General features: G+C 44.5%; 101 protein-coding genes, 1 riboswitch and 1 other annotated feature (1 of these 103 only partly in view). Of the genes, 71 read left to right on the top strand and 30 right to left on the bottom strand.

The genetic code is table 11. The annotated features are described in order from the left end of the window. Together AC6I7V_RS08755 and rne are read right to left on the bottom strand one after the other, a co-directional pair. Nucleotides 1-356: the 5' end (the start) of a SulP family inorganic anion transporter gene (locus AC6I7V_RS08755; RefSeq protein WP_255230363.1), read on the bottom strand. It extends 1192 nt beyond the left edge of the window; the window shows 356 of its 1548 coding nt (coding positions 1-356); it begins with the start codon at nucleotides 354-356; its stop codon lies off the left edge, out of view. A gap of 261 nt (nucleotides 357-617) precedes the next feature. After that, entirely contained in the window at nucleotides 618-3722 is a 3105-nt protein-coding gene (gene rne / locus AC6I7V_RS08750) for a ribonuclease E (protein ID WP_498010698.1), read from the bottom strand. A 594-nt stretch (nucleotides 3723-4316) separates the two neighbouring features. Here rne and rluC point away from each other — a divergent pair. After that, the gene (gene rluC / locus AC6I7V_RS08745) at nucleotides 4317-5261 is read left to right on the top strand and encodes a 23S rRNA pseudouridine(955/2504/2580) synthase RluC (protein WP_261881821.1); all 945 of its coding nucleotides are present in this window, start codon (nucleotides 4317-4319) and stop codon (nucleotides 5259-5261) included. Nucleotides 5262-5525: 264 nt separating this feature from the next. On the opposite strand, the gene AC6I7V_RS08740 is transcribed toward rluC, so the two are convergent. Further along, a complete protein-coding gene (locus AC6I7V_RS08740) occupies nucleotides 5526-6107 on the bottom strand; it encodes a Maf family protein (RefSeq protein WP_498010697.1) in 582 nt (193 codons plus the stop codon). 149 nt (nucleotides 6108-6256) lie between these two features. Between AC6I7V_RS08740 and yceD the strand changes: the two genes are divergently transcribed. The 15 genes from yceD to AC6I7V_RS08665 all read left to right on the top strand — a co-directional run bounded on the left by yceD (nucleotide 6257) and on the right by AC6I7V_RS08665 (nucleotide 19231). Further along, on the top strand, nucleotides 6257-6784 hold the full coding sequence (gene yceD / locus AC6I7V_RS08735) for a 23S rRNA accumulation protein YceD (RefSeq protein ID WP_239841480.1): 528 nt from the start codon (nucleotides 6257-6259) through the stop codon (nucleotides 6782-6784). Nucleotides 6785-6819: 35 nt separating this feature from the next. Then, nucleotides 6820-6990: a 50S ribosomal protein L32 gene (rpmF, locus tag AC6I7V_RS08730; protein WP_004414666.1), complete on the top strand. Its 171-nt coding sequence runs from the start codon at nucleotides 6820-6822 to the stop codon at nucleotides 6988-6990. A gap of 10 nt (nucleotides 6991-7000) precedes the next feature. Next, nucleotides 7001-8026 (top strand): phosphate acyltransferase PlsX, encoded by a 1026-nt coding sequence (plsX, locus tag AC6I7V_RS08725; protein ID WP_255230367.1) that lies wholly within the window; start codon nucleotides 7001-7003, stop codon nucleotides 8024-8026. Nucleotides 8027-8031: 5 nt separating this feature from the next. Further along, nucleotides 8032-8982, top strand: a complete 951-nt coding sequence (locus AC6I7V_RS08720) for a beta-ketoacyl-ACP synthase III (protein WP_498010696.1) — start codon at nucleotides 8032-8034, stop codon at nucleotides 8980-8982. 78 nt (nucleotides 8983-9060) lie between these two features. After that, nucleotides 9061-9984 (top strand): ACP S-malonyltransferase, encoded by a 924-nt coding sequence (gene fabD / locus AC6I7V_RS08715; protein ID WP_255230368.1) that lies wholly within the window; start codon nucleotides 9061-9063, stop codon nucleotides 9982-9984. A 20-nt stretch (nucleotides 9985-10004) separates the two neighbouring features. After that, nucleotides 10005-10739 carry a 3-oxoacyl-ACP reductase FabG gene (gene fabG, locus AC6I7V_RS08710; protein ID WP_172974268.1) on the top strand — a complete coding sequence of 245 codons (735 nt, stop codon included), beginning with the start codon at nucleotides 10005-10007 and terminating at the stop codon, nucleotides 10737-10739. Between the two features lie 166 nt (nucleotides 10740-10905). Beyond that, nucleotides 10906-11139 (top strand): acyl carrier protein, encoded by a 234-nt coding sequence (gene acpP, locus AC6I7V_RS08705; protein WP_004737381.1) that lies wholly within the window; start codon nucleotides 10906-10908, stop codon nucleotides 11137-11139. Between the two features lie 93 nt (nucleotides 11140-11232). Beyond that, on the top strand, nucleotides 11233-12477 hold the full coding sequence (gene fabF, locus AC6I7V_RS08700; protein WP_032552037.1) for a beta-ketoacyl-ACP synthase II: 1245 nt from the start codon (nucleotides 11233-11235) through the stop codon (nucleotides 12475-12477). A gap of 102 nt (nucleotides 12478-12579) precedes the next feature. Further along, nucleotides 12580-13389 carry an aminodeoxychorismate lyase gene (gene pabC, locus AC6I7V_RS08695; protein WP_498010695.1) on the top strand — a complete coding sequence of 270 codons (810 nt, stop codon included), beginning with the start codon at nucleotides 12580-12582 and terminating at the stop codon, nucleotides 13387-13389. Then, entirely contained in the window at nucleotides 13386-14402 is a 1017-nt protein-coding gene (gene mltG / locus AC6I7V_RS08690) for an endolytic transglycosylase MltG (protein WP_255230372.1), read from the top strand. The genes pabC and mltG overlap by 4 nt, the downstream gene beginning before the upstream one ends. Before the next feature lie 11 nt (nucleotides 14403-14413). Continuing rightward, nucleotides 14414-15046 (top strand): dTMP kinase, encoded by a 633-nt coding sequence (gene tmk / locus AC6I7V_RS08685; protein WP_255230373.1) that lies wholly within the window; start codon nucleotides 14414-14416, stop codon nucleotides 15044-15046. 7 nt (nucleotides 15047-15053) lie between these two features. Next, a complete protein-coding gene (locus AC6I7V_RS08680) occupies nucleotides 15054-16019 on the top strand; it encodes a DNA polymerase III subunit delta' (RefSeq protein ID WP_498010694.1) in 966 nt (321 codons plus the stop codon). Beyond that, complete coding sequence (locus AC6I7V_RS08675) at nucleotides 16010-16777, top strand: TatD family hydrolase (RefSeq protein WP_255230375.1); 768 nt, start codon at nucleotides 16010-16012, stop codon at nucleotides 16775-16777. The genes AC6I7V_RS08680 and AC6I7V_RS08675 overlap by 10 nt, the downstream gene beginning before the upstream one ends. Before the next feature lie 446 nt (nucleotides 16778-17223). Then, entirely contained in the window at nucleotides 17224-18654 is a 1431-nt protein-coding gene (ptsG, locus tag AC6I7V_RS08670; RefSeq protein WP_255230376.1) for a PTS glucose transporter subunit IIBC, read from the top strand. 172 nt (nucleotides 18655-18826) lie between these two features. Continuing rightward, complete coding sequence (locus tag AC6I7V_RS08665) at nucleotides 18827-19231, top strand: hypothetical protein (protein WP_255230377.1); 405 nt, start codon at nucleotides 18827-18829, stop codon at nucleotides 19229-19231. 92 nt (nucleotides 19232-19323) lie between these two features. Here the strand turns inward: AC6I7V_RS08665 and AC6I7V_RS08660 are convergent, their stop codons facing one another. Continuing rightward, on the bottom strand, nucleotides 19324-19917 hold the full coding sequence (locus AC6I7V_RS08660; RefSeq protein WP_498010693.1) for an outer membrane protein: 594 nt from the start codon (nucleotides 19915-19917) through the stop codon (nucleotides 19324-19326). Nucleotides 19918-20060: 143 nt separating this feature from the next. Between AC6I7V_RS08660 and cydH the strand changes: the two genes are divergently transcribed. Further along, nucleotides 20061-20150 carry a cytochrome bd-I oxidase subunit CydH gene (gene cydH, locus AC6I7V_RS08655; RefSeq protein WP_150868968.1) on the top strand — a complete coding sequence of 30 codons (90 nt, stop codon included), beginning with the start codon at nucleotides 20061-20063 and terminating at the stop codon, nucleotides 20148-20150. A 43-nt stretch (nucleotides 20151-20193) separates the two neighbouring features. Beyond that, complete coding sequence (locus tag AC6I7V_RS08650; protein WP_498010692.1) at nucleotides 20194-21375, top strand: patatin-like phospholipase family protein; 1182 nt, start codon at nucleotides 20194-20196, stop codon at nucleotides 21373-21375. Nucleotides 21376-21463: 88 nt separating this feature from the next. Here the strand turns inward: AC6I7V_RS08650 and pyk are convergent, their stop codons facing one another. Then, nucleotides 21464-22909 (bottom strand): pyruvate kinase, encoded by a 1446-nt coding sequence (pyk, locus tag AC6I7V_RS08645; RefSeq protein WP_498010691.1) that lies wholly within the window; start codon nucleotides 22907-22909, stop codon nucleotides 21464-21466. Nucleotides 22910-23242: 333 nt separating this feature from the next. On the opposite strand from pyk, the gene mlc reads away from it, so the two are divergent. Further along, entirely contained in the window at nucleotides 23243-24460 is a 1218-nt protein-coding gene (mlc, locus tag AC6I7V_RS08640; RefSeq protein ID WP_261881806.1) for a sugar metabolism global transcriptional regulator Mlc, read from the top strand. A 168-nt stretch (nucleotides 24461-24628) separates the two neighbouring features. Further along, a complete protein-coding gene (locus tag AC6I7V_RS08635) occupies nucleotides 24629-25570 on the top strand; it encodes a chemotaxis protein CheV (RefSeq protein ID WP_498010690.1) in 942 nt (313 codons plus the stop codon). A gap of 146 nt (nucleotides 25571-25716) precedes the next feature. Here the strand turns inward: AC6I7V_RS08635 and AC6I7V_RS08630 are convergent, their stop codons facing one another. The 7 genes from AC6I7V_RS08630 to AC6I7V_RS08600 all read right to left on the bottom strand — a co-directional run bounded on the left by AC6I7V_RS08630 (nucleotide 25717) and on the right by AC6I7V_RS08600 (nucleotide 36680). Next, a complete protein-coding gene (locus AC6I7V_RS08630; protein WP_498010689.1) occupies nucleotides 25717-28791 on the bottom strand; it encodes an error-prone DNA polymerase in 3075 nt (1024 codons plus the stop codon). A 99-nt stretch (nucleotides 28792-28890) separates the two neighbouring features. Beyond that, a complete protein-coding gene (locus AC6I7V_RS08625; RefSeq protein WP_498010688.1) occupies nucleotides 28891-30330 on the bottom strand; it encodes a Y-family DNA polymerase in 1440 nt (479 codons plus the stop codon). A 3-nt stretch (nucleotides 30331-30333) separates the two neighbouring features. Next, nucleotides 30334-31026, bottom strand: a complete 693-nt coding sequence (gene imuA, locus AC6I7V_RS08620) for a translesion DNA synthesis-associated protein ImuA (protein WP_255230385.1) — start codon at nucleotides 31024-31026, stop codon at nucleotides 30334-30336. A gap of 157 nt (nucleotides 31027-31183) precedes the next feature. After that, nucleotides 31184-31729, bottom strand: coding sequence for a GNAT family N-acetyltransferase (locus tag AC6I7V_RS08615; protein WP_498010687.1), 546 nt, complete (start codon nucleotides 31727-31729; stop codon nucleotides 31184-31186). A gap of 80 nt (nucleotides 31730-31809) precedes the next feature. Beyond that, the gene (locus tag AC6I7V_RS08610) at nucleotides 31810-32577 is read right to left on the bottom strand and encodes a peptidoglycan binding protein CsiV (protein ID WP_498010686.1); all 768 of its coding nucleotides are present in this window, start codon (nucleotides 32575-32577) and stop codon (nucleotides 31810-31812) included. Nucleotides 32578-32643: 66 nt separating this feature from the next. Next, nucleotides 32644-36105 (bottom strand): transcription-repair coupling factor, encoded by a 3462-nt coding sequence (mfd, locus tag AC6I7V_RS08605; protein ID WP_255230388.1) that lies wholly within the window; start codon nucleotides 36103-36105, stop codon nucleotides 32644-32646. A 5-nt stretch (nucleotides 36106-36110) separates the two neighbouring features. After that, nucleotides 36111-36680: a PilZ domain-containing protein gene (locus AC6I7V_RS08600; protein ID WP_255230389.1), complete on the bottom strand. Its 570-nt coding sequence runs from the start codon at nucleotides 36678-36680 to the stop codon at nucleotides 36111-36113. A 226-nt stretch (nucleotides 36681-36906) separates the two neighbouring features. On the opposite strand from AC6I7V_RS08600, the gene lolC reads away from it, so the two are divergent. The 3 genes from lolC to lolE are packed head-to-tail and all read left to right on the top strand — an operon-like array spanning nucleotide 36907 to nucleotide 40044. Then, nucleotides 36907-38115, top strand: a complete 1209-nt coding sequence (gene lolC, locus AC6I7V_RS08595; RefSeq protein ID WP_255230390.1) for a lipoprotein-releasing ABC transporter permease subunit LolC — start codon at nucleotides 36907-36909, stop codon at nucleotides 38113-38115. Next, entirely contained in the window at nucleotides 38108-38800 is a 693-nt protein-coding gene (lolD, locus tag AC6I7V_RS08590) for a lipoprotein-releasing ABC transporter ATP-binding protein LolD (protein ID WP_372063961.1), read from the top strand. Before lolC ends, lolD begins: the two co-directional genes overlap by 8 nt. After that, nucleotides 38800-40044, top strand: a complete 1245-nt coding sequence (gene lolE / locus AC6I7V_RS08585; RefSeq protein WP_255230392.1) for a lipoprotein-releasing ABC transporter permease subunit LolE — start codon at nucleotides 38800-38802, stop codon at nucleotides 40042-40044. The genes lolD and lolE overlap by 1 nt, the downstream gene beginning before the upstream one ends. A 179-nt stretch (nucleotides 40045-40223) precedes the next feature. Here lolE and AC6I7V_RS08580 read toward each other — a convergent pair whose 3' ends face one another. After that, complete coding sequence (locus AC6I7V_RS08580) at nucleotides 40224-40733, bottom strand: DUF2062 domain-containing protein (protein WP_255230393.1); 510 nt, start codon at nucleotides 40731-40733, stop codon at nucleotides 40224-40226. A 16-nt stretch (nucleotides 40734-40749) separates the two neighbouring features. Between AC6I7V_RS08580 and AC6I7V_RS08575 the strand changes: the two genes are divergently transcribed. The 18 genes from AC6I7V_RS08575 to AC6I7V_RS08490 all read left to right on the top strand — a co-directional run bounded on the left by AC6I7V_RS08575 (nucleotide 40750) and on the right by AC6I7V_RS08490 (nucleotide 63564). Beyond that, the gene (locus tag AC6I7V_RS08575) at nucleotides 40750-43029 is read left to right on the top strand and encodes a DNA internalization-related competence protein ComEC/Rec2 (RefSeq protein WP_498010685.1); all 2280 of its coding nucleotides are present in this window, start codon (nucleotides 40750-40752) and stop codon (nucleotides 43027-43029) included. A 32-nt stretch (nucleotides 43030-43061) separates the two neighbouring features. Continuing rightward, entirely contained in the window at nucleotides 43062-44810 is a 1749-nt protein-coding gene (msbA, locus tag AC6I7V_RS08570) for a lipid A ABC transporter ATP-binding protein/permease MsbA (RefSeq protein WP_498010684.1), read from the top strand. A 14-nt stretch (nucleotides 44811-44824) separates the two neighbouring features. After that, nucleotides 44825-45832: a tetraacyldisaccharide 4'-kinase gene (gene lpxK / locus AC6I7V_RS08565; RefSeq protein ID WP_498010683.1), complete on the top strand. Its 1008-nt coding sequence runs from the start codon at nucleotides 44825-44827 to the stop codon at nucleotides 45830-45832. After that, nucleotides 45813-45992, top strand: a complete 180-nt coding sequence (locus tag AC6I7V_RS08560) for a Trm112 family protein (RefSeq protein ID WP_032552063.1) — start codon at nucleotides 45813-45815, stop codon at nucleotides 45990-45992. Before lpxK ends, AC6I7V_RS08560 begins: the two co-directional genes overlap by 20 nt. Next, the gene (gene kdsB / locus AC6I7V_RS08555; RefSeq protein WP_498010682.1) at nucleotides 45992-46738 is read left to right on the top strand and encodes a 3-deoxy-manno-octulosonate cytidylyltransferase; all 747 of its coding nucleotides are present in this window, start codon (nucleotides 45992-45994) and stop codon (nucleotides 46736-46738) included. The genes AC6I7V_RS08560 and kdsB overlap by 1 nt, the downstream gene beginning before the upstream one ends. Before the next feature lie 253 nt (nucleotides 46739-46991). Next, nucleotides 46992-47672: a (d)CMP kinase gene (cmk, locus tag AC6I7V_RS08550; RefSeq protein ID WP_255230399.1), complete on the top strand. Its 681-nt coding sequence runs from the start codon at nucleotides 46992-46994 to the stop codon at nucleotides 47670-47672. Nucleotides 47673-47779: 107 nt separating this feature from the next. Further along, nucleotides 47780-49450: a 30S ribosomal protein S1 gene (gene rpsA, locus AC6I7V_RS08545; protein ID WP_032552066.1), complete on the top strand. Its 1671-nt coding sequence runs from the start codon at nucleotides 47780-47782 to the stop codon at nucleotides 49448-49450. A gap of 100 nt (nucleotides 49451-49550) precedes the next feature. Next, on the top strand, nucleotides 49551-49835 hold the full coding sequence (gene ihfB, locus AC6I7V_RS08540) for an integration host factor subunit beta (protein ID WP_032552067.1): 285 nt from the start codon (nucleotides 49551-49553) through the stop codon (nucleotides 49833-49835). A gap of 128 nt (nucleotides 49836-49963) precedes the next feature. Beyond that, nucleotides 49964-50236 carry a LapA family protein gene (locus AC6I7V_RS08535; protein WP_498010681.1) on the top strand — a complete coding sequence of 91 codons (273 nt, stop codon included), beginning with the start codon at nucleotides 49964-49966 and terminating at the stop codon, nucleotides 50234-50236. 23 nt (nucleotides 50237-50259) lie between these two features. After that, nucleotides 50260-51435, top strand: coding sequence for a lipopolysaccharide assembly protein LapB (gene lapB, locus AC6I7V_RS08530; protein WP_498010680.1), 1176 nt, complete (start codon nucleotides 50260-50262; stop codon nucleotides 51433-51435). A 96-nt stretch (nucleotides 51436-51531) separates the two neighbouring features. Next, nucleotides 51532-52242 (top strand): orotidine-5'-phosphate decarboxylase, encoded by a 711-nt coding sequence (pyrF, locus tag AC6I7V_RS08525; RefSeq protein WP_255230403.1) that lies wholly within the window; start codon nucleotides 51532-51534, stop codon nucleotides 52240-52242. A 396-nt stretch (nucleotides 52243-52638) separates the two neighbouring features. Beyond that, on the top strand, nucleotides 52639-53661 hold the full coding sequence (locus tag AC6I7V_RS08520; protein ID WP_261881790.1) for an ABC transporter permease subunit: 1023 nt from the start codon (nucleotides 52639-52641) through the stop codon (nucleotides 53659-53661). Next, complete coding sequence (locus AC6I7V_RS08515) at nucleotides 53658-54701, top strand: ABC transporter permease (RefSeq protein WP_498010679.1); 1044 nt, start codon at nucleotides 53658-53660, stop codon at nucleotides 54699-54701. The genes AC6I7V_RS08520 and AC6I7V_RS08515 overlap by 4 nt, the downstream gene beginning before the upstream one ends. 84 nt (nucleotides 54702-54785) lie before the next feature. Further along, complete coding sequence (locus AC6I7V_RS08510; protein WP_498011672.1) at nucleotides 54786-56594, top strand: extracellular solute-binding protein; 1809 nt, start codon at nucleotides 54786-54788, stop codon at nucleotides 56592-56594. 11 nt (nucleotides 56595-56605) lie between these two features. Then, nucleotides 56606-57496: an ABC transporter ATP-binding protein gene (locus AC6I7V_RS08505; RefSeq protein ID WP_498010678.1), complete on the top strand. Its 891-nt coding sequence runs from the start codon at nucleotides 56606-56608 to the stop codon at nucleotides 57494-57496. Between the two features lie 4 nt (nucleotides 57497-57500). Then, nucleotides 57501-58316, top strand: a complete 816-nt coding sequence (locus AC6I7V_RS08500; RefSeq protein ID WP_261881787.1) for an ABC transporter ATP-binding protein — start codon at nucleotides 57501-57503, stop codon at nucleotides 58314-58316. A gap of 198 nt (nucleotides 58317-58514) precedes the next feature. Continuing rightward, entirely contained in the window at nucleotides 58515-59387 is an 873-nt protein-coding gene (locus AC6I7V_RS08495) for a hypothetical protein (RefSeq protein WP_255230408.1), read from the top strand. Between the two features lie 28 nt (nucleotides 59388-59415). After that, nucleotides 59416-63564: a M66 family metalloprotease gene (locus AC6I7V_RS08490; protein ID WP_498010677.1), complete on the top strand. Its 4149-nt coding sequence runs from the start codon at nucleotides 59416-59418 to the stop codon at nucleotides 63562-63564. Nucleotides 63565-63624: 60 nt separating this feature from the next. Here AC6I7V_RS08490 and miaE read toward each other — a convergent pair whose 3' ends face one another. Continuing rightward, nucleotides 63625-64389 (bottom strand): tRNA isopentenyl-2-thiomethyl-A-37 hydroxylase MiaE, encoded by a 765-nt coding sequence (miaE, locus tag AC6I7V_RS08485; RefSeq protein ID WP_498010676.1) that lies wholly within the window; start codon nucleotides 64387-64389, stop codon nucleotides 63625-63627. Nucleotides 64390-64518: 129 nt separating this feature from the next. Next, on the bottom strand, nucleotides 64519-65283 hold the full coding sequence (locus tag AC6I7V_RS08480; protein ID WP_285403331.1) for a DNA repair protein: 765 nt from the start codon (nucleotides 65281-65283) through the stop codon (nucleotides 64519-64521). Between the two features lie 342 nt (nucleotides 65284-65625). Here AC6I7V_RS08480 and cysB point away from each other — a divergent pair, with 342 nt between their 5' ends. Together cysB and AC6I7V_RS08470 are read left to right on the top strand one after the other, a co-directional pair. Further along, a complete protein-coding gene (gene cysB, locus AC6I7V_RS08475; RefSeq protein ID WP_255230412.1) occupies nucleotides 65626-66600 on the top strand; it encodes an HTH-type transcriptional regulator CysB in 975 nt (324 codons plus the stop codon). A gap of 112 nt (nucleotides 66601-66712) precedes the next feature. Beyond that, a complete protein-coding gene (locus AC6I7V_RS08470; protein ID WP_498010674.1) occupies nucleotides 66713-67915 on the top strand; it encodes a methyltransferase in 1203 nt (400 codons plus the stop codon). Between the two features lie 108 nt (nucleotides 67916-68023). Here AC6I7V_RS08470 and ald read toward each other — a convergent pair whose 3' ends face one another. Next, nucleotides 68024-69148, bottom strand: a complete 1125-nt coding sequence (gene ald, locus AC6I7V_RS08465) for an alanine dehydrogenase (RefSeq protein ID WP_255230414.1) — start codon at nucleotides 69146-69148, stop codon at nucleotides 68024-68026. A 174-nt stretch (nucleotides 69149-69322) separates the two neighbouring features. Between ald and lrp the strand changes: the two genes are divergently transcribed. The 5 genes from lrp to serS all read left to right on the top strand — a co-directional run bounded on the left by lrp (nucleotide 69323) and on the right by serS (nucleotide 76495). Continuing rightward, nucleotides 69323-69817 carry a leucine-responsive transcriptional regulator Lrp gene (gene lrp, locus AC6I7V_RS08460; RefSeq protein WP_004734558.1) on the top strand — a complete coding sequence of 165 codons (495 nt, stop codon included), beginning with the start codon at nucleotides 69323-69325 and terminating at the stop codon, nucleotides 69815-69817. A gap of 129 nt (nucleotides 69818-69946) precedes the next feature. Then, on the top strand, nucleotides 69947-72970 hold the full coding sequence (locus tag AC6I7V_RS08455) for a DNA translocase FtsK (protein WP_498010673.1): 3024 nt from the start codon (nucleotides 69947-69949) through the stop codon (nucleotides 72968-72970). Nucleotides 72971-73053: 83 nt separating this feature from the next. Beyond that, nucleotides 73054-73650 (top strand): outer membrane lipoprotein periplasmic chaperone LolA, encoded by a 597-nt coding sequence (gene lolA / locus AC6I7V_RS08450; RefSeq protein WP_150894081.1) that lies wholly within the window; start codon nucleotides 73054-73056, stop codon nucleotides 73648-73650. 44 nt (nucleotides 73651-73694) lie between these two features. Further along, nucleotides 73695-75044, top strand: coding sequence for a replication-associated recombination protein A (locus tag AC6I7V_RS08445; protein WP_255230432.1), 1350 nt, complete (start codon nucleotides 73695-73697; stop codon nucleotides 75042-75044). 143 nt (nucleotides 75045-75187) lie between these two features. Beyond that, nucleotides 75188-76495, top strand: coding sequence for a serine--tRNA ligase (serS, locus tag AC6I7V_RS08440; protein WP_255230433.1), 1308 nt, complete (start codon nucleotides 75188-75190; stop codon nucleotides 76493-76495). A gap of 82 nt (nucleotides 76496-76577) precedes the next feature. Here serS and bioA read toward each other — a convergent pair whose 3' ends face one another. After that, entirely contained in the window at nucleotides 76578-77855 is a 1278-nt protein-coding gene (bioA, locus tag AC6I7V_RS08435) for an adenosylmethionine--8-amino-7-oxononanoate transaminase (protein ID WP_498010672.1), read from the bottom strand. Between the two features lie 162 nt (nucleotides 77856-78017). Here bioA and bioB point away from each other — a divergent pair, with 162 nt between their 5' ends. Genes bioB through bioD form a run of 4 tightly spaced genes read left to right on the top strand, consistent with a single transcriptional unit; the run spans nucleotide 78018 to nucleotide 81704 of the window. Continuing rightward, on the top strand, nucleotides 78018-79070 hold the full coding sequence (gene bioB, locus AC6I7V_RS08430) for a biotin synthase BioB (protein ID WP_498010671.1): 1053 nt from the start codon (nucleotides 78018-78020) through the stop codon (nucleotides 79068-79070). Continuing rightward, nucleotides 79057-80220, top strand: coding sequence for an 8-amino-7-oxononanoate synthase (gene bioF, locus AC6I7V_RS08425; protein WP_498011671.1), 1164 nt, complete (start codon nucleotides 79057-79059; stop codon nucleotides 80218-80220). Before bioB ends, bioF begins: the two co-directional genes overlap by 14 nt. Continuing rightward, nucleotides 80221-81024, top strand: coding sequence for a malonyl-ACP O-methyltransferase BioC (bioC, locus tag AC6I7V_RS08420; protein WP_498010670.1), 804 nt, complete (start codon nucleotides 80221-80223; stop codon nucleotides 81022-81024). After that, entirely contained in the window at nucleotides 81021-81704 is a 684-nt protein-coding gene (bioD, locus tag AC6I7V_RS08415; RefSeq protein ID WP_498010669.1) for a dethiobiotin synthase, read from the top strand. The genes bioC and bioD overlap by 4 nt, the downstream gene beginning before the upstream one ends. A gap of 99 nt (nucleotides 81705-81803) precedes the next feature. Here the strand turns inward: bioD and AC6I7V_RS08410 are convergent, their stop codons facing one another. Then, a complete protein-coding gene (locus tag AC6I7V_RS08410; RefSeq protein ID WP_167332347.1) occupies nucleotides 81804-81971 on the bottom strand; it encodes a hypothetical protein in 168 nt (55 codons plus the stop codon). A 276-nt stretch (nucleotides 81972-82247) separates the two neighbouring features. Between AC6I7V_RS08410 and htpX the strand changes: the two genes are divergently transcribed. Then, entirely contained in the window at nucleotides 82248-83111 is an 864-nt protein-coding gene (gene htpX, locus AC6I7V_RS08405) for a protease HtpX (RefSeq protein WP_032552091.1), read from the top strand. Nucleotides 83112-83349: 238 nt separating this feature from the next. On the opposite strand, the gene purB is transcribed toward htpX, so the two are convergent. The 3 genes from purB to mnmA all read right to left on the bottom strand — a co-directional run bounded on the left by purB (nucleotide 83350) and on the right by mnmA (nucleotide 86660). After that, nucleotides 83350-84720, bottom strand: a complete 1371-nt coding sequence (gene purB / locus AC6I7V_RS08400; RefSeq protein ID WP_150894097.1) for an adenylosuccinate lyase — start codon at nucleotides 84718-84720, stop codon at nucleotides 83350-83352. Between the two features lie 142 nt (nucleotides 84721-84862). Continuing rightward, complete coding sequence (gene hflD / locus AC6I7V_RS08395) at nucleotides 84863-85480, bottom strand: high frequency lysogenization protein HflD (protein WP_498010668.1); 618 nt, start codon at nucleotides 85478-85480, stop codon at nucleotides 84863-84865. 43 nt (nucleotides 85481-85523) lie between these two features. Further along, the gene (mnmA, locus tag AC6I7V_RS08390; protein WP_261881775.1) at nucleotides 85524-86660 is read right to left on the bottom strand and encodes a tRNA 2-thiouridine(34) synthase MnmA; all 1137 of its coding nucleotides are present in this window, start codon (nucleotides 86658-86660) and stop codon (nucleotides 85524-85526) included. A 205-nt stretch (nucleotides 86661-86865) separates the two neighbouring features. On the opposite strand from mnmA, the gene AC6I7V_RS08385 reads away from it, so the two are divergent. Beyond that, nucleotides 86866-87135 (top strand): hypothetical protein, encoded by a 270-nt coding sequence (locus tag AC6I7V_RS08385; RefSeq protein WP_032552095.1) that lies wholly within the window; start codon nucleotides 86866-86868, stop codon nucleotides 87133-87135. 102 nt (nucleotides 87136-87237) lie between these two features. After that, a complete protein-coding gene (locus AC6I7V_RS08380; RefSeq protein WP_255230440.1) occupies nucleotides 87238-88542 on the top strand; it encodes an inosine/guanosine kinase in 1305 nt (434 codons plus the stop codon). A gap of 538 nt (nucleotides 88543-89080) precedes the next feature. On the opposite strand, the gene AC6I7V_RS08375 is transcribed toward AC6I7V_RS08380, so the two are convergent. Beyond that, nucleotides 89081-89491 (bottom strand): H-NS family histone-like protein, encoded by a 411-nt coding sequence (locus tag AC6I7V_RS08375; RefSeq protein WP_255230441.1) that lies wholly within the window; start codon nucleotides 89489-89491, stop codon nucleotides 89081-89083. A gap of 364 nt (nucleotides 89492-89855) precedes the next feature. Next, nucleotides 89856-90033, top strand: a riboswitch (Lysine riboswitch). Nucleotides 90034-90148: 115 nt separating this feature from the next. Between AC6I7V_RS08375 and AC6I7V_RS08370 the strand changes: the two genes are divergently transcribed. The 9 genes from AC6I7V_RS08370 (at nucleotide 90149) to hisIE (ending at nucleotide 99355) form a co-directional block, all read left to right on the top strand. Further along, nucleotides 90149-91741: a Na+/H+ antiporter NhaC family protein gene (locus AC6I7V_RS08370; RefSeq protein ID WP_498010667.1), complete on the top strand. Its 1593-nt coding sequence runs from the start codon at nucleotides 90149-90151 to the stop codon at nucleotides 91739-91741. 187 nt (nucleotides 91742-91928) lie between these two features. Further along, nucleotides 91929-92065, top strand: a sequence feature (His leader region). Between the two features lie 53 nt (nucleotides 92066-92118). Further along, complete coding sequence (hisG, locus tag AC6I7V_RS08365) at nucleotides 92119-93015, top strand: ATP phosphoribosyltransferase (protein WP_255230443.1); 897 nt, start codon at nucleotides 92119-92121, stop codon at nucleotides 93013-93015. Then, the gene (gene hisD / locus AC6I7V_RS08360) at nucleotides 93015-94319 is read left to right on the top strand and encodes a histidinol dehydrogenase (protein ID WP_498011670.1); all 1305 of its coding nucleotides are present in this window, start codon (nucleotides 93015-93017) and stop codon (nucleotides 94317-94319) included. The genes hisG and hisD overlap by 1 nt, the downstream gene beginning before the upstream one ends. A gap of 22 nt (nucleotides 94320-94341) precedes the next feature. Then, entirely contained in the window at nucleotides 94342-95382 is a 1041-nt protein-coding gene (gene hisC, locus AC6I7V_RS08355) for a histidinol-phosphate transaminase (RefSeq protein ID WP_255230445.1), read from the top strand. Between the two features lie 91 nt (nucleotides 95383-95473). Next, nucleotides 95474-96562, top strand: coding sequence for a bifunctional histidinol-phosphatase/imidazoleglycerol-phosphate dehydratase HisB (gene hisB / locus AC6I7V_RS08350; RefSeq protein WP_498010666.1), 1089 nt, complete (start codon nucleotides 95474-95476; stop codon nucleotides 96560-96562). A gap of 9 nt (nucleotides 96563-96571) precedes the next feature. Beyond that, nucleotides 96572-97186, top strand: coding sequence for an imidazole glycerol phosphate synthase subunit HisH (gene hisH, locus AC6I7V_RS08345; protein ID WP_255230446.1), 615 nt, complete (start codon nucleotides 96572-96574; stop codon nucleotides 97184-97186). Nucleotides 97187-97230: 44 nt separating this feature from the next. After that, nucleotides 97231-97968, top strand: coding sequence for a 1-(5-phosphoribosyl)-5-[(5-phosphoribosylamino)methylideneamino]imidazole-4-carboxamide isomerase (gene hisA / locus AC6I7V_RS08340; protein WP_032552104.1), 738 nt, complete (start codon nucleotides 97231-97233; stop codon nucleotides 97966-97968). After that, nucleotides 97950-98723 (top strand): imidazole glycerol phosphate synthase subunit HisF, encoded by a 774-nt coding sequence (hisF, locus tag AC6I7V_RS08335; protein ID WP_032552105.1) that lies wholly within the window; start codon nucleotides 97950-97952, stop codon nucleotides 98721-98723. The genes hisA and hisF overlap by 19 nt, the downstream gene beginning before the upstream one ends. Further along, nucleotides 98720-99355, top strand: coding sequence for a bifunctional phosphoribosyl-AMP cyclohydrolase/phosphoribosyl-ATP diphosphatase HisIE (gene hisIE / locus AC6I7V_RS08330; RefSeq protein ID WP_255230447.1), 636 nt, complete (start codon nucleotides 98720-98722; stop codon nucleotides 99353-99355). The genes hisF and hisIE overlap by 4 nt, the downstream gene beginning before the upstream one ends. A gap of 171 nt (nucleotides 99356-99526) precedes the next feature. Here hisIE and AC6I7V_RS08325 read toward each other — a convergent pair whose 3' ends face one another. From AC6I7V_RS08325 to AC6I7V_RS08310, 4 genes are all read right to left on the bottom strand, one after another. Then, complete coding sequence (locus AC6I7V_RS08325; RefSeq protein WP_498010665.1) at nucleotides 99527-100036, bottom strand: YchJ family protein; 510 nt, start codon at nucleotides 100034-100036, stop codon at nucleotides 99527-99529. A 100-nt stretch (nucleotides 100037-100136) separates the two neighbouring features. Further along, entirely contained in the window at nucleotides 100137-101354 is a 1218-nt protein-coding gene (locus AC6I7V_RS08320) for an EAL and HDOD domain-containing protein (RefSeq protein WP_255230449.1), read from the bottom strand. Nucleotides 101355-101470: 116 nt separating this feature from the next. Continuing rightward, on the bottom strand, nucleotides 101471-102214 hold the full coding sequence (lpxH, locus tag AC6I7V_RS08315) for a UDP-2,3-diacylglucosamine diphosphatase (RefSeq protein ID WP_498010664.1): 744 nt from the start codon (nucleotides 102212-102214) through the stop codon (nucleotides 101471-101473). 80 nt (nucleotides 102215-102294) lie between these two features. Further along, the gene (locus tag AC6I7V_RS08310; RefSeq protein ID WP_032552110.1) at nucleotides 102295-102789 is read right to left on the bottom strand and encodes a peptidylprolyl isomerase; all 495 of its coding nucleotides are present in this window, start codon (nucleotides 102787-102789) and stop codon (nucleotides 102295-102297) included. Between the two features lie 191 nt (nucleotides 102790-102980). Here AC6I7V_RS08310 and cysS point away from each other — a divergent pair, with 191 nt between their 5' ends. Both cysS and AC6I7V_RS08300 read left to right on the top strand, forming a co-directional pair. After that, a complete protein-coding gene (cysS, locus tag AC6I7V_RS08305) occupies nucleotides 102981-104363 on the top strand; it encodes a cysteine--tRNA ligase (RefSeq protein WP_498010663.1) in 1383 nt (460 codons plus the stop codon). 96 nt (nucleotides 104364-104459) lie between these two features. Beyond that, the gene (locus AC6I7V_RS08300) at nucleotides 104460-105038 is read left to right on the top strand and encodes a thymidine kinase (RefSeq protein WP_255230452.1); all 579 of its coding nucleotides are present in this window, start codon (nucleotides 104460-104462) and stop codon (nucleotides 105036-105038) included. A 90-nt stretch (nucleotides 105039-105128) separates the two neighbouring features. Here the strand turns inward: AC6I7V_RS08300 and AC6I7V_RS08295 are convergent, their stop codons facing one another. From AC6I7V_RS08295 to AC6I7V_RS08285, 3 genes are all read right to left on the bottom strand, one after another. Further along, complete coding sequence (locus tag AC6I7V_RS08295) at nucleotides 105129-105773, bottom strand: YdcF family protein (RefSeq protein WP_498010662.1); 645 nt, start codon at nucleotides 105771-105773, stop codon at nucleotides 105129-105131. Next, nucleotides 105757-106599, bottom strand: coding sequence for an NAD-dependent epimerase/dehydratase family protein (locus AC6I7V_RS08290; RefSeq protein WP_498010661.1), 843 nt, complete (start codon nucleotides 106597-106599; stop codon nucleotides 105757-105759). The genes AC6I7V_RS08295 and AC6I7V_RS08290 overlap by 17 nt, the downstream gene beginning before the upstream one ends. Nucleotides 106600-106758: 159 nt before the next feature. Further along, nucleotides 106759-106989 (bottom strand): TIGR02647 family protein, encoded by a 231-nt coding sequence (locus tag AC6I7V_RS08285; RefSeq protein ID WP_255230454.1) that lies wholly within the window; start codon nucleotides 106987-106989, stop codon nucleotides 106759-106761. Between the two features lie 262 nt (nucleotides 106990-107251). Here AC6I7V_RS08285 and AC6I7V_RS08280 point away from each other — a divergent pair, with 262 nt between their 5' ends. After that, nucleotides 107252-108559, top strand: a complete 1308-nt coding sequence (locus AC6I7V_RS08280) for an ATPase (RefSeq protein WP_498010660.1) — start codon at nucleotides 107252-107254, stop codon at nucleotides 108557-108559. Between the two features lie 363 nt (nucleotides 108560-108922). Continuing rightward, a complete protein-coding gene (gene focA / locus AC6I7V_RS08275; protein WP_498010659.1) occupies nucleotides 108923-109765 on the top strand; it encodes a formate transporter FocA in 843 nt (280 codons plus the stop codon). 283 nt (nucleotides 109766-110048) lie between these two features. Here focA and AC6I7V_RS08270 read toward each other — a convergent pair whose 3' ends face one another. Continuing rightward, nucleotides 110049-110843 carry an ABC transporter permease gene (locus tag AC6I7V_RS08270; protein WP_498010658.1) on the bottom strand — a complete coding sequence of 265 codons (795 nt, stop codon included), beginning with the start codon at nucleotides 110841-110843 and terminating at the stop codon, nucleotides 110049-110051. A 437-nt stretch (nucleotides 110844-111280) separates the two neighbouring features. Here AC6I7V_RS08270 and torE point away from each other — a divergent pair, with 437 nt between their 5' ends. Genes torE through torA form a run of 3 tightly spaced genes read left to right on the top strand, consistent with a single transcriptional unit; the run spans nucleotide 111281 to nucleotide 115182 of the window. Beyond that, complete coding sequence (gene torE / locus AC6I7V_RS08265) at nucleotides 111281-111463, top strand: trimethylamine N-oxide reductase system protein TorE (protein ID WP_255230458.1); 183 nt, start codon at nucleotides 111281-111283, stop codon at nucleotides 111461-111463. Between the two features lie 50 nt (nucleotides 111464-111513). Beyond that, nucleotides 111514-112695 (top strand): pentaheme c-type cytochrome TorC, encoded by a 1182-nt coding sequence (torC, locus tag AC6I7V_RS08260; RefSeq protein WP_032552120.1) that lies wholly within the window; start codon nucleotides 111514-111516, stop codon nucleotides 112693-112695. Nucleotides 112696-112719: 24 nt separating this feature from the next. Then, nucleotides 112720-115182, top strand: coding sequence for a trimethylamine-N-oxide reductase TorA (torA, locus tag AC6I7V_RS08255; RefSeq protein ID WP_498010657.1), 2463 nt, complete (start codon nucleotides 112720-112722; stop codon nucleotides 115180-115182). Nucleotides 115183-115343: the final 161 nt, after the last annotated feature.

Here is a 115343-nt window from a genome sequence, read left to right as displayed (position 1 = left end):
ATTACTGGATGTGGAACGATTCGAATAAATTTACCAAGCTTAAAGATGCCTGCTGCGATCTGCAGAAGGCCTGCTAGCATGATAGCGGCAAACAGGTATTGAACGCCGTGAGTCGCAACAAGACTAACCATTACAACGGCCATTGCGCCCGTTGCACCAGAGATCATACCTGGGCGACCGCCGAAGATTGATGTGATAAGGCCGACGATGAATGCTGCATATAGGCCGACCATTGGGTCAACACCAGCAACAAAGGCGAATGCAACGGCTTCAGGTACTAGAGCAAGTGCTACAGTAAGACCTGAAAGAACGTCATTCTTTACAGAGTGCTTTGAAAATTGTGGAAATTCGAACATGTGTGCTCAGCTATGCTTTAAATGGATTTACCGACACGAACATATTGCGGAGCTAAACAGGTGTAAGAAAGAGCGGCAATAGCTAAGTGTCGAAAAAGATAAGTGCGCGAATCCTACCCAAAAATGTGATTAAGTTCAAGGTTGAAGCTAACTTTGAGTAATATATCTGTTAATCGTTATTCCGTTGACGCATGTAAAAAAGGCTGCTTATGATAAGCAGCCTTTGAGTCTATTTACTCGAGAATTTACAACAGTAAATGCTTAGTAGTTTGGTTTCGTCATACCAGAACCTGCTTGGTTCGAAGCAACTTGACTGCCTGCACCTTTCGATACGTAACGTTCGCTACGGAATGGTGCTGCCACAACTTCAATCTCTTTGATCTCTTGAGGACCTGGAGCTTTCGTCATTGGCGAGCTAGCTTGTTTCTTCGCTTCTACTGAAGGTTTCTCTTCAGTCACAGGTGCAGCTTCAACTGGCTTAGCCGCAGCAATTGGAGCTTCAACAATTGGAGCTTCAGTGACAGTCTCTTCAGTTTTTGCTTCAACCGTTTCTTCAACTTCAACTGATTCCTCAATTGCAGGCGTGTCTGCGACTGGTGCTTCTTCAGCAACGGGTGCTGCTACAGGCGCCTCAGTTACAGCTTTCTCAACAACAGGAGCTTCAACTGCAGGCTGTGCTACCACTTCTTCAGCTTTCGCTTCTACAACAGCTTCAATCAAAGGCTCTTCACGGCGGATAATCACTTTACCCATTGCCATTTCAGGGCATGCAAAACCACCAGCAATCACAACATTGTTTTGAACAGCTTTTAGTTCAGTTGATTGTTGTACTTGCGCTTCAGCTTTCGCAGCTTCAGGCTTAGCTTGTTTGTGGTGCGGCTTAGGCACGAAACGAGGCATCACTTTACCCATCGCCATCTCTGGAGAGGCTACACCACCTTTACGTAGACGGAATGGGTTAGGGCGACGATCACGACCGCGACGACGACGTTGACCACTTGCACGTAGGTGACGTGGAGAACGACGGTTACGACGTTGCTTCGGCTCTTCCTGTTCTGTTTGTTCAGCATTCGCTTGGTTAGCTTCTACTTGTTCCGCTACCTTTTGCTCTTGAGCAACAGACTTATCTTTAGCCGCAACTTGCTCTTTCGCAGAGTTGTTTTCTGCTTGAGCTTGCTGGTCTTTAACGCGGATCTGCTTGTTCAGTTTACGACGTTGACGACGCTCTTTAACTTTCGCAGCTTTCGCTTCAGACTTCGGCTTTTGACCTTCTGGTTTAGAAGCTTGAGCGTCAGCTGCTAGCTGTTGACCTTGTTCTGCAACCTTAGATGGTACTTGCTCTTCGCGTTGTTGCTTCTGCTCGTCACGCTGCTTATTACGGCGATCTTGCTTCGGCTTACGGTTTTGACGAGGCTGCTGAGTGGCATTTTCTTTTTGCTCTTCAGGCTTCTCATCACGAGCTGGCTTACGACGGCGCTTGTTGTCGCGGTTTTCGTTACGGTCACCACGCTGGTTGCGACGACGATTGTCATTGCGATCGCGACGTTGACGGTTGCCATTGTTGCGATTGTTCTTAGGTTTCTCTTCTTGCTTCTCTTCCTGTTTCTCTTCTTGAGATGAAGATCCACCGAATAGGAAGCTGCCAATAGCTTTGAAGAAGCGGCTGATTAGGCCTGATTCTTGTGCTTTAGGCTCTTCTTTCTTCTCTTCTACTTTTGCAGCTGCCGCTTTTGGCGCTGGAGCTGGTGCAGATTGAGCTGGAGCAGCAAAACCTTTCAGTGCAGGCTCTTCAATCTTCTTAGGACGAATCGTCTGTTCTGCTGGTTCTTTGCTTTCTGCTTCTTTCAGAGCGTCTAGCTTCTTAGGAAGTAGGTAAGAAAGTAGATCGAACTCTTCACCTTCACGAACACGGATAACTTCGAAGTGCGGAGTTTCCATGTCAGAGTTAGGAACAACAGTGATCTTAACTTCTTGAGTACGCTCAATGTGGTTGACAGAGCGACGCTTCTCGTTCAGTAGGTAAGAAGCGATTGGCACTGGTACAACGGCAAGCACTTGTGCTGTGTTGTCTTTTAGCGCTTCCTCTTCGATTAGACGAAGAACTGAAAGTGCTAGAGATTCATTGTCACGTACAACACCAGTACCTGTACAGCGAGGACAGATGTGGTGGCTTGCTTCTGCTAGAGAAGGGCTTAGACGCTGACGAGACATCTCAAGAAGACCGAATCGAGAAATACGACCGATTTGAACACGTGCACGGTCTAGACGAACCGCATCACGTAGACGGCTCTCTACTTCGCGTTGGTGGCGAACAGGCGTCATATCGATGAAGTCGATAACGACTAGACCACCTAGGTCACGTAGACGAAGTTGACGAGCAATTTCATCTGCAGCTTCTAGGTTGGTGTTCAGAGCTGTCTCTTCAATATCACCGCCTTTCGTTGCACGAGCAGAGTTGATATCGATAGAAGTTAGCGCTTCTGTTGGGTCGATAACGATTGAACCACCCGACGGAAGACGAACTTCACGTTGGAAAGCAGATTCAATTTGGCTCTCGATCTGGTAGTGGCTAAATAGAGGAACTTCACCGTCGTACTTCTTAACGCGACTGATAAAATCTGGACGCACTAGTTGAATGTGCGCTTGTGCACGCTCAAAAATAGTGTTGCTGTCGATAAGAATTTCACCAATATCACGACGCAAGTAGTCGCGAATTGCACGAACAATTACGTTACTTTCTTGGTGGATAAGGAAAGGTGCTGCGTTTGAATCCGAAGCCTGCTTGATAGCAGCCCAGTGATTAAGTAGTACGTTTAAGTCCCACTCAAGCTCTTCTGCGCTTTTGCCAACGCCAGCAGTACGAACGATTAAACCCATGCCTTGAGGAAGCTCAAGCGTGCTTAAAGCGGCTTTTAGTTGAGTACGCTCGTCACCTTCGATACGGCGAGAGATACCGCCTGCACGAGGGTTATTTGGCATAAGAACTAAGTAGCTACCCGCCAAAGAGATGAAAGTAGTCAGTGCAGCACCTTTGCTACCACGTTCTTCTTTCTCAACTTGTACGATAACTTCCTGGCCTTCCTTTAGCACTTCTTTGATGCTTGGACGACCTTGGTATGTGTAACCTTCAGGGAAGTATTCGCGGGCAATTTCTTTAAGAGGGAGGAAACCGTGACGTTCTGCGCCGTAGTCAACAAATGCCGCTTCTAGGCTTGGTTCAATACGAGTGATACGTCCTTTGTAGATATTCGCTTTTTTTGATTCGTGACCTGGACTTTCGATATCAAGATCGAAAAGTCGCTGGCCATCAACCAAAGCGACACGCAACTCTTCTTTTTGAGTTGCGTTAATTAACATTCTTTTCATTTAGAAATACTCATTGTCTTTTCTTATTTTCATCATTGTTCTTGTCGCTTGATTTCGTTTCTCATGGTGCCTGATCCCATGGCTTTATCGGTGCAGCCTCCCGGCTGGAAGGGATGCTCTTGGGGCACGTCAGTCATCATAGATAGTGAACTATGATCCGCGATGTGGCGGTGAATACTCAACATGAGCGTACGTGAGTAGAGCGACAAGGAACTCAGCTAACGGTGTCTTACGCCAATGCAGCACGGTTTTGACTGAGTCATCTACTCATTTACTTGCTGGTGAATGGTTGGTTGTTTAAATAGTAACCAAACCATAGATAGCAGCTGTGAACTATAGCAGTGGTCGCTAATCACAGCAATCTGCTTTATCAGAATGCGCGAAAAAAAACGGTTTTTGTTTGGGTTTTGATAGCTCTAACTCACTGTCTATCAATAATTTATCAAATGATATTTAATTTTGCGGCAATCTTGGTCGTTTTTTGTTCGAAGAATCAAACAAATATAGAAGTTTCGCTCCTCCTTTTAGGTATAATCGCGCCGAAAAATGCAATTAACTCTCAATTATCAAATTTGACAGTGATACACTAACCGCATGAGCGAAATTAGAACCAAAGTCCAATTTATCGACATCGATGAAGATATGGCTGGTCAACGTATTGATAACTTCTTACGTAACCAATTAAAAAACATCCCGAAAAGTATGATTTATCGAATCGTACGTAAGGGCGAAGTGCGTGTGAACAAAAAGCGCATCAAAGCCGAATACAAGTTGAAAGCCGGTGACCTCGTGCGTATTCCACCTGTGACCGTGGAAGAGAAAGTTGAAGAGAACGTACCAAGCACTAAGTTGAATAAGGTGTCTGAGCTAGAGCATTGCATCATTTATGAAGATGATCACATGCTTATCTTGAATAAGCCTTCAGGTACAGCCGTGCACGGTGGTAGTGGACTTAAGTTCGGCGCGATTGAAGCTCTACGCGCATTGCGACCAGAAGCGCGCTTCTTGGAGTTAGTGCACCGAATTGATAGAGATACTTCCGGCATCCTTTTGGTCGCAAAAAAGCGTTCGGCGCTGCGCCACTTGCAAGCTCAGTTCCGAGAAAAGACAGTCCAGAAGTATTATTTCGCTCTTGTTATGGGTGAATGGAAAAACAGCTGCAAAGTGGTGAATGCACCGCTGCTTAAAAATGAAGTCAACAGTATTGTTCGAGTCAACCCAAACGGTAAGGCTTCTGAAACCCGCTTTAAGGTACTCGAGAAGTTCAAAGATGCGACCTTGATTCAAGCAAGCCCGATTACAGGCCGTACTCACCAAATCCGCGTGCACACACAGTACACAGGTCACCCGATTGCATGGGATGATCGCTATGGCGATCGCCGCTTTGATGCTTACACCAGTAAAGTTGGTTTAGATCGTCTGTTCCTACATGCCGCGAACATTAAGTTCACCCATCCAGGCAGTGAAGAGAAGATGGATATCTCGGCTCCTATGGAAGCTAAGCTGGAAAAGGCAATCGCAGGTCTGCGTAAGCTTTAATTCTTTAAGATACGAGATACGAGATACGAGATACGAGATACGAAGGGATAGAGTGTTCTCCCAATTTGTTCTTCAGTATCCTAAACGAGAAAGGTTGACGAATTTCGTCAACCTTTTTTGTTTGTGCTCGTTATCAGAACTCCCCAACTCGCTCGTCCCTCACTTTTGGGGATGACGAACTTTGGTTTTTAGTGATAGACCTAGCCATTCCCTAGACTGACGAAGGAAGGAGTAGGGAATCTCTATGAGGTGCTCGAGACAAACCTAAAGCACATCCAAACCTTGCGCTTCCAACATATCAATCAGGTCGATAAGCGGCAGTCCAATCAGTGTATTCGGGTCTTTACCTTCAAGGCGTTCAAAGAGAGCAATGCCCAGTCCTTCACTCTTAAAACTGCCTGCACAATAGAGAGGCTGCTCTTTGTCGACATAGCTTTCGATTTGTGTCCTGGTTAAGTCGCGAAAATGAACCACGAAGGTGTCGAGACGTGTGTCAGCTTTTTGAGTAACAGAGTTCCAAACGGACAGGCCGGTATAAAAGGTAATGCTTTTGCCGCTTTGACGTGATAACTGTTCAATGGCTTTTTCGCGGGTGTGTGGTTTACCGATGATTTCCCCATCAATCACACACACTTGGTCTGAACCTATGATTAAGCTTGGTGAGGTTACCTGACAAGACTTGGCTTTCTCTTCTGCTAAACGCATGACCAGTTGCTGCGGCGACTCTCCGGTAAGTGGTGTTTCGTCGCAGTCAGGCTTAGCAGTCACAAAGTCTAAATGCAGTTTTTTAAGGATCTCTTGTCTAAATGGTGAAGTAGAGGCCAAAACTAGTTGGTAATTTTTCATTTTAATTTACAATTCATAGAAGCATTTAATGCAGGATATAGTAACTTATCTTGATATTCATAATGCTCTGTATGGGAAAGGGAAAAAAGTGTACTTTTTTTGCCATTTCCTTTGACTAAACTCGATTTGGAAGATAATATTCGCGCCCTATGCAAAAGGTAAAAATACCGCGTACAGTTGATCCGGCTAGAACCGCTCAAAAACGACTTGATTTAGATGGCATCATCCAAACTAGTCTTTTCAAGCGCTTAAGCGAAGCAACTGAAGGCGTAAAACGTGACGCGCAAGTCTCATTGTCATTTGGGCTTGATGAACAACGATTAGTCGTTATCTCTGGTAAAGCTAACGTCGAAGTCGATTTAGAGTGTCAACGTTGTAATGAGGTTTTCGCACATGAGTGCGATGTCGAATTCACTTATACTCCTTACTACAATGAGAAAAGTGAAGAAGAAGCACCGGAAGAGTACGATTTGGTAGATCTGAACGAGTACGGTGAATTAGACCTGATTCAACTAGTTGAAGACGAGTTCATCCTTGGATTGCCTCAAGTAGCAATGCACGACGAAGCGGACTGTAGCGTTAACTCAAATAACTTGGTGTTTGGTGAACTTCCTGAAGAAATTGAGGAAGACAAGAAGCCGAATCCATTTGATGTTTTAAAAAGCTTAAAGAAGTAACTGCTTCTTTAAGAATTTACATAGGAGTAGGGTCAATGGCCGTACAAAAGAGCAAGAAATCACGTTCAATGCGTGGCATGCGTCGTTCACACGATGCGCTAACTACAGCTGCACTTTCTGTAGACGCAACTTCAGGTGAAACTCACCTACGTCACAACGTGACTGCGGAAGGTTACTACCGCGGCAAAAAGGTTATCAACAAGTAAGGTTGACCTTTTGCAAAATATAACCGTTGCGCTTGATGCAATGGGCGGGGATTTCGGTCCTCGTGTAACAGTGCCTGCCGCCGTGCAGGCACTGTCGTATTTCCCAGAGCTAAAAGTCATTCTCATAGGTGATCGAAATGCGATCACATCTCAACTATCCTCATTAGGTCGACAGCCTGATTCTCGTTTGAGTATTCAGCACTGTGACCGAGTTATTTCAAACTCAGAAAAGCCTTCTCTTGCCTTACGAAACAGTCAGGGCAGCTCTATGCGTGAAGCAATCGATCTGGTTGCGGAATCTCAAGCAGACGCATGTGTCAGCGGTGGAAATACCGGTGCATTAATGGCTTTGTCTCGTTTTCGTTTGAAACTTCTTCCCGGCATTGATAGACCAGCTCTCGTCTCAGCGTTGCCAACAGCATCCGGTGGTCGAACGTGGATGCTGGACCTAGGTGCCAATGTATCCAGTGATGCAGACTCTCTTTTTCAATTTGCTGTTATGGGAAGCGCACTTGCAGAACAACATTTAAACCGCCCACCACGTGTCGCGATTTTGAATATCGGCGCAGAAGAAATAAAAGGCAATGACCTTGTAAAACGATGCGCGGAAATGTTGTCCAACACCCAGTCTGTGAACTTCATCGGCTATATTGAAGGAAATCAATTGCTGCAAGATGCAGCAGATGTGGTTGTTTGTGATGGTTTTGTAGGCAATGTGTGCCTAAAAACGTGCGAAGGCACTGCACAACTCTTTATTGATAAGCTAAAAACGCGCATCATGGCGTCAACAATAAAGGGTTGGATCGCCAGAATATTGTTTTCTGAGCTATTTACTGAATTAAAAACCTTGAACCCCGACCAGTATAACGGCGCAAGTTTGTTAGGATTGCGCGGCATTGTCATTAAAAGTCATGGAAGTGCTGATGTAACTGCGGTTGTCAACGCGATTGGCGAGGCAGTACACGAGGTCAAACGACAAGTCCCTAGCCGCATTAGCGATCGTTTGGAAGCGGTTTTACTCGAGAGGCATTATTAGTCTTCATGTATAGCAAAATATTAGGTACTGGCAGCTACTTGCCATCTCAGGTGCGTACTAACGCAGATCTAGAGAAAATGGTAGAGACTAGCGATGAGTGGATTGTTGCTAGAACAGGAATTAAAGAGCGTCGTATTGCTGCAGAAAATGAAACTGTAGCGGATATGGCGTTTTACGCTGCTAAAAACGCAATTGATATGGCGGGTATCGATAAGCATGATATCGACTTGATCATTGTTGCAACGACGAGCAGTAGCCATACGTTCCCTTCTTCTGCATGTCAGGTACAAGGTAAGCTCGGTATTAAAGGTTGCCCAGCGTTTGACTTAGCGGCGGCATGCTCTGGTTTTGTCTACGCATTATCAGTGGCTGATCAACACATCAAATCAGGCATGTGTAAGAACGTTTTGGTTATCGGTGCTGATGCTCTGTCTAAAACTTGTGACCCAACTGATCGTTCTACTATCATCCTATTTGGTGATGGTGCAGGTGCAGTTGTTGTAGGCGCAAGTGAAGAGCCAGGTATTTTGTCTACTCATATTTACTCTGACGGCAAATACGGTGAGCTCCTTAGCCTTGAAGTTCCTGAGCGCGGCGGTGACGCTGACAAATGGCTTCACATGGCTGGTAACGAAGTGTTCAAGGTGGCAGTAACTCAGCTTTCTAAGCTAGTAAAAGACACACTGGCCGCTAACAACATGGATAAGTCGGAACTTGATTGGCTGGTACCACACCAAGCTAACTACCGCATTATCTCTGCAACGGCTAAAAAGCTAACCATGTCACTTGATCAGGTGGTGATTACACTTGATAAGCACGGCAATACGTCGGCAGCAACGGTTCCGACTGCGTTAGATGAAGCAGTTCGCGATGGACGAATTAAGCGCGGTCAAACTCTTCTTCTTGAAGCGTTTGGTGGCGGTTTCACTTGGGGCTCAGCACTGGTCAAGTTCTAACCCTAAGTCGATAGAACAATCAAGGCACATAATTATGTGCCTTATTCAATTTTTTGCATTGCTTAAAGGATAATCACAATGAGCAAGTTTGCTATCGTATTCCCAGGCCAAGGCTCTCAAGCTGTTGGTATGCTTGCTGAACTAGGCGAGCAGTATGATGTTGTAAAACAAACATTCGCTGAAGCTTCTGAAGCGCTTGGTTACGACCTATGGGCCCTAGTTCAAGACGGTCCAGTAGAAAACTTAAACGAAACTTTCCGTACTCAACCAGCTCTACTTGCAGCATCTGTTGCTATCTGGCGTGTATGGCAAGAGCTTGGTCTAGAGCAGCCTGCAAACCTAGCAGGCCACAGCCTAGGAGAGTACTCGGCATTAGTATGTGCAGGTGTTATCGACTTCAAAGAGGCGATCAAACTGGTTGAGCTTCGTGGTCAATTGATGCAAGAAGCGGTTCCTGCCGGCGTTGGTGCAATGTACGCAATCATTGGTCTAGATGACGAATCAATCGCTAAAGCGTGTGAAGAAGCGGCGCAAGATGAAGTGGTTTCTCCAGTGAACTTCAACTCTCCAGGCCAAGTTGTTATCGCTGGTAACAAAGCGGCGGTAGAGCGTGCTGGTGCACTATGTAAAGAAGCGGGTGCTAAGCGTGCACTTCCTCTACCAGTATCTGTACCGTCTCACTGTGCACTAATGAAGCCAGCTGCTGAGAAGCTAGCAGTTGCTCTGGAAGCACTAGAGTTCAACGCGCCAGCACTGCCTGTAATCAACAACGTTGATGTGGCTGCTGAAACAGACCCTGCGAAGATTAAAGATGCACTTGTTCGTCAACTTTACAGCCCAGTACGTTGGACTGAGGGCGTTCAGGCTATGAATGAGCAAGGCGTAGAAAAACTACTAGAATTAGGCCCAGGTAAAGTACTAACAGGTCTAACTAAGCGTATTGTTAAAACAATGACAGCTGCTGCAGTAAACGATGCTGCATCACTAGAAGCTGCTAAATAACGACATAAAGAGAAGTTATGATGAATTTAGAAGGCAAAGTTGCACTAGTTACAGGTGCAAGCCGTGGTATCGGTCGTGCTATCGCTGAACTTTTAGTTGAGCGCGGTGCTAAAGTTATCGGTACTGCAACGTCAGAAAACGGTGCTGCTGCGATCAGCGAGTATCTTGGTGAGAACGGTAAAGGTCTTGCTCTGAACGTAACAGATGTTGATTCTATTGCTGCAACACTAAAAACGATCAACGATGAGTTTGGTGCGATTGATATCCTAGTGAACAATGCTGGTATCACGCGCGATAACCTACTTATGCGTATGAAAGATGACGAGTGGAACGATATCATCGATACTAACCTAACACCTATCTACCGTATGTCTAAAGCTGTACTGCGTGGCATGATGAAGAAGCGTGAAGGCCGTATCATCAACGTAGGTTCTGTTGTGGGTACTATGGGTAACGCTGGCCAAGCAAACTACGCTGCAGCTAAAGCTGGTGTTATCGGTTTCACTAAGTCTATGGCACGTGAAGTAGCTTCTCGTGGTGTGACAGTGAACACAGTTGCACCTGGTTTTATTGAAACAGACATGACAAAAGCGCTAAATGATGACCAACGTGCAGCAACTTTGGCGAATGTACCAGCAGGTCGTCTAGGTGACCCTCGCGAAATCGCTGAAGCTGTGGTATTTTTGGCGTCACCTGCGGCAGCTTATATCACAGGTGAAACACTTCACGTCAATGGCGGTATGTACATGGTGTAAATTGTGTGCAACATTTGTGCATGATTTAAGTCAAAATCATACGTAATTTCGGTTAAAATCGCTAAAATTGTGGTTTGACCAGAAAAGTTGGCCTTGCAACTTTTAATAGATTGAATAAACTACGGAAAACATCGCATAAAGCGAACTCTGTAAAGGAAAAGAAAAAATGAGCAACCTCGAAGAACGCGTAAAGAAAATCATTGTTGAACAACTAGGTGTAGACGAAGCAGAAGTTAAAAACGAAGCTTCTTTCGTTGATGACCTAGGTGCTGATTCTCTGGACACAGTTGAGCTAGTAATGGCTCTAGAAGAAGAATTCGACACTGAAATCCCAGATGAAGAAGCTGAGAAAATTACTACTGTTCAAGCTGCTATCGATTACGTAACTAGCGCTCAGTAATAATCTCTCCCAGGCGGTCACCTCGACCGCCTGTGTTTTATCTAACTCATCTATCCTCATCCTAAATCATTTCAATCCCCGGAGTGTAAAATCGTGTCCAAGCGTCGTGTAGTTGTCACTGGCATGGGTATGTTGTCACCGGTAGGCAACACTGTAGAATCTTCTTGGAAAGCCCTGCTAGCTGGTCAAAGTGGTATCGTGAATATCGAGCACTTTGATGCAACCAATTTCTCAACTCGTTTTGCAGGTCTAGTTAAAGACTTTAACTGCGAAGAGTACATGTCTAAAAAAGATGCTCGTAAAATGGATCTATTCATCCAATACGGCGTCGCAGCAGGTGTTCAGGCACTTGATGATTCTGGTCTAACCGTAACTGATGAGAACGCACCACGTATCGGTGTGGCTATCGGTTCTGGTATCGGCGGCCTTGGTTTGATCGAAGCTGGTCACCAAGCGCTTACTGAAAAAGGCCCTCGTAAAATTAGCCCATTCTTTGTTCCGTCAACAATTGTGAACATGATTGCTGGTCACATGTCTATCATGCGTGGTCTACGCGGTCCTAACATCGCTATTTCTACCGCATGTACGACCGGCCTACACAACATCGGTCACGCGGCTCGTATGATTGCATACGGTGATGCTGATGCGATGCTAGCGGGTGGTGCTGAGAAAGCATCGACACCGCTAGGTATGGGTGGTTTCGGTGCCGCTAAAGCACTATCAACACGCAACGACGAGCCTCAGAAAGCTTCTCGCCCATGGGACAAAGGCCGTGATGGTTTCGTTCTTGGCGATGGTGCTGGCATGATGGTTCTTGAAGAGTATGAGCACGCTAAAGCTCGTGGCGCTAAGATCTACTGTGAGCTCGTTGGCTTCGGTATGTCGGGTGACGCTTACCACATGACTTCACCAAGTGAAGATGGTTCAGGTGGCGCACTAGCGATGGAAGCGGCGATGCGTGATGCTGGCATTACTGGTGAACAAATCGGTTATGTCAATGCGCACGGTACATCGACTCCAGCTGGTGACGTAGCAGAGATCAAAGGCATCAAGCGTGCACTTGGCGAAGCTGGTTACAAGCAAGTACTGGTTTCTTCGACTAAGTCTATGACTGGTCACCTACTCGGTGCTGCGGGTTCTGCTGAAGCTATCATTACAGCAATGTCTCTGGTTGACCAAGTTGTTCCACCAACAATCAACCTAGACGATCCTGAAGAGGGTCTAGACATTGATCTTGTTCCACACACAGCGCGTGAAGTTAGCGGCATGGAATATGCGGCGTGTAACTCATTCGGCTTTGGTGGTACAAACGGCTGTTTGATCTTCAAAAAGATTTAATCATCTTATAAAAGACTCAAACATCGTAGATAGTCAGTAATTAGACTTGTTTTTAAACGGCTTGATGCTTAGCATTGAGCCGTTTCTTTTTTGGAGAAAAGCATGTTTTGGGTTGATGGAGAAAGCCAACAAACGGTCGCCTTAACCGATCGTTCGTTTCAGTATGGCGATGGTTGTTTTACCACGATGCTGACACTCGATGGTGAAATTCAATATTACAATGATCACCAACAGCGAGTGGATGCTTGTCTCGCTGCTTTGCGTATTACGCCGCTCGATTGGCAGCAAGTCAACTTATGGTTGGAGAAAGCGCTTTGCTCTGTGCCTGCAAAAGGGCTAGGAGGCGTCAAGCTGCATGTGAGTCGTGGTTCTGGTGGCCGAGGTTACAGCCCATCCGGTGCGTTTTCACCTGTCGTGACCATTAGCACGTTCGCTTATCCAGCGCATTACCGTCAATGGCAGCAATCTGGCGTTAGACTTGGTGTTTGTGAGCAAAAACTGGGGCTATCTCCATTATTAGCGGGCCACAAACATAACAATCGTCTTGAACAGATTCTCATGAAAGCAGAGTTAGATGAATTAGGCTTGATGGATGGTATTGCATTAGATATCAATGATCAGGTGGTTGAAACTACCATGGCAAACCTGTTTTGGCGTAAAGGTTCAACGCTTTACACTCCTGAGCTGAACGCGAGCGGTGTTGCTGGGGTGATGCGTAAACAGGTATTGCATGAATTAGGCAAACAAACAGAGGTCGTCGTCGGCGGCTTCGATCTAAAATACCTGCTCTCTAGCGATGAGGTCTTTATGACTAACTCGCTCCTTGGTGTTGCTCCTGTTACAAGAATTAAAGAAACAGTATTCGAAATTGGACATGTCACACGTACCCTTCAAGGACTATTAAACTCGTGATTAAGAAGTTATCTATTTTTGTCGTCTTATGCTTGGTGATCACAGCGTCAGCAGCATTCTATATTTACAACCAAGCTGAAGCGCATTTAAAACAGGTGATTCAACTCGAACAGCCTCAAGTGATCACTGTCGCTCCTGGTGCGAGTTTTCATCGGGTATTGAATCAACTGGTTGATGAAGGTTTGTTTACGGCGTCGCCATACAGCAAACTAATTCGTAAGCTTCATCCCGAATTGGTCGATGTGAAAGCGGGTACTTTCTTGCTTGAGCCGGAACTAACACTTAACCAAGCGCTTCAAGTATTGGTTGAAGGTAAAGAGCATCAGTTTACGATAACGTTTGTTGAAGGTAGCCGCTTTGATGAGTGGCGTCAGCAGTTAGAACAGAACGAATTTATTGAGCAGACACTACAAGGCGTCTCTGAAGAAGAGATCGCAGAGCTGCTGGGTATAGAGCATAAGAAGCTCGAAGGCTTGTTCCTCGCTGAAACTTATCACTACACTTATGGCACTAGCGATTTAGACTTATTGAAACGTGCTCATAAAAATCTCATGGATGTGGTGAATCAAGAGTGGGAGAGTCGCGCCGATAAGCTACCTCTAAAATCACCTTACGAAGCGCTTATCCTTGCGTCTATCATCGAAAAAGAGACCGCCGTTGCTTCTGAGCGTGAGCGTGTTTCATCGGTATTTGTCAATCGTCTAAATAAGCGTATGCGTCTGCAAACTGACCCAACGGTCATCTACGGAATGGGTGACAGCTATGATGGCAACATTCGTAAGAAAGATTTAAGAACGCCAACACCATACAACACTTACACAATCAATGGTCTACCACCTACGCCGATTGCAATGGCTGGTAGAGCGTCGATCAATGCAGCTTTGAATCCAGAGCAGAGTAATTACCTTTACTTTGTGGCAAGCGGCACAGGTGGTCACGTATTTTCAAAGAGTTTGGCTGAGCACAACCGTGCAGTACGAGCTTACTTAAAACAGTTAAGAAAGAATAAATAAAGAACGAAGCTATGAATCAGTCGAAGTTTATTACGGTAGAAGGTCTAGAAGGTGCAGGTAAAAGCACTGCGATTAACGCAATCTTAGCGACACTCAAAGAGTCTGGTGTTGCAGAGGTCGTGAATACTCGTGAGCCTGGTGGTACAGTCCTTGCCGAAAAGATGCGTTCTTTAGTTAAAGAAGAGCATGAAGGCGAAAAGCTGCAAGATATGACCGAGCTGTTGTTGATGTATGCAGCGCGTGTTCAACTGGTAGAGAATGTAATTAAACCAGCGCTTGCTGAAGGTAAATGGGTTTTAGGTGACCGTCATGATATGTCGTCACAAGCTTATCAAGGCGGTGGTCGTCAGATTGACCGTAAGATCATGGCCTCTTTGAAAGAGACGACTTTGGGCGACTTTAAACCCGATTTAACTCTATATTTAGATTTGGACCCACGTATAGGGTTAGAGCGTGCGCGTGGTCGCGGTGAGCTAGATCGTATTGAAAAAATGGATATTTCATTTTTCGATCGTACACGAGAACGTTACTTAGAGATCGCCGAGCAAGATGACTCTGTATTGGTCATTAATGCTGAGCAAGAGATCGAGCAAGTGGCGGCAGATATCAAACAAGCACTAACAACTTGGCTTGAGCAGCAGTAGGTTAAATATGACCGAGTTATACCCTTGGCTATTACCACTTTGGAACGAGTGGAAAAAGAGCTTAGAAGCTGGGCGATTTCCTAATTCATCAATTGTGAATGCACCCTTGGGTTTGGGGGTTGATAAAGTCGTGGATCAACTTACCGCGTCGTTGATGTGTATCAACTACGAGAGTGAGGCGTGTGGCTTTTGCCACAGCTGTGAACTGATGAAATCAGGCAGTCATCCAGACTTTCATATTATCTCTCCAGAGAAAGAGGGCAAAGCAATTACGGTTGATCAGATACGTTCGAGCAATCGTTGGGCGCAAGAGTCATCTCAGTTGAACGGTTTGCGTGTTATCGTCGTTAGTCCAGCCGAGGCGATGAATGAATCGGCATCGAATGCACTGCTTAAAACCTTAGAAGAACCCTCCAGCGACTGTATTTTTGTACTCGTTAGCCAGAACAGCCATCGTTTAATGCCGACGATTGTGAGTCGTTGTCAGCAATTCAGCGTCGCTACTCCAAGCTTAGAAGTCGGTGGTCAATGGTTGAAGCAAGAGCTAGGTAAAGATGTTCCAGATTACGTGCTTGCTCTTAATGACAATGCACCGCTACTGGCAAAGGCTATGGTCGAAGAGGGTGGTTTAGAGAGCTCTCAGCAACTGTTCGACCGTTTTTTGAAAATTGTTCAGCGCAAAGACTTCAATTTGATGCAATTGGCATCTGAAATAGCGAAAGATTCAATTGTTCAGCTAAGTTGGTTGTGGCATCTGCTTTCAGACGTGCAGAAGGTACATTTTGGTATTCAAAGTCAATCTATTCTGCCGAGCGCACAGGCTTTATCGATCACTCTTTCGTATCAAGCGGCTCATAAATCGTCGAGTCAGCTGTTGGCTCTTCTTGAGCAATTAAAGCAATACCCAGGGCTCAATACAGAGCTTCTGATAATGAATTGGCTTATTGCCACTTGTGAGGAAACATGTTCGTAGATTCCCACTGTCATTTAGACAAATTGGACTATCAAGATTTACATACTGGCGTAGAAGATGTCATCAATAAGGCTAAAGAGGCTAACGTTGAGCAGCTACTTTCCGTTGGTGTGACATTAGATTCTTTCGAAAATATGCTCGAAATGATATCGCCTTTCGATAATGTTCATGCATCGTGTGGTGTTCATCCACTTGATGTTGAGAGTGACTTCGATTTTGAACGTATGCGTCGTTACGCCAGCGAGGATAAGGTTGTTGCTATTGGTGAGACAGGGTTGGATTATCACTATCAGCCGGAGACAGCGGAGCTGCAACAAGAACGTTTTAAGCAGCATGTTGAACTTGCCGTTGAGCTTAACAAGCCTTTGATCATTCATACACGCAATGCACGCGAAGATACTCTCGCTATTTTGCGCGATGGTGGCGCTGAGAAATGCGGTGGTGTTATTCACTGCTTTACCGAAGATCAAGCGTTCGCTGATGCTGCTATGGAGTTAGGCTTTTACATATCCATTTCTGGCATCGTGACCTTTAGGCAAGCGACAGAGTTAAAGGAAGTGGTTAAAAATATCCCACTTGATAAGCTACTGATTGAAACAGATTCTCCATATCTTGCTCCAGTCCCATATCGCGGTAAACAGAACCAGCCTGCATATGTGGTTGAAGTGGCCGCGTACATCGCTCAGCTCAAGGGAGTTTCAATGAAAGAAGTTGCACTAAAAACAACGGAAAATTACCGAAAACTTTTTTTGCGATAAAAAATTAAATTGATAAACAAAAGGGAGCGTAAGCTCCCTTTTTTGTGTATTAGATCACCAAAACGCTCAACTTTTTTGATGTTTACTAATTCTGTTGAACTTGAGAGCAAAAAATATAACATCTGTGATTTTGTTACTAAAAATAACATTACCTCTTATTTTATTTACCCCGTGAAATAATAAGTTAAAAAATAAAACCACATAAAAAACAATAGCTTACATCATTGTAAACCATTGCATTTTGGGATTTGACATGTGATCCAAGACGTGTTTTGAAACTAAATTTCGTAAGTCACTAGAAAGTTTGTTACCCATCAATATATATTTAGCGGCAGAAAATATAATGCAATACATGGTTACATTTTCACTGGGTGCTAACATTTAGGCTACGGGGGTGTGCCGTTAGAACCCATATAATTATTTTTATCTTTATCAGGAGCATAAACATGTTTAAGAACCTTTTTGCTAGCCTGCAAAAAGTTGGTAAGTCTCTGATGCTACCAGTATCAGTTTTACCAGTTGCGGGTATTTTGCTTGGTGTTGGTGCCGCGGACCTTCCTTTCATTCCAGAAATCGTTTCTAACCTAATGGAACAAGCGGGCGGCTCTGTATTTGGTCAAATGGCGCTGCTATTTGCTGTAGGTGTTGCACTTGGCTTTACAAACAATGACGGTGTAGCGGGTCTAGCTGCAATCGTTGGTTACGGTATCATGACTGCAACACTTGGCGTAATGGCTGGTGTTATGGGCGTTGATAAAATCGATACTGGTGTACTAGGTGGTATCCTAGTCGGTGGTGTTGCTGCTTGGGCATTCAACCGTTTCTTCCGCATCCAACTTCCAGAGTACCTTGGCTTCTTCGCTGGTAAGCGTGCTGTGCCAATCATCACTGGTTTCTCTGCGATCGGTCTTGCAATCTTACTGTCTATCGTATGGCCACCAATTGGCGGTGCAATCGCTGCATTCTCTGATTGGGCTGCACACCAAAACCCACAAGTGGCGTTTGGTATCTACGGCATTATCGAGCGTTCTCTGATCCCATTCGGTCTTCACCACGTTTGGAACGTACCTTTCTTCTTTGAAGCTGGTACTTGTGTAAACGCTGCTGGCGAAACTCAAAACGGTGTTCTTACTTGTTACCTAGTTGCTGATGAAGCATCTCGTGCTGCGGGCAACGGCTTCGGTCAGCTAGCGGGTGGTTACATGTTCAAGATGTTCGGTCTACCAGCTGCTGCAATCGCAATTGCACACTCTGCTAAGCCTGAAAACCGCGTTAAAGTAATGGGTATCATGGCATCTGCTGCTCTGACTTCATTCCTAACAGGTATTACTGAGCCAATCGAATTCTCATTCCTATTCGTTGCTCCAGTGCTGTACGCAATCCACGCTCTACTAGCGGGTTCTGCATACGTACTATCGAACACTCTAGGTTTTGTACACGGTACATCTTTCTCTCACGGTCTAATCGACTTCCTAGTTCTATCTGGCAACGCGTCTAAGATGGGTCTAATGATTGTTTGTGGCCTTGGTTACGCAGCGCTTTACTACTTCGTATTCCGCACAGTAATCAAAGCTCTAGACCTTAAGACTCCTGGTCGTGAAGACGAGTCTGAAGACCAAGCTGTAGCGACTGGCTCTGAGTTAGCTGGCGAACTCGTTGCTGCATTCGGCGGTAAAGCTAACATCACAGGTCTTGACGCTTGTATCACTCGTCTACGTGTAGCGGTTGCTGATACTGAAGTTGTCGACCAAGATAAACTGAAGAAACTAGGTGCTGCTGGTGTAGTAGTGGTAGCTGGTGGTGTTCAAGCTATCTTCGGTACTAAGTCTGACAACCTGAAAACAGACATGGATGAGTGGATCCGTAACAACGGTTAATCACTGATTCAATCGAACAGAAGGAGGCTTTAAGCCTCCTTTTTTCATTTGTGTAGTCTCTTCACCAATGTGGTCAAGTTGACCGAATATCCATCTTTCCCTAACTCTACGATGACATCTATCTTTAATAGATAACTATGCTTCATCGCAGATGTATTAATAAGGTGTGATTATGAAACAATATGGATTATTTGGCTTTCTGATTGCGAGCAGTGCTTTTAGTGTATATGCGGCAGACAATACAGACCTTGAAGTGGGCTTAGCGTTAGACCAAGGTTTGAGTGCTGTAATTGAAATGGACAACACTTACCGCGTGACAGTTGGTAATGACGGCGCAGCTTTCGATTACATGCTTAAACGTGGCAAGTTTGATTCAGAAACACCATTAGACTGGTATGTAGGTGTCGGTGGATGGGCTGAATGGGAAGACGATTTCGGTGTACGAGTACCGCTGGGTGTGAAAGTGAATTTCTATGATGGGTGGAATGCTTACGCGCAAGTTCATCCTGAACTAGACCTGTACGCGGGAGCTGAGTTACAGCTTGGTGGCGCAGTGGGCATCACTTACAAGTTTTAAGAGCAGAAACAGGCGCGACTCTATTCGCGCCTTTTTTCATTAGATAACATTTGTGCCGTTTAGGATCATCTCATGTATCTGGCTGTCTATCACTAGAAAGTAAATGTCAGGCCGACATTAGCTTGAAATTGGTTCATCCAATCCGTATCAAAGCGGATCACGCAGTTTTGCCCAGTCGTAGGGACGGTACAGGCTCCGCTGGTATCGTTGTCAACAACCGTACCTAACCAGCGTAGTTGAGTGGTTAATGCGAGGTTATCAGAGAGCTTATACTCCACGCCCCCAAACAAGGATGCCGAGAACCCATATTTATCTTTTGCCCAATCAACATCAACATAGGAAGCGCCTAATCCCAACCCTAAGTAACCAGAAAATTGATTGGTTGCAGGGTAGTAGATGCTACTCTGGAAGTGCAAATATTGAATTGAAGAGTCTAGTTTTAGGGATTCTAGTTCGGATTTTTGGTTTGAGTAGAACAGTCCAACTCGGCCTTTTTCGAGTGGTGTTTCAATCGCAAAAGCGTAGCTTGCTGAATTTTCCATATCATAGGTGTTGCCATTTTCATCTTCGACAGCACCACCGCCAGTGAAGCCTATCATGGGCGTGATTTGAATCTCTGCAGATAGAGATACTCCTGAATAGCTCAGGAGTGCAAAAAGTGCGAGAGTATTTACTTTGTTATTCATGAGCCTATCCTTATCCATACACCCACTAATTGTGATGCTTACGTCAATATTGTGCGACTAATTTCGACGAATCTTGAACATACTTCACACACCTGATATCACTTAAATAAGGTAACGTAAATTTATAATAACCAGAGGTGTCTATGGAACATGATCTGAAAAACGCTCTACAAATTACCGCTTTTATCTTCATTGTACTGCTTACGTTCGGTTTTATTGCAATAACCAACTAACTACAGTAGAAAAGCGAAGTTACTCAGTTCGCTTTGGCTAACAATGAACAGTGGCGTAATAACCAATATCGATATCGCAATAGACTTGGATCACTACGACAAGTTTATTGCGGGTAAAACAGCTTTGGTTGCTCAGGGTGGTGGCCAAAGAGGTGTATTTACATCTGGCGTGTTAGACGCCTTCCTCCTTTCTAATTTTGATCCATTCGATGACTTCTTTGGCACCTCTGCTGGTGCGTTGAATCTGTGTGCTTTTGCTTGTCGAGACAAAGGCCTGGGTAAGTCTTTTATTATGGAACTCACTACGGACCCTGAATTTTTTAACCTGTTCTCTTATATTCGACACCGCAAAGGTCTGGGAATGGAGTGGGCGCTTGAAAAAGTTCTGGCTTATCCTTACAAACTCGACCTCGATTTAGGGCGACAAGTTTTAGGCGGCCGTAATATCTATGCGGCAGTAACCGATGTGAAAGATCTTAAAGACCACTATTTCCCGCTATTCACTGAAGATTGGTACAAGGTGATGCTCGCGACCTGTGCGATTCCGCGCCTTTATAACGGTGAAATTGAGATTGCTGGTGAGCATTATGTTGATGGTGGGGTATCGGCTTCGATTCCGGTTCAGGAGGCTTGGAGAAGGCATGCACGCTCGATTGTTGTAATACGTACTGAGCCGGCTTCCGGGTGGCATTTAGAGAGTGAGTTGGTGCAAGGACCTCAGCCTCCGAAACCTATTTCTGCGGAAGAGCTAGAGTGGTTTCGCAACTCTTTCACGAGTGTACAGGAGCATTGGCAGCAGAAAGTAGCACAATGGAAGATTGATTGGAGAACGTTTTTCCAACAACAGATTTTAAGATCTAAGCAACAGAAGCTTGAGAGGCGGCATTTAAACTTACTTAATGGTGGGCGTTGGCTGTTCGGCGCTGATGATATCTATCGTCTTAGCCACTTAGTTGGTGATAAGTTTGATTCAGGTTTAGCGGATATGTTGATGGTACACTACCAAACCTACTCATTGACTCTGGATTTCTTGCAGTCACCACCTGACGATACCTTTGTCATTCAAATTGCACCGAGCGAGCCTCTTAGATCGAGCTCATTGATGAGCAATAAAGAAGATCTCTTGCATGATTATCAGCTTGGGATGGAAGCTGGATTTAAGTTTGTCGAGTTGTATTGCTCAATACAAAACGCCAAAGATTCCCATGTCATTCAGTTTGCGTAACACTTAGCTTCATTTCAACCTACTCACTTCCTGTTTCAGTCACTAAATGGTTGCGAAGTTTAACCTCACAACCATGATTATCTAATAATTAAGTAACAGGGAGAACACGCATGCAGTTTGTTGAGCCCGCGACATCCATAATGTCACCTTGCGTTGTGATCACCAGGTCGCCAGGCTTGAGCATTCCTTTTTCTTTTAAACAGGTCAGTGTAGAAAGGGCGATATCAAAGCTGTCCTCTTGATCCGTTTCAAAATAGATAGGCGTAACACCTCGATACAAGGAACAACGGTTGAGCGTTCCCTCATTGCGTGACAAAGCGAAAATCGGCATGTCTGCACTGAGGCGAGACATCATTAATGCGGTGCGACCAGACTCAGTCAGGGCGACAACGCCTTTAATGCCTTCCAAGTGGTTTGCCGAGTAGATAGTGGCCATCGATATGGTCTCTTCTGCCGTCGAGAAAGTACGGTCTATGCGGTAGTTAGATTGGTTTACATCGGCCATCTTCTCAGCACCGATGCACACTTCAGCCATCGATTTAACTGTCTCGACAGGGTAAGCGCCCGCTGCGGTTTCTCCAGATAGCATCACCGCATCAGTACCATCAAGAACGGCGTTGGCGACATCCATCACCTCAGCACGTGTTGGCATTGGTGCTGATATCATCGACTCCATCATCTGAGTCGCAGTGATGATGGTACGGTTAAGCGCTCTAGCTCGACGTATAAGCTGTTTTTGTACACCAACGAGCTCAGGGTCACCAATTTCAACCCCGAGGTCTCCACGGGCTACCATGACTACATCTGAAGCTAAGATGATGTCATCCATGTTCTCAATGCTAGACACTGTCTCAGCTCGTTCTACTTTAGCGACTAAATGCGCCTCTAAGCCTGCGTCTCGGGCGAGTTGTCTGGCGTAGCTTATGTCTTCACCGTTGCGAGGGAATGAAACTGCAAGGTAGTCAACTTGGATCTCTGCAGCAGTAATAATGTCGCGTTTATCTTTTTCAGTTAGTGCTTCTGCAGAGAGACCACCGCCTTTTTTATTGATCCCTTTATTGTTAGATAAAGGGCCACCGATGATGACTTCGGTATGTACTCGGCAACCCTCTACTGAAGTGACTTTGAGCTGAACACGACCGTCATCAAGCAACAGGATATCGCCTGTATCGACATCATTGGGGAGTTCTTTGTAATCCAGTCCCACTGATTCTTGATTACCTTCACCTAACCCTAGGCTACTATCGAGCGTAAATCTGTCACCAACGGCGAGTTGAATCTTTCCTTCTCTAAAGGTGGAGACTCGAATCTTTGGCCCTTGAAGGTCTCCGAGAATAGCGATTTGAGTACCGAGCTTTTTGGCAATAGCGCGAACATTGGCAGCTCGTTGAATATGATCTTCGCTGCTACCATGAGAAAAGTTCATGCGAACGACGTTAGCCCCGGCTTTGATGATCTCTTCCAGAATGTTGTCTTTGTCTGTGGATGGGCCCAAGGTGGTAACGATTTTTGTTTTTCTTACTTGTGCTGTCATGAATGCTCCTACTGTGAGACCAAGTAACTTGTGTAAGATAAAATTAAGTATATGCATTAACTGACAATTTATTGGGAGCCAACGAGATATTTTTCCAATTACATAAAATGATCTGTGTTCAGACGCAAATATAATATTTTTTGATGAAAATTAAGACCGGCTTTAATAAGCCAAACTGTAAAGGGAGATGTATGAATTTCTGTCAAAGTATTTGACTCGAAACACAAAGATTCATGTATATACGTGATGCTTGTCACGGCAATATACCAAGGGACTTCACAATTACTTCGCAAAGTAAAAAAATTACCCCGTTGATGATTTCTGGAGCGTAAAATGTACATGGCTCAACCGGGCCATATTGATCATATCAAACAGGTCAATGCTGGTCGTGTATATAAACTAATTGACCTTAAAGGTCCTATTTCTCGTATCGATCTGTCCAAACAAAGTGAGTTGGCTCCGGCGAGTATTACCAAAATTACTCGTGAACTCATGGAAGCTCACCTTATCCATGAAACGACGGTACAAGAAGCCACTACTCGTGGGCGTCCTGCTGTTGGCTTGCAAACGAATAATGAAGGCTGGCAGTTTCTTTCGATGCGACTGGGTCGTGGTTATCTCACCATCGCTTTGCACGAGTTGGGTGGTGATGTGCTTATCGATACTAAGATTGATATTCACGAACGCGACCAAGAGGATGTGTTGGCCCGCCTACTCCATGAAATCGATGAATTTTTTCAAACTTACGCCGAGCAACTTGATAGGGTTACTAGTATTGCTGTAACGCTACCGGGTCTGGTGAATTCGGAGCAGGGCATTGTTCTTCAGATGCCGCACTATAATGTCGAAAACCTTGCTCTAGGACCTGAGATCCACAAAGAGACAGGGCTGCCCGTTTTTATTGCCAATGACACGCGTGCGTGGGCCCTGGCGGAAAAATTGTTTGGTAACTCTCAAGATAATGATAACTCTGTACTTATCTCTATTCACCACGGTTTAGGGGCGGGTATTATCCTCGATGGTCGTGTCTTACAAGGTCGTCACGGAAACATCGGCGAGCTCGGACATATTCAGATCGATAAACAGGGCAAACTTTGTCACTGTGGTAATCGAGGATGCTTGGAAACGGTTGCTAGTTCTCAAGCCATTCGTGAACAAGTAAAAGAACGTCTCGCTCAAGGTGAACGTTCGTCTTTGGAAGGGATTGAAGACGTTACCATTGAGCAAATTTGTGCCGCCGCTGCCGAAGGCGATCCTATGGCTGTGGAGGTCATTGAGCAGCTCGGCCACTATCTAGGCTCGGCGATTTCTATCGTGATTAACCTTTTCAATCCTGAAAAGATCTTGATTGGTGGTGTCGTCAACCAAGCGAAAAGTGTTCTTTATCCAGCCATTCAAAAGTGCATCGAGGAACAAAGCTTAAAAGTTTATCATCAAGACCTTGAATTGATGGAGTCTCGTTTCTACAAACAAGCAACCATGCCAGGTGCAGCGCTGATCAAACAGGCGCTGTACGACGGTCAATTGCTAATGAGAGTGATTGAGGGCTAATTGGTCAAATTAACTTATCTGCCACTCATATCTGGACACCGCCCATTTACTTCAATGGCATATTGCTTACAATAAGCCATTCGTTTAAGAACCTTCCTATGTAGTTTTACAGTAGCTTATTGATTTAGGCTATTGTATCTGCAGTTATTTTTATCACTAAGGTGTTGTATGTCTGGCGTTTTGAATTCGGTTGATCAAAGAACCAAGTTAGTCGGTGAAAACCGTTTAGAGCTGTTGCTTTTCAGTTTGAATAGCCGCCAATTATTCGCGATTAACGTATTCAAAGTAAAAGAGGTGCTCAAAGTACCTGCGTTAACTAAACTGCCGGGTTCGCATCACAATATCACTGGTGTTGCTTCCTTGCGTGGTGAGTCAGTACCTGTGATTGATCTACGCAGTGCGATTGGTTTCCCGCCATCTCGTCAAGAATCTCAAGAAAGTAATCTTATCATTACCGAGTACAACCGTACCGTTCAAGGCTTCTTAGTTGGGCAGGTTCGTAATATCGTGAATACGATGTGGACTGAAATTCAGCCGCCACCAAAGACAACAGGCAGAGCAAACTACCTGACAGCAATTACCCACATTGAAGAAGATAAACAACAGAAGATTGTAGAGATCATTGATGTAGAAAAAGTGCTTGCTGAGATCATTGACTACGACGTCTCGATCTCTGAAGGCGTACTCGATGCAGAGTTAGCCACTCAATTGGCTGGACGTAACGTACTCATTGTTGATGACTCGTCTACAGCGCGTAACCAAATTAAAGGGACATTATCGCAGCTTGGTTTGAACATTATTGAATGCTGCGATGGCCTTGAGGCACTTAACTTATTGAAGTCTTGGTGTGATGCAGGTAAGGATATTAATGAAGAGCTGCTGTTGATGATCACGGATGCAGAAATGCCAGAGATGGATGGTTACAAACTTACTCATGAAGTGCGTAGCGACCCTCGTATGCAAGACCTGTTTATCACACTCAACACTTCGCTTAGTGGTAGCTTTAATGAAGCCATGGTTGAGAAAGTCGGCTGTAACCGCTTCATTTCTAAGTTCCAGCCAGATTTGCTGGTGGAAGTGACTCAAGAGAGAATGCGCCAGATTTTATAAGAACAGATGTGCGGAAACGGATGTTGACGTTTGATTTTACGTATGAGACTTGAGGGAGGCGGGGTGCCTCCCTTTTCTGTATTAGGGGGGGATTTCTATGATAATGACATTTAAACCATGCATTATCTTCTGGATTGTCACTCACACTAATGAAACTCCCGCGATTGAGTTTTTAGCCCGGTTAACTCATCTGTTAGATCGATAAGTTGACCTGCAATCACATGAACGACCTCACCTTCCTTCTCTATGATGCCCTTCACTTTTAAAATTTTCGCAGTGAGGTAGGCTTGTTGCTGACAGCGAGCAGTTGCCTTCCATACCACCACATTAATATTGCCGGTATTGTCTTCTAAGGTAAAAAAGGTCACGCCCGCTGCTGTTCCCGGAGACTGTTTCCCCGTCACGACACCCACAACGGTGACCATAGACTTATCTCTTTGATGCTTAAGGTCTTGCATGTGAGTAAAACGCCCAAGCTTGTTTGCTTGCTCAAGCAGGCTTATTGGATGCTGATTGAGAGAGATACCCGTACTGGTAAAGTCTTCTAATAAATCTTGTGTCGCATTGGGTTGGCGAAGTGGCTGAGGCGATTCGTGTATGTCTCTAAACAGTGGCAGTTCAGAGGCTGAATCCATTAAGGCCCAGCGAGTTTGAAATCGATCACCGGATACACTGTGCATCGCATTCGCTGAAGCCAATAGTTCAATATCTCTACGATTGATGGAGAGTTGAGTGATTTGATTCGGATGGCGATAGCCGTGGTAAGGGCGGTTGGCGACTAAACTTTCCATGGCTTGTTCACTTAAGCCTTTCACTTGCCTTAAGCCAAGTCGAATAGCCAATTTCTGTTCTTGGTTAACGACGATGTGGTCTCGTTGTGAAGCATTAACACACACAGGCAGGACTTTCACACCGTGCCTCTGCGCATCTTGCACCAGTTGTGATGGGCTGTAGAAACCCATAGGTTGGCTATTCAATAACGATGCATAGAAGCATTCAGGATAATAGTATTTTAGCCATGCAGAGCAGTACGCCAGCACAGCAAAAGAGGCCGAGTGACTTTCGGGAAATCCATACTCACCAAAGCCACAAATCTGTTTAAAGATTTGCTCGGCAAAGGCGATATCGTAGCCGCGGCTTTGCATCCCATCGATGAGCTTAGATTTAAACTTAAATACGTTGCCATTCTTTTTCCAAGCTGCCATTGCTCGTCGTAACTGGTCGGCTTCACCTCCCGTAAAGCCAGCAGCAATCATGGCGAGCTTAATCACCTGCTCCTGAAAAATAGGGACGCCCAATGTGCGGGAGAGTACGGATTTAACCTCAGAAGAGGGGTAGTCGATGGGCTCTTGTCCATCTCTTCGCTTTAAAAAAGGGTGCACCATATCACCTTGGATTGGTCCCGGTCGTACGATGGCGATTTGAATCACTAAGTCGTAATAGCTCCTTGGCTTTAGGCGTGGCAGCATGCTCATTTGTGCACGAGATTCGATCTGGAAAATGCCTACCGTATCGGCTCTCTGAATCATGCCATAGACATTGGGATCGTCTTGTAAACGAGTGATCTCTGCAATCGACAGTGATCGCCCATAATGCTGCTGGATCATGGTGAAGCATTTACGGATCGCAGATAGCATACCAAGTGCCAATACATCGACCTTGAGTAGGCCAAGCGCTTCTAAGTCATCTTTATCCCATTGAATGATCGTGCGCTCATGCATGGCGGCATTTTCTACAGGAACGAGCTCATAAAGCGGGCCTGAAGAGATCACAAAACCGCCCACATGTTGAGATAAGTGGCGTGGGAACCCGATGATCTCATCGACCAGATGGATAAACTGTTTCCCTTTGAGAGAGTCTGGCTGTAATCCAAGCTGTGTCAGTTGCGCCTGCCACCCTTGGTGCTTATCTCGGCGGTTGGTGTTTTTAATGAAGTAATCCAGCTGTGTCTCTTGCAGCCCGAGCGCTTTTCCTATATCTCGTACCGCACTCTTAAAGCGATAGGAGATCACGGTAGCCGCTAATGCTGCACGCTCTCGACCATATTTTTGATAGATATATTGGATAACTTCTTCGCGACGCTCATGCTCAAAATCCACATCGATATCAGGTGGCTCATTACGCTCTTTACTGATGAAGCGTTCAAAGAGTACTGATATCTGACGTGGGTCGACTGACGTTATCTCAAGGCAGTAGCACACAACAGAGTTGGCTGCAGAGCCTCTGCCTTGGTAAAGAATGCCTTGTTGTTTGGCAAACATTACGATGTCGTGAATGGTTAAGAAGAAGAAAGGGTAATCGAGCTCTTCAATTAAGTTCAGCTCCTTCTCAATGATCTGCTCAATATCAAGGGGTATCCCGTCAGGGAAGCGGCTTTTCTTGCCTTGTTCGACCAAGTTTCTGAGGTATTGGTTTGGCGTTTGCCCTGCAGGAATCAGCTCGCTTGGGTACTCGTAACGTAAGCTATCAAGGTCAAATTGGCATAAGCTCGCAATGTGGTTACTCTCATCCAACCACGATTTTTGAAATATATGGCTGAGCTTATTGATGCTACGTAAACACCGTTCTGCATTAGCCAGTAAGTGACTGCCCACTTCGGGCACGGAGCATTGATGCTTTATTGCCGTAAGAGAGTGTTGTAATGGTAGGCGATTGGCATTATGCATCAGTACGCCACCACAGGCCGTGATCGGAAGTTGTAGGTGCTGAGAAAGTGTTGAACAATGAGATACATGCTCTTTATCATCCTGCTTAAGATGACGCTGAACTCCTATCCAAAGTCGGCCTGAGTGATGTTGGTTGAGCCAGCTTCCCCAATGATTATCTTGAGCAGTTTGTTGAGGGAGCCATATCACTAAACAGTGTTTGGCCGACATGATATCCCACTCAGAGAGTTGGTAATGCCCTTTTTCACTGCGTCTACGAGCGTTGGTAATGATTCGGCATAGCTCCGCATAAGCTTGTCGATCCGGGCATAGTAACAAGAGCTGGCACTCTTCATTAAGCCAAAACATACTGCCAACAATCTGCTTGAGCGCTAACTGGTGCTGTTTTATTGCAGCATGTACTTTCACGATACCGGCAACAGAGCACTCGTCAGTGACAGCTAAAGCGTGGTAACGCAGAAAATCCGCTTGGAGAACCAGCTCTTCAGCATGAGATGCTCCTTCTAGGAAAGAGTAATTGCTTTGACAAAAGAGTTCAGAGTAGTGCTGTGCCATAGCGTATTAAGATCCTAATGAAAATGTGTAAACAGTCGTTGGTCAGCTTCGATAATTAATAGTCGGTGCTACTGAAACAGATTCGATTGCTGAATCTGCTTAACTAAATAACCCATGGATAAACCACGCTTTGTTTGGGGTGCGGAACACCCATAGCCAACGTCCGGTTTCGCAACGAGCAATGAAATAGTCTCGAATCACTTTCTCGCCATCCCACCAGCCAGAAACAATACGCTCAGGGCCTTGAGATAGCGTAACAGGTGTCGTTAATAGCTCTGGTGTTGGTAATAAGATACTTGGCCTTAAACGCTTGTGTGGTGATGAAGAAACACGATTCATTGCTGAAGGTTTTCGACTCTGAGCCTGAGACGCTAACTTAGGCAATGAGTATTGATTGGCTTTCTCTGGCCTTGGGTCCTGGTGCGTGAAAGGTGAGTGAATCGCTGCTTGCCCCAGCTTAGCTTGCAGGAGTGAAAGCAAGTCTAGTGATGCTAGGGTTCCTGTGTCGCCATCAAACAGATCGTGGTAAGCCGCCTGAGGCTCTCCATGACGAACTAAGGTTAAGGTTAACCCCTGAACTGGAGCATTAATCGTGACAGACTCTAGGCTAAGGTGAGTAAGCTGTGCCCATTTAGTGGCAAGGTAGTCTCCCTGTGCGGAGAAAAAAGGCACGCTGTGATCCTCACAGTCTCGTAGGTGTAGAGTGAGTTTGATTTCAAAAGCGACACGGTCACGGAGTGTCAAAAAGGCTTCGAGCTGTGTGAGTAATTTGGTCAGTGGTTTCTCAATAAACTGCAGGTTCTCGATATCAAACAATAACTCTAGATACTGTTCGAACTTTTCAGGTGGATGATAAAAATCAATAGGGTGCTTAAATTGCCCGTTTAGGCGTCCAACATAGTTCACCAGATCAATATCAAATCGGCGTGCAACATCTTGAATCGGCAGTTTTAATAAGTCCCCAACCGTCTCCATACCGACACGCTGTAAACGCTCGACCTGTTTACATGGTAGTTCGGTACTGGTTAAGCACTGCTGTTGAACATGGTGCTTCATTGCCCTTGTATCGCTTGTGATTACATTAAGCGATCTTTTCCCGAGCAAGATAGCCGCTAAAGGTGAGTAGCCAGTGGCAAAGTGGAATTGGACACTCAATGTAGAAAGGTGCTGTTTTAGCGTGCTCCAGTAATTGTCGAGCCCATCATAGAGCGACAACATGTTTGAAGTTTTAATTAAAAGCCCATTCGGTGGCAGTAGGGCCATATCAGAAGTGACTAGATAGGCCCAATGTGCGATCTCCTTGAGGCGATTTTCTTCAAGTTCTGCGCGATAAGGCAGCACTTGGAGCTCATGATTGAGAGCGGCAGCTGAACCAATCCCCATACCCAGTGTTATTCCGGAATCCAAAGCCAAGCTATTGGCTTGAATTACCTTATGCGTCTTTTCATCAACAATAATCAGCGGGTGTTGGTTTTGCTTATCACCACTGAATAAGCTATCCAGTTGTAATGATGGAAAATGCAGATAGAGCCACAACATAGATCATCCTTGTTTCGCAATTGGGAAGGGGATAATAGTTGAATCGTCGTGCAGTTCTGCAGATGTTGGTTCTATTAAAAGCGGCCAATGTTGCTGCATGTTTATAACCAAGCTGCCGTACGACCAACTGCCTTTGCGTTTGATAACTTCCACCTTTAAACCAAGTTGATGCGGTGATAATTTCATGCTCAGTGACACGGGCAAAGAGAGTTGATTATGACTGCTGCTCTTGAAGTGAAACTGCAGGCAGCGACCCGTTTCGCTCGCTGCTTGTAAGCGCTTGGTTTGATGAATCTCAAGTTCCGTTCCCCATAAAAGCACGGAGTGACAAGCCCCACTTTTCAGACACTGCTCAGCGGCCCATAACGCTTCGATATCGCTACTTGGCGTGATCACAAGAATGTTATGAAGCGGCACTCCTTGAGCATCAAAGAACTCACCACAGACATGACCTGGAGGGTTAATAAACACAGCAAGACGCTGAGCGCTCTGTTGCACTAGGTAAGGTGTCAGTAAGCGTATCTCTCCTAAACCTGATTGAGATTCGACTTCTATGACGCCGTGCGTAGGAAAGCCCCCATTAAGCTGATTGTCGAGCTCAGGGTATCCTGTAGAGTGAGTTTGCCCTTGTGTACTAGGCTGCAGACCTTTCCAGATAAGTTGGCGGTCTTGTAGATTTTTGATCAGTTCATGCATAGCTAAATACCTGTATATATATACAGTATATTTAACTCTGAGAATTATGAAAAGAAAAATGAGCAAAAGAAGGAAAGCTCGCTCTTAGTTGGTTGTTTTCAAAATAAAAAGCCGCATTTAATGCGACTTGATTAGAAAGAGACTTGGTGGGGAAACTCTAGTACCCAGGAGGTAGCACGGCGTACACCACACCGTCTTTGGGCTCACCATTAAAAATAAACCGGTTTCGGGCAATGGTTTCTCGCTCTGCACCACATGCTTCAATCAGATGTTGGCTTGGTAAATTGTTGAGATCACATACAATTTCTAAACGTGTGAGTTTGAGTTGGGCAAAACAAAACTCAAACAGTGCTAACATGGCCTCTTTTGCGATGCCGCGTCTTTGGTATTGATCTGCGACCCAATACCCTAAGCTTGCCATATTGAAGGTGTGATAAAGCTCGTTGATGGCCACCATCCCCATTAATTTGTCACTCTCTCGGTCAAATATTCCAAAACCGAACGCGTCTGCTTTGACCCAGTTGAGTCGAGTTGCAAGGATGAATTTTTCTGCTTCTTGTTGTGAGTACTCAGCATGGCACCAATCAATCCAGCGAGATAGACTCGGAGATTGTTGAATACATTGAGCAAACTCTGGCGCATCAGATGATTCTATGATTCTGAGGACTAAGTTGCGGGTCACTATGTGAAAATCTGGACTCATATTGCCCTCCTAATAACAAAACGCCCTCACTAGGAGGGCGTATCGATAATATATAAAGTATAGCTTATTGACAGCTTTGGCTACTGCGCAACACGGCGAACCTGAATGATCATGCCCAGTAGAGGATGATCTAGGTAGTGTGTTTCAGTACTGCGCATACGACGTTTTTGATCCATACGGTAGCTCTTTAGAAACTCTTCAACTTTTACAGTTGGAGAGATCTCAGTCAAATTACCTACCTGGACAGTGCTGTCGCCACCACTGACTGGCGAGTCTAGCTCGATTTGCTGCTCTTGGAGCGTGACTTCACGAACACTTGGCGCTTTCAGATCTAGAGTTGTCTCTGCGTATAGATAGTGTTGAACGTAGATTTGCAGCTTACCATCTAGCTCATAAAGAGGCTTATCGATAGTCTCTTCTTTAATACCTTCTTCACTGGTTGTAACAACGGCACTCTTTTCTGACCCATCAGCGTTAAAAGATTGAGAGTAATCTTTACCTGCTTGAATATGGAACACCGGTGCAGCATTACGACCTTCATCGCCCTGGCGCCAAGCGGTATGCATTAAGACTTCAAAGCCTGCGTGCTTGCGCAGCTTTTCTTTCTCACCATTCAGCTCATATTCAGAGTAAGGCAGCATCTGTACGCCTTTTTTTGCACGAAACTGAGAGTTCTGGAAAGAGCCGGCACGCTCAAGAGAGATTTCAGGAAGGCTGTTTGGCCATGATTCATTGACCTGTTCAGCATCAACAGCACGCTTGAAAATGATCACTTCTATATCAAATTGTCTTTGTGCCAAACTCGGCATAGAGACTAACAATAGTAGTAGTGGGATCAGTCGTTTCATTTTTACTCCGTATCCCAGCCGGATCTCCGGCTGGATAAATTAAATGCTCAGTGAAAAAGAGTGAAGCTAGCTTGCTGGTAGCAAGTTTTGTCTAAATTCGCTCAAAAGATCACCGACAAATTGAATTCGCTTCCGTCTGTCTACCAATGGTACCGTAAACTTGAACTTAGTTGGCCCTTCCATTGAAAACTTTTGCGGTTGAGATTGCAATAGTTTAACAAGGTACGCTGGGTTTATGTCAGCGTCTGGGTAGAATTCTAAGAAACCGCCTTTATCGTGAGCTTCAATCTTTTTAGCTTTGATTGCCGCCGCCGCCAGTTTCAGTTCAGAGACTGACAGTAAGTTCTTGGTCGCATCAGGCAGTACACCAAAGCGATCGATAAGCTCTACCTTCAGTTCCGCCAATTCATCATTGTTGGTCACACTAGCGATGCGTTTGTATGTCGACAAGCGAGTGTTGATGTCTGGGATGTAGTCGTCTGGCAGAAGTGCAGGGAGACGCATCTCAATCTCTGTTTGCTCACGAAGCAGATCATCAAGCGACGGCTCTTTACCTTCCTTAAGTGCTTCAACCGCTTGCTCTAACATCTCCATGTACAAGCTAAAGCCAACCGATTGGATTTGACCACTCTGCTCATCACCAAGTAGTTCACCGGCACCACGGATCTCTAAATCATGAGTCGCTAGCGTGAAACCAGCGCCAAGATCTTCGAGTGAAGCAATGGCATCGAGTCGCTTAATCGCATCTTTGGTCATCGCTTTTGGATGCGGCGTTAGTAGGTATGCATACGCTTGGTGGTGTGAACGACCTACACGGCCACGCAGTTGGTGCAGTTGAGCCAAACCGAGATTGTCCGCTCTATCCATGAGAATGGTGTTAGCCGTTGGTACGTCGATGCCGGTTTCAATGATGGTCGTACACACCAGTAGATTAAAGCGCTGGTGGTAGAAATCATTCATGATACGTTCTAACTCGCGTTCACGCATCTGACCATGAGCGACCGTGACGCGGGCTTCTGGAATCAGTTTTTGTAGCGACTCTGCGGTCTTTTCTATGGTGTCGACTTGATTATGTAAGAAGTAGACCTGACCACCACGCATGATTTCACGTAGTACCGCTTCCCTTATCACTGCATCATCACTTTGACGGACAAAGGTTTTAATAGCCAATCGTCGAGCCGGTGGCGTCGCGATGATCGAAAGGTCACGCATGCCACTCATCGCCATATTCAATGTTCTTGGAATTGGCGTTGCAGTTAGGGTGAGGATATCTACATCAGCACGCATCGCTTTAACTTTCTCTTTTTGTCGAACGCCGAAACGGTGTTCTTCGTCGACAATCAGCAAGCCAAGGTCGTGGAATTTGATATCACTTGAAAGCAGTTTGTGCGTACCAACCACAATATCGACTTTACCTTCTGCAACGTCGGCCAAGATCTGTTTCTGCTCTTTCGCTGATTTGAAGCGCGACAGTACTTCGACACGAATCGGCAGGTTAGCGAAGCGATCTCTAAAGTTCTCGAAATGCTGCTGCGCCAGCAGGGTAGTGGGTACCAGTACGGCAACTTGCTTTTCGTTATCAGTACAGACAAATGCGGCGCGCATTGCTACTTCTGTTTTACCAAAGCCCACATCACCACACACCAGTCTATCCATAGCCTTTGGTTGGCACATGTCAGACATCACGGCATTAATAGCCATTGCTTGGTCATCGGTCTCTTCGAATGGGAAACCCGCTTTAAAGGTGGCGTATTGACCGCGGTCTAATACAAATTTATAGCCCGGTTTTAGCTCACGTTTAGCGTATACATCAAGAAGCTCTGCAGCCACATCTCGCACTTTCTCTGCGGCACGTTTACGCGCTTTCTGCCACGCTTCGCCCCCGAGTTTGTGTAGAGGGGCTGTCTCTTCAGCGCCACCTGAGTAGCGGCCAATGAGATTGAGCGAAGCAACCGGTACGTAAAGTTTGGCATCGTTTTGATACTCAAGTGTGACATATTCGGTTTTCATGCCACCGGCTTCGAGAGTTTGTAAGCCAATATAGCGGCCAATACCGTGGTCGATGTGAACCACAGGTTGCCCAGGTTTTAGCTCTGCAAGGTGGCGAATAACGGTGTCGCTGTTAACGCTCTTTTTGTCTTTCTTGCGGCGCTGGATTACTCGGTCACCTAGGAGGTCACTTTCGCAAATGAAGGCCAGTTCACGTTGGTTGTCGATAAAACCATGCTCAGCAGCACCGAGAACGAGGTTAAACTTATTTTTCTCTGACAATGATTGTAGGAGAGTTTCGACTTCTACAGGGCGAATCTTGATGCCTTGCAATAGTTCACATAAAGCCTCGCGTCGACCTTGAGACTCTACCGAGAATACGATCTTGCCAGAGAATGATTCTGTGAATTTACGTAGGTTAGCAAGTGGTTCTTTGTTCTGATGCTGAACACTAAGATCTGGCAGGGCTGAAACGGGCAGGTTAGTGCGTCCTGCTTTCTCTTCTAAGCTCTCAATGCTAAGTACTACTTGCGCTTTTTGCTTAAAGTGACTGAACAACTCATCTTTTTTCAGCCAAAGTTGTTCTGGCGACAGCAATGGGCGCAATGGATCGACACCGTGCTGCTCGTAGCGGTGTTCTACATCAGATAGGAAGGTGTCGACGGCCTGTTCGATATCACCCAGTGCCAAGATTTGTGTGTCGTCGGCGACATAGTCAAACAAGGTTTCGGTTTGATCAAAGAAAAGCGGCTGCCAATATTCAATACCCGCAGGCCATGTACCTTTGGAGACCTGCATATAAACAGATTCAGGTTCGCGACGCGCTTCGAATTGTTGACGCCAGCGAATGCGAAAGTCTTCGATAGCCGAATCTGATGTTGGAAATTCGTGAGCAGGAAGAAGACGAATCTCATCAATATCGTCGATTGAGCGCTGATTTTCCGGATCAAAGGTGCGAATGGTATCGATCTCATCATCAAAAAAGTCGATACGATATGGGTCTTTGCTACCCATTGGGAACAGATCTAAGATCGAGCCGCGACTGGCGTATTCACCTGGACCAAATACCTGATCAACATAACGATAGCCAGACTTTTCAAGTTGCAGACGCAGTTTCTCTAGAGAGTAAAGATCGCCCGTTTTAACCATTAGAGTGTGTTGAAGAAGGAACTCTCTTGGCGACTGGCGTTGCAATAGTGTGCTGATCGGTACAATCGTGATTCCGGTTTTTAGAGTCGGCAACGCATACAGGTGAGCAATACGGTCAGAAATGATCTCCTGGTGCGGAGAGAAGCTATCGTACGGTAGCGTTTCCCAATCAGGGAATAGGTTCACCGAATGCTGGGTAAATTGCTCGATTTCTGACTGTAATTTGAGAGCAATTTGTGGGTCGGGCACCGCGAGTAAGGTGTGGCTGTTATGTTGCTCAGCGAGTCCTGCGATGGAAGCTGCCAGTGAAGAGCCAATTAAATTACCTAAATGCTTTTTGTCCCCTGCGCCATTTGGCGTCGGTAACGTAAAAATCGATGTATCGGTCATGGGATTTACTTGTTATCTCGATCGAGTGAGCGTTGACGAAGCAGTTTCTGTTGCTGATGTAAGGCTGCTTTGATCAATAGATCTTGGTCTGTGTCGCGCAGGTGCGCATATTTAAATAAAACTTCAAACCCGCCGTCTCTTGGTACTGAATTGCTTACTTGAGCATAGCAATATACCGCTGCGGCTGGGTGTTCAAGGAACAACTTCGCTTTTACATACCTTCCTTGAGCGATATCCAACTGAGTGAAGCAAGAGAACTGACTTGCACCAAAACTGTATGTATGAGTGCGATATTCTGCTTGGTCTTGTTGAGAGAGCATAAAACTGAGCAGTAAGTTAAGCTTAGAATTTTGCGCATCAAGCAAGCTGATGACGTTTTTGAGGTCGCTGCTTTTCAACTCTTTACGCGCACTGTCTGCCATGAGATCAAGTTGACTAAATTCACTCGCGACCACAAACGGAGCCGGAATCTCTGATTCGAACTGGATTTGCGATGGGAGAACAAAATCTTCAGCCATCGGCTCGATGTTGGCGTTAAGGCTATGGTGGACGGTGAAAAATTCTTGCTCTGTCATGCTTTAGTTCCTTGAAGTGATCTATTGATTATCGCTATGTGGCTACAGTAATCAAGGTTGGTATTGGCAAAGTAGCAAATAGTTTGTTTTTGAAGCGAAAATGGTGCTCTGCCGTGCGTCATGGCCGACTAATTCGGTGAATTCACTCTATATTTGCAGTTGACCCCTACACACTGAAAGTAATTCCCGTTACATTAACCCGCAACTCTACTCGATGGTTCAAAGTATGTTTCATCCTATTTCAATGTTTATCGGTCTGCGTTACCTAAAAGGCCGTTCTGGGGATCGCTTTAGCCGTTTTGTCTCTTATATGTCAACGGCAGGAATCACCATAGGTGTGTTGTCGTTAGTTACTGTTTTGTCAGTAATGAATGGATTCGAAGCGCAGCTTAAAGACCGTATCCTTGGTGTTTTACCTCAAGCGGTCGTCTATGAAAGTGATGCGAAGACACAGCTTACAGACACGCCCCCAGTCTTCGCTCAACAAATGTCACTAAACGGGCATGTTGAACCTTTAGTCCGAAGCGAGGCTGTGATTCAAAGTCCAGCTCAATTGGCGGCGGGTTTGCTGATTGGTATTGAACCTGCTTCTGACGACCCATTACAAAACCATCTTATTGCCGGGCGTTTGTCCTCATTGAAGGCGGGTGAGTATCAGTTATTCCTAGGGCATACATTAGCGCGAAACCTCAAAGTCTCACTGGGTGACAAAGTGCGGCTAATGGTGACCTCTGCCAGTCAATATACGCCATTAGGTCGAATTCCAAGTCAACGCAATTTTACCGTCGCTGGTATTTTTAATACAGGCTCGGATATCGATGCTCAATTAATGGTGACTCATATTGAGGATGCTGGCCGCTTAATGCGCTTTAAATCGGATACCATCTCGGGCTGGAGACTGTTTTTCGAAGACCCATTTGTAGTCGCAGATTTGGCTGAACAGCCACTACCTCAAGGTTGGGAGTGGAGTGACTGGCGTGACCAGCGTGGTGAGTTGTTCCAAGCTGTGCGCATGGAAAAAAATATGATGGGCCTGATGCTTGGCTTGATCATCGGAGTGGCGGCTTTCAACATTATCTCCGCTTTGATTATGGTGGTCATGGAGAAGCAGTCTGAAGTGGCGATTCTGAAAACACAGGGTATGTCTGATGGACAAGTGATGGGGATATTCATGGTTCAAGGGGCGAGCAGTGGCGTGATTGGTGCTCTCTCTGGTGGTATCTTGGGCGTTATATTGGCGATGAATCTTAATACGGTTCTAGAAGTTATGGGTGTAGCCCTGTTTTCGTTTGGTGGCAGTTTGCCAATCTTGATTAACCCTATTCAAATTGTCGTGGTCGTTGTTTTAGCGATCGCACTTAGTCTAATAGCGACGGTATTCCCTTCTTATCGCGCATCTTCTGTTAAACCTGCTGAGGCTCTTCGTTATGAGTAATTTCCTTCAATGTCGTGACATCCGTAAAACATATCGTGAAGGTTCACTGGATACGGAAGTGCTCAAAGGCGTGAGCTTTGATATTGAGCAGGGTGAACTGGTGTCAATTATCGGGACGTCGGGCTCGGGTAAAAGTACCTTGCTACACATTTTGGGTGCACTGGATGATGCGTCATCGGGAAGTGTCCACTTTCTAGACCAAGATCTCGCGGCGCTGAGCTCGAATAAGCAAGCGAAGTTACGTAATCAGCATCTGGGTTTCGTTTATCAATTTCACCACTTACTTGCGGATTTCTCTGCTCTAGAAAACGTCGCTATGCCTCTTCTAATCGGTGGTGTAAAACCGAGCCAAGCTAAAAAAGAGGCGGCAGCCTTGTTGGATAAGGTGGGGCTGAGTCATCGAGTCGATCATCGCCCGTCGGAGCTGTCTGGTGGTGAAAGACAGCGTGTTGCGATTGCTCGAGCTTTAGTAAACAAACCTTCGCTGGTATTGGCAGATGAACCTACTGGTAACCTCGATCATGCGACGGCACTCTCTATCTACGATCTAATGCGCGAGCTAAATCGTGAATACAATACGGCTTTTTTGGTTGTCACTCACGATGGTGAACTAGCAGCAAAAATGGATCGTCAGCTACATATGCAAGATGGACTGCTGGTGGATGTAAATGAGGAGGTGAATTAGTGTTTGCCTCTTTATCCCTTTTGATTGGTGGACGATTTAGCCGTGCTAAACAGCGCGACAAAATGGTCTCCTTTATTTCACTCTCTTCAACTGTGGGAATTGCGGTTGGGGTCGCGGTGATCATTATTGGTTTATCGGCGATGAATGGCTTTGAGCGTGAACTAGAATCTCGAGTGCTTTCGGTTATCTCGCACGGTGAATTTGAGGGCGTCAATGAACCGATTGAGCGTTGGCAACATGTGATTGACGAATCCGTGAGTCATGAAAAAGTGTTGGCTGCAGCACCTTATGTAAAAATTACGGCTCTAGCAGAACGTGGTAAAGAACTTAAGGCGATCGAAGTGCGTGGTATTGATCCAGAGCTCGAATCGCAGGTATCGAGCCTGGGCAATTTTATCGACGAATCGGTTTGGCAATCATTTCACAGTGGTGAGCAAAAAGTCATTCTTGGTTCAGGTGTAGCGGACTCTATTGACGCTAAAGTAGGGGACTACTTAACCTTGATGATTCCAACGGCGAACGGTTCCGTTAAGGTTCAAGCGCCAAAGCGTGTACGGGTAAAAGTAGCGGGGCTATTGACCTTGAATGGGCAGATAGACCATAACTTAGCGCTTGTACCGTTAAAGGATGCCCAAAGCTACGCCAAGTTAGGCAATGCAGTGACTGGCGTTTCACTTAAGGTGAATGACGTTCTCAACGCGAATAACATTGTGCGCGAAGTCGGTAACCAGTTGGATGTGTATGTATATCTAAGAAGTTGGCAGCAAAAATATGGCTTCCTGTACCGAGATATACAGCTAGTACGTACCATCATGTATTTGGTTATGGTCTTGGTTATTGGTGTGGCTTGTTTCAATATCGTATCAACACTGATGATGGCTGTGAAAGACAGAGCTTCCGAGATCGCCATTTTAAGAACAATGGGCGCTTCTGATGGGTTAGTGAAGCGTATTTTTGTATGGCAGGGTGCGTTTTCTGGTGTGTTGGGTAGTCTAGTTGGTAGTGTGGTTGGTGTATTAGTGGCTCTCAATCTCACTCACTTGATAAAAGGGTTAGAGTCGTTAATTGATCACCAGTTCTTGTCTGGAAATATCTACTTTGTGGACTTCTTACCTTCGCAACTAGATATGATGGATGTGCTGGTGGTGTCTGGTACCGCGATAGTCTTAAGCTTACTGGCGACACTTTATCCGGCCTCTCGCGCTGCAAAATTAAATCCAGCGGCAGTATTAAGCTCAAAATAACATTCTACTGACGGTATTAAAAAAGGATCCCAATTGGGATCCTTTTTTGGTTTTCTTGCCCTTGCAGTCTAGCGCTATGACTGAAAATTACATGCAACAGAGTTTTAATTCTTGCTTTGCAGCTCGGTTTTCACTGTTTTACTAACCGCGAAGTTGAGGATGTTGTGACAACCTTATCTCTATCTTACTTGTCTTTTCTTCCAGCTTCTTACTACAGAATATCGCCACAACCCACGAATCCCGAAGTAACCGATAATCGCAGAAACGATGCCACAGATTAGGCAACCAAGTAGGAATGGAGGGCCAATAGTGCTCATTTGAGCAAGAATGAAGTCCCAAGAAAGCTCAAAGTGGAACGGTTGAGGCGGGACATGCATAACGAATGCACCAACTTTATAGGCGAAATAAAACAGAACCGGCATGGTTACTGGGTTACTTACCCAAACTAAAGCAACCGCCAATGGCAAGTTAACACCACACATAACAGCAAGACCTGCGGACATGATCATCTGGCTTGGTAGTGGAACAAAAGCCATAAATAGACCCACGGCAAATGCACCTGCGGCAGAGCGTCGATTTAAGCACCATAAATTTGGGTTATATAGCACGTTGCCAAAAACTTTTAATGCTTTCTGACGCTTGATGAGTTCATGGTCAGGCATAAAACGCTTAATAAACTTTCTTGGCATATGGGAAGTAACTCTTTTGTTGAATACTTGGTTTTTATTGTCTTTTTCTTTGACATTAATGTCAGCAAGCCTATGGCCTGTTATGCCCCGTTGGAACTGGGCTTGGGTGATATTGCTACTTTTAATAGCTTCAACCAAGTATAGCGCTTCCCGACCTTTAAGAGGTGTTCTCTGTGGGGTGATGGTGGTTTTAATCGTCAGTGGTTTGGTAAAACAGCAAACAACTGTACTCTTTAATTCCGGAGCGGATATTACCATAAATGCATCGGTTGTTAGCCTTTTTAGTGAAAATAGCCGGAGTTATGAAAGCGTTATTGTAGTTAGATCAATTAACGGTGATAAATTAGACAGGTGGCAACAGGTAAAGGTAAGGTTGTTTACGCCATTTCGGGTCACTCAGGGCGAAAAAATTGAGTTGAGCGTTAGGATGAAACCTATTTTAGGTAAGCTCAACGAAGCTGGCTTCGATCTAGAGACCTACTCTTTTAGTCAAAAAATAGTGGCTCATGCCTCTTATCTGCCGGGCACGCGCTATCGTATTCAATCAACTTCCTCTTGGCGCGCGATTTGGTTTGATCAAATTACTCGCAACCTGAGTTCATTATCGAACCGAGATCTCATTGTCGCGTTAACCTTTGGCTATCGTGACTTCATCCCACAACAAAGGTGGTTAGAGCTTAAAAGCAGCGGCTTGATTCATCTGGTCGCGATTTCAGGCTTACACATTGGTATGGCTTTTGGCATCGGTTATCAGCTAGGGCGTGGCATACGATGTATCACACCGACAATGATTTGGGCTCCTTTTATCGCAGGCTTAACAACGGCGCTGATCTACAGTTGGTTTTCAGGCTTCACATTACCAACCGTTAGGGCGTTAGTGATGTGTTGTTTGGGGAGTTACTTTGTTTGGCAGGGGAGAAGCATCAGTAGTCTAAACTTTATTCTGTTGAGCATCTGTATTGTTCTCGTTATCTGGCCATATTCGATACTGACTGGGAGTTTTTGGCTCTCTTTTGGCTCATTAGCAGCCGTTTTATATGCAGTTGCGATATCGAGTTCTGAACACTCTCATACTCGCTTTGTCAGAAAGCTAGTCTTGGCCGTCAAAGTTCAGTGTGTGCTCACACTCTTGTTACTGCCCATGACTCTTTATTACTACCAAGGCTTAAGTGCTGTTTCAATTTTCTATAACTTACTGATGTTGCCTTGGGTCACTTTTTTAGTCATGCCGATGCTTTTCATAGCGTTATTTGTCCATATTTTTGTATCAGAGCGTATGCAGATTTTATGGAAATGCGTTGATGTTCTACTCGAGGTTATCTCTATATCGTCTTCTTGGGCGGAACCTTTTTGGTGGGTGTTTGACGTACAGGTAGCTCAATGGTTGAGTTTAGCTGTACTTATCAGTTTGTTCATTTATCGCTATTTCAGACCTTGGGTGAGTATATTGTTGCTTGTACTAATAAGTATTCGTGAAACAGCACCACAAAATATCGCGCAAGCGTGGAGAGTAGATGTACTGGATGTAGGGCATGGCCTTGCTGTTATTATCGAAAAAGAGGGGCGAACACTGCTCTATGATTTGGGTAACCATTGGCAAGAGGGCTCTGTTGTTACTTCAACGTTATTGCCAATACTACACCAAAGAGCGAACCCAACTATCGATGGTGTCATTCTTAGCCATCTAGACTCAGATCATGCAGGAGGCTTAGATGATCTCATGGCATCGAAATCGAAATCGAAATTTTGGGTACGAAGTAGCCAAGGTATTGCGCAACAAACTGGGTCTCAAATATATACCTGTATCGAGGGAGACGTTTGGCATTGGCAAGGTTTGAAGTTTGAGGTTCTTTGGCCTCCAAAAATGACAAAACGCGCATATAACCCACACTCTTGTGTTGTACGTTTGTTCGACCCGCGTAGTCAATTTTCAATGCTACTGACAGGTGATATCGAATTGGTTAGCGAATGGATGTTGTCGAGAAAAGGTCTAGCCTTAAAAAGTGACGTTATGCTTGTCCCTCATCATGGAAGCAAAACCTCATCGAGTCGTCGTTTTGTTGAGACTGTTTCACCGACACTGGCGCTGGCGTCATTATCAAAAGGTAATCGATGGGGAATGCCCAATAAAGATGTTGTTGAAAGATATCAGTCGATCAATGCGAAATGGTTAGATACTGGTGAAAGTGGTCAAATTACCATCATGATTGACACTGAAGGCTGGAATTATCATTCGATTAGACAAGATAGAGCACAGCCGTGGTATAGGCAGATGCTCAGGAAGGGAGTAGAATAGTAAGATTATTGTGAGAAAAATTAAGCGATTCCATGTCTATAGAAAAAGATGAAAATACTTGGGCTACCTTCAAGCGACTTTGGACTTATATTCGATTATACAAATCAGGGTTAGCGGTTGCGGTTGTTGCTCTAATTATTAACGCGGTTTCTGACACATACATGATCTCTCTATTGAAGCCTTTGCTTGATGAAGGTTTCGGTAGCGCAGAATCAGACTTCTTACGAACTCTTCCGTTTATTATTTTCGCCATGATGTTCATTCGTGGTACGAGTGGATTTGTTGCCACTTATTGTTTGAGTTGGGTTTCGGGCAATGTAGTGATGCAAATTCGACGCAAGATATTCAATCACTTTATGCACATGCCCGTCTCTTTTTTTGATAAAGAGCAAACGGGATCGCTGTTATCGCGCATTACTTATGATTCGGAACAAGTCTCTGCTGCAACCAGTAAAGCTCTAGTAAGTATCGTACGTGAGGGCGCGAGTATTATCGGCTTATTAGTGTTGATGTTCTGGAACAGTTGGCAGCTTTCATTAGTATTATTTGCTGTTGCTCCTGTGGTCGCATGGGCGATCAGTGTTGTTTCTAAGCGATTTAGAAAAATATCGAAAAACATGCAGACCAGTATGGGGCATGTCGCTTCATCTTCTGAACAGATGCTTAAAGGCCACAAAGTTGTTTTAACTTATGGCGGTCAAAACGTGGAAAAAGAGCGTTTTGACAAAGTGAGCAACCAAATGCGTCAACAAACGATGAAGTTGGTAACAGCACAAGCTGCGGCTAACCCAATAATTCAAATGATTGCATCGGTAGCGATTGTAGTTGTTCTATTCTTGGCAAGCGTTGACTCGATTAAAGCGGAACTTACCCCTGGTACTTTTACCGTTGTATTCTCAGCAATGTTTGGTCTAATGCGCCCTTTAAAAGCACTTACGGGTGTGACAGCAGAATTCCAACGCGGTATGGCAGCGAGTCAAACACTGTTCAGTCTAATTGATTTGGAAACAGAGAAGAACACTGGCACTCTGAAGCCTCAATCTGTGAAAGGGGATGTTGAAGTCAAAGACATTACCTTTACTTATCAAGGCGCAGAAAAGGCAGCTCTCGAAGATGTCAGCTTTACCATCCCTAGAGGTAAAACGGTTGCTCTTGTTGGGCGTTCTGGCTCGGGTAAAAGTACCATTGCCAACCTTTTCACCCGTTTTTACGATGTCGACTCCGGTACTATCGAGCTTGATGGTCATGACATTCGTGACTACGAACTGAAAAACCTTCGTCAGCACTTTGCATTGGTTTCGCAAAATGTTCATTTATTCAATGATACAATAGCGAATAATATCGCTTATGCGGCAGAAGAAAAGTACACCCGCGAACAGATCGAACACGCAGCAAAACTGGCTCATGCGACTGAATTTATCGAGGGTATGGAAAATGGTTTTGACACTGTCATCGGTGAGAACGGTACAAGTTTGTCTGGTGGTCAACGTCAACGTCTAGCTATTGCACGAGCACTATTGAGAGATGCCCCTGTGCTTATCTTAGATGAAGCAACTTCGGCTCTAGATACAGAGTCTGAGCGTGCAATTCAATCTGCTCTAGATGAGCTCCAGAAAAATAAAACTGTTCTTGTGATTGCGCACCGACTATCAACCATTGAGCAAGCAGATGAGATTCTGGTTGTAGACGATGGTCATATCGTCGAGCGTGGTGCTCATGCTGAGCTGATTGAACATGACGGCGCCTATGCTCAACTTCACCGCATTCAATTTGGTGAATAAGGGACGAGTTGACCGTGGTCGAAAAGATTTGGTTTGAGAATCATCCTTTAAAATATCTGCTGTGGCCGCTGCTGTGGCCATTGAGTCTGATCTTTAGTCTTATCAGCAAAAGACGTCGTCAAGCGTATCAACAAGGCTCGAAAGCGAGTTATCGAGCGCCTGTACCAGTGATTGTTGTAGGAAACATTACAGCGGGTGGTAATGGCAAAACGCCAGTGGTTGTTTGGCTCGTTGAGATGCTGCAATCTCAAGGGTATAAACCGGGTGTTGTTTCACGCGGTTATGGCGCAAAAGCGCCGAGTTACCCACTGGTGTTATCTAAAGATACACCTGCAGCTTACTGTGGCGATGAACCTCGTTTGATTATGAAAAGAACGGGTGCACCTGTCGCTGTCGACCCAATTCGAGCCAATGCGGTTAAAGCATTGTTAGAATCTCAGGTCGACGTTATTGTCACAGATGATGGTCTTCAGCATTACGCTTTGGAAAGAGATATCGAATTTGCAGTGGTTGATGGTGTTCGTCGCTTTGGTAGCGAACAAGCGATTCCACTAGGGCCATTACGCGAACCCGTATCGCGTTTAAGCGAAGTCGATTTTATAGTGACCAATGGTGGGCAGCCGGAATGTAATGAAATGGCGATGTCTTTGGTGCCTAGCCAAGCTGTTAATCTGAAGACGGGACAAAGGGCTTCACTAGAAGTGCTGACAAAACTGGTCGCATTTGCAGGAATTGGCCATCCACCACGTTTTTTCAAAACGTTAGAAGATCTTGGTGCTGACGTGATTCATACTCAAGGTTTCGCCGATCATAAAGATTTCGACAGAGATGAGCTGTTCGCCCTTGCTGAAAAGGGCGAGAACATCATAATGACAGAAAAAGATGCAGTGAAATGTGAAGGTTACGCGCAAGATAATTGGTGGTATCTGCCTGTTTCTGCGCAATTTGACCAAGCATCACAAAACAAAGTTATGCAAAAAATTAAAGAGGTTATGGAATACTATGGATCACCGTCTACTTGAAATCGTTGCTTGCCCTGTGTGTAAAGGTAAATTAACTTTTGATAAAGATAAGCAAGAACTGATTTGTAAACTTGATCGCCTTGCATACCCAATTAAAGAGGGTATTCCTGTGCTTCTTGAGCCTGAGGCTCGCACAATCTCAATGGACGAGGGCAAATAATGTCATTTACGGTTGTCATCCCAGCTCGTTATCAATCGAGCCGATTACCCGGAAAGCCGTTAGCTGATATAGGCGGCAAACCAATGATTCAATGGGTTTATGAACAATCAGTGAAAGCTGGTGCAGATAAAGTCATTATTGCGACTGACGATGTTCGAGTTGAAAAGGCCGCGAAAGCATTTGGTGCAGATGTTTGTATGACTTCTCCTAAACACGAGTCTGGAACAGAGCGCTTGGCTGAAGTGATTGAAGTGATGAACATCCCGGATGATCACATCATTGTCAACGTGCAGGGCGATGAACCTCTTATCCCATCGAGTATTATCAACCAAGTGGCAAACAACCTTGCGGGTAGTGAAGCGCCAATGGCAACGTTAGGGGTAGAGATCACTCACGTTGATGAAGTGTTTAATCCTAATGCTGTAAAAGTGGTAACGGATAAAGAGGGTTATGCACTCTACTTTAGCCGTGCCACTATTCCTTGGGATCGCGATGCGTACGCTAATAATGGAACAAGTGCAGAATCTCCATTGTTAAGGCACATAGGCATTTATGCATACCGCGCAGGGTTTATTAACACCTACATAAACTGGGCGCCAAGCACACTTGAGCGCATAGAGTGTCTAGAACAACTACGTGTGCTGTGGTATGGAGAGAAAATCCATGTAGATATTGCAGCAGAAGCACCTGCTGCCGGTGTAGACACGCCTGAGGACCTCGAGGCAGTCAGAGCGATCATCGGATAACGTATTCTCTCGAAAACGCAACTCTAAGCCTTATTATCGCCTCGCAGATTCGCGAGGCTTTTTCATTTTTATAGCCACAAACCTACCTACAAATCAAAGAAACTCATAAATACTTCTTCATATCGGTGGCACTGGGATTAATGTGAGATTTACCTCGCTCCTAAACTGATTTTTCTCTATAATATGCCGCCTGTTAACGCAGTTGTATTATGCGAGTGCGGAATAAAACTTACGAAGAAACGTGGAGTAAAACATGCCTTCTCAAAGCCCAGTGATTACGGTTGATGGCCCAAGCGGTGCAGGTAAAGGTACCCTATGTATGTTACTAGCTGAAAAGTTAGGTTTTCACTTACTAGACTCGGGTGCTATCTATCGCGTGCTTGCACTAGCTGCAATCCATCACGGTGTGGACACAGAGTCTGAAGACGCTTTAGTTCCTCTAGCAACGCATTTAGATGTTCAGTTTATTGCTGAGGGTGAATTGGTAAAAGTGATTCTTGAAGGCGAAGATGTGTCTGGCGAACTGCGTAAAGAGGAGACAGGCATGGCGGCTTCAAAAGTTGCAGCACTGCCTCGCGTACGAGAAGCACTGCTGCGTCGTCAACGTGCATTCAGTGCAGCGCCGGGGCTTGTTGCGGACGGTCGTGATATGGGGACTGTTGTATTCCCAAATGCTGAAGCGAAAATTTTCCTTGATGCGAGTGCTGAAGAGCGTGCGAATCGCCGCCTTAAACAGTTGCAAGGCAAGGGCTTAGATGTTAAATTTGACGACCTTTTGAGCGAGATCCAAGAGCGAGACGACCGAGATCGTAATCGCCCAGTAGCGCCACTGCGCCCTGCTGAGGATGCGCTTGTGCTTGACTCCACCTCAATGAACATTGAGCAGGTCGTAGAAAAAGCACTACACTATATTGAATCGAAACTGGCTGGGTAGTTTTTACCGAGCCGGCAAGAACGTTGGTTGCAAGGATGATAACCGGCGAATTTATCAACCCCATGCGGTAGGATACCCATGGACGTTTAATTATTGAAGATTAAATAATGACTGAATCTTTTGCTCAACTCTTTGAAGAGTTTCTAAACGAAACAGAATTCCAACAAGGCAGCATCGTTAAAGGTACTGTAGTAGCTATCGAGAACGGTTTCGTTCTTGTTGACGCTGGTCTTAAGTCTGAATCTGCTATCCCTGCTGAACAGTTCAAGAACGCTGCTGGCGAACTTGAAGTTGAAGTTGGCGCTGAAGTAGACGTAGCTCTAGACGCTGTTGAAGACGGTTTCGGTGAGACTCAACTTTCTCGTGAGAAAGCTAAGCGTCACGAAGCTTGGATCGTTCTTGAGAAAGCTTGCGAAGAAGCTGAAACTGTTGTTGGTATCATCAACGGTAAAGTTAAAGGCGGTTTCACTGTTGAACTAAACGGTATCCGTGCTTTCCTTCCAGGTTCTCTAGTAGACGTACGTCCTATCCGTGACACTGCTCACCTAGAAAACAAAGAGCTAGAGTTCAAAGTAATCAAGCTAGACCAGAAGCGTAACAACGTTGTTGTTTCTCGTCGTGCTGTTATCGAATCTGAGAACAGCGTTGAGCGTGACGAACTTCTTGAAACTCTACAAGAAGGTACTGAAGTTAAAGGTATCGTTAAGAACCTTACTGACTACGGTGCATTCGTTGACCTTGGCGGTGTTGACGGTCTTCTACATATCACAGATATGGCTTGGAAGCGCGTTAAGCACCCATCTGAGATCGTTAACGTTGGTGACGAAATCCTAGTTAAAGTTCTTAAGTTCGACCGTGAGCGTACTCGCGTATCACTAGGTCTTAAGCAACTAGGCGAAGATCCATGGGTAGCAATCGCTAAGCGTTACCCAGAAGGTCACAAGCTTTCTGGTCGTGTTACTAACCTAACTGACTACGGCTGCTTCGTTGAAATCGAAGAAGGCGTTGAAGGTCTAGTACACGTTTCTGAAATGGATTGGACTAACAAGAACATCCACCCATCTAAAGTTGTTAATGTTGGCGACGAAGTTGAGGTTATGGTTCTTGATATCGACGAAGAACGTCGTCGTATCTCTCTAGGTCTGAAACAGTGTAAAGCTAACCCATGGCAGTCATTTGCAGAAATGCAAGCTAAGGGCGACAAAGTTACTGGTAAGATCAAGTCTATCACTGACTTTGGTATCTTCATCGGTCTTGAAGGCGGTATCGACGGTCTAGTACACCTATCTGACATTTCTTGGAATGTTGCTGGTGAAGAAGCTGTACGTGAGTACAAGAAAGGCGACGAAATCTCAGCAGTTGTTCTTGCAGTAGATGCAGAGCGTGAGCGTATTTCTCTTGGCGTTAAGCAAATGGAAAACGACCCGTTCAACGCATACGTTGCTGACAACAAGAAAGGCGTTCTAGTAAACGGTACTGTAACTGCAGTAGACGCGAAAGGTGCAACTATCGAGCTTGTTGAAGGCGTAGAAGGTTACATCCGTGCTTCTGAAGTTTCTCGTGACCGCGTTGAAGATGCGTCTCTAATCCTAAGCGTTGGTGACAGCGTTGAAGCGAAGTTCACAGGTGTTGACCGTAAGAACCGCGTAATCAACCTATCTATCAAAGCTAAAGATGAAGCTGAAGAGCAAGAAGCAATGGCTTCACTGAACAAGTCTGACGAAGGCGCGTTCGGTAACGCAATGGCAGATGCATTCAAAGCTGCTAAAGGCGAATAATTTAATTTTTCGCTAAGAAAGGGGCCTTAGGGTCCCTTTTTTTTTGCTTATTTTTCCGATAGGTCTATAATTTCTAAAAAGAAAACCAACGAGGGAAACTATGACTAAGTCTGAATTAATTGAAAGACTATGCGCTGAGCAAACGCATCTTTCTGCAAAAGAAATTGAAGACGCTGTAAAAGACATTTTAGAGCACATGGCTTCAACATTGGAAAGTGGTGATCGAATCGAAATTCGTGGTTTTGGTAGCTTCTCGCTACATTACCGTGAGCCTCGCGTTGGCCGTAATCCAAAAACCGGTGACAAAGTTGAGTTAGACGGCAAATACGTTCCTCACTTCAAACCTGGTAAAGAGCTACGCGAACGAGTAAATACAGGAATGTAGATTACTTATCGGAATTTTAAAAAGCGGCATACTACAATGTATGCCGCTTTTTTATGACCATAATATGGTGGTCTGATAAGTAATTTTCCTGCATAATCGTACTGCTAATTAACCAATGAGTGATGAATATGAAAATTATAAAAATAGTCGCTGTTATTGCACTTTTCCTAATTGCACTGGCTTTAGGCTCTCAAAACCAAACTATCGTGAATTTCAATTACCTGCTTGCCCAAGGTGACTTCCACCTATCAACATTACTTGGTGCAGTGTTTGTATCGGGTTTTGTTCTAGCATGGATTGTGTTTGGTAGCATGCACATGAAATCTCAGCTACAGATCCACCGTTTAAAGAAAAAGCTAAACAAGCAATCAAAGCAAGTCGCTGTAGAATCAAAAGCTTGATAGCTGAGAAAGGCTAATACTGAATGTTAGAGTTACTGTTCTTACTGTTACCCATTGCCGCCGCTTACGGCTGGTACATGGGTAATCGTAATGCTCAGCAAGAAAAGCAAAAGCAATCTCATCAGATATCTCGTCAGTATGTGACAGGTCTGAACCTACTTTTGTCAGATCAGTCGGATAAAGCGGTTGACCACTTTATTGAACTGCTTCAAGTTGATAACGAAACGATTGATACACATCTCGCGTTAGGCAATCTGTTTCGTTCTCGAGGCGAAGTGGATCGCGCTATTCGTATCCACCAAAATCTTATCTCTCGTTCTGGTCTTACAATCGACCAAAAAAATCTCGCACTTCAGCAACTCGCAAAAGACTATATGGTATCGGGCTTTTTAGACCGAGCAGAAAAAATCTTTGAGCAACTCGTCGATGAGCCAGACCATAAAGAGAGTGCACTTCAACAACTGGTTTCTATCTATCAACAAACTCGCGAATGGAACAAAGCCATTCAACACGGTAATGTGCTAATCAAAATCAGCAGCAAGAAGCTTAAGATGCGTGCAACAGTTGCTCATTTTTGGTGTGAGCTAGCAATGCAAGAGCAAGCGGAAGGCAATCAATCCAAAGCGATACAACATTTTAAGAAAGCACTCACTGAAGACCCGAAATGCGTCAGAGCCAGTATTGCGCTGTCGAAAATTCATCTGGCAAGCGAAGAGTACAATAAAGCAATAGAGTACCTCGAGTCTGTTATTGACCAGGATATCGACTTTATCAGCGAAGTATTACCAACTTTAGCTGACTGTTATCACCACTTGGGACAGGAAGCTCAGCTTGTCGAATTCCTTAAAATTTGTATACAGAAAAAAGCAGGCGTGTCTGCGGAGTTAATGTTGGCACAGTTAGTTGCACAACATGAAGATATTGGCTCAGCACAAGAGCTTTTGACCAAACAACTTCTTAAAAACCCAACGATGAAGGGCTTCCATCGATTGATTGATTATCATATTGCAGAAGCAGAAGAGGGGCGGGCTAAAAATAGCTTGACCACTTTACAGTCTATGGTTGGTGAACAACTAAAAATGAAGCCTCATTATCGTTGTAGGAAGTGTGGCTTTTCTACCCACTCTCTATATTGGCATTGTCCTTCGTGTAAGGGATGGGGGACGATCAAGCCGATCCGTGGCCTTGATGGTGAGTAAATTAATGGTCAATGTTAGACCAAATTATATAGTGCAGCTTTCGGGCTGCATTTTTATGAGAAAAATTTAAAACAATAAACTGCGTTAGGAGATGAAATGAACGATCAAAAAATCATTGTAGCCCTGGATTACGACAACCAAGCTGATGCTTTGGCCTTCGTCGACCGAATTGATCCGGCATCTTGTCGCCTAAAAGTAGGTAAAGAGATGTTTACTCTATTTGGACCAGAATTTGTACGTGAGCTGCACAAGCGCGGTTTTTCGGTTTTCTTAGATTTGAAATTCCACGATATTCCAAACACATGTTCTAAGGCTGTACGAGCAGCTGCGGAAATGGGAGTTTGGATGGTGAACGTTCATGCTGGTGGTGGCGAGCGAATGATGACGGCATCACGCGAGATCCTTGAGCCTTATGGTAAAGACCGTCCATTGCTGATTGGAGTCACTGTACTGACAAGCATGGAACAGCAAGATCTAGCGGGTATTGGTCTTGATATTGAGCCTCAGACGCAGGTTATGCGACTGGCTAACTTAACTAAAAATGCAGGTTTAGACGGCGTTGTTTGTTCTGCACAAGAAGCGTCTTTACTGAAGAGTGAATTAGGTCAGGAGTTTAAACTCGTTACTCCTGGTATTCGTCCTGTAGGCGCAGAAGTTGGTGATCAAAAACGTATTATGACGCCGACTAAAGCAATTCAATCAGGTTCTGACTACTTAGTTATTGGCCGTCCAATCACACAAGCTGCTGATCCTGCTGAAGTGTTAAAGAACATTAATAATGAATTGTTACATTTGAAGAACAACTAATTATTCTGTAGGTACACAGTTTTCTTGTTTAATTAAATTAGCAAACGTTTAAACTGTGTACCTGTTAGTAGTAATCACTAAAAAACTCCAATCTATAAATCTCCTTTTAAAATATATAGTTATTAGCACTCCCCTTCTATTTTATATTCACTTAGCCTCATTGTTGAACAAATAAACCGACACATATTTGGGTTTTACACAACTATTTTCTTAAATTAACTATAATAATATGATTTGAGTCGATTATTTTTAACGTTAATTGGATGTCACTGTTCAATTCAATATTCTTATGGATTAGAGTTTACGGAACTGAAATCTCATCGGATCAGTGTATGAGTTGGTAAAGACTTACAAGATGCGGTTTAAATGTAAAAAATTGGTACGGAGTATTTCCAATTGTTAACTTATATATTGAGGCGTTTTTTACTTATTATTCCAACATTTATAGGAATAACAATCTTGATATTTGCCATCACTCGATTCGTCCCAGGTGGTCCGGTGGAAAGAATGTTGTCAAAGATGCATTCAGGAACAGACAGTGCGGCGGTCAGTGTTGCGGGTAATAATTCATCATTATCAGATGACCAGATTGCAGAACTCAATGCGTTCTATGGATTAGACAAGCCTATATTAGAGTCTTATGTTGATTGGCTATCTAAGATAGTCGTATTAGATTTTGGTGAATCAACTCGATATTACGAACCTGTGAGTGACATGATTGCTGAACGTTTACCAATCTCGTTGTTTTATGGAGGCATGACATTCTTTATTAGTTACTTTATATCAATTCCGCTTGGCTATTATAAAGCGATCAAACATGGCTCAGTATTTGATTCTACGTCTTCGATTTTAATATTTATTGGTTACGCTTTACCCGGGTATGTTGTTGGCGTTTTTCTAATTACACTGTTCGCCTATAACCTTGATTGGTTTCCAATGGGAGGATTCGTCGGGGACGATTTTGAGGACTATGAAAGTTGGCTAGATCAAGTTAAAGACATCATGTGGCATGCTGTACTACCGCTTATTTGTTATTTGATTGGTGACTTTGCAACTCTCACGATGACAATGAAAAACAACCTTATGGAAAATCTATCTGCTGACTATATTAGAACAGCTATAGCGAAGGGGTTACCATTTAAGCAAGCGGTTAAAAAACATGCATTACAAAACAGCTTAATTCCGATAGCGAGTCATTTTGGTAACTCATTATTGTTCTTTATGTCAGGCTCTTTCTTGATTGAAGTTATTTTTAATATCGATGGTATCGGCTTGCTAGGCTACGAATCCATAATGGAACGTGATTATCCTGTTGTAATGGGTATCGTCGCTATAAATGCTGCGATGTTAATGATTGGCAATATTGTATCTGATCTTTGTGTTGCCGTAGTCGACCCAAGAGTGAGGTTTGGAGCATGATGAGACTAACCCCACTGACACAGAAAAAAATTAAACATTTTAAAGAGATAAAGCGTGGATATTGGTCTCTATTGATTTTGAGTTTACTACTTGTTTTTTCTATCTTCGCTGAGTTTTTTATTAACAGCAAAGCACTACTCGTTCACTACAAAGGTGAGTGGTCGTTCCCGGTTGTTTCAGATGTTCGACTAGGGACAGATTTCGGGTTGAGTTATACGAGTGAGGTAAATTATAGAGATCTAAAACAGATTTTTGCGGATGAAGGAGAGGGTAACTTTGTCATCATGCCTATCGTACCTTGGAACCCATATGAGCAGGACTTTTCTGGGGACTTCCCACCATTAGCTCCAAGTATTGATAGCCAACATTATTTAGGTACTGACGCGATAGGGCGAGATATTCTGGCGCGTTTAGTTTATGGCTTTCGTATAGCGATGGGATTTGCCTTGATGACTATGGCTATCTCTTATGCGATTGGTACTGTGGTAGGTTGTTGTATGGGCTTCTTTGGTGGCAAGTTTGATTTGTTTGTTCAAAGGCTCATAGAGATTTGGTCAATGGTACCATTTCTCTACGTCATTATGATCTTAGTCTCGATAACTCAACCGACGTTTACCTTGTTTGTCGCAATTAATGTTTTATTCGGCTGGATGGGCATCACCTGGTATATGAGAACAATGACTTATAAAGAGTCTGCTCGTGAATATGTGATGGCAGCACGAGCACTAGGCGCTTCTACAACACGTATTCTGGTGCATCATATCTTACCCAATACTATGGTTATGATAGTGACTTTAGCGCCATTTACCATTGCCGCGAATATCACAGCACTAACCGCGTTAGACTATTTAGGGCTTGGCTTAATGCCTCCTACACCGAGTTGGGGAGAATTGCTACAGCAAGGGAAATCAAACTTAGACGCCCCTTGGATTGTGACTTCAGTTGTCGGGGCCATCGTTGCGGTTCTGGTCATGGTGACATTTATAGGTGAAGCGATACGCTCGGCATTTGACCCCAAAAAGTTCACGCGCTACGTATAAGCATAATTCAGATATTTACAGGAAGTATCCAATTAACAGGATGTAATTATGAATAGAACAGTCTCAATATGTATTTCGACTTTGATGGCGGCTTTATCAACGTCGGTTCTATCACAAACCACTTCTCTGCCACAGGGTTTGGAGTGGTTGTCCAATAACAACGAACCACTTTTCGCCTCACAAGACGCGATACGTGGCGGCACCTTACGTACATTCATGGCCAGTTTCCCCCAAACTTTGCGCAGTGTTGGACCTGACGCAAATTCAGGGTTACGTCACTACTTTATGGACGGTGCGCCAAAGCTCGCCCAGAGACACCCAAATACGGGCAAGTGGATCCCGCAGTTGGCGACTGATTGGGCATTTTCTGAAGATAACAAAACGGTCTATTTTAAACTTGACCCAAATGCTACATGGTCTGATGGAGAGAAAATAACGGCAGACGACTATCTTTTCATGCTTACTTATTATCGCTCTAAAGATATCGTCGACCCTTGGTACAACGATTTTTTCTCAACATCCATTGTTGATGTGATCAAAGTAGATGAGTACACCATCGCCGTAGAAACAGCTGTTGAACAGAGCCAAGATGCCCTGATGGTATTGATCAACATGCCAAGTAACGGATTTCAACCAAGACCAAAACACTACTTTACGGGTGAAAAAGATACAAACAATGACGGTATGGTCGACAATTTTGTTCGCAAATATAACTTCAAGAGCGAACCAACAGCGGGACCGTATTACCTAGATAAAGTTAAAAAAGGTAAGAGCGTTACCTTCAAACACGTCGGCGAAAAGTGGTGGGGCTACTCAAATCGTTATTATCAGAATCGCTACAATGTCGATAAGGTGCGTATTACGGTTATTCGTGATTTTGATATCGCTCTGAAGCATTTTGAAAAAGGTAAATTAGATTATTTTGACTTAGTCCTCCCAGAGTATTGGCATGGAAAATCTGATTCACAAGCTTTTAAAGACGGTTATATTCAGAAGTTTTGGGGATTCAATCAAGTGCCGCAAGGAGCCGGCGGCTTGTGGATCAACACTGCGCAGCCATTACTTGATGACATTAATGTTCGCAAGGGCATTATGCATGCTACCAATTATGATGGAATGATTAAAAATATCATGCGCGGTGACTACTCTCGTAAACCACACGGGCTGGGATTCGGGCATGGGCAATACGATAAGCCGACTAATAAAGCGCCTGAGTTTGACCCTCAGTTAGCGGCTGAGCACTTTGCAAAAGCGGGCTTTGATACCCTAGGTCCTGATGGTATCCGTATTAATAAACAGGGGCAGAGACTTTCATTTGCCATCACTTATGGGTACAACGCATGGACACCAAGAATTGCCTTTCTTCGAGAGCAAGCCAAGTTAGCAGGTCTGGACTTTACGCTTAATTTGGTCGATGGATCATCGGCGTTTAAATACATCCTAGAGAAAAAACATCAATTGGCTTTCCAAAATATGGGCTCGGGTGAAATCCCGTCTTACTGGGAGTATTTACACTCAGATAATGCCAACAAACCGCAGACCAATGCACATACTAACTACAGCAGCCCTGAGTTGGATAAATTGATAGAAGCTTATGATGCTGAGTTCGACCAAGACAAACGTTATCAACTCTCTCATCAGATCCAAGATTACGTTACGCAAGCAAATATCATTGTTCCGGGTTATATGGTGCCGTACTCACGCGCTGCGCATTGGCGTTGGGTCCAATATCCGCAGAATCCAATGACTAAGCAGACAGAGTCTATATTCCACCCAATGGATATTGGTAGCTTCTGGATTGATCCTTCACTGAAGAAAGAGACGCAAGCGTCGATGAAGTCAGATAAAACCTATACTCCGGTTTCATTTGTTGATGACCGTTTTAAGTTGTGACGGAAGTTTCTATGAATCAGGAATATAAACAAGCCCCCAATTGCGATGTCGTGTTGGAAGTCAAAGATCTAGAAGTCACTTTCGATACTGACTCAGGAGTGGTACAGGTACTTCATGGTGTTAGCTTTAAAGTAAAAAAAGGCAAAACTCTAGGTCTAGTTGGGGAATCTGGTTGTGGTAAAAGTGTTACATCGATGTCGATTATGGGACTGCTTCCTAAGCCTTATGGTCAGGTTGTTGGTGGGGAGATCCTTTATAACAATCAGAACCTCGTTACCTTACGACCAGACTCTATGTATGAAATGCGTGGTAACTCGATCTCTATTATTTTTCAAGACCCTATGACGGCACTGAATCCGGTACATAGTATCGGTAAACAGCTAATGGAGGTGTTGTCACTTCATCGACCTGAGTTGAAAAAAGCGGATAGACGAGAATATGCGATCAAGATGTTGGAAAAGGTCAAGATTCCAATGCCGGAGAAACGTATCGATGAATACCCTCATAACCTATCTGGAGGTATGAGACAGCGCGTAATGATAGCCATGGCTCTCGCATGTAAGCCAGACGTGTTGATTTGTGATGAACCAACTACCGCTTTAGACGTAACGGTTCAAGCCTCTATTTTGGAGTTGATGAGAGAGCTGCAACAAGAAACTGGCATGGCAATGCTGTTTATAACTCACGATTTAGGTGTTGTTGCAGAGGTATGTGATGACGTGGCAGTCATGTACGGTGGACGCATTGTTGAGTATGCAGATGTATTCGACCTGTTTGACTACCCGAAACACCCTTATACAAAGCGCTTGCTGGGTTTGATGCCAAGCTTAGATCATCCACCCAAACAACAGATAGAGATCAAACCTATTGATGCTTCGTTGTTCCCAGAGTTTAAGGGGTAGCTAAATGTCAGAAGTATTACGAATTGAGAATCTCACTCAGCACTTTATCTCCGGAAAAAGGCTGTTCTCAAAAGGTTATGTGATCAAAGCTGTAGATGGTGTCTCTTTTTCTTTGCACCAAGGGCAAACTTTGGGACTGGTTGGGGAATCTGGGTGCGGAAAAAGTACATTGGGACGAACAATATTAAAGTTGTTTGAGCCAACATCCGGGCGCATTTTTTTTGAAGGGAAGGATATCACGCGTTGGAACACCAAACAGATGAGATCACTTCGTAAAGAGATGCAGATTGTCTTTCAAGATCCAATGGAGTCGCTTAATCAACGGCATACGATAGGGATGATTTTGGAGGAGCCCTATATTATCCATAATGTAGGTACTCACAACGAGCGCAAGCAGTGGGTATTAGAATTGTTGGATAAAGTCGGATTAGCCAGAGAATCGGTCGACCGTTACCCTCATGAGTTTTCTGGCGGGCAGCGTCAACGTATCGGAATCGCTAGGGCGATCGCATTAAAACCAAAGTTACTTATTTGTGATGAGTCTGTCTCAGCACTCGATGTGTCGGTTCAAGCACAAATTATTAATTTGCTTTTGAGCTTACAAAAAGAGATGAACCTCGCAATCATTTTTATTTCCCATGATCTCTCTGTGGTTAAACAGGTATCTGATGAAGTTGCTGTTATGTATTTCGGAAAAATTGTGGAATATGGTTCTGCTATCGAACTGTATAGCAATCCTAAAAATGAGTATACGAAGAAACTACTGTCAGCCATACCAATAACACACCCTAGTCGCAGGAAGCGCATAAAGGGAAAATAGCATTAATACAATTCTGTACAAAATAATACAAAGAAAATTTGTAATTCAATTGTAAAGTAATTTGGCAGCAAGATTTCTGTTGCTAAAAAGTCTATCGATATTTAGTGATAAATATTGAGGTATTTATTCACCTAAAATTTGATGGATTATTTTAAAAAGTTCAATGATTGAACTTAACATTCATGGAAGTTAAAAAGCATGCATAACACAATTAAGTGGAAGGTGAAGCCGATCGCAATATTGTTAGGCACAATGTTTACTTTATCTGTTTACGCAGAAGAAGTTAATAGTGTTGATAATATTAACGATAAAGCTGAATCAACACAAAATGAAAACGATGCATCTTGTATAACTTGTAATATTAGCGGATCCGTTACCGCTGGTTATTCAACGAATATATACAACAAAGATGACTATCGTGCAGCACGAAGCTTTTCATGGGATGGCACACTGAAATATACACTCTCCGAAAACACAAAAGCATATATATCTTCAGGTGGATATCGAGCACTAGACGATGAAGTAGGGACCTACGCAACGGATTCGGTAATAGGGCTAAGTCATTCGAAGTTATATGAGTTTGGGGAAAGTGGAAAGATAGGTGTAAGTGGGCAGTTTACTATTCCCACCTCTGAAGCGTCGCGTAACGATAAATTACAAACCGCATTCAGAATAGCTATTCCAGTCAGCTTCGAACATTGGGGAGTGAGTTTCAATATATCACCTCGCCTGAGAAAGAATTTTCATCAATATGAAACTTATGGTGGGAAGTCTCTGACTGAATGGACGTACTCACTATTTACGGGTGCGAGTTATAGCTGGGAACAATTAACTTTGGGAGTTGACGCCTTAGGCGGAAATACCATCAGTTACCAAGGGACTAGACGTGACTCGGTTGATTATGGAGGTTCTATCTATGGAGCGTATGACTTTAACGACAATTGGTCATTTACGCTTACAGCCGCAACGTCAGGCGCATATGCAGATGCAGAGCGAGGCACTTTGGGCAATATCGATCTATTCGATGCAGACAAAGCCTCTTACACAGCAGATATAACATTCTCCTTCTAAGGAAAGAAAAATAATAAAAGGATTCAATATGGACTTTAAAAAAATTGCATTGAGTTCCGCAATCACGGCTATTTTGGCTGGGTGTGGTGCTGATGATCAAGCATACGAGCTGCAAGAGCGAGATGCCAAGGAAATAGCAGTAAAAGACCTTAAGGATGGTCGATGGTTTTATGTCCCAACGACAGGTGCCGCTCCACGATTCGCTTTAAACCAATTTCCGTTCCTACAAGGTATGGGACGCTATGTAGAGCTCTGTTTCACTAAGACTGGTTTAGAGGTTCGTGCGTTTGATAAGAATTATCCCGAGTCTTCATTACCAAAAGATGAAAACAACTACTGTACAGAGCAAGATATTGTCGGCAGTGATGATCTTGTTAACTTCGCTCAAGTGCTAGAAATTCCGGGTGATTTTGCGGCTTATCGCTGTAAGGAAGATGCGTATGACGATTGTACTAACACAGAAGAGATCAACGAAGATAAAAGTTTAGACTATCGTAAGAAAACTCACTTCACTCCAAAACCGGAAGAGTTGATTGTATCTGAGTTTAACTGGGAAGACCTTTATGGTTTAAAGGATGGAATTACCGAGCAAGGGACCGCAAAGGTCACTTCTTGGGATTTCGATCCTGAGAATGGTATTCTCAATTTTGAGTTAGAACGCACTTTCCAAATTGATTTGGAGAACCTTTCTGATTACATTAATTTTTCAACCAAATCTAGCTTAGAAGAAGCCTTAGTTGACGGTGCATTCAAAGCGCGTTTTTACTATTCACTGGTTCATGAAAGCGTTGTTGCTTCAGACAACTACCAACCTGTGATGTACCCGGTTGGCGATGAAAATGATATTGGTTTCTTTACCACACAAACGAAAAAGCTAAACCCGATCACCAACAAGTATGATCGTGACGTCGTTTATTTGAATCGATTTAACCCAGACAACGGCACCATCAAATACTATCTGACGGATAACTTCTTCGAAGAAAAAAATAAGCTCTTCTTAGATTCGACCATACAAACCATCAATAAAATGAACAAGGCGCTGTCTTTGTTTGGTAATGATGCCGGTAAACCAGCGATTGAAATCGTCAACTCAACGGCACCTGCAGGCATCCACCCAGGCGATCTGCGCTATAACATCATTAACTTGGTTGATGAGCCCCTAGCGAATGGTCTTCTTGGCTATGGCCCTTCAGTGGCTAACCCAGTGACAGGTGAAATCATTAAAGCACATGTTAACCAATATGCAGGTGTGGCCAGAACAGGTGTGCCTTATTACTGGGATAATCTAGCGCGCTTTTACAACCGAAACCAGTTGTCGATGAACGGCTTACCTGCATTGCCTACTGAAGAGGGTGCAGCGCCAGCGGTTACTGAAGTAGAAAGCCGTATTCAACAGCTATCGACCATGGCGGCAATGTCGAAGCTACCTCAAGTTGATGATGTTGCGCCAGCTTTAACAAAAGAAGAACTCACCGGTGACCGAACTCCGTCACAAGGGCCGACCATTCTTACTAAGAACTTCAGTGACAATATGGACTTTGAAGATGTCGTAGCCGCTGAAGAGAATCGTTTGGCATTCTGGTCTGAAAATAATGTATACCCAATTGAAGCGTCTTGGGTCTCTTCAACGAGCAAAGCGATGCTTGATAATCTTAAGTTCGATGATGATCGTTATTTCAACATTAAGGTAGATGATAATGGCATAGAAACGTCACGCGAACTTAGACGCTGGAAATACTTACCAAAAGATCTTCAACAAGAAGCTGCTGATGCAATAACTGTTGCGACTTACAGCAATACACTTGTTCATGAACTAGGTCATAACGTTGGTCTACGTCATAACTTTAAGGGTTCTAACGACAAGGAAAATTACTACACCTTGGAACAGGCTCACGCCCTTGGGTTAAATAACATTCCAGCATATAGCTCTACGATGGACTACGCCCCAAGCATGCTTGATGAAACGCCAACATGGGGTCTATATGATATTGCCGCGTTCAAATTTGGCTATGGGCGTAAAGTGGAGACCATTCAAGACTCTTCATCTCCAATGCCTGCAGCGGTTGCAAACCCAGGTGACGAAGGCACTGATGAAGAGAAAGCCGCTTATCAACAATATCTCGCTGCTCTACAGACGTATCAACAAGGTTTTGCCAACCGTTTTGGCAACAATGTGGATAATGACTCATTGATGGTGTGTAGTGAAATTATGACGTTATCAGGTGATCAAGCCGGTAAGTCTCTTTACAACTGTGACTTTAGCCGCTTCGATATTGCTGCGTTAAGTGATGATCCTGAAGATTATGAAAAAACTCGATATGGCGTACTTTATTACTTAGATAATGTTCATAATATCGAGCGTAAGAGCTACGGCTTCTGTACCGATGGTAACGTCTCTCTTAACAGTGACTGTAACCGTTTTGATGAAGGTACCAGCCTTAATGAGATCGTAGCATACGAGTGGCAGAGCTACTTAGATAGCTATGACCGTCGTAACCTTGCAGAATACAGCACCAACGGTTTATTCACGTCGGATTATTCAAGTTACATTATCCGTCGCTATCGCGAAATGACATCAATTCGTGACAAGATGGAAGATCTAGAACGCATTGATGATCTATACAATAACTTGGGTTTAACCTCTTCTACGGATAAGCCGGGCGACTTCTTAATGCGAATAGCTTCCAATGACACCTACTGTAAAGCACCGGGTGCCGAAGGAAACTATTGGTTCTGCGATTATGCCGATGGCGGAATGAAAGCAGCAGCTTACTTTTTGGATGTATTAGCAACTCCAGAGCATCAATGTGTTATTGAAAACAAAACCGGTGCGCAAAAAGTCATCTCATTTGGTCAGCTACTTAACAATAATTCTCACTTATTGCCTGCCAATTTCGATCTGATTGACGCGAGCTGTTTTGATGAAAAAACGGCTGAGTTTATCGAAGATTCGAATAAAGGTTATTCAGCCGTAGCCGAAACCAAAAACGGCCGCTTCTTGAACTCTATTGGTAGCTTTAATCCGGATTACCCTTGGTCTAATGCGGTTTCAGTACTTGGTAGTTGGCCTGATAAAGCGCTTGCAAGTTACTTCTTGGCGCGTCGTTTCTCAACTCGAGATACTGACGAAGTGAGTTTTGCTTCGCTATTAGACCTTCCTGGTGTACAGGAGCAGTATGAGAATATCATTTCTAACATTATTTCTAACGAAGGCTTAAACACACCTGTCGCATTAGTCGATGCCAAAGGTGATGCTTATAACAATCTGAAAGGCGTTGAAGTGCAATTGCATGTAACCGAGCGAATGGAGTCATTGTCACCATTACCGCGAGGCATTGAGGAGTTCTTTGATATATCAAGCAGAAGCAGACAACGTATTGGTGATTTGATACTTAATATGGGTGTTAGCCAAATGCAGTCTGATGATTATACGGTGAAGTCTCTTGGAAAAGCACAGTTAGATGTGTTCACTAAGCAGCAGGATCGTTATGGTTTGATTGCCGGGGATAAAGTTGAATTTGTTATTGATGGCGAAACTTATGTGGCGACTAAGTCCAACAAATTGGCTTATCAATACGCGAGTCAACTTGTAACAACAGATGGTTATGCGTTAAAAGTATATCTTGATGGCTATGACCGCGTTGAATTAGCGAAAATCGCGAATAGCATCGACACGGCTTGGGGAAGTTTTAGAACGGACCTACCAGCTTCTTATCATAGCCCAGTTCTGTTGTTGGATGCTCCATTGATTCACTCTATGAAAGTAACGATTGATGCAGACTTGGCGTCAAATGTGGATACTTTCGAGAGATCGTTCAATAACTTCCTTAATACAAATATCAGTTCAGGTGATCTTGTTTATGATTCGGAAGCTGGAACTGTTCAGTATAAAGGTGGAACTGTACACGACGTAGTAAAAGTATACGGCACTTATGTTGACGCTATGTTGCTGATTATCAATAACTTTAATGATTCAATGATGTTCGCTGTAGACAACGTTCACGCGGGATATGTTGCGGCATCTGATGCTGATAAAGAGCTATGGCTGAAAGATGTTGATCTTATTAAAGCTTATGTTGACGGTGATATTAGTAGTGTTGCGGGTAAGTACTATGAATTACTCGATAGGTTACCAGATGTAGCTGATATCAAAGCTGGGAAAAAAGGAACTCTATAGAGAATCGTTAACAAAAGGCTCGCATCCGCGAGCCTTTTCTATATCAGCCAGTTAGAGGCACTATGCAGCGATAGCTGGAGCTCCACTATGGAATTTAAAGTCGCTGTCTTCTGATGTAATGAGATCGGCTTCGACACGTGCGAAATGAGCCACACGCTCGGAAATATCCTTACCTGCAATTTGTTCTGCAAGTTCTAGATAATCTTGATAGTGACGAGCCTCTGAGCGAAGCAGAGAAACATAGAACTTTTCTATATCTTCTTCTAGGTACGGCGCAAGCTTGGCGAATCGTTCACACGAACGCGCTTCAATAAACGCACCGATAATCAACTTATCGACCAACGCATCGGGCTCATAGGTTTTCACATGCTTAATTAACCCTTTGGCATAACGGCCAGCTTCGATCGGTTGATATGTGACGCCTTTCTTCTCCATGAGCTCCATCACTTGATAAAAGTGGTGCAGTTCCTCCTTGATAAGTAGTACCATTTTGTCGATAAGATCGTCGCCATAAACACAACCTTCTTTAGCTGTGATCTGCTTTGATGCATTACTCTTACCACGCAGCGATTCCAAATCTCCTTTACGACGATAAGCAAACTCTTCATATGGTTTAATCCACTCATTTAGCTGGATAGCACTCTCTTTATCAACCGCATACTTACGAATCAGAAATAGGGCACTCTGAGCGGCTTTCAGCTCACACAGCATGTGATCACGCAAAATGATATGCAGGTTTTCTGGTTTCTTGGCTTCATCAATCCAAGAGTCTGGCGTTTCGGCTTTTAGAAAGGAATGAATAGGAGCTAATAGTTCTTGATACATGCTAGAGCTTGAGTAGTTTTGGAAAAACGAGATATTACCACAGGAACATTAAGGTTAGGAGGGGCTTTCTTGGTGTAAAAAAGGCTGCGGTGAGGCAGCCTTAAGGGGAGTTGTATTAGATGAGATGAATTACCACTTCTTCTTTTGTCCAAATAGCGCATCCATATCGTCTTCGCGTTCTTTGGACTCCATCTGTTGAAGTTCTTGGGCGTTGCGATCTTGGCGTTTTTGATCAAGGTCGTTCAGCATCTCTTGTAACTTCTCACGAGCCTGATTTGAATATGGGTCATTTTTCGTGGTCAGTGCGTCGATACCTTTGCGCAGTAGTTGAATGGCTGTACCAGGTTGGCCGCGAGCAATGGAGTCGTTAGCACGTTTAATGACGTTTTCGATGTTGATGCGAATTTGAATTGTTTCGAGGCGAGCATTCTCTGCGACGTACGCTTGAGTTTCAAAACGCCCCTTGTTGTGTTCGCTGCGAATTGTGTCGCGTAGACGCTTGACTAATTTAAGCATCATGATGGCTTGCTTGTCGCTGCTTGGGACGCGGAAAGCGGTACTTTCACCACCCTGATAGTTCTCTTTAAGCTGAGTGATCTGCTGTTTCACGCTCTCGATGCGTTGGGCTAGTTGCTTGTTTTTAGGATCCAACTCATACATGTTTTCAAGCGAATCTAGGATGCGTGTGTTTAAGCACACTAATAGGTCTTGGCTAAACGGCATGTGATGCGCGTTACCAATCAGTTCTTCCGTTCCATCGATAATGGTTAAATAACGAGAAGATTCCTGTTTCTTCGCTGTTTCGACCTTAACTTTGTACTGAAGCATGATGTTGTAGCCCAATACCAACACCAAAAGAATGGCTACTAAGGCAATAATTAAACCAATATTCATATAATTGCGTCTGCTTGTTGTGTTCTATCGCTAACTTCAGAGGATACACGATTCCATAGAGCATCTACACCCGTAAATCGCTTATCTGCCTTGTAAATTTTGATTTTTCATTATCTCCTGTTCATGTTGTTAGGTAATCAAAAAGTGAAAAGTAATTACCGAGAATGAGGGGTTGATTACAAACGAGTGACGACCGTTTCATATCGAACTCGATAAAAACTCAATTTTTCTATCATTTTCTTCAGTAAGGCGTTATAACTATTAATTATATTCACTAAGTTTAACTCGCTTACTTTCTTAATAAGTTAGCACCGAAATGAGTAAAGGATTACGAGGTCACCGATGAAGTTACAACAACTGAAGTACATTGTTGAAGTAGTCAACCACAACCTGAATGTCTCTGCGACAGCCGAGAGCCTCTATACGTCTCAACCGGGTATCAGTAAGCAAGTTCGTCTGTTAGAAGATGAGTTAGGTATCCAGATTTTTGAGCGTAGCGGTAAACACTTGACCCAAGTTACGCAAGCGGGTGAAGACATTGTTCGAATCTCGCAGGAAATCCTTGCTCGCGTAGAGAGTATCAAAGCGGTGGCGGGTGAACACACTCATCCTGAGATGGGGACATTGAATATCTCTACGACTCATACACAAGCCCGCTATGCGTTGCCTGATGTGATTAAAGGTTTTACCGCTCGTTATCCAAAAGTATCGCTTCATATGCACCAAGGTACACCAAGCCAGATGTCAGAAGCGGTAGCTAAAGGTACGGCGAACTTCGCAATTGCAACTGAAGCGCTTCATCTCTATCAAGATGCCATTATGTTGCCGTGCTATCACTGGAATCGTTCAATTGTGGTGACGAAAGACCATCCGTTGGCACAAAAGCAGAAGGTAACCATCGAAGACTTAGCGGCATACTCGCTGGTGACTTATGTATTTGGTTTTACTGGACGTTCAGAGCTTGATACTGCGTTTAATAAGGTGGGTTTAACACCACGTGTTGTATTTACTGCAACCGATGCCGACGTGATTAAGACTTATGTGCGCATGGGGATTGGTGTTGGTGTCATCGCGAGCATGGCGATTGATGCAGAGCAGGACAAAGACCTAGTCGCGATCGATGCGAGCCATCTATTTGGAGCGAGTACAACCAGTATTGGCTTCCGCCGCGGTACTTTTTTACGCTCTTACATGTTTGACTTCATGGAACGTTTTGCACCGCACTTAACGCGCCCTGTCGTTGAACAAGCGATTTCATTGAAGTCAAATGAAGAAATTGAAGAGATGTTTAAAGACATCGAGCTTCCGGTAAGATAGATACTATGTTGTTCAGGCCTGCTTTTGAGTAGGCCTGATTACTATCAGATGTCCACCAATACTTTCTATTTGCATGGCTTCCACCTACAATCCCTCCACTACAGGGGGCCGCATGCAATCCAAATTCCAAATTCTTGATTCCTTTCTTCATCAACACCAAGTTTATTGGCGATCTGAGCCGTTCCATCTTTGCCAACAAGATGAGCTTCCTTGGCGTAGTCACAATCAACCTTTATTTGCATGGCTACAATCGCTTAACCATGATCAGATCTTGGCGTTTAAAGAACAGCCAGCATCTCTAATTGAAGAGTTGAACGCATTTTTCCCTGAGTTACTTCAAATCGTTGAGACTGTGGAGTTATCGACATTGAAGAAAAAAGGGTTAGATCTCCCTAAAGGAGTAGGCACTGGAATTCCAGGTCGAAAGCTTGAGCAGATCTTGTTAATGAGTGAAGCGGTATTGAATCATCACAAAGGAAAAGAGTGGCTTGAGTGGTGTTCTGGTAAGGGGTTCCTTGGTCGGATTTTGTCGCAACAATCGAAGCAACAAGTGACTAGCTTTGAATGGCAGCAATCGCTGTGTGACAGTGGCCAAGCGATTGCGGATGCGCAGCAGCTGCCGATGCAGTTCGTGCAAGGAGACGCCTTTTCTGAGGACTCCGATAAGGTATTTAACCACAATCAACATGCCGTAGCGCTTCACGCTTGTGGTGATCTTCACGTTACTTTGCTCAATAAGGTGGTTAGCCACTCGCTTCCTGCAGTTACGATCTCACCGTGTTGTTACCACCTGATTCAGTCGGATCGCTATCAAGCCATGTCAAAAGTGGCACAGTCTTCACCACTTTCTCTATCAAAATCCGATCTGCGAATACCATTGCAGGAAACCGTCACTGGCGGAGAACGTGTTAAGAGGCATCGTCAATTGGAGATGAGCTTTCGATTGGGCTTTAGCCAGCTGATCAAGCGTGAGCTTGGAGTTCTAGAGTATTTACCAGTCCCGAGTATCAAAAAATCAGAGCTGTCTCAGGGCTTTGAAGCGTTTTGCTGTTGGGCAGCGAAGCAGAAAGGACTCATTTTACCTAGTGAGCTAGATTTCGAGTTGTATGGGAGGTTAGGTGAGCAGCTTTTCTGGAATATGGAGCGACTCAGCTTGGTACAGCAAGTGTTTAGAAGACCACTGGAGATGTGGTTAACTTTGGATAGGGCGCTTTACCTAGAAGAGCAGGGCTACCAAACGTCGGTTGAACAGTTTTGCGAAAGACACATCACACCACGTAACATTCTGATTCGAGGTTGGAAGTCTGATAGGTAAAGTAGGCGCCAACTAGCGCTGCAAGCTATAAGATATAAAAAAGCCAGCTTGAAAAGAATCAAGCTGGCTTTTACATTGCTAGTCAGTCAAAACTGTCTATACAGGTTCTTAATTGAACATTGCGATAGCTTCAGCTGGGTCTACGTATTCTAGGTCAAAGCTCTCTGCAACTTCTTTGCAAGTTACTTTACCGTGGATAACGTTTAGACCTTCTAGGAAACCTTTGTCCGCTAGAAGTGCTTCACGGTAACCTTTGTTCGCTAGTTTAACAATGTAAGGAAGTGTTGCATTGTTTAGCGCGAATGTTGAAGTGCGAGCAACGGCACCTGGCATGTTAGCAACACAGTAGTGAACAACGTCGTCAACGATGTAAGTTGGTTCTGCGTGTGTTGTTGCGTGAGAAGTCTCGAAACAGCCGCCTTGGTCGATTGCTACGTCTACCACTGCTGCGCCTGGCTTCATCTTAGCGATGTGCTCTTTAGTCACTAGTTTAGGAGCAGCTGCGCCTGGAATTAGTACGGCACCGATAACTAGGTCAGCTTCTAGAACGTGCTTCTCGATAGCGTCTTCAGTAGAGTAAACCACTTTAGCGCGACCTTGGAACTCTTCATCTAGGCGACGAAGTGTATCAACGTTACGGTCTAGGATAGTGACGTCTGCACGTAGGCCAACAGCCATACGCGCTGCGTTAGCGCCCACTACGCCGCCGCCGACAACAACAACTTTTGCTGGCTCAACACCCGGAACACCGCCAAGTAGAAGACCACGACCGCCGTGAGATTTCTCAAGAGTTTGTGCACCCGCTTGAATAGACATGCGACCTGCAACTTCAGACATTGGTGCTAATAGTGGCAAGCGACCCATATTATCTGTTACAGTCTCATAGGCTACGCAGACAGCTTTGCTCTTGATAAGCTCTTCAGTTTGTGGAAAATCTGGTGCAAGGTGTAAATAAGTAAATAATATTTGCCCTTCGCGAAGCATAGCTCGCTCGACAGCTTGAGGTTCTTTAACCTTTACAATCATATCTGCTTTCGCGAATACGTCAGCAGCAGTAGGAAGAATGGATGCGCCTACAGCGATGTAATCATCGTCTGAAAAACCGATACCATTACCGGCATTGGTTTCAACAAAAACTTGGTGACCATGTGAGATTAGTTCTCTCACGCTAGCTGGGATCATACCAACGCGGTACTCGTGGTTTTTGATTTCCTTAGGTACGCCAATAATCATCCTGAATCCTCATTTTATTTTGGTTGTATAATCTATAGTAGTTGTATTAACTGTTTGTAGGGTAATTCTGTCGAATTAATATCTAGTATAGTTATGTTTAAATAAAATTTGATACTGAATATTAAAAAGTTGTAGTATATTTTTTTGCAAGGAAGTAATAAGGTGGAATAAAAAATGGCAGACAACTATAAGAAGCCGTCCAAGGAACTAGACCGTATCGACCGCAACATTCTTAATGAGTTGCAAAAAGACGGTCGTATTTCGAACGTTGAACTTTCAAAACGTGTGGGTCTTTCTCCGACTCCGTGTTTGGAACGTGTTCGTCGTTTGGAGCGTCAAGGGTACATTACAGGGTATACAGCGCTGCTTAATCCTCAGTACTTAGATGCATCACTATTGGTGTTTGTTGAAATTACATTGAACCGCGGTGCGCCAGATGTATTTGAACAATTTAACACTGCCGTTCAAAAGCTAGACGACATCCAAGAGTGTCATTTAGTGTCGGGTGACTTTGACTATCTTCTAAAAACACGTGTATCGGATATGGGTGCTTACCGTAAACTTCTAGGTGATACGCTACTGCGTTTACCTGGCGTGAACGACACTCGTACCTACGTGGTAATGGAAGAAGTGAAACAAACCAACCAGCTGGTGATTAAAACTCGTTAGTCATCAATGGTCGAACAGCAAGAAAGCGGAACTTAGTTTCCGCTTTCTTGCTTTCTGGAATTGGGTTTTTCCGTTTGATATGGTTAAATCAACAGTAGTTTTTATCAAACATATTTATAAAGCTGGTTTATGTTCAAAGAGAGCGGCAACAAAGTCGAAACAATCATCAAAACGAGTGAAGAGCCTCAGTCTTCTCGTTTGACGGGTACCCAACGTTTAAAAGAGTGCAGCCTGATTCTGGGTGTGCTGTTTTCAATTCTCCTTGCCGTCGCACTGCTGACTTTTAATCCTGCAGATCCATCTTGGTCTCAAACGGCTTGGGGTGGAGAGATACAAAACGCAGGCGGCTATGTTGGTGCTTGGTTGGCAGATACACTGTTTTTTATCTTTGGTTCTCTAGCTTATCCTTTGCCTATTCTTGTTACGTTAGCGGCGTGGGTGCTGTTCCGTAAGCGTGATGAAGATGAAACCATCGACTTTATGTTGTGGGGCACGCGTTTACTTGGCCTCACGATTCTTCTATTAACCAGCTGTGGCTTGGCAGATATCAACTTTGACGATATCTGGTACTTTTCATCAGGTGGTGTGATTGGTGACGTGATGACCAGTCTAGCGTTACCTACTCTGAATATTCTAGGGTCAACGCTTGTTCTGCTATTCCTGTGGGGCGCTGGTTTTACCCTCCTTACAGGGATCTCATGGCTCAGTATTGTTGAGTGGCTTGGAAATACTGCGATTCATCTATTTACAGCTCTCGTGAATAAAATGCGCGGTCATGACCAAGAGGTGATGGAGCCGGAACTTAAGGAAACCGAACAGCACGATGAGTTGCACACTGCGCCGTCGAATCCGCCAATTGAGGGTGTTGCTGAAGAGATTGAAGAAACCAATGACCCACTGACGAGCGACCCAAGCCTACACTTCTCGGCTACGACTGAACCAGAAGTAGAAATGCCAGTGACTGAGCCTAAGCGCCATTTCAATATCCATATGCCTGAAAAAGAACCTGAAGTTGCGGTTAAGTCATCTGCTGTAAAACCTGCTGAAAAGCCTCAGCCAACTTATCACTCACCGGAAGAACCACTGGAAGAAGGTGTAGAACGTTCTAAGCAATTGAATGCGACTATTGAGCAGCTAGAACATGCAGCTATGGATGAAGACGATCTAGCCGAGCAAGTGCAAACAGAAGCTCGTCATTCACAAGCCGCTTATCAAGAATATATGCAAGAGCAGCCAGTGGAGCCTCAGGTTGCGCCAGAGCCTGTTGTTGAACAAGAATCAAGATTTGATGTAGAGCCCGTTCAGAACAATGAACCAGTCTCGTTTACTTCGGACCCAGAGCCAGAGGTTGTGCCAGAACCTATGTTCATTGAACAACCTGCTGTTGATAATGAGATTGCTGAAGAAACGGCTTTTGAAGAGACACCTCGTCAAGAATCTAGTATTGACGAAAGTAATTGGAACGAAACGGATACTGAAGTAGATAAAGTTGAAGAGCAGGCGATTGACCTGCCTTGGGAAGAAGTAACGGAAGAAGAACCTGCACATCCAGACCAAGATGTAGCCGCGTTCCAGAATATTGTTTCTGAAGCGCAAGCGAATATGGCGGCAGCGCAGAATCCATTCTTGGTTCAAAAAGAGCCGAATCTTCCTAAACCAACGTCTCCGATGCCGACTTTAGAGCTACTTTACCACCCTGAAAAGCGTGACAACTTTATTGATCGCGATGCTCTAGAAGATATTGCTCGTCTGGTTGAGTCAAAGCTCGCTGACTATAAAATCAAAGCTGAAGTGGTGGATATCTTCCCAGGCCCTGTGATTACTCGATTCGAGCTTGATCTTGCACCGGGTGTGAAAGTGAGTCGAATCTCAAGTCTATCGATGGACTTGGCACGTTCATTGTCTGCGATGGCTGTCCGTGTCGTAGAAGTTATTCCGGGTAAACCCTATGTAGGTCTGGAGCTGCCAAATATGAGTCGCCAAACCGTCTTCTTCTCTGACGTGGTGGGTAGCCAGCAGTTTATTGATGCTAAATCACCAACAACGGTCGTGATGGGTCAAGACATCGCGGGTGAAGCGGTTATTGCTGATATCGCCAAAATGCCTCACGTGCTGGTGGCAGGTACGACTGGTTCTGGTAAGTCTGTGGGTGTAAACGTAATGATTTTGAGTATGTTGTATAAGGCAACGCCTGAAGATCTGCGCTTCATTATGATCGACCCGAAAATGCTTGAGCTATCTATCTATGAAGGTATCCCACATCTATTGTCAGAAGTGGTTACCGACATGAAAGATGCGTCTAATGCACTGCGCTGGTGTGTGGGAGAGATGGAGCGACGTTATAAGCTAATGTCAGCGTTAGGCGTACGTAACATTAAAGGATACAACGATAAGCTGAAAATGGCGGCGGAAGCAGGGCACCCAATTCATGATCCATTGTGGCAAGCTGGCGATAGTATGGACCCTGAGCCTCCATTACTTGAAAAACTGCCTTATATCGTTGTCGTTGTTGACGAATTTGCCGACTTAATGATGGTCGTGGGTAAGAAAGTTGAAGAATTGATTGCACGTCTCGCACAAAAAGCACGTGCAGCAGGTATTCACTTGATTCTTGCAACACAGCGCCCATCGGTTGATGTAATCACCGGTTTGATAAAAGCGAATATCCCAACTCGTGTTGCGTTCACCGTATCGACGAAAACGGACTCTCGTACTATCTTGGATCAAGGTGGTGCGGAATCACTACTGGGTATGGGTGATATGCTTTACTTACCACCTGGTTCAAGCCATACCATTCGTGTCCACGGTGCATTCGCATCAGATGATGATGTACATGCTGTCGTTAACGACTGGAAAGCGCGTGGTAAGCCAAACTACATCGATGAGATTACCAACGGCGAACAGACCCCAGAAACTCTGCTTCCGGGAGAGAAGATGGAAGGCGATGAAGACGTTGATCCATTGTTTGATCAGGTTGTTGAGCATGTAGTTCAGTCACGTCGTGGCTCGGTGTCGGGTGTTCAGCGTCGATTTAAGATCGGTTATAACCGTGCAGCTCGTATCGTGGAGCAGTTAGAAGCTCAAGGTATTGTGAGCCCACCGGGGCACAATGGTAACCGTGAGGTATTAGCGCCAGCACCGCCGAAAGAGTAATCGCTTAATTGCGTAGATAGGAACTCAACCCTTAATAATCGGTCATAGCTTTATGATCGATTTACCTTGTAACAGGATAATTAATGAAAAAAGCACTCGCACTTCTATTTATGAGTTTTTCCGTTTTCGCTTCACCGAAGGAAGAACTGAGCAACCGACTCGCGCTAAACGCAGGTTTTAGTGCCGATTTCAAACAGGTTGTCACAAGTCCTGATGGCGATGTTGTCATGGAAGGAGAGGGTACAGTAGAAATTGCACGCCCAAGCCTATTCCGCTGGGAAACCACCTTCCCAGATGAAAACCTATTGGTCTCTGATGGTCAAAGCCTTTGGTACTACAGCCCATTTATTGAGCAAGTCAGTATCTATTGGCAAGAACAAGCAACCGCGCAAACGCCATTTGTATTGCTGACTCGTAACCAACAGAGCGATTGGGATAACTACGATGTAACCCAATCGGGTAACCAATTTACACTCAAGCCAACGGCTGTTGATTCGAATCAAGGAGATTTCCAAATTCAGATCAACGACAAAGGCATCGTTCAAGGCTTTAATGTCATTGAGCAGGACGGTCAAAAAGGTGAGTTCACATTCAGTAATGTTGAACTGGGCAAGCCAAGCAGTGATCGTTTTACTTTCGTCGCCCCAGAGGGTGTCGAAGTTGACGACCAAAGAAACTGATTCTTTAGTGTTGTCCAATTTAATAGCGAATCAAGAGATAGCCATTGAGTAACTACAGTTTAGACTTTTCGGGGGACGAAGATTTTCGTCCCCTTGCTGCTCGTATGAGACCAGAAACGGTCGAGCAGTACATCGGTCAACAGCATATTCTGGGACCCGGTAAACCTCTGCGTCGAGCGCTCGAAGCTGGACATATTCATTCTATGATTTTATGGGGGCCTCCGGGTACAGGAAAGACGACGTTAGCTGAGGTGGCGGCGAATTATGCCAATGCTGAAGTCGAGCGCGTGTCAGCGGTGACTTCGGGGGTGAAAGACATACGTGTAGCGATCGATAAAGCTCGTGAAAACAAGCAAGCGGGCCGTCGAACTATTTTGTTTGTGGATGAGGTACATAGGTTCAACAAAAGCCAACAAGATGCGTTTTTACCACATATCGAAGATGGCACCGTTACCTTTATTGGAGCGACAACCGAAAACCCGTCTTTCGAACTCAATAACGCTTTGCTCTCGAGAGCGCGTGTCTACAAACTGACTTCTCTCAACACTGATGATATCTCTCTCGTGATCCGCCAAGCCATTGAAGATAAAGAGCGTGGTCTAGGTGATGTAAGTGCCCACTTTGCAGACAACGTATTAGATCGTTTAGCTGAGTTAGTGAATGGCGATGCGCGCATGTCACTCAACTATCTTGAGCTACTTTACGATATGGCTGAGGATGATGAGCAAGGCCGCAAGTCAATTACGCTTCAATTGCTAGCAGAAGTCGCTGGTGAGAAGGTGGCTCGCTTTGATAACAAAGGCGACATTTGGTACGACTTGATTTCAGCAGTGCATAAGTCCATTCGTGGTTCAAACCCAGATGCTGCGTTGTATTGGTCGGCTCGTATGATTGCTGCTGGCTGTGACCCTTTGTACATCGTGAGACGTCTGTTGGCGATTGCATCTGAAGATATCGGTAACGCTGACCCAAGAGCCATGCAGGTTGCGATCTCGGCTTGGGATTGCTTTACTCGTATTGGTCCTGCAGAAGGCGAACGAGCGATTGCTCAAGCGGTTGTCTACCTTGCTTGTGCACCAAAGAGTAACGCTGTCTACACTGCCTGGAAGCAAGCACTTACCGATGCACATAACTTACCTGAGTACGAAGTGCCTCATCACTTAAGAAATGCGCCAACAAGTTTGATGAAGGACATGGGCTATGGGCAAGAATACCGTTATGCTCATGACGAACCTGGGGCCTACGCAGCAGGGGAAAAGTATCTGCCACCAGAAATGGGTGAGCGTCAGTACTATTTCCCAACAAAACGAGGCTTAGAGACCAAGATTGGTGAGAAGCTAGATTATCTGGCGGATTTGGACGCAAAAAGCCCACAAAAACGCTATGAAAAGTAGCCTTTTTTGGATATCTTAACCTAGTCATAAAATTCAGATTAAATCGTTAAAAAATGATGAAATAATCATCAGTTTTGGCGGTTTAGTGGTGTTTCAGTGGTCAAGCTACTGAATATTCAAATAACTAAAGCATAGGATTAGCAATGCTGGATTCTAAATTACTTCGAGCTGAGCTGGATGAAACAGCGGCAAAATTAGCACGTCGAGGCTTTGACCTTGATGTAGAGACAATTCGTGAACTTGAAGAAAAACGTAAGTCCCTTCAAATGAAAACTGAAGAACTGCAAGCGTTACGTAACTCTCGCTCGAAGTCCATTGGTCAAGCAAAAGCGAAAGGCGATCACGAAGAAGCTGAGCGCATCCTTGCAGAAGTAGGTAATCTAGGTTCTGAACTAGACGCAGCTAAAGTTGCACTAGCCGATCTTCAAGGTGAGCTTGAAGCGATCACGATGGCAATTCCTAACCTGCCAGACGATTCAGTACCAGCAGGTAAAGACGAAGACGACAACGTAGAGATCTCTCGTTGGGGTGAGCCAAAGACTTACGACTTCGAAGTAAAAGATCACGTTGATCTTGGTGAGCTTTCTGGTGGTCTTGATTTCGCTAGCGCAGTTAAGATTTCTGGTTCTCGCTTTATCGTAATGAAGGGTAAATTTGCGCGTCTACACCGTGCAATTGCTCAGTTCATGCTAGACCTTCACACTGATGAGCACGGTTACACAGAGATGTACGTACCGTACCTAGTGAACCACGACAGCCTATACGGCACTGGTCAATTACCTAAGTTCGGTGAAGACCTGTTCCACACAAGCCCGCTAACAGAGCAGGTAAGTGATGTTCCTCTTAAGAAACTATCGCTTATCCCAACTGCGGAAGTTCCAGTAACGAACCTAGTGCGCGATACCATTACGGAAGAAGCGGAACTGCCACTTAAGATGACAGCTCACACGCCTTGTTTCCGTTCTGAAGCAGGTTCTTACGGTCGTGATACTCGTGGTCTTATCCGTATGCACCAGTTCGACAAAGTTGAGCTTGTACAGATCACTAAGCCAGAAGACTCAATGGCAGCACTAGAAGAACTAACAGGTCACGCTGAGAAAGTTCTACAACTTCTAGAGCTTCCTTACCGTAAAGTGGTTCTATGTACCGGTGACATGGGCTTCGGCGCTGCGAAAACTTACGATTTAGAAGTTTGGGTTCCAGCTCAAGAGACTTACCGTGAAATCTCATCTTGTTCAAACATGTGGGACTTCCAAGCTCGCCGTATGCAGGCACGTTTCCGTCGTAAAGGCGAGAAGAAACCTGAGCTTGTACACACACTAAACGGTTCTGGTCTTGCTGTAGGTCGTACAATGGTTGCGATTCTAGAGAACAACCAAGAAGCAGATGGCCGTATCGCAATCCCAACAGTGCTTCAGAAGTACATGGGCGGCGTAACGCACATCGGTTAATGATTTAACCTTTGAATTGAAACCCAGCCTGCGCGCTGGGTTTTTTATTGCCTGAGTCTAACCATTATTAAAAGTTGTTAGGTTATTGAAAACACTCTGGTCGTTGGAGTGCACTATCAATGGCGGAGACTAGTTTCTCGATATGGTGCGATTCACTGATAAATGGAGGCATCATATAAATCAGTTTTCCGAAAGGTCGGATCCATACCCCTTGGTTAACAAAGTGAGCTTGTATTTCTTCCATATCAACGGGCGAGTGAGTTTCCACTACACCAATCGCGCCCAACCAACGAACGTCTTTGACTAACTCATGTTGTTTGAGCTTTGGGAGCAGCTCTGAGAAAAGCGATTCGATTTGTTTTGTCTGTAACTGCCAATCACCTTGTTCGATTAACCCAAGACTTGCTGCACCAACGGCACACGCGAGTGGGTTGCCCATGAAGGTAGGACCGTGCATAAAACATCCGGCTTCACCGCCACACACAGTATCAGCAACCTCTTTGCTTGCAAGCGTTGCGGAAAGGGTCATATACCCCCCAGTCAATGCTTTGCCGACACATAGAATGTCCGGTTGAATATCGGCATGCTCACAGGCAAACAGCTTACCCGTGCGACCAAAGCCTGTGGCAATTTCGTCAAGAATTAACAGCACATTAAATTCATCACACAGTGCTCTCACCTGTTTTAGAAACTCTGGATGATAGATACGCATTCCGCCGGCACCCTGTACTATGGGCTCTAAGATCACTGCTGCAATTTCTTGATGATGGATGCTGAGTTTTTCTCTGAAGCTGTTGACGTCGTCCGGGTTCCATTCATCCCAGAAACCAATTTTTGGAGAAGCTGCAAAGATATGTTCCGGCAGGAATCCTTTGTACAGACTATGCATTGAGTTCTCTGGGTCTGTCACGGACATCGCAGCGAAGGTGTCACCATGGTAGCCATCTCTTAGTGTTAAGAATTTGGAGCGCGGTTGTCCTTTTGCATGCCAGTACTGCAACGCCATCTTTAAACTCACCTCAACAGCGACCGAGCCGGAGTCTGCCAAAAATACATGTTCCAAATTACTAGGTGCGAGCTTTAGCAGCTTCTTACATAGGTCGATTGCCGGCTGGTGAGTAATACCACCGAACATAACATGTGAGACTTTATCGATTTGACTGTGCGCAGCGTCATTTAATACCGGGTGGTTGTATCCATGAATGGTGGACCACCAAGAAGACATCCCATCAATGACTCGCTTCCCATCTTCCATTTCTAGTAAAACCCCTTTGGCTCCCACAACCGGATAGCAGGTCAGAGGTGTGAGTGTCGAAGTGTAGGGATGCCAGATGTGCTGGCGATCAAAGGCGAGATCCATAGCGATTTCCATATTTGGTTTGAGTAAATATTAACCAGTTGTAAACTTTTGTTTTTATCAATGTGTTGACAGTCTAAAGCTTGTCGGTAGACTAGCCAAGCATAAATGCAAAACCTCAAACTGGATTTGCGCAAAAATAAGATAAAAGAAAAGGATCGACACGTGGAAGTTCGTCATAACTGGACAGTAGCTGAAGTAAAGGCTCTGCTTGAAAAACCGTTTATGGATTTGATGTTTGAAGCTCAACTCGTTCATAGACAGTACCAACTGCACAACCACGTGCAGGTGAGTACACTTCTTTCTATTAAAACCGGTGCTTGTCCAGAAGACTGTAAATACTGTCCACAAAGTGCTCACTACCGCACTGATGTTGATAAAGAGCGTTTGATGGAAGTTGAGCGCGTGCTTGATGCGGCTCAAAAAGCGAAAAACGCAGGTTCTACGCGTTTCTGTATGGGTGCTGCGTGGAAGAATCCGAAAGAGCGTGATATGCCTCATCTAACAGAGATGATCAAAGGCGTGAAAGGTATGGGTCTAGAAACTTGTATGACGCTTGGCATGTTAACGCCGGAACAGGCGGGTGAATTAGCTGACGCAGGTTTGGATTACTACAACCACAACCTAGATACCTCTCCTGAGTTCTATGGTAGCATCATTACGACTCGTACTTACCAAGACCGTCTAGATACCTTATCTCACGTTCGTGATGCAGGTATGAAGATCTGTTCTGGCGGTATCATCGGTATGGGTGAAAGCACCAATGATCGTGCCGGTTTACTTGTTGAACTTGCAAACCTCCCTGTTCATCCAGAAAGTGTGCCAATCAACATGCTAGTAAAAGTGAAAGGCACACCGATGGAAAACGTTGATGACGTAGAACCTTTCGACTTCATCAAGCTTATCGCGATTGCACGTATCATGATGCCGAAATCGGCGGTCCGACTGTCTGCTGGTCGTGAAAACATGAATGAACAGATGCAAGCGATGTGCTTTATGGCGGGTGCCAACTCTATCTTCTACGGCTGCAAACTGCTGACAACGCCAAACCCAGATGAAGATACAGATATGCAGCTATTCAAGAAACTGGGTATCAATAGCCAAGAAGTGGCTCAAAAGCCAGACGAAATCCAAGAAAACGAACTGTTAGATCAAGTGGTTGAGCGCGTTGCGGCTCGTCCAACGAAAGATGACATGTTCTACGATGCCAGCGTTTAACTCTCGTATTCAAAAAGCCCTTACTGATCGTGTTCAGCAAGGGCTTAATCGCCAGCTTAATGTCCTTAATCCGGTGAGCCACTCAGAAGTTGAGTTGGACTCTAAGATATACAGCAACTTTTCTAGCAACGATTATTTAGGCTTGGCGAATGATCCGGAGCTGGTTTCTGCTTGGCAGGATGGGTTGAGTCGATACGGGGCTGGTAGTGGTGCTTCACCATTGGTGACAGGCTTTAGCGCAGCGCACCAAAATCTAGAGTCCCAGCTGTGCGAATGGTTAGGCTATGAGCGTGCAATTCTGTTCAGCTCAGGCTTCAGCGCAAATCAAGCGTTGTTGTTTTCCCTTCTCGATAAAAACGACACTCTCATTCAAGACCGCTTGAATCACGCGTCGCTTATGGAAGCAGGGGTGTTATCTCCTGCGAAAATGAAGCGCTTTAAGCACAATGATGTGGCTTATTTGGCTTCGCAGCTTTCTGTTTCAGAAAATGCATTAGTGGTCACTGAAGGCGTTTTTAGTATGGATGGTGACCAAGCGCCATTGAATCAAATATCTAGAGTGACTAAGCAGAACGACGCTTGGTTAGCTGTCGATGATGCTCATGGTATTGGCATATTGGGCGAATACGGTGCAGGAAGCTGTGCAGCTGCAGGAGTAAAACCGGAGTTACTCGTAGTGACATTTGGTAAGGCTTTTGGTTTGTCTGGTGCAGCGATTCTTTGTAGTAAAGAGGTCGGGAATTACTTGACCCAGTTCGCAAGGCATCACGTTTACTCAACGGCGATTCCCCCAGCTCAAGCTCTCGCGTTAAGTACCGCGTGTCAAATGATACAGACCCAGCAATGGCGCAGAGATAAATTGAATGAACTGCAGGCGATTTATCATGATGGCGTGAAAGAACTGATGGGTTACATCGAAACCAATACGCCGATAAAGCCATTTATGGTCGGCCAGTCAGAGCATGCCATTAATATTGCAAATCGAATGAAAGAGAGTGGTATCTGGATGACCGCAATTCGTCCGCCGACAGTGCCAGCAGGGACTGCTCGTCTCAGAATTACATTGACGGCCAATCATAGCCCAGAGCAAGTGTCCCAGCTGACTCATTCGTTAAAAAGTGCGTTAGAAACGCAACGAGAGGTAGAGTAAATGTCACAGCAAGCCGTTGTAGAGAATTACACTGTCCAAGATAAAAAGGCGATTGCAGATGCCTTCGGAAAAGCTGCTAAAAATTACGATAAACATGCTGAATTTCAGCGTGACGTAGGTCAGCGCCTTCTCGATAAGTTACCTAATGATCTAACTGGCTATCAGGTATTAGATCTGGGGTGTGGGACAGGCTATTTCTCCAAGCTGCTTATTGAACGAGGAGCTACGGTTGTCTGCGCCGATTTGTCATTAGGTATGTTAGAGCAAGCCAAGCAGAGATGCGGAGATGGCGTGGCTGTTTATCAGCAAGCGGATGCGGAAGCCTTACCTCTTGAGGATGACCGTTTTGATTTGGTGTTCTCTAGCTTGGCTCTACAGTGGTGTGATGATCTCTCCATGCCATTGCGAGAAATGAAGAGAGTGACGCGTCAAGGCGGCTCAATCGCATTTTCTACCTTGCTAGATGGTTCTCTGGCTGAACTGAAAATGGCGTGGAGTAAAATTGACTCACATCAACACGTCAACCACTTTATTACCGCCAATCAGGTAAAAATTGCGTTAGCGCAATCTAGCTGTGTCCACCATCTACTAGACTTGCCCTCCATCACAGTATGGTACGATTCAGCGTTTGAATTGATGCGCGACCTTAAGGGAATTGGTGCCAACCACGTAAGTGGGCGCTCACAAGGTCTGACCAGTAGAAGAATGCTGCAGCTTGTCGAGCAAGAGTATCGAACATTTCAAAACCATCAAGGTTTCTTACCAGCAACATATCAAGTTTGTTTAGGGGTTATTCAATTATGATTGATGCATTATTTATTGCAGGTACGGATACCGAAGTGGGCAAAACCGTGGTTTCAAAAGCGATCCTACAAGCTTTTGCCGCGAAAGAACTTTCAACGATTGGCTACAAGCCTGTCGCAGCGGGTTGTGAGCAGTACACTGAAGGTGCGCGTAATAGCGACGCTCTTCATCTTCAAGAAGCGGCAACTCAAGACATCGATTACGATGATGTTAATCCATACGCATTGATGCTTCCGGCTTCTCCTCACATCGCAGCTAAGCGTGATGGTGTTGTAATTGATGAAGCGGTGCTTTCTCAAAAACTAGAGCAACACAAACAGAACTCGGACTTTGTGCTAGTTGAAGGTGCTGGTGGCTGGCGCGTACCGGTATCGGATGACGTGTGCTTGTCTAATTGGGTTAAGAAAGAGCAGCTTCCAGTTGTATTAACTGTGGGTATTAAACTAGGTTGTTTAAGCCATGCTCTATTAACAGCAGAAGCCATTCGTGCAGATGGCCTTAACTTAGTCGGTTGGGTTGCAAACAGAATTAATCCAGGTACCGAGCATTACGCTGACATCATCGCAATGTTAGAAGATAAGCTAGGTGCTCCGAAATTGGGTGAGATCCCTTATGTACCGAAAGCAAAATCTAAGAATATTGGTAAGTATATTGATGTACAACCTCTAATGATGCTGTAACGAGCAATTAGTGACCAATTAAAAATTACAAAGGGCTGCAAATATGCAGCCCTTTCCTTTATCTGTCGATCTCTTAAGCCAGAAGATCTCTAAGCGGTATTAGTGGTCTTTCGTTAGACCCATCAACGCTTGTTGTGTCTCTGTAATATTATTTTGTGCAGCCTCTGGCGTCACGATACCAATCTGTTTCTTTGCTTCTTCTTCAGTGATACCTAAGTGACAACACAGTAAATCAATAGCCATTTGAGTGTTAGTACCTTCAACCATGATCCTTTCCTTTTGTTACTCGGACTAGCCAATAAATCATCTAGGCACACTGTAAACGGATCAGTCGATGTTCTCTATACGACTTAGGTCTAATACCCAAGTCTAAATCGAATACGGTCTAGTAATTAAATGTTGCAATTTAATGCTTAACCTTGTTTTCTAATTCTTAGACTATATGTATAAGTAAATAGAAGTGTTCAAAGCGCGACATTCATCCTGTTGGCTTTGTCTATAATGATAAGTTTTTATAAAACAGCTTTCATGCGGAGATAAGTAATGAAGCGAGTAATGTTGTTCCTTGCAACCAACTTAGCGGTTGTATTGGTACTAAGTGTTGTTCTTAATATTGTATACGCTGTAACGGGGATGCAGCCTGGCAGCCTTTCAGGATTGCTCGTGATGGCTGCCGTATTCGGTTTCGGTGGTTCTTTCATTTCTTTGATGATGTCAAAAGGAATGGCTCTACGTTCTGTTGGCGGTATGGTGATTGAGAGCCCTCGCAATGAAACAGAACATTGGCTGATGGAAACAGTGAGCCGCCAAGCTCAACAAGTAGGTATCGGCATGCCAACCGTCGCTATCTATGATTCACCAGACATCAACGCATTTGCTACCGGTGCAAAACGCGATGATTCACTGGTTGCGGTATCAACGGGTCTACTGCACAGCATGACTCGTGACGAAGCTGAAGCGGTACTCGCTCACGAAGTTAGCCACATCGCAAACGGTGATATGGTAACAATGACTTTGATGCAAGGCGTTGTGAACACGTTCGTTATCTTCCTATCTCGCTTCATTGCGAACATCGTTGCTTCTAATGACAACGAAGAAGAGGGTGGCAGCAACATGATGGTGTACTTCGGTGTGTCTATGGTTCTTGAGCTAATCTTTGGCTTCCTAGCGAGCTTCATCACAATGTGGTACAGCCGTCACCGTGAGTTCCACGCCGATGCGGGTGCAGCGCGCCTAGTGGGTAAAGAGAAGATGATTGCTGCTCTAGAGCGTCTAAAAGTAAGTCACGAACCACAGCTTGAAGGTTCGATGATGGCATTTGGTATCAATGGTAAGAAGTCTCTGAGTGAGCTGCTAATGAGCCACCCACCACTAGACAAGCGTATTGCATCTCTACGTAACATGTAATCTTAAAGAGATTTGTGATTAAAAGGCTTCCTTCGGGAGGCCTTTTTTAATACTGAAATAATGGGTCTATTTATTGGTGAATGCACTGCTTTAACGTGCCGGGTTGATGGTTGTTTAGGCTTAGGTTTGTATTCATAAGGTTTGGGTTTGCCACTCAACATTGTTAGCAGCTGCTAAGAGATACAAAAAAGGCTTCCACTAGGGAAGCCTTCTCATATCATGGTATTCGAATCTCGAATTACAGCTTGTCAGTTAGCTCGATTGCTTGACCGATGTAGTTCGCTGGCGTCATCTCTTTCAGGCGTGCTTTCTCATGCTCTGGAAGCTCAAGACCGTCGATAAAGTTACGCATTGCTTCGCCATCTACACGCTTACCACGAGTTAGCTCTTTTAGCTTCTCGTATGGTTTTTCGATACCGTAGCGACGCATTACTGTTTGTACTGGTTCTGCAAGAACTTCCCAGTTTTGGTCTAGCTCTGCAAGCAGTGCTTCACGGTTAACTTCTAGTTTGCTGATACCTTTCAGAGTAGAAGTGTATGCGATGATCGCGTAGCCAACACCCACACCTAGGTTACGAAGAACCGTAGAGTCAGTTAGGTCACGCTGCCAGCGAGAGATAGGCAGCTTTTGTGCTAGGTGGCCGAATACAGCATTAGCTAGACCTAGGTTACCTTCAGAGTTCTCAAAGTCGATTGGGTTCACTTTGTGAGGCATAGTTGAAGAACCGATCTCACCAGCAATAGTCTTCTGCTTGAAGTGACCTAGAGCGATGTAGCCCCAAACGTCACGGTCGAAGTCGATTAGGATTGTGTTGAAACGTGCAACTGCATCGAATAGCTCAGCGATGTAATCGTGTGGTTCGATTTGAGTTGTGTATGGGTTCCAAGTTACGCCTAGAGACTCAGTGATGAACTCTTCAGAGAACTGGTGCCAATCAACTTCTGGGTAAGCAGAAAGGTGAGCGTTGTAGTTACCTACAGCACCGTTGATCTTACCAAGGATTTCAACGTTCGCGATTTGCTTGTATTGACGCTCCATACGGTACGCCACGTTTGCCATCTCTTTACCCATTGTTGATGGAGAAGCTGGTTGGCCGTGTGTACGAGATAGAAGAGGGATGTCGCGGTATTCAACAGCAAGTGCTTTGATAGCATCGATGATGTTTTGGATTTCAGGAAGAATCACTTCATCACGAGCTTCTTTCAGCATTAGAGCATGAGACGTGTTGTTGATGTCTTCTGAAGTACAAGCGAAGTGGATGAACTCGTTTACAGCGTGAAGCTCAGGAACACCAGCTACTTTCTCTTTAAGGAAGTACTCAACCGCTTTAACGTCGTGGTTAGTTGTGCGCTCGATCTCTTTGATGCGTGCTGCATCTTCTTCAGAGAAGTTTGCTGCTAGTTCATCTAGAAACTTGTTTGCTTCTGCACTGAATGCCGGTACTTCTGCGATTGCGTCTGTTGCCGCAAGCTTTTGTAGCCAACGAATTTCAACGATAGAGCGGTACTTTAGTAGACCAAACTCACTAAAGATGCTGCGAAGTGCAGTTGTCTTGCTTCCGTAACGGCCGTCTACTGGTGAAACAGCAGTCAATGCTGACAGTTCCATGGTGTTCTCCTGAATTGAGTTTCTAAATTTTGTGAGCTTTATACCAGTAACTTTGCAGTTTGTCACGCACATTGCGCAAACGTTTGCGTGAGGCTTGTTTTGGTACAAAGAATAAGCTCGCGACAGTGCGCGAGCTGGTGTATTACATTCTTGCTAAGAGGATTTGAGCTTGCTCAACCATCTTCTTGCGTCCGAAGATTAGGTGGCGACGCTTGCCTCCTACTTGACGCCAAAGAACGGCACTGCGGATCCCAGAAAGAAGCAGGGCACGTACTTTGTGTTGATTTGATGTCTGTTGAAGGACTGCAGGTGTACCTGAAACCTGAATGCGTGGACCAATAGGGCTCACCACATCAAGATAGATACTCGCTAGGTTGCTTATCATCTGATCATCAAAAAGATCAAAGTGTTCAGCTTGGCGTTCCGCGGTTTGAATGCGGTCACCCAATTGAGACATTGCGTCATTGCGACCTGACAGCTTACGCTCTAGTGCCATCAAACTAATGATGTAACGCGTGATGTCGCTGCCTGCAGGAGTACTATCGATACCTTTTACTAGGCACTCTAAACCAAGCTTTAAGTTGGATTCGCGGCCAAATACACCCACAGTATTTGCTGGGTTGGTATTTAAGATCGCACTCAGCGAAGCTTCAAAGGCATCTTTATCACAATAGCCGTCTTTTGCTACCTGTTGAACCAAAGCGACTGCTTGGCAGATTCCAGCGAAAGCGATTGTACGGTCATAAAGTGTGTTGGCCACGTAGTAACTCCTAGTTGTCTTCTATCGTTTGTCGTTCGATCAATTAGATGCGTTTTTCGATGATGCCACCACCAAGACAAACTTCGCCTTGATAGAATACTGCTGACTGACCTGGAGTCACTGCAATTTGCGGCTCGTCGAAGATAACCTTGATGTTCTCATCGTCAATTGGAATGATTGTACAAGGAATATCTGTTTGGCGGTAACGAGTTTTTACTGTGCACTTCAAAACATCAGTAATTGGTGCGCGGTCTACCCAGTGCAGTTGCGACGCAATTAAACCTTCCGATTTTAGAAGAGGGTGGTCTTTACCTTGTACTGCAATCAATACGTTACGCTTAAGGTCTTTCTCACCAACAAACCATGGAGCTTCGTTGCCGCCTCCGCCTTTGGTACCACCAATATGCAGACCTTTACGTTGACCTAGTGTGTGGTACATCAGACCGTTGTGCTTACCAATCACTTTGCCTTCTGGTGTTTCAATGTCACCTGGCTGTGCTGGTAGGTATTTACCTAGAAACTCAGTGAATTTACGTTCACCGATGAAGCAGATACCTGTTGAATCTTTCTTCTTCGCAGTAATAAGACCTTGCTCTTCTGCGATCTTACGTACTTCTGGCTTTTCTAACTCACCTACAGGAAATAGGCTGCGCGCAACTTGGTCTGAGCTAAGCGTATATAGGAAGTAGCTTTGGTCCTTGTTGCTGTCTAGACCACGAAGCATTTCAGGCTTTTTACCTGCATCTAGCTCTTCTTGAGTTGGGAAAGTACGACGAACATAGTGACCCATTGCAATGTAGTCTGCGTCTAGTACTTCATCCGCAAATTCAAGGAAGGCTTTGAATTTGATCTCTTTGTTACAAAGAATGTCTGGGTTTGGCGTACGACCTGCTTTGTATTCTGCAAGGAAGTATTCGAATACGTTGTCCCAGTATTCTGCAGCAAAGTTAATGGTGTGAAGGTGGATACCTAACTTGTCACAAACCGCTTGCGCATCCGCAAGATCTTCAGCTGCCGTACAGTACTCTTCGTTATCGTCTTCTTCCCAGTTTTTCATGAAAAGGCCTTCTACCTGATAGCCTTGTTGCTGGAGAAGATACGCCGAAACTGACGAATCTACACCGCCGGACATACCGACAATTACTTTCTTTTGGCTGTTTCCAGAGCTGATATCTGACATGTCTAAACACCGTTACTATTACTTGGTCGCAGATTCTAACAGAAAGAGAAACAACGTGACAGATCCGAGACCGGAATCACAGTTTCTTTTGTACAAGAAGTGAGCTTGTATTTCGTTAGGAACCTGATGAAAGCGAAGCGAGTCGCTAGGATGTCAGACCTATATGTGGCATAGTCGCTGAAAATCCAAGACCTGAGATGAAAAAATGTCTGAACAAGATGAATTTATGCAAGAAGAGCAGTTGATTGAGATTATTGAAAATCAGCTAGAAGACGGACAACCGATTAAGGTGAAAGAGACTTTAATGCGTTTGATGATGACCGGGCACTCTCGTGAAGATGCGATTGCAGCGATGGCATGTGCACTTGCCATCGAAGTATTTGATGTCATGAAGAACAACGCTGAATTTAACCAAAAGCGTTACGCAGAACATCTGGATATGCTGCCAGATCTAAGCTTTATGGAAGGCGAATAAAAAAATACCCATGCAAACGTTTGCTATAGTTTGAGTGATTGCCGCGCTAAATATAGCGCGGTAGAATCCGCCCCCTATTTCCCCTTGACTTAGACTAGCCTTATGAAATTTCCTGGACAACGTAAATCAAAGCACTATTTTCCGGTTCATGCTCGTGACCCATTAGTGAGCCAATCTCAAAACAGCAAGAAGATGTCTCGCACTCATATTATTGGTATTGACCAAACTTTGGTGGATATCGAAGCGAAAGTGAGTTCAGAATTAATTGAAAAGTATGGTTTAAGTAAAGGTCATTCTCTCGTTATCAATGACGAAGCTGCAGAGTCTCTATACCAAGAGCTAAAAGAGCAGTGTCTGATTACTAATGAATACGCTGGTGGCACCATTGGTAACACGCTACACAACTACTCAGTGTTAGCAGATGACCGCTCAACGCTATTGGGTGTAATGAGCCAAGATATCAAAATCGGCAGCTACGGTTACCGTTACCTATGTAACACATCAAGCAGAATGGATCTGAACCATTTACAAGGGGTAGATGGCGCAATCGGTCGTTGCTTTGCTTTGATCACTGAAGATGGTGAACGCACCTTTGCAATCAGCGAAGGTCAAATGAACCAGTTAAATCCAGACAGCATTCCAGAGAAGATTTTTAAAAGTGCTTCTGCGTTAGTTCTTACCGCATACCTTGTTCGTTGTAAGCCAGGCGACCCTATGCCTGAAGCGACAATGAAAGCGATTGAGTACGCGAAGAAATACGATGTGCCAGTGGTACTGACGCTAGGTACTAAGTTCGTTATTCAAGATGACCCTGAGTTTTGGAAAGACTTCTTAGAGCAACATGTAACGGTTGTTGCGATGAATGAAGATGAAGCCGAAGCCCTAACAGGTGAAAGCGATCCTCTCGCTGCTTCAGATAAAACTTTGGATTGGGTAGATTTGGTTCTATGTACCGCAGGTCCAGTAGGTCTGTTTATGGCTGGTTATACAGAAGAGTCTGCGAAGCGCGAAACGACCTTACCGTTGCTACCGGGTTCTATTGCTGAATTCAACCGTTTTGAATTCAGTCGCCCTGCGCATAAAGCGTTGTGTGAATCTCCTATTAAAGTTTACTCGCATATCGCCCCTTACATGGGTGGTCCTGAGAAAATTAAGAACACCAATGGTGCGGGTGATGCTGCGTTATCTGCGTTGCTACACGATATGGCTGCAAATAAGTACCATAAAGAGAACGTACCAAATTCAAGTAAGCATCAGCACTCATTTTTGACTTACTCTTCATTCTCACAGGTATGTAAATATTCAAACCGTGCGAGTTATGAGGTGTTAGTTCAGCACTCTCCACGTTTATCTCGCGGTCTTCCTGAACGTGAAGACAGTTTAGAAGAAGCATACTGGGAGCGTTAACCCCTCACGGTTGAACAACAAATTTTCTAAAAACCTCAAATCCAGTTTGAGGTTTTTTTATTCTATTAATCATGGCACGTTAGATTGAGATTTCGAAACGTTGGAACCCAATTGATTAATAGCAATAGCAGCTGATAGTGATTATTTATGTAGACACTGTCATACAGATCTTAACAAGAACACTTCAATATACTATATGCATAAAGCCGCGATGATTATCATTTGCGTGTATATACATAAAAATAATGAGACTATTACACAGCAGCGCTTGCTATTGACGATCTTATTATTCAATGTTTCTGAATGGAATAACATTCACAGGTATATACTTTGGTATTAGATTCTATAAATGCCTGAATTTGAGCCAGTGAAATTGGTTGTTGTCACTCTGTTTATTCTGAGCTCAGGCGCGCGAGTAGCAAGAGTTGGGGGATTGTTGCTACTGTTTTTAGGACTAGTGTGTGATTGATAGTTAGTACAGATAAAAATAAAGGCCTATCTAAGTAGGCCTTTATTATATGAGTTTGAATGCTAATAATTAGATAGCGAAATCTTCTAGAGATTTACCAGCATCAAGTTGTTGTTGGATCGCTGAAGGTGTACGACCTTGACCAGTCCAAGTTTTCTCTTGACCGTTTGCATCAACATATTTGTATTTAGCAGGACGTGGTGCACGTTTAGATTTAGCGCCTTTAGCTTTTGACTCACCAGAAAGAGCCGCGATTAGATCTGCAACGTCGATGCCATCTTTAGCGATTTGATCAGCGATAGCCGCTAGTTTTGCTTCTTGTTCTGCACGAGCAGCACGTTCTTCAGCTTCAGCTTCTTGACGCTCTTGCACAACGATAGTCAGTTTGTCTAGTGCTTCTTCTAGTTGCTCAAGAGTTAATTCACGTGAGAATGCACGAAGGCTACGGATATTTAATAGAGTTTTTGTTAATTCAGACATGATATTTCCCATCAAGATAAATTAATTAATCCTCTTAATAATAAACAGAGGTATTAAAGAACACAAACAGTATTTCTGTTCAGAATTAATTTAAATATTAAAAAATAGGGGAACTTTCAGAAAAACCGATGAAGTCCCAAGTTTAAGATATAATATGTCTAGTATTAGTCTATAAATGTGATATGTGACTAGTGGAGTAGGTGTGGCGATGTTGTGAGCATCTTGATTACTTTACTAACAAAAAAGTTAGTTTTATCGGAGTGATATGTTGCATTGTCTCTTTTGTTGAGTACAATTGCGGCTACCTGATGCGATGTACTGGTTAAATTGTTGTTAAATCAAACGAACAATAGTTAAAAGTGTTATCGCACGTAGAGGCGCAATTGCAAAAAGTAACTCTCATTGGGGTGATGCCAATGAATGAGAGCGAAAGGTGTAATTGCCGAAGTAAATTGTATATCTAAGCAATTTGCTGGGGTTGTGCTAAATAGGTACAACACTGCCATAGTCTTAATTTTAAACTATGGAGCGCTACTGTAGGGTTGGGTGAAGTGTTCACTTCCCTTTCGCTTAGTTCAACATGAACTTGGTCGTCTGTACCGAGTTTGTCTGCAGTAGATCTCTAGCCAAATAAAAATAAACTGGTTTTTGAAGATCATGAATTTAATAGATTTTGCAACATCACCTTTATCATTGCTGCCGCCGCTTGTGGCATTGAGTCTCGCTATTGTGACTCGTCGCGTTTTAGTTTCTCTTGGTATCGGTATTGTAATGGGGGCTATTTTACTGGCTGATTACTCAGTTGGTAATGCCGCGAACTATGTTGTTACTAAGGTATCGGGTGTTTTCATTGAAGACGGCGGTATCAACACTTGGAACATGAGTATTGTCGGGTTCCTTCTTCTTTTGGGTATGATGACGGCGTTGCTAACGCTATCTGGTGGTACTCGTGCGTTTGCTGAATGGGCACAGTCTCGTGTTAAAAGCAAACGTGGTTCTAAACTATTAGCTGCATTCTTGGGTGTATTCATCTTTGTTGATGATTACTTCAACAGCCTAGCCGTTGGTGCGATCTCTCGTCCTGTAACAGACCGTTTCTATGTATCTCGCGCTAAGCTTGCTTATATTCTAGATTCAACAGCTGCTCCAATGTGTGTGATCATGCCGGCATCTAGCTGGGGTGCATACATCATGACTATCATCGGTGGCATTCTAGTGACTCATGGTATGACCGAGTACTCGGCACTGGGCGCATACATCCGTCTTATCCCAATGAACTTCTACGCAGTATTTGCACTACTTATGGTATTTGCAGTGGCGTGGTTTGGTCTTGATGTAGGCAAAATGCGTGACCACGAAATTGAAGCATCTCAAGGCCGTGGTTTTGAAGGCGACAACGACAGCCAACAAGCTCACGATCTAAATGAAGAGCTAGACATTGAAGAGAGCCAAAACGGTTCTGTGTCTGATCTAATCATGCCTATCGTATCTCTTATCGTGGCGACAGTAGCAGCGATGCTATACACCGGCGGCGCAGCACTGGCAGCTGACGGCCAAGCGTTCAACCTACTAGGTGCGTTTGAAAACACAGATGTCGGTAAGTCTCTTGTCTACGGTGGTATCTTAGGTCTACTTGTTGCCTTAGCAACTGTGGTTAAGCAAAAACTGCCGGTGGCGGAAATTGTTCGTACTATGTGGATTGGTGCTCGCTCAATGTTTGGCGCAATCCTGATCCTTGTATTCGCATGGACAATCGGTTCTGTTATTGGCGACATGAAAACAGGTACCTACCTATCTTCACTAGCGACGGGCAACATAGATTACCATTGGCTACCGGTTATTCTATTCCTACTTGCTGGTCTAATGGCGTTCTCTACTGGTACATCATGGGGTACTTTCGGTATTATGCTACCAATTGCTGGTGACATGGCTGGCGCGACAGACCTAGCACTTATGCTGCCAATGTTAAGTGCGGTACTGGCAGGTTCTGTATTTGGTGACCACTGTTCTCCGATCTCTGACACAACGATTCTCTCTTCAACTGGTGCGCGTTGTAACCACATCGACCACGTAGCAACACAGCTTCCTTACGCGCTGTCTGTGGCTCTAGTATCGTGTGTAGGCTTCATTGTTTTGGGTATGACGGCCTCTGTAGCACTCTCATTCTCAGCAGCAGCACTGACATTCGTTGGTGTGTGTTTCGCACTGGGTTACTTCTCGCGTTGTAAAATGGCAACGTGTAAGAGCTAATCAGTGAAATAACAACACTTAAGAGGGAAGCCACGGCTTCCCTTTTTAATTGGCGTTAAATTAATTTTAAAAATAGTGAAAAAAGTTCGAATTAATGGTTGAAAAAGACCACCAGCTTAGTTAGTGTGGATACAAGACAGCAAACAACATAAGAGCTGATAAGTATGCGTAAATTAGTAATGAACATTCATCACCATCATCACCCTATCTAGTCTTTCGGGGAGATATACGCGTACCCGGGAGCAAGTTTACTCCCGGAGGTTAAGTCAAAAGAATTTAGATTTAAACCCTCGGGATGACAGAGTCTTCCGAGGGTTTTTTCGTTTTAGCACTTTAAATTATTTAATAAATTCAAATATTTGCACAGGGATACAGCAATGCAGACACAACGCCTAAGAATCGCAATTCAAAAGAAAGGTCGCCTAAGTAAAGAGTGCCAAGACCTACTAAAAAAATGTGGTGTTAAATTCAACATCATGGGTGAGCGCCTAGTTGTACACTCACTAAATATGCCAATCGACCTATTATTGGTTCGTGATGATGACATCCCAGGTTTGATCATGGACGGTGTTGTTGACCTTGGCTTCATCGGTGAAAATGAACTGGAAGAAGTTCGTCTCGATCGTCTCGCTCTTAAAGAGCCTGCGGAGTTCCAAACATTACGTCGTCTTGATTTCGGTGGCTGCCGTTTATCTATCGCAATCAATAAAGACGAAAAGTACAACGGGCCGCAAGACTTAGCGGGCAAGCGTATCGCGACAACTTACCCTCAGCTTCTAAAAGCTTACATGGACGAGCAAGGTGTTGATTTCAGCACTTGTATGCTGACTGGCTCTGTGGAAGTTGCTCCTCGTGCTGGACTAGCCGATGCGATTGCTGACCTAGTTTCGACAGGCGCAACACTAGAAGCGAACGGTCTAAAAGAAGCTGAAATCATTTTCCAATCTAAAGCGACTCTGATTCAACGTACTGGTGAATTCGACGCAGACAAAACAGCACTGATTGAAAAGCTACTGACGCGTATGCAGGGTGTTCAACAAGCGAAAGAGTCAAAGTACATCATGCTACACGCTCCAACTTCTCAACTTGAGCAAATCAAAGCGCTGCTACCAGGTGCTGAAGATCCAACGGTTCTGCCTCTTTCAACGGACAAAGATAAAGTTGCAGTTCACCTAGTAAGTACAGAAAACTTATTCTGGGAAACGATGGAACAACTAAAAGAGCTAGGTGCGAGTTCAATCCTAGTATTACCAATCGAAAAAATGATGGGGTAATTTGCATGAGAACCGTTGTTTGGCAATCTTTAAGTGAATCTCAGCAAGATTCTGTACTAGAGCGTCCTGCGATTAGTGAGGGCGCAAACATCACCGCGGCTGTTTCTGAAGTTATCGCTAAAGTGCGAAGTGAGGGCGATGCTGCTCTGACTGAACTGACTGAAAAATTTGATCGAGTAACGCCAAAGTCGATCCGCGTTTCAGCGGATGAGATTGAAGAAGCGAGTGCTCGTCTAACAGCAGAAATGAAGCAAGCGCTAGAGCAAGCTTACAGCAACATTGCCAAGTTTCACGAAGCGCAAAAACCGCAACCAATTAAGGTCGAGACTCAACCTGGCGTTGTATGTGAGCAGGTGACTCGCGCTATCAATACGGTTGGTCTTTACATTCCGGGTGGTAGTGCTCCGCTTCCCTCAACGGTTCTAATGCTTGGTGTTCCGGCTCAGATCGCAGGTTGTCGTAAAGTGGTGCTTTGTTCACCACCACCGATTGCAGATGAGATTCTATACGTAGCTAAGCTTTGTAAAATTGATGAAGTGTACAATGTGGGTGGCGGCCAGGCTGTTGCCGCGATGGCTTACGGTACTGAAACCGTGTCCAAAGTCGATAAAATCTTTGGCCCTGGCAATGCTTACGTTACCGAGGCGAAGCGTCAAGTGAGTAACGATTTCCGTGGTGCAGCGATTGATATGCCTGCAGGTCCTTCTGAAGTACTTGTTATTGCAGACGAAACAGCAGATGCCGACTTCATTGCTGCGGACTTGTTGAGCCAAGCTGAACACGGCCCTGACTCTCAAGTGGTATTAGTAACGCCATCACCAGTGATTGCAGACCAAGTAACGGAAGCGGTTCAGAAGCAACTCAAAGAATTGTCTCGTGCAGACATCGCGCAACAGGCGTTGGCATCGAGCTTAATCATCATTGCAGAATCGATTACGCAAGCGGTCGCAATCTCTAACTTCTACGGCCCTGAGCACTTAATTGTACAGACTAAGAGCCCGCGCGAACTTCTGCCTCTGCTTGATAATGCAGGTTCAATTTTCTTAGGTGATTGGTCACCAGAATCAGCGGGTGATTATGCATCGGGTACCAACCACGTTCTTCCAACTTATGGTTATACCAAAACCTACTCTAGCTTAGGTTTGGCAGATTTCTCCAAGAGAATGACCGTTCAAGAGCTATCAGCAGATGGCTTGAAAGGTCTCGCGCCAACGGTTGTTACCATGGCTGAAGCAGAAGGACTTGATGCACACAAACGTGCCGTAACCATCCGAGTTGAAAAACTCAATCGTGCTGAAGCATAGAATTAAAAAGAGTAAGTTGTTCATGGAAAAGCTAGCAAGAAAACAAGTTCAAGCCCTAACGCCTTATTTGTCAGCACGACGAATCGGTGGTTCTGGCGATGTGTGGCTTAATGCCAATGAGTCTCCATTTGATAACGAATATACGCTGAATCTTGCGCGTCTAAATCGTTATAGTGAGTGTCAGCCAAAAGAGATGATTGAGGCTTATGCTCAATACGCGGGTGTTAACGCTGAACAGACCATCACAACTCGTGGTGCGGACGAAGGTATTGAGCTACTGATTCGCGCTTTCTGTGAGCCGGGTGAAGATGCAATCCTTTACTGTCCACCGACCTATGGAATGTACGCTATTAGCGCGGAAACTATCGGTGTTGAGCGAAAAGTTGTTCCGTTAACCACCGATTGGCAACTCGATCTCCCAGCGATCGAAGCACAGCTTGATAACGTTAAAGTTGTATTTGTATGTAGTCCAAACAATCCAACAGGTAATCTGGTTAATCGTAAAGACATCATTAAGCTGCTGGAAATGACGCAAGACAAAGCGATTGTAGTGATGGATGAAGCATACATCGACTTTTGCCCAGAAGCGTCGACGGTGGATCTTTTGGATCAGTATCCAAACCTTGCGATCTTAAGAACGCTCTCTAAGGCGTTTGCTCTGGCTGGTTTGCGCTGCGGCTTCACGCTAGCGAATAAAGAGTTGATTGATGTGCTTCTTAAAGTTATCGCACCTTACCCAGTACCGGTTCCCGTTGCGGAGATCGCCACCCAAGCACTTTCTCAAGAAGGGCTCGCTCGTGCGAAGTTCCAAGTGCTTGACCTTAGTGCAAACCGTGCCTACTTGCAGGCAGGTTTAATGGGTATGCCACAACTGACGGTGTTCGATGGTTGGGGTAACTACTTGCTGGTTAAATTCCCTGATGGTGACGCACTGTTTAAAGCTGCGTGGGACAACGGCATTATCTTGCGTAATTCGCCGATTGAAGATTGTGTTCGTATCAGCGTTGGTAATCGAGAAGAGTGCGAAAAGACACTTGGTTTTATTCGAAATTTTTACCAATAGAAATGGCGATTGATTACGCGAAGTAAACAGATTGATTTGGCTTAGACGCTATTGTCTAAGCGACAAGATTTAAAATTAAAAGGAAGTTCCAGTGAGTAAACAACAGAAAATTCTATTTATCGACCGTGACGGTACTCTGATCGTAGAGCCGCCTGTCGATTTTCAAGTCGACCGTTTAGACAAACTTAAGTTTGAACCGTTAGTGATTCCTAGTTTACTTGCCCTGCAAGATGCTGGTTATCGCTTAGTGATGGTGACTAACCAAGATGGGCTTGGCACGGACAGTTATCCTCAAGAAGACTTCGATGCGCCACACAACATGATGATGGAGTTTTTCGAATCTCAAGGTGTGAAGTTTGACGATGTATTGATTTGCCCTCACTTTGATGAAGACAACTGCTCTTGCCGCAAGCCAAAACTAGGTTTGGTAAAAGAGTACCTACAAGCGGGCAAAGTCGATTTTCAAAATTCTGTTGTGATTGGTGACCGTGTGACTGACCTGCAGTTAGCTGAAAACATGGCTATTCGTGGCATTCAGTACAATCCAGATCCTAATGCCGAAGGTATGATGAACTGGCCACAAATCCTAAAAGATTTAACGGTAAAAGCGCGTGTTGCAGATGTGGTTCGTACGACCAAAGAGACGGACATCAAGGTTGCTGTAAATCTCGATGAGACAGGCGGTAATAAGATTGATACAGGGATGGCTTTCTTCGACCACATGCTGGATCAAATCGCGACACACGGCGGTTTCCAAATGAACCTTTCGGTGAAAGGTGACCTGCACATTGATGACCACCACACAGTCGAAGACACAGCACTGGCTCTTGGTCAGGCTCTAAAAGATGCACTGGGTGACAAGCGTGGCATTGGTCGATTTGGCTTTAGTCTGCCAATGGATGAGTGTCTGGCACAGTGTGCGTTAGACCTATCCGGTCGTCCGTACCTAAAGTTCGATGCGAAGTTTAGTCGTGAGCAAGTAGGCGATCTTTCGACTGAGATGGTGGTTCACTTCTTCCGCTCACTAACCGATACATTAGCGTGTACGCTGCACCTTTCTTCAGCAGGTGATAACGATCACCACATCATTGAGAGCTTGTTCAAAGCATTCGGTCGTACTCTACGCCAAGCGATTAAAGTTGAAGGCAACGAGTTACCGAGCAGCAAAGGCGTACTGTAAGGAATGAACATGAAAGAGCAGAAAGTTGTCATCATCGATACTGGTTGTGCCAATGTTTCGTCGGTAAAGTTTGCCATTGAACGCCTTGGTTATGCCGTAGAGATCTCGAAAGATCCTGCTGTCGTTCTGGCGGCAGATAAACTGTTTTTGCCGGGCGTGGGCACCGCAAGTGAAGCGATGAAAAACCTTGCTGAGCGCGATCTAATTTCTCTGGTTAAACAGGTTGAAAAGCCACTGCTTGGTATCTGTTTGGGTATGCAGCTGCTAGGTAAACTTTCGCAAGAGAAAGGCCAAAAAGCCGATGAGCTAGTCGAGTGTCTAGGTCTATGTGACGGTGAAGTTCGCCTAATGAATACTGGTGATTTACCGCTTCCCCACATGGGCTGGAATACAGTGAAGTCAACGCCGGAACATCCACTGTTTAAAGGCATCGAAGAGGGTGAGTACTTCTACTTCGTACACAGCTTTGCAATGCCGGTTGGTGATTACACCATCGCACAGTGCGAATATGGAAACCCATTTACCGCAGCGGTTCAAAGCGGTAACTATTACGGTGTTCAGTTCCACCCAGAGCGTTCTTCAAAAGCAGGCTCTAAACTGATTCAGAATTTCTTGGAATTGTAATAAAGGATTAGGCAGTGGCTAACGCTGCCATAAAAGGAATGTAAATGATTATTCCCGCATTAGATTTAATTGAAGGCCAAGTTGTTCGCTTATTCCAAGGCGACTACGGCCAAGTGACAGAATACAAAGTTGATCCAGCAGAGCAGTTTAATCTGTATCACCAAGCGGGCGCTAACTGGCTTCACCTTGTTGATCTTACAGGCGCTAAAGACACAACCGCACGCCAACTTGACCTGATTGCTAAGTTGTTGGCTAGCACACCGGCCAACATCCAGATAGGTGGTGGTGTACGTAATGAACAAGACGTTGTCGATCTACTGGAAGCTGGTGCTCAACGCGTGGTTGTTGGCTCAACAGCAGTAAAACAGCCTGAACTTGTTAAAGGTTGGATGGAAAAGTACGGTGCTGAAAAAATCGTACTTGCTCTGGATATCAACATTGATGAAAACGGCACTCGTAAAGTCGCGATTTCGGGCTGGCAAGAAGATTCAGGTGTAACGATTGAAGCACTGATTGAAGACTACCTGACGGTCGGTTTGAAACACGTTCTGTGTACTGATATATCACGTGACGGTACGCTGGAAGGTTCTAACGTTGAGCTTTATGTTGATCTTTGTAAACAGTACCCACAAGTTCAGTTCCAATCATCTGGCGGTATTGGCAGTTTAGCTGATATCGAAGCTCTTAAAGGCAGTGGAGTCGCTGGCGTCATTGTTGGCCGTGCACTTCTTGATGGTAAGTTCACCGCAGAGGAGGCGTTTGCATGCTGGCAAAGCGAATAATCCCTTGTTTAGACGTTCGTGATGGACAAGTAGTAAAAGGCGTTCAATTCCGTAACCACGAGATCATTGGTGACATTGTCCCTCTAGCACAACGTTATGCGGAAGAAGGCGCAGATGAACTGGTTTTTTACGATATCACCGCATCGAGTGATGGCCGTGTCGTCGATAAAAGTTGGGTAAAGCGTGTAGCAGAAGTGATTGATATTCCTTTCTGTGTCGCTGGTGGTATCAAATCAGCAGAAGATGCAGCACGCATTCTTGAGTTTGGTGCAGACAAAGTATCGATTAACTCACCTGCACTGGCTAACCCACAACTCATCACTGATTTAGCGGATAAGTTTGGTGTTCAATGTATCGTTGTAGGTATCGACTCTTACTACGATAAAGAGACGGGGAAGTACCAGGTTTATCAATTCACAGGCGACGAAGCACGTACTAAGGCGACTCAATGGGAAACTAAAGATTGGGTTCAGGAAGTGCAGAAGCGTGGCGCAGGTGAAATCGTACTTAACATGATGAACCAAGACGGCGTGCGCAACGGTTACGACTTAGAGCAGCTGAATATGGTTCGTGAAGTGTGTAAGGTACCGCTGATTGCGTCTGGTGGCGCTGGTGCCATGGAGCACTTTGCCGAAGCTTACAACAAAACCAACGTGGATGGAGCGCTTGCCGCTTCTGTATTCCACAAGCAAGTCATCAATATTGGTGAACTGAAGCAATATCTAAAACAACAAGGTGTAGAGGTGCGTCTATGAGTTTCGCAGCGACGGAAGTAAATACGCTGGCTGAACGTATCAATTGGGATAAGGTGGACGGTCTCGTTCCTGCAATCGTACAAGATTTTCAGTCAAGCCAAGTGCTAATGATGGGTTACATGAACCAAGACGCTCTGGCTAAAACGGGTGAAACGGGTCAGGTGACCTTCTTCTCACGTACGAAAGAGCGTCTGTGGACTAAAGGCGAGACGTCAGGCAATGTTCTGCAACTGGTGAACATGTCACTGGATTGCGACAACGATACCTTGTTAGTCAAAGTGAACCCAATCGGTCCAACTTGCCACCTTGGAAATACCACTTGTTGGGATGTGGACCCGCAAGAAGAGACACAGATGGTGTGGCTTCATCAACTTGAGCAGCTATTGGCTGCCCGCAAGGACGCAGACCCTGAATCTTCTTATACTGCCAGCCTATATGCCCGTGGCACCAAGCGTATTTCGCAAAAAGTGGGCGAAGAGGGCGTTGAAGTCGCGCTTGCGGCGACGTCGGGCGATAAGGCGGAGTTAGTTTGTGAATCGGCGGATTTGATTTACCACCTAATGGTTCTGCTTCAAGATCAAGGTCTATCGATGAATGACGTAGTCAACAAGCTAAAAGAACGTCATAAATAATCGATGGTTTGACATATCGAACTAAACAAAAGCCCCTTAAACATAATGTTTACGGGGCTTTTAAGTTTCTAGTCTATTACTTAGCTTTATAAGTGGTTAAATCTTTTTATTCCGAGGAGCCTAAGCGACATCAGGAATCTCTTTCAGCAATCTAATCACTTTTTCTAGGTATTAGCCACAGCACTTCTTGTACTTCTTACCACTGCCACAAATACACGGGTCGTTACGGCCAATCTTAAAGCTTTCTACGGTTTGGTTGAGGCGAGGGTCAATCGCCGGCTCAGATGGGTTCTGTTCTGGAAACTCACCATCGATATAGAACCAAAGGCCATTTCCTCGAACGAAGCGCGAGCGTTCATGCATGCAATACTGCGCGCCTTCCTCATTGAAATAAGCTTTAAACTCAACGAAACCTTCATCACTATTAGCGCCCGGCTGCGCATTAACCACTTCAAGTCCAGCCCAATCGCTGTTAATAGATTCGGCAATGCCTTCACGTTGTGCTTCAGCATTACAACTAGGGTGGTAGGTTTGGACTACATAATCGACTAAGCCGAGTACATGAGCGCTGTATCGTGAACGCATCAGCTGTTCTGGGGTTACAACATTGTGATGGTCTTTATGCGCTACTTCACAGCACATAGCGTAGCTCTGTTTGCTACCGCAAGGGCATTGAGACATTTATCTTATCCTATAAAAATGGCCTCTACGAAGAGGCCATTAATCTTGTCTACATGAACATTATTGTTAGTTTAACAAAACTCAATGAGGTGATATACCCTTATGTCGTTGCTGGCGATAGCAGCTCTTGTGCCCATTGAGTTGCTTCGTCATAAGTTTGACCTAGTTGATCTTCTGTTAGCTTTAATAATTTACAAATGCGGGTCGCTTCATCCCAGCGAGCTTGTTCATAGGCAACAACCATAGCGAGTACCGCGCCAAGCACGCCTTTGCGATTTATCAGCGCCTGCTTGATCTCCTCATCAATCGGAACTGCATTCAGCACTTCTTGTAGTGGCTGGTCGAGCAGGGAATCGAGAAGAGAAAACATTCCGGTTAGAAAAGCTTGTCCAGGCTCTTCTTTAACACGCATCTTATCGATCAGTAACTCACATTGTCGAGCTCGAATGACAGCCAAGCCGTATAGCGAATCAGGTTTATCTTCTTTAGCTGATGCTATCGCGACTAAAGAGACGAACTTACGCAGCTTTTGTTCACCTAGATACACCAGTGCTTGTCGGAAGGAGCGAATGGTTGTGGCAGCACTGCCGGCAGAGTTAACGTAAGTCAATAATTTATAAGACAAGGTAACATCTAAAGTAATCAGACGTTCGACCTCATTGAAATCGATCGGCTCGTTAGCGATCGCTTTGCATAATTGAATTGTAGTTAAAAATGCAGGGTTCAATGCGCGCGTTTGAATCATCTCAGGTTTACTAAAAAAGTAACCTTGGAAGTAACTGAAACCAGCCGCCTTCGCTTGTTCGTACTCTTCGTGCGTTTCAACTTTTTCAGCGAGAAATTTAATGTCAAGATCGCGCATTGTGCTCATGAACATCGAAGCTTTCTCAATAGGAACAAGTCGGATATCAAACTTAATGATTGAGACGTAAGGGAGAAAACGCTTCCACGCTTTGGTCGGTACGAAGTCATCTAAAGCGATGGTGTAGCCCGCGTCATAGATGGTTTTGATTGCTTCTAACAGCTCATCTGTCGGCTCACAGTCTTCAAGAACCTCAACGACCAAGCTCTCTTTTGGAAAGAGTGTTGGTACAAGGTTGATTAAGCTGGTATATGGGAAATTAACAAAACCTAATTTATCCCCTAACGTATTGTAGTGGGTAGACAAAAAGTGGTCTGACAGTAAGCGACTGGTAGCAAGCTCAGGCTCGACCTCTGGAAAGGTATTCTTAGGGCCGTCTCTAAAAAGTAACTCGTAACCTAAGGTTTTTTTATCAATATCAAGTATTGGCTGGCGTGCTACGTATGAATATTTCACTTAGTATTGCGTTCGGTTTAGTTTTGATAGTGTGATGATATCTAATTCTGAGGAAATTACCATACACAATCATAGAAAGTACAACCCATCATGGTAAAGCTTATGAAATAATAAGATTATGTATGAAATCGGTTGCTAAACTGTCTCGATTGCAGCTCAAATCCATCTGGTTTCATTACCAAAACAGAACCTTGCGTATACCAATCACCTAGCACAACTCGAGTCTGAACTTGATTATCAGCGTTTTCAAAGCGATGTACATTCGGGCGGTGAGTGTGGCCATGAATCATCAGGTCTACCTGATTATCTTTCATTACTTTCTCGACTTCGGATTGGGTGACATCCATGATATCGAGTGACTTCGTCTGTTTGTCGTCTTTGATATCTGACTGCACTTTGGCAACAATCTTCTTTTTAATGAAGAAGGGAATTCGGTTGAATATCCATTGTAACCAAGGCTGGTGGACTTTTTCTCTGAATGCGAGGTATTTAACATCCTCAGTGCAAAGTGTGTCGCCGTGGAGAACCACCGCTTTTTGACCATAAATATCTATCACTTCGACTTCTTCGAGAAGTTGTACACCTGTTTGCTTGGCGAAACGCTTGCCGACTAAAAAATCGCGATTACCCTGAGTAAAGTAGCAAGGTACACCGTGAGCAACCAAGTCGACAAACGCCTGACGAATCGATTGTGCAAAGTCGCTGGTATCATCATCTCCAATCCAAAACTCAAACAGGTCTCCCAACACATAGAGTGCATCGGCTTCTACAGCTTCATTCTTCATGAACGTTAAAAAACAATCGGTTATGTCTGGTCGAGAAGGGGTAAGGTGCAGGTCTGAAATAAAATATGTTTTCATACAGTTTTAAAAAAAGGGAGCGAGTGCTCCCTTGTCCTAATTATTGATGTATCAATGGTGAATACGAATCGAAGGCTAAATTAAGCTTCGATTGTTGTACCAGTGATGATCACTTCTTCTAGTGGTACGTCTTGGTGCATACCCATAGAGCCAGTGCTAACACCTTTAATTTGGTTTACTACGTCCATGCCTTCAACTACTTCAGCGAATACACAGTAACCCCAACCATCTAGGCTTTCGCTACGGAAATCTAGGAATTTGTTGTCGTTAACGTTGATGAAGAACTGAGAGCTTGCAGAGTGCGGTTCCATTGTACGAGCCATTGCTAACGTACCGACTTTGTTGCTTAGGCCGTTATTTGCTTCGTTCTTGATTGTCGCGCGAGTTGCTTTCTCTTTAAGGCCAGAAGTCATGCCGCCGCCTTGAATCATGAAACCATCGATAACACGGTGGAATAGTGTGTTGTCGTAGAAACCGTCACGGCAATACTGTAGGAAGTTTGCGCTTGTTTCTGGTGCTTTTTCTTCGTTTAGTTGAACTTTGATATCACCAAAATTTGTGTGAAGGATGATCATGATTGTTACCTTACTGTCTTTTTTAATATGAAAAGCGATTCTAGCCTAGTTTGATTGAGTTTCAAAACACGAAATCATCAATGGATAGCAAGGAGTTTAGCTGATTCGGCGGTGAAAGGTATTACCTAATAACTAATGACTTGTTATACTGCGAGTCTTATTTCGATTCATCCACAATATAGATAGAGATCATGTTGAAGATATATAACACACTCACAAGACAGAAAGAGGAATTCAAACCAATTACAGCTGGCAAAGTCGGCATGTATGTCTGTGGGGTAACCATTTACGATCTCTGTCACATCGGTCATGGCCGTACCTTCGTCTCTTTTGACGTTGTGTCTCGTTACTTACGTTACCTTGGCTATGACCTAACATTTGTTCGTAATATCACAGATATCGATGACAAAATCATCAAGCGTGCAAACGAAAATGGCGAATCTTGTGACTCGCTAACAGAACGTCTAATCGGCGAAATGCACGCAGACTTTGATGCGCTAAATATGAAGCGTCCTGATGTTGAGCCTCGTGCGACAGAGTTCATCACTGAAATCATCGAGTTGGTTGAAACCTTGATTGCTCGTGGTTTCGCGTACGTAGCGAGCAACGGTGACGTAATGTTTGAGGTTAAGAAGTTTGACGAATACGGCAAACTATCTAAGCAAGACCTTGATCAGCTGCAAGCGGGTGCTCGTGTTGATATTGAGTCAGCAAAACGCAGCCCACTAGACTTTGTTCTTTGGAAAATGTCTAAGCCGGGTGAACCAACATGGGAATCACCTTGGGGCCCAGGCCGACCAGGTTGGCACATTGAGTGTTCTGCAATGAACTCTTCCATTCTAGGCAATCACTTCGACATTCACGGTGGTGGCTCGGATCTACAGTTTCCACACCACGAGAACGAAATTGCGCAATCTTGCTGTGCACACGGCACCGACTATGTAAACACATGGATGCACAGTGGCATGGTAATGGTAGACAAAGAGAAGATGTCTAAATCTTTAGGTAACTTCTTTACGATTCGTGACGTTCTAGGTCACTACGATGCAGAAACAGTACGTTACTTCCTAATGTCTGGTCACTACCGCAGCCAGCTAAACTACAGTGAAGATAACCTTAACCAAGCACGTTCAGGATTAGAGCGTTTATACACGTCTCTGCGTGGTCTTGACCTAACCGTTGCGCCTGCAGGTGGTGAAGAGTATGTGACTCGCTTTACAACCGCGATGAACGATGACTTCAATACACCAGAAGCTTACTCAGTACTGTTCGACATGGCACGTGAAGTTAACCGCCTGAAGACAGAAAGCCTAGAGAAAGCAAGCGAGCTTGGTGCGCTGATGCGCGAACTGGCTGATGTGATCGGTATCCTTCACCAAGAGCCTGAGTCTTTCCTTCAAGGTGGTACTGGCGATGATGACGAAGTTGCTGAAATCGAAGCTCTGATTAAACTGCGTAACGATTCTCGTGTTTCGAAAGATTGGGCTAATGCCGACCTTGCTCGTGATAAATTGAACGAATTAGGTATTATCTTAGAAGACGGCCCAGAGGGCACAACTTGGCGTCGTAAGTAATCTTATAAAAAGGGCTGATTTTCAGCCCTTTTTTCTAGCAAAAATTCTCTAATTTCATCTTTTCTATATTCAACTTTATTAAACAGGAATATTTCTGTGGCTCAGATGTATTTTTATTACTCTGCGATGAACGCGGGTAAATCAACAACGCTCTTACAGTCTTCTTTTAATTACCAAGAGCGTGGAATGACTCCCGTAATCTTCACTGCGGCGTTAGATGACCGTTATGGTGTTGGAAAAGTGAGCTCACGTATCGGGCTACAATCGGAAGCGCAACTGTTCAAAGCGGATACGGATCTATTCCAAGCTATCATGGCACTGAACGAAGAAGAAAAGCGCCACTGTGTTCTGATTGATGAGTGTCAGTTCCTATCGAAAGAGCAGGTTTATCAATTGACTGAGGTAGTGGATAAACTGCACATTCCTGTGCTGTGTTATGGTTTAAGAACCGACTTCCTTGGTGAGCTATTTGAAGGCAGTAAATACCTACTGTCTTGGGCAGATAAATTGGTTGAGCTTAAAACTATTTGTCATTGTGGTCGTAAAGCAAATATGGTGATTCGCACTGACGAACATGGTGTGGCGATTGCAGAAGGAGATCAGGTTGCGATTGGTGGCAACGATAAATACGTTTCTGTGTGTCGTTTGCACTACAAAGAAGCGCTGGGTAAATAGTTCCAATTGAACGAACAATACGGTGGCTCTCAAAGCCACCGTTTTTTATGTCTAAAGCAATCTGTCTAATCAAGAGATTAGGGTGCCTACTTAAGCTTCAAATCCCACTCTTTTAAGCTGCTGATAGGCTAACTCTACGCTTTCTGGGATCGGAAGAGCGATTTGAAAACCTAATCTTGGGTATGCTTTGATCCGCTCGAAATCTGCGATTAATGCGCCTAACACCATCTCCAAGGGTATCTCTTCATTATAGTACTCTACCCAGTGTTGCCTTTGAGATGTCACTGTAATCTGTGCGTCTTTATCCGGCCACTGCTGTTTGAAGGTGGCATAGGTTCGCTTCTCCATAAATGGCTTCTGAACCAAGGTCAGTTGTTTAGGAATCTCCCCTAAATTCTTAAGCAATTTATAGGTAAAACGTACATTTTCGCCAGTATTACTTGCTTGCGTTTCGACGATAATTGCGGAACCGGGAACACCACAGTCACGAGCGATGGTGGCAAAGGTCTCTGCTTCGCTTTGGTTGAACTGACCTTCGGTGAATCGTCCGACACCTCCAGAAAAAACGATGTAGGGAGCGACCCCTTGCTTGAACAGTTGTGCAGCGTATTCAGCGACTCGAGTGTCGTTGCTACATAAAACAAAGATACAATCAGACTGTGATGGTGTATCACCAACCTGCATATAATCCCATAAAATATCAATAGCTCGGTGTAGTTTAGTCATCGAGTGCATCCAAGGTAGAGTTATATTTGAATGAGAAACCTAAGCTAAGAATCTTCTCTGACGAGACTTTTTTATCCGGTGTATCGACAATTGGGGGTAAGGGCTCTTTGCTGTTCGCACTTTTCAACGCTGCGGCATAAAATTCTGCTTTACTGACGGTATTAGGGGTTGTGACATTGACCACTTCATTGTGGAGTTGCGTGATTGCGAAATCGACACCACGAATTGCGTCATCTAGGTGCAGCATATTGGCTGGCGCTTGAGTGCTTACTTGTTTTAACTTGCTAGCAAAGCGAGAAGGGTGGCGATTGGGACCAATCAATCCACTAAAGCGTAGCACAGTGTAATCAATGCCTGAGTCGATAACAGATTGCTCAGCTGTCAGCATGATCCTAGCGTTGTCAGAAAATGGATAAGTTGACGAGTTATTTGCGGTCAATAGCGACGCGTCACTCTCATGAATGGTGCCAGGCTTCTCAGGATACACCGTGGTAGAGCTCACCATAATCAGCTTCTTTATGTTCGCTTTTTGGCTCGCTTCTACTAGCTGGTGCCAGTGGCGAGCGTAATCTTTTCCTGCGCCCTTTCTAAATCCCGGTGGGAAACTACCTATTACTATCTCAATGTTATTTTCAAGAAGCAGAGAATAGAGCTGAGATACGTTATCCGCATTTTCACTAAAGCAAAATTCGACCCCGTATATTTGTTGCTGTTTAAGCTCTTCCACACCTATGGGGCTTGTCTTTGTTGCGACAACGCTGTGTCCGTGGCGGCCTAGATGATCCGCTAAAGGGGCGCCAACCCAACCCGCTCCTAGGACTAGTATAGATGCCATAATTTCCTCACTACCTTTACTGATATCGTCGGGTGACTCGACCTTACAATCTGTCTGAATCCCTTCTTTAAGCCTAACAAACCTTTATAAAAAAATGAAAATCCCATAAATGAAAAAACTCCATTGCCGAAGCGAATGGAGTTCTTAGAGATATGATGTTTATTTTAGGATACGAAGCAGCTTGTCAGCACGCTCTGCGGTTTCAATACCCTCATCGGTGAGGTATCCACCGTCTGGCTGAGTACAAAGGCCCTTGGCGAACAAGCGTTGTACCGCTTCTTTCATTTCAGAAGAAGCGTCTTGATGCACCTTAATGCCGGTCGCGGCACTGCTTACATCAAACTGAAGAAGAAGGTTTAAATCTGCAATGTGTTCAGTAGTGTACTTCATAATTGACCTATTAATTTTAATGTCTTCTGTTTTCACAATAGTGCGCAATGATAGTGCAGGCAATAGGAAATCAAGAGAATTGATAACTGATACCAAATTGGGTATTTAATCAACGCATAGCTTGATATATTGAATTAAATTGGCTGAATTACATTCATTTAAGCAATGGGTGATGTTCATTTTTAGACGCTTATAATATATTGGACTAACAAAAATCTAATAGCACCGAATTGGTGTGAATTATATAAAAAGGAAAAGGTCAGTGAGAGCCAAGAAGATAGCTTTAGTGGTGGGTATGCTATTGGGTGTTGCTGGGTGTCAGAGCACGCCAGCAGGTCAAAGTGATACGAGCCAAGCAACGAATAAGGATGTTCAAGCGTCCAGTGAAGTACGTTTGTTTGATTCAATTCAAACAACCTACACTGAATGGGAAACTAAGCTAGAAGCGCACTCACAATACGCACTGTATGCACCTGAAAACTACAAAGAGTTGTTAGGAGCTTGGTCGGACGCGCAAGAGATTTATGCAGATATCGTTAAAGATCAAACATTGATTGCAGACAGTTATTCAATCTTCTCAAGTCAGACATACGCTCAGGCGTTTGATGAGAAAATTGAAACGGTGAAGTCCAACTACGAATCGATCCTACTATTAAAAGACAAAGCAGACCAAGTACTGGCAGACTCCATTGCGCAGATGGATTATTTGAAGCTACTCGGTGCAGATACCATGTTTAAGTCGAATTACAAACGACTGCATTCAGAGTATCAAGAGTTGTTCAATTATGTATTAGTTGATGAGTTGGAAGACGCTCAAGAAGCGCAGGTTGAGTTTTTGAATAATGCCCGTGTACTTGAAGTGAAAGTTGCACATAAAAAATACATTGTTCCTCTAAAAGAGAAGTTAGAGCTGTTAGAAGACGAAGATTTTCATGAAGTGGTGCCACTCACTTTTGCCAAAGCAACTTCACAAATTGAACTCGCAGAAAGCAAGGTAAAGGCCACTCCGCGCGAAAAGTCGATCATCCAAGATGCAATTTCAGCTGCAGAGTTTGAGCTGAACCATGTTCGCAGTGTCGCTCATGAAGTGAAATTGCTCGCGAGCATTAAAGATGACAAGTTTGAACAAGCGGTCTTGAACGCTGAAAATCAGTTACTCAATATTTCGAAAGCGGTTAATGAACAAGATTATCGTGATGTTGGTTTACGTCTTCAATCAGAGAAGATTGTTGCGAGCATTAAAAAACTAAAGAGTTCAGATTTAACGTCTGAACTTACTCAAGAGATTGAATTTCTAACGGCAAAGCTGGCCAAGTTAGAAACTGAAAACCAACGCCAGGCACAGCAGCTTATTGATGCGAGCAAGCAGAGTGAGTTACTGACAAAGCAGGTTTCAAAAAGCGATGCTCATATCAAGAGTTTGGAAGACTTGGTCTCGAGCTTGAAATTGCAAGCGAGTGGAGTTTCAACTGAGCCAGTGGCACAACCAGCGGTTGAAGCTGTAACTGCGCCGGCAGCCGACGAAGCTGCATCAAAGGTTGAAACTGTCGCAGAAATTGAAAACTCGTAGCGACCAACAAATACAGTTATACCCAATCCTAAAAGCGCCCTCGGGCGCTTTTTTACTTTCTATTGATCTGCGTCAAAATTTTCCTTTTGGAGGAGCCTAGGTAGCGAATTAGCGTATAGTATTTTAATTAATATTTATTTAAGTAATTGAATTTAAGTTATTTATTATATTGTTGAGGTTTTTTCTGAGAATTGAGTAATGACTTCCGGATAATCCTAAAGTCGTATGTTTTTCTCCAAATCCTATCTGTTTTTTGAATGAGAGCTGGATCACGATAATTCACGTTAAAATTAGCACTTGAAATACAAAATAAAAGAGAGGATTATCGCGCTCCCGACGACATGTTTCAAAATGTAAACAACCATGAACCTAAATCAATTTGACTCATTATTACCGCCCCAAATGGCTGAGCGCGCTGCAGATATCGGCGTAGGTAAAGCAACTAAAGATCCAATTAAATCTTTCTTATTGGCAATCTCTGCTGGTATTCATATTGGTATCGCCTTTGTGTTCTATACCATAGTCACGACAGGAGCAGGTGACTTGCCTTGGGGTATTACTCGCTTAATTGGTGGTCTTGCCTTTAGTTTGGGTCTTATTTTAGTGGTCGTAACCGGTGGTGAACTGTTCACCAGCTCAGTACTGACGTTAGTTGCGAGAGCAAGTGGTAAGATTTCATGGACAATCTTAATTAAAAACTGGGCGACAGTGTATATCGGCAACCTAATTGGTGCCTTGCTGCTGGTGGCTTGTATGCTTTTGACTAAACAATACATGTTTGATCATGGTCAGGTAGGTTTAAATGCAATGGCCATTTCTCAACACAAGCTTCACCATGATTTTATTCAAGCCGTAGCGCTAGGCATCATGTGTAATGTCCTTGTGTGTATTGCAGTATGGATGACATTTAGTGGCCGCACTCTGACAGATAAAATTGCCGTTATGATTCTACCTGTGGCGATGTTTGTGTCGGCGGGCTTTGAGCACTGCATTGCGAACATGTTTCAAGTCCCTTTGGCTATCGGTATCAAAACATTTGCGCCAGCTGAATTTTGGACGATGACTGGAGCGAACCCAGCCGATTACGTTGACCTAAATATGATGGATTTTTTAGTCAATAACCTACTGCCTGTGACAATAGGTAATATTATCGGTGGTGGTATTTTTGTCGGTATGTGGTACTGGTTAATCTATCTGCGCGACTGATTTTGTCTCTCTTAATCACGGTTTCTTACGGTTCACTTCGGTGAGCCGTTTTTTATTGTGGACAAACAAACTAGCTAGCAGAGTGCCGACGTCGCTCAAAATAACATCCATTTGGTAACGTACCTCTATATATCCTTGAAAAGGGGAGAAATGCACTCATTTGGGGTGTTGACAAGCCGAATCTAGTAGGGGCAACCTGATTAGATTTGGTTATCCACAATTTCTGTGGATAACCTGTCTTAAACTCCGTGAGTAACCCAATTGATAAGGATCAAAAGGGTGATCAAGTATTATTTTTGATCGTCGCTTTTACGCGTCCCTCTTTCGTGAGGGTGGTTTTAAGCGACAGACTTAAGGCTACTGCAAGTGAAGTGCTCATCATAATGAAGATAGCGAGCATGATCATCAGTTGATACTTGATGGCAATCATAGGAGAAGCGCCTCCTAAAATTTGGCCTGTCATCATACCTGGAAGGGTCACAAGTCCTATTGTTGCCATAGAGGCCATGATCGGAGACATGGCCTTTCGCATTGCACTTCGAACAAATGGCGCTGACGCGTAGGTAGGAGACGCTCCTAGCGCGATCGCAGCTTCATATTCCGACTTCTGAGTTTCAAAGGCACCGAATAAGTTTTGTAGCGCCACAATATTACTGCTCAAACTATTGCCAAGCAGCATTCCTGCAATGGGTATCAAATACTGTGCACCAAATAAAGGTGTTGGCTTGATGATATAGAAACAGATGAAAAGTACGATAGGAATGCAGGTAATGGACAGTCCGGTTGCGATGGGAAATAAGAGCAGCTTTCTTGGTAGCTTTGCCTTTTCAACAATTGAACTAGCACCGACGACTATCATGATGCTTAACCAAAGAAGGTTGATCCACACACTGTCGAGTCCAAATAGATACTCAAGGTACAAGCCTACCAGAAATAGCTGAACAGCCATTCGCACAATACTGATGCTGGCTTCTTTTGCGAGCCCGAGCTTGAAGTGGTGATTGATGCTAATGGGAAGGATCAGTAGCAAACTAAAAAGTAATAGCTGCCACCACGAGATATCAATAACGTCTTGCATAAAGCTTCCTTATTAAGTCCTCCCATACTATCTGAAACGACGCTTAAATTCATTTTCTCCTGATGAGATTACAGCGCATTTTTGCAGCAAAAATTTAACAAATATGGCACATAAATCTCGCTGTTTGCGTCTAATTTGGCTACTACTTAGTAGGTAAAAGGTTACAAATGGTTAGTTACTTGTTGGGTTTTTGTGTTGATTTAACAATTGATTAACCTGCTTAATTCTTCACATTTGTTAATACTTTTTAATATGTTTCTTTAACTGAAAACAACTCTGGATGAGCTCAAAAAAGTATTGATTAGCAAGGGTTAAGAGCGTTGATTTGATTGAACCCTACTTTAAGTGTGGTCTAAAATTTGTTGCTAGATACTGATGAACTTTAGCCCCTTAGAATGGGCTTATCGAAATTACTAAATACAAAATAGGCAAAATGTATGAGTGATGTTAATAAAATTGAAACCGGCGAAAAGCGCTCGTTGGAGTGGAAGTCATTCCTCTTCATCGCAGTGGTTCTCTTTCCTCTGTTGAGTGTTGCTTTTGTAGGTGGCTACGGCTTCCTAGTTTGGGCGCTTCAAGTGTTCGTATTTGGACCTCCAGGTGCTCACGGCGGCATGTAATGCCCTCACACAACAACATTTTTTAGAACAGATATTTAAGAGAGCTAATCATGAAGTCATTTTTAGTTAAACTGTGGCGCACAATGACACGCCCTGCAGTACACATCAGCCTTGGTGTACTAACCATGGGTGGTTTTATCGCGGGTGTTATCTTCTGGGGTGGTTTCAACACTGCATTAGAAGCAACTAACACGGAAGAATTTTGTATCAGCTGTCACACCATGCGTGACAACGTATACGTAGAACTGCAAGACACGGTTCACTGGAAAAACACATCTGGTGTTCGTGCAACGTGTCCAGACTGTCACGTTCCTCACGAATGGACTGCTAAAATCGCGCGTAAGATGCAAGCATCTAAAGAAGTATTCGCACAAGTTTTCGGTGACCTAGATACACCTGAAAAATTCGAAGCACGTCGTATCGAGTTAGCAAAACACGAATGGGATCGTTTCTCTGCAAACAAATCTCTAGAGTGTAAAAACTGTCACAACTACGACTCAATGGATTTCGAAAACATGCGTCCAACTGCGCGTATTCAAATGAAGAATGCAGCAGAGCGTGATCAAAGCTGTGTTGACTGTCACAAAGGTATCGCGCACAACCTTCCACTTGATATGGAATCAGCGAGCGGTATCGTTGGTGAGCTTGAGCAAGTTGCAGGCAGCACTTCTTACGCGAACGGTTCTGACGTGATCTCAATCCGTCACCTACCAATGTACACAGACGAAACAGCAACCGTTGAAGCCGGTCTACTAAGCCCAGCAAGTAAAGTTGCAGTGATCGACGAAAAAGGTGACATGATCAAGGTTCAGATCGACGGCTGGCGTAAAGCGAAAGGCTTTGGTCGTGTAATCCAAGAAGACTTCGGTATGAATATCTCTACCGCAATCTTGACCAAAGAAGTGTCTCAAAGCGACGTTATCACTGTTGGTGAGAAGAAAGAAGACGAGCTAACGGGTCTTCCATGGGAAGAAGTTAACCTAGCACTGTGGATGAAGAAAGAGTCTATGGTTGATAACTTCGATCCAATCTGGAATGCAGCAGGTCAGGCTTACCAGTCTAACTGTTCAACGTGTCACTCACAGCCAGACGAAGCGCACTTCAGTGCTAACGGTTGGGTAGGCATGCTAGACGGTATGATCGCATTCGTTAACTTCGACACTGATACAGAAGCACTTGTTCTTAAGTATCTACAGAAGCACTCATCAGATTTTTCTGAAGGCCATCACTAATAAGACGTCAATTGGAGTAACACAATGGCAATTACAAGAAGAAGTTTTCTGAAAGGTGTCGCGACAACAGGTGCGGCATCAGTTATGGGCCCAAGCCTATTAGTGTCGGCTTCTGCATCTGCAGCAGAAACAGACGGCACGTGGAAAGTCTCAGGTTCTCACTGGGGTGCATTCCGTGCACGTGTTTACGCTGGTAAGGTTCAAGAGATCAAGCCGCTAGAAATTGATAAACACCCAACAGAGATGTTGAAGGGTATCAAAGGTATTATCTACAGCCCATCACGTGTGCGTTACCCTATGGTTCGCCTAGACTGGCTGAAAAAACACAAATACAGCGCAGATACACGTGGTAACAACCGCTTTATCCGTGTGACTTGGGACGAGGCACTCGATCTAGTTTACCGCGAGCTAGAGCGCGTACAGAAAGATTACGGCCCATGGGCGCTTCACACAGGTCAAACTGGTTGGAGACAAACAGGTCAGTTCCACAGCTGTACTAACCACATGCAACGTGCAATGGCACTTCACGGCTACTCTGTGAAGAAGATTGGTGACTACTCAACAGGTGCTGGTCAAACAATCATGCCTTACGTGCTAGGTTCTACAGAAGTTTATGCACAAGGTACATCTTGGGAACTTATCCTAGAAAACAGTGACAACATTATCCTTTGGGGTAACGATCCAGTTAAGAACCTTCAAGTCGGTTGGACGTGTGAGACTCACGAGTCGTTCGCATACCTAGAACAACTGAAAGAAAAAGTTGCTAACAAAGAGATCAACGTTGTTTCTGTTGACCCTGTTAAAAACAAAACAGGTCGTTACCTAGAAAACGAGCAGTTCTACATTAACCCACAAACTGACGTGGCGTTCATGCTGGGTGTTGCTCACGTGCTTTACAATGAAGACCTATACGACAAGAAGTTCATCGAGACTTACTGTCTAGGTTTTGAAGACTTCATTAAGTACGTTCAAGGTGAGACGAAAGACAAAGTTGAGAAGACTCCTGAGTGGGCTTCTGCTATCTGTGGCGCAAGTGCGGACTCAATCCGTGACTTCGCTAAGATGCTAGTTAACGGTCGTACACAGATTCTTGTAGGTTGGAGTATTCAGCGTCAACAGCACGGTGAGCAACCTTACTGGATGTGTGCAGTTATTGCAGCAATGGTTGGTCAAATTGGTCTACCTGGCGGTGGTATCTCTTACGGTCACCACTACTCTGGTATCGGTGTATCATCAACGGGCTTCTCAGCTCCGGGTTCATTCCCGCTAAACATCGACCAAGGTCAGAAGCCGAAGTACACGAACACAGATTACAACGGTTACAGCCGCGTAATCCCAGTTGCTCGTTGGGTTGATAGCTTGCTAGAGCCAGGTAAGAAGATCAAAGCGAATGGTTCAACGGTAACACTGCCAGATATCAAGATGATGGTATTCAGTGGTAACAACCCGTGGCACCACCACCAAGATCGCAACAAGATGCGTAAAGCGTTCAAGAGCCTGCAAACTGTTGTTGCAGTCGACTTTACTTGGACAGCAACGTGTCGTCACTCTGATATCGTGCTTCCAGCGTGTACTCAGTGGGAACGTAATGATATTGATGGTTACGGCGCGTACTCAGGTCGCGGTTTGATCGCGATGCATAAACTAGTGGACCCTCTGTTCCAATCTAAGACTGACTTCGAAATCATGTCTAGCCTAACTAAGCGTTGGGGTCGTTACGACGATTACACGCGTGGTATGGATGAAATGCAGTGGGTTAAATCTTTGTACGATGAGTGTCGCGCGGCAAACGAAGGCAGCTTCGAAATGCCTGAGTTTGCCGAGTTCTGGGAAAAAGGTTTCCTAGACTTCGGTAAAGGTAAGCCTTGGACTCGTCACGCTTCATTCCGTGAAGACCCAGAGATCAATGCACTAGGTACACCTTCTGGTTTCATTGAAATCACAAGCCGTACAGTAGGCAACATGGGCTACGAGCACTGTCAAGAGCACCCAATGTGGTTCGAGAAATCTGAACGTTCACACGGTGGACCAGGTTCTGACAAACACCCGTACTGGCTACAATCTTGTCACCCAGACAAGCGCCTGCACTCTCAGATGTGTGATTCTGAAGAGTTCCGTGCGACTTACGCGGTACAAGGTCGTGAGCCAATCTACATCAACCCAACAGATGCTAAGAAGAAAGGCATTAAAGATGGTGATGTGGTGCGCGTATTTAACGACCGTGGTCAACTTCTGGCTGGTGCTGTTCTTATGGATAGCTACGCTCCAGGTGTTGTTCGTATCGAAGAAGGCGCTTGGTACGGCCCGATGAACGAGAAAGTAGGCGCGCTAGATACATACGGCGATCCAAACACACTAACTCAGGACATCGGCACTTCTGAGCTAGCTCAAGCGACATCGGCAAATACATGTCTGGTCGACTTTGAGAAGTTCACAGGTAAGTTACCTCCAGTGACTTCATTCGGCGGTCCAATCGAAGTCGCTTAATGCACTCGATATAAACACTGAAACTTAGTTAAAAGCCCTTGTAAGTGATGCTTACGGGGGCTTTTTTACATTTTGAGTCTGTTAGAGCTTACATTTTTTGGAATCGCCTACAAGCTTTTGAATGCATCCTATGAGCAAAGTAGGAGCTATGGAGAACGCTC

The organism is Vibrio sp. KUL70 (assembly GCF_059725515.1).
This window is presented reverse-complemented; position numbering and strand designations above follow the sequence as displayed.

Excerpts from the sequence above, each read along its gene's own strand:
- rne (WP_498010698.1), bottom strand. The coding sequence starts at position 3,722 with ATGAAAAGAATGTTAATTAACGCAACTCAAAAAGAAGAGTTGCGTGTC.
- rluC (WP_261881821.1), top strand. The coding sequence starts at position 4,317 with ATGAGCGAAATTAGAACCAAAGTCCAATTTATCGACATCGATGAAGAT.
- AC6I7V_RS08740 (WP_498010697.1), bottom strand. The coding sequence starts at position 6,107 with ATGAAAAATTACCAACTAGTTTTGGCCTCTACTTCACCATTTAGACAA.
- yceD (WP_239841480.1), top strand. The coding sequence starts at position 6,257 with ATGCAAAAGGTAAAAATACCGCGTACAGTTGATCCGGCTAGAACCGCT.
- rpmF (WP_004414666.1), top strand. The coding sequence starts at position 6,820 with ATGGCCGTACAAAAGAGCAAGAAATCACGTTCAATGCGTGGCATGCGT.
- AC6I7V_RS08720 (WP_498010696.1), top strand. The coding sequence starts at position 8,032 with ATGTATAGCAAAATATTAGGTACTGGCAGCTACTTGCCATCTCAGGTG.
- fabD (WP_255230368.1), top strand. The coding sequence starts at position 9,061 with ATGAGCAAGTTTGCTATCGTATTCCCAGGCCAAGGCTCTCAAGCTGTT.
- fabG (WP_172974268.1), top strand. The coding sequence starts at position 10,005 with ATGAATTTAGAAGGCAAAGTTGCACTAGTTACAGGTGCAAGCCGTGGT.
- acpP (WP_004737381.1), top strand. The coding sequence starts at position 10,906 with ATGAGCAACCTCGAAGAACGCGTAAAGAAAATCATTGTTGAACAACTA.
- pabC (WP_498010695.1), top strand. The coding sequence starts at position 12,580 with ATGTTTTGGGTTGATGGAGAAAGCCAACAAACGGTCGCCTTAACCGAT.
- tmk (WP_255230373.1), top strand. The coding sequence starts at position 14,414 with ATGAATCAGTCGAAGTTTATTACGGTAGAAGGTCTAGAAGGTGCAGGT.
- AC6I7V_RS08680 (WP_498010694.1), top strand. The coding sequence starts at position 15,054 with ATGACCGAGTTATACCCTTGGCTATTACCACTTTGGAACGAGTGGAAA.
- AC6I7V_RS08675 (WP_255230375.1), top strand. The coding sequence starts at position 16,010 with ATGTTCGTAGATTCCCACTGTCATTTAGACAAATTGGACTATCAAGAT.
- ptsG (WP_255230376.1), top strand. The coding sequence starts at position 17,224 with ATGTTTAAGAACCTTTTTGCTAGCCTGCAAAAAGTTGGTAAGTCTCTG.
- AC6I7V_RS08665 (WP_255230377.1), top strand. The coding sequence starts at position 18,827 with ATGAAACAATATGGATTATTTGGCTTTCTGATTGCGAGCAGTGCTTTT.
- AC6I7V_RS08660 (WP_498010693.1), bottom strand. The coding sequence starts at position 19,917 with ATGAATAACAAAGTAAATACTCTCGCACTTTTTGCACTCCTGAGCTAT.
- cydH (WP_150868968.1), top strand. The coding sequence starts at position 20,061 with ATGGAACATGATCTGAAAAACGCTCTACAAATTACCGCTTTTATCTTC.
- AC6I7V_RS08650 (WP_498010692.1), top strand. The coding sequence starts at position 20,194 with ATGAACAGTGGCGTAATAACCAATATCGATATCGCAATAGACTTGGAT.
- pyk (WP_498010691.1), bottom strand. The coding sequence starts at position 22,909 with ATGACAGCACAAGTAAGAAAAACAAAAATCGTTACCACCTTGGGCCCA.
- mlc (WP_261881806.1), top strand. The coding sequence starts at position 23,243 with ATGTACATGGCTCAACCGGGCCATATTGATCATATCAAACAGGTCAAT.
- AC6I7V_RS08635 (WP_498010690.1), top strand. The coding sequence starts at position 24,629 with ATGTCTGGCGTTTTGAATTCGGTTGATCAAAGAACCAAGTTAGTCGGT.
- AC6I7V_RS08630 (WP_498010689.1), bottom strand. The coding sequence starts at position 28,791 with ATGGCACAGCACTACTCTGAACTCTTTTGTCAAAGCAATTACTCTTTC.
- AC6I7V_RS08625 (WP_498010688.1), bottom strand. The coding sequence starts at position 30,330 with ATGTTGTGGCTCTATCTGCATTTTCCATCATTACAACTGGATAGCTTA.
- imuA (WP_255230385.1), bottom strand. The coding sequence starts at position 31,026 with ATGCATGAACTGATCAAAAATCTACAAGACCGCCAACTTATCTGGAAA.
- AC6I7V_RS08615 (WP_498010687.1), bottom strand. The coding sequence starts at position 31,729 with ATGAGTCCAGATTTTCACATAGTGACCCGCAACTTAGTCCTCAGAATC.
- AC6I7V_RS08610 (WP_498010686.1), bottom strand. The coding sequence starts at position 32,577 with ATGAAACGACTGATCCCACTACTACTATTGTTAGTCTCTATGCCGAGT.
- mfd (WP_255230388.1), bottom strand. The coding sequence starts at position 36,105 with ATGACCGATACATCGATTTTTACGTTACCGACGCCAAATGGCGCAGGG.
- AC6I7V_RS08600 (WP_255230389.1), bottom strand. The coding sequence starts at position 36,680 with ATGACAGAGCAAGAATTTTTCACCGTCCACCATAGCCTTAACGCCAAC.
- lolC (WP_255230390.1), top strand. The coding sequence starts at position 36,907 with ATGTTTCATCCTATTTCAATGTTTATCGGTCTGCGTTACCTAAAAGGC.
- lolD (WP_372063961.1), top strand. The coding sequence starts at position 38,108 with ATGAGTAATTTCCTTCAATGTCGTGACATCCGTAAAACATATCGTGAA.
- AC6I7V_RS08580 (WP_255230393.1), bottom strand. The coding sequence starts at position 40,733 with ATGCCAAGAAAGTTTATTAAGCGTTTTATGCCTGACCATGAACTCATC.
- msbA (WP_498010684.1), top strand. The coding sequence starts at position 43,062 with ATGTCTATAGAAAAAGATGAAAATACTTGGGCTACCTTCAAGCGACTT.
- AC6I7V_RS08560 (WP_032552063.1), top strand. The coding sequence starts at position 45,813 with ATGGATCACCGTCTACTTGAAATCGTTGCTTGCCCTGTGTGTAAAGGT.
- kdsB (WP_498010682.1), top strand. The coding sequence starts at position 45,992 with ATGTCATTTACGGTTGTCATCCCAGCTCGTTATCAATCGAGCCGATTA.
- cmk (WP_255230399.1), top strand. The coding sequence starts at position 46,992 with ATGCCTTCTCAAAGCCCAGTGATTACGGTTGATGGCCCAAGCGGTGCA.
- rpsA (WP_032552066.1), top strand. The coding sequence starts at position 47,780 with ATGACTGAATCTTTTGCTCAACTCTTTGAAGAGTTTCTAAACGAAACA.
- ihfB (WP_032552067.1), top strand. The coding sequence starts at position 49,551 with ATGACTAAGTCTGAATTAATTGAAAGACTATGCGCTGAGCAAACGCAT.
- AC6I7V_RS08535 (WP_498010681.1), top strand. The coding sequence starts at position 49,964 with ATGAAAATTATAAAAATAGTCGCTGTTATTGCACTTTTCCTAATTGCA.
- lapB (WP_498010680.1), top strand. The coding sequence starts at position 50,260 with ATGTTAGAGTTACTGTTCTTACTGTTACCCATTGCCGCCGCTTACGGC.
- pyrF (WP_255230403.1), top strand. The coding sequence starts at position 51,532 with ATGAACGATCAAAAAATCATTGTAGCCCTGGATTACGACAACCAAGCT.
- AC6I7V_RS08515 (WP_498010679.1), top strand. The coding sequence starts at position 53,658 with ATGATGAGACTAACCCCACTGACACAGAAAAAAATTAAACATTTTAAA.
- AC6I7V_RS08510 (WP_498011672.1), top strand. The coding sequence starts at position 54,786 with ATGGCGGCTTTATCAACGTCGGTTCTATCACAAACCACTTCTCTGCCA.
- AC6I7V_RS08505 (WP_498010678.1), top strand. The coding sequence starts at position 56,606 with ATGAATCAGGAATATAAACAAGCCCCCAATTGCGATGTCGTGTTGGAA.
- AC6I7V_RS08500 (WP_261881787.1), top strand. The coding sequence starts at position 57,501 with ATGTCAGAAGTATTACGAATTGAGAATCTCACTCAGCACTTTATCTCC.
- AC6I7V_RS08495 (WP_255230408.1), top strand. The coding sequence starts at position 58,515 with ATGCATAACACAATTAAGTGGAAGGTGAAGCCGATCGCAATATTGTTA.
- AC6I7V_RS08490 (WP_498010677.1), top strand. The coding sequence starts at position 59,416 with ATGGACTTTAAAAAAATTGCATTGAGTTCCGCAATCACGGCTATTTTG.
- miaE (WP_498010676.1), bottom strand. The coding sequence starts at position 64,389 with ATGTATCAAGAACTATTAGCTCCTATTCATTCCTTTCTAAAAGCCGAA.
- AC6I7V_RS08480 (WP_285403331.1), bottom strand. The coding sequence starts at position 65,283 with ATGAATATTGGTTTAATTATTGCCTTAGTAGCCATTCTTTTGGTGTTG.
- cysB (WP_255230412.1), top strand. The coding sequence starts at position 65,626 with ATGAAGTTACAACAACTGAAGTACATTGTTGAAGTAGTCAACCACAAC.
- AC6I7V_RS08470 (WP_498010674.1), top strand. The coding sequence starts at position 66,713 with ATGCAATCCAAATTCCAAATTCTTGATTCCTTTCTTCATCAACACCAA.
- ald (WP_255230414.1), bottom strand. The coding sequence starts at position 69,148 with ATGATTATTGGCGTACCTAAGGAAATCAAAAACCACGAGTACCGCGTT.
- lrp (WP_004734558.1), top strand. The coding sequence starts at position 69,323 with ATGGCAGACAACTATAAGAAGCCGTCCAAGGAACTAGACCGTATCGAC.
- AC6I7V_RS08455 (WP_498010673.1), top strand. The coding sequence starts at position 69,947 with ATGTTCAAAGAGAGCGGCAACAAAGTCGAAACAATCATCAAAACGAGT.
- lolA (WP_150894081.1), top strand. The coding sequence starts at position 73,054 with ATGAAAAAAGCACTCGCACTTCTATTTATGAGTTTTTCCGTTTTCGCT.
- serS (WP_255230433.1), top strand. The coding sequence starts at position 75,188 with ATGCTGGATTCTAAATTACTTCGAGCTGAGCTGGATGAAACAGCGGCA.
- bioA (WP_498010672.1), bottom strand. The coding sequence starts at position 77,855 with ATGGATCTCGCCTTTGATCGCCAGCACATCTGGCATCCCTACACTTCG.
- bioF (WP_498011671.1), top strand. The coding sequence starts at position 79,057 with ATGCCAGCGTTTAACTCTCGTATTCAAAAAGCCCTTACTGATCGTGTT.
- bioC (WP_498010670.1), top strand. The coding sequence starts at position 80,221 with ATGTCACAGCAAGCCGTTGTAGAGAATTACACTGTCCAAGATAAAAAG.
- bioD (WP_498010669.1), top strand. The coding sequence starts at position 81,021 with ATGATTGATGCATTATTTATTGCAGGTACGGATACCGAAGTGGGCAAA.
- AC6I7V_RS08410 (WP_167332347.1), bottom strand. The coding sequence starts at position 81,971 with ATGGTTGAAGGTACTAACACTCAAATGGCTATTGATTTACTGTGTTGT.
- htpX (WP_032552091.1), top strand. The coding sequence starts at position 82,248 with ATGAAGCGAGTAATGTTGTTCCTTGCAACCAACTTAGCGGTTGTATTG.
- purB (WP_150894097.1), bottom strand. The coding sequence starts at position 84,720 with ATGGAACTGTCAGCATTGACTGCTGTTTCACCAGTAGACGGCCGTTAC.
- mnmA (WP_261881775.1), bottom strand. The coding sequence starts at position 86,660 with ATGTCAGATATCAGCTCTGGAAACAGCCAAAAGAAAGTAATTGTCGGT.
- AC6I7V_RS08385 (WP_032552095.1), top strand. The coding sequence starts at position 86,866 with ATGTCTGAACAAGATGAATTTATGCAAGAAGAGCAGTTGATTGAGATT.
- AC6I7V_RS08380 (WP_255230440.1), top strand. The coding sequence starts at position 87,238 with ATGAAATTTCCTGGACAACGTAAATCAAAGCACTATTTTCCGGTTCAT.
- AC6I7V_RS08375 (WP_255230441.1), bottom strand. The coding sequence starts at position 89,491 with ATGTCTGAATTAACAAAAACTCTATTAAATATCCGTAGCCTTCGTGCA.
- AC6I7V_RS08370 (WP_498010667.1), top strand. The coding sequence starts at position 90,149 with ATGAATTTAATAGATTTTGCAACATCACCTTTATCATTGCTGCCGCCG.
- hisG (WP_255230443.1), top strand. The coding sequence starts at position 92,119 with ATGCAGACACAACGCCTAAGAATCGCAATTCAAAAGAAAGGTCGCCTA.
- hisC (WP_255230445.1), top strand. The coding sequence starts at position 94,342 with ATGGAAAAGCTAGCAAGAAAACAAGTTCAAGCCCTAACGCCTTATTTG.
- hisH (WP_255230446.1), top strand. The coding sequence starts at position 96,572 with ATGAAAGAGCAGAAAGTTGTCATCATCGATACTGGTTGTGCCAATGTT.
- hisA (WP_032552104.1), top strand. The coding sequence starts at position 97,231 with ATGATTATTCCCGCATTAGATTTAATTGAAGGCCAAGTTGTTCGCTTA.
- hisF (WP_032552105.1), top strand. The coding sequence starts at position 97,950 with ATGCTGGCAAAGCGAATAATCCCTTGTTTAGACGTTCGTGATGGACAA.
- hisIE (WP_255230447.1), top strand. The coding sequence starts at position 98,720 with ATGAGTTTCGCAGCGACGGAAGTAAATACGCTGGCTGAACGTATCAAT.
- AC6I7V_RS08325 (WP_498010665.1), bottom strand. The coding sequence starts at position 100,036 with ATGTCTCAATGCCCTTGCGGTAGCAAACAGAGCTACGCTATGTGCTGT.
- lpxH (WP_498010664.1), bottom strand. The coding sequence starts at position 102,214 with ATGAAAACATATTTTATTTCAGACCTGCACCTTACCCCTTCTCGACCA.
- AC6I7V_RS08310 (WP_032552110.1), bottom strand. The coding sequence starts at position 102,789 with ATGATCATCCTTCACACAAATTTTGGTGATATCAAAGTTCAACTAAAC.
- cysS (WP_498010663.1), top strand. The coding sequence starts at position 102,981 with ATGTTGAAGATATATAACACACTCACAAGACAGAAAGAGGAATTCAAA.
- AC6I7V_RS08295 (WP_498010662.1), bottom strand. The coding sequence starts at position 105,773 with ATGCACTCGATGACTAAACTACACCGAGCTATTGATATTTTATGGGAT.
- AC6I7V_RS08290 (WP_498010661.1), bottom strand. The coding sequence starts at position 106,599 with ATGGCATCTATACTAGTCCTAGGAGCGGGTTGGGTTGGCGCCCCTTTA.
- AC6I7V_RS08285 (WP_255230454.1), bottom strand. The coding sequence starts at position 106,989 with ATGAAGTACACTACTGAACACATTGCAGATTTAAACCTTCTTCTTCAG.
- focA (WP_498010659.1), top strand. The coding sequence starts at position 108,923 with ATGAACCTAAATCAATTTGACTCATTATTACCGCCCCAAATGGCTGAG.
- AC6I7V_RS08270 (WP_498010658.1), bottom strand. The coding sequence starts at position 110,843 with ATGCAAGACGTTATTGATATCTCGTGGTGGCAGCTATTACTTTTTAGT.
- torE (WP_255230458.1), top strand. The coding sequence starts at position 111,281 with ATGAGTGATGTTAATAAAATTGAAACCGGCGAAAAGCGCTCGTTGGAG.
- torC (WP_032552120.1), top strand. The coding sequence starts at position 111,514 with ATGAAGTCATTTTTAGTTAAACTGTGGCGCACAATGACACGCCCTGCA.
- torA (WP_498010657.1), top strand. The coding sequence starts at position 112,720 with ATGGCAATTACAAGAAGAAGTTTTCTGAAAGGTGTCGCGACAACAGGT.